Source organism: Rhodothermus profundi (assembly GCF_900142415.1).
In the GTDB taxonomy this organism is placed as follows: Bacteria; Bacteroidota; Rhodothermia; order Rhodothermales; family Rhodothermaceae; genus Rhodothermus; species Rhodothermus profundi.
The window spans coordinates 42,548-123,848 of the sequence record NZ_FRAU01000010.1 but is presented as its reverse complement, the minus strand read 5'-3'; the positions used below and the strand labels follow the sequence as shown (position 1 = coordinate 123,848).

Here is an 81,301-nt window from a genome sequence, read left to right as displayed (position 1 = left end):
GGGCCGGTGCTGGGCACCGGCGCGACGTTCACGACCTACCTGCCGCCGGGATCGAACTACATTCAGCTGACGGTGCAGAGCAGTGACGGGCAGACATACACCGTCACGCGAGAGATCTATGTGGAGTATCTGTGTGAGGACGAGCTGGGGACACCGTGCAAGCGAGCGGGTGATGATTCGCTGCAGGTAGTTCGGGAGCGGTTGGAGGCGGCGTGGCCGTTGGAGGCGGTGCTGGCGGGGGTGTATCCGAACCCGGCGGGGGATCAGGTGGTGGTGCGGTTCGGGTTGCCGACGGCGTCGGAGGTGGAGCTGGTGGTCTACGACGTGCTGGGCCGGGAGGTGGTGCGTCGGCGGCCGGGTCGCATGGCGGCGGGCTGGCACCGGGAGGTGCTGGCGACGGGCTCGTGGCCGGCGGGGCGCTACGTGGTGGTGTTGCGGGTTGGTGAACGGACGCTGACGCGGACATTGATGCGGATTCGGTAAGCAGCGGGGCCGGGGCCAGGTCTGGCCCCGGTCCTGTTGGTCTGAAGCACGCAGCAAAAAGCTGGGGGGCATTATGCGGATAGCCTGGTTACTGGTCGTGGTCATGCTCTGGGGTTGCAGTTTACTGGGGGTGTCGAATCAGGAGCATCCGATCTGTCGCAAGCTGGAGCTGGTAGTACCGCCGGAGGGCCATGGGCCCTATGCGTTCATCTGTCTGGACGGCCAGCCCTGGCGGCCCGATTCGGTGCTCGGAACGCTGGACTATATCCTTGAGTCCGGTGAACGCGTGCATTACCTTGTGTTGTTTTTTACGCTGCGCGATCCAACACCTGCGCTTCCGTTCTATGAAGCCGTCCTATCGCTCAGCCTTTACGAAAAGCCGCTCCAGACCAACACCACGTATTATCTATTCAATTCTAATCCATACCTCAGAAAGCTTGTTGCCAACGGAACTTACACAAAAGAGGTTTTAGGAGAAATGGGCCGTTTCCGTGAAACAGAAGGCGATGTTTTCTTAGCCGCGTACTGGATTGCGCGGGAGGATTCGTTGCGGAGCTGGGTGCGTTTTGATCGGATCGACACGGTGCAGGTCGAGCCGTTTCTGCTGGTGTTTTACGAGGGGGCTTTTGAGGTAGTGCTTTCGCCGTTCAGTCGGGATCCGGCCTGGAGTCGGTATCCGGACGCGAAGTTGCATTTTCAGGGGCGGTTTCGGGTGCCGGCCGTCACGTGGGATTATCTGCACCGCTGCTGGCGGGAACGCAACTGCCTGCGCGTGGGGTTGCGCACGCTGTGACAATAGCCATGCGAGCCCGTTGCCTGCTGCGGGCCGCCTGCTGCCTGACAGCCTTCCTGAGCGGCTGCCTGCTGCTCGAGGCCGACGAGCTCTTCGTCGTGCTGTCGGTGCCGCCCTCGCTGCCTACAGCCCAGCTGCAACTGACGCTCAACGGCCGCCCCTTTCCGATCGAAGGCGCCCGCATCGGACGGGTCAACGTGCCCTTCTACCGCACCTTCATCCTGCGGGGCCTGACCTGCGATCCAGACACGCGGGCGCGCCGCTACTATGTGCAGCTGACGCTGCAGGTGGACCCCTTGAGCGTGCGCCTGAGCCGGCAGCCCCTGCGTCCGGGCTATGCCAGCGTGCTGCTGGAAGAGTACGATGACATCTATCGGTTGACCCACTTTACGCTGGCGGCGGATACGACGCAAAGCTGGGTGCAGTTTACGCAGATCGACCCGGTTGGCGGGCAGTATGCGGGCGTGTTTGCGGCGGTGCTGGTGCGGCAGGCGAAGCCGTTGCCGGCGTTTGCGCCTCGGAGCCGGCTGGCGCGGTTCGACACGTTGAGGGTGCGGGGTCGTTTTGAAGGCCAGGCGATGGAAGGATTTCCGCGCTACATCCCCTGCACCTGGTGAAGTAACCGCTTGTCCGGTGCCTGCCCATTCCCCTCAGAATCCCCGCTCCCCTTTAAGCTCGCTGGTAGCCGGACCATAACCGGGCAACACTGGCGTTGCAGGCCGCCCTGTTTTCCCAGAGTGAATAATCGGCAGCCCTGCTGGCCTCAGAAAGGTCCGCATCCTGCTCAGGCTTCCGGTGCTTTCTCCCGGGCGGCCACCTGGCGGATCAGCTCGCGGGCGCTTTCCAGCGCCGCTTCCGTTACTTCCGCCCCGCTCATGAGAGCCGCCACCTGTTGCGCCCGCTCTTCGTCCGACAGGCGCCGGATGCGCGTCTTGGCCCGGCCCTCTTCGACCACCTTCTCGACCAGGAAATGCACATCGCCAAAGGCGGCGATCTGGGGCAGATGGGTGATGGCAATGATCTGATGATAATTGGCCAGATCGTGGAGTCGCTCGCCTACCCGGTGAGCAACAGCTCCCGAAATGCCGGTATCGATCTCGTCAAAGACCAGAATAGGCAGGCGGTCGCTTTTGGCGAGAATGGTTTTGAGCGCAAGCATGATGCGGCTGACCTCACCGCCGGAGGCCACGCGCGCAAGCGGGCGAAGCGGCTCCCCGGGATTGGTCGTGATGAAAAATTCTACCTGATCCATGCCCGTCGAGAAAGCGGCATAGCGTTCGGGCGCCCGGCCTGGCACCGGCATCACGATCCAGCCATCGGGATCCGGGCGGCGCGTGAAACGCACCTCGAAGCGGCTGTCGGGCATGCCCAGCACGGCCAGCTCATTCACAATGGCCTGTTCGATGCGCTCGGCCACCTCGCGCCGTTTGGCCGACAGCCGCTGCGCTGCGGCCGAGAGCGCCTGCATGGCCTGCGTTAGCTGGCGGTCCAGCCGTTCCAGGGCCCCTTCAAAGTCTACGGCCAGTTCGTACCTGCGACCGATTTCAGCACGATGCGCCAGCACCGCTTCCAGGGTGCCGCCATACTTGCGCTTGAGCAGCTCCAGTTCGACCAGGCGCGCCCGGATTTCCTCCAGACGTTCCGGGTTGAACTCAATGCGTGCGTTGTAATCCTGCAGAAACTTGGCAATCTCCGCTACGCTGATCTGCGCTGAGCGAATTTCCTGGAGCGCTTCGTCAAAGCTGGGATCGATGCGCACCAGGTCCTGCAATTCGTTGCGGGCCAGAACGAGCTGGTCGTGCACGGCATTTTCCGATTCGTAGAGCAGTTCGTAGAGCCGGGCCGTGGCTTCGTAGAGTTGTTCGGCGTGTTCCAGGATGCGCAATTCAGCTTCGAGCGCCTCTTCTTCGCCTTCCTGGGGATTCACCCGGTCGATCTCTTCGATTTCAAAGGCGTAGCGTTCCTTTTCCTCCTGCAGTTCGCGGCGGCGTGCCATGAGCGCTTCGCGCTCCCGCATCAGGCGCGCCACTTCTTCATAGTGGCGGCGATAGGTATCCCGCAATCCTCCCAGGCTGCCGAAATTATCGAGCAGCTCCAGATGCGTTTCGGTGCGCAGCAGGCTCTGGTGTTCGTGCTGGCCGTGCAGGTCGATCAGGTGGGCGGCCACCTCGCGCAGCAGTTGCACAGTGGCCGGCGTATCGTTGATAAAGGCGCGGCTCTGGCCGGGCAGGATTTCGCGGCGGACGATGAGTTGCGGCAGGGGATCGATCGCGTTGGCTTCGAGCAGCGCCCGGATGGCGGGCGTGTCGGCCTCGTCGAAGATCCCTTCGATGATCGCCTTGCGGGCTCCGCTCCGGATCATCTCCGAGTCGGCCCGCTCTCCCAGGATCATCTTGAGCGCGCCGATCAGGATAGACTTTCCCGCGCCGGTTTCCCCGGTCAGAATGTTGAGACCGCTGCCGAATTCAACTTCCAGCTCTTCGATCAGCGCGTAGTCTCGGATGTAGAGCGTCCGCAGCATAATCCACGCCGCCCCGGCCAGTCCGATCAGCGGTTACGTCCGCAGCAGTGCTTGTACTTTTTGCCGCTGCCACAGGGGCAGGGATCGTTGCGGCCGATTTTAGTGCCGACGACTACGGGTTGTTCTTTGACGGTGGGGTCCCGTCGGGCGGCGGCGTCGGCCGGTGTGCGTGCCCGGACGCGGACGCCGTACGAGTCCACGCTTTCGTGCTGCACCCGCGCGCGGGACGGATCCAGGCGCCGGCGCGGCGCGACGGCCGACGGAGCCGGACGGGTCTCCACCAGAGGTCCTGCGCGGAAGATGAACGAAATGGCGTCGCGGTTGATCTTGTCCAGCGTTTGCTGGAAGAGCTTAAAACCTTCAACCTTATACTCCACGAGCGGGTCTCGCTGGCCAAAGGCGCGCAGGTTGATGCCTTCTTTGAGTTCGTCCAGTTCGCGCAGGTGCTCGGTCCAGTGTTCATCGATAAAGTGCAGCAGGGCGGCCCGTTCCAGGGCGTTGTTGATTTCCTGGCCCCGGGTTCGGAGCGCTTCGTCCACGCGGGCGACGGCCCGAAGGATGCGGCGGCCGTCGGTGAAGTCCACCACTACGCGATCTGGCTTTTGCTCCAGGCCGTCCTGATTCAGAAAGGCCTGCAGGCGTTCGTAGAAAGGCTCGGCCAGCATTTCGCGTTTGCGCCGGTAGAAATCGAGCGCGGCCTGGTAGAGCCGGTCAAACACCCCATCTTCGCCCAGCCGGGCAAACTCTTCCGGCGTCATTTCAAAATCGAACGCGAAGGTGCGCAGCACCTCTTCGCGCAGGCCTTCCAGGTCCCCTTCTTTGTAATGGCGTTCGACGATCTGCCCCAGCACATCGCGCAGCATTTCAAACACGTCGTGGCTGATGCGTTCGCCGGTGAGCGCGTGGCGGCGGCGGCTGTAGATGACACGACGCTGCGCGTCCAGCACGTCGTCGAACTCGAGTTGCCGCTTGCGAATGGCGAAGTTGTTCTGCTCGACCTTTTTCTGGGCCCGTTCGATGCTCTTGGTCACCCAGGGATGCGTGATGACCTCGCCCTCTTCCATCTTGAGCCGATCCATGATGCGGGCGATGCGGTCGGAGCCGAACAGGCGCATCAGGTCGTCTTCGAGCGAGACGTAGAACTGGCTTTCGCCGGGGTCTCCCTGGCGTCCGGCGCGGCCGCGGAGCTGCAGGTCGATGCGTCGGCTTTCGTGGCGTTCGGTGCCGATGATGGCCAGTCCGCCCAGTTCTTTGACGCCTGGTCCGAGCTTAATGTCGGTGCCGCGCCCGGCCATGTTTGTCGCAATGGTTACCGCGCCTTTCTGGCCGGCCTGCGCAATGATCATGGCTTCCTGCTTGGCCCGGTCTCGCCGCGCATTCAGCACGTTGTGCGGGATACCCTCCCGCTTGAGCATGCGGCTGAGCATTTCCGACACCTCGACCGAAGTGGTCCCCACCAGCACCGGCTGACCCTTCTTGTGGTATTCTTTGATTTTCTGAATGACGGCCTGAAACTTCTCCCGCTTGGTGCGAAAGACCAGGTCTTCGTGGTCCACCCGGATGACGGGTTTGTGCGTGGGGATGACGATAACGTCAAGGCCGTAGATCTTGTAGAACTCCTCCGCTTCGGTAATGGCTGTACCGGTCATGCCGGCCAGTTTGTGGTACATGCGGAAGTAGTTCTGCAGCGTGATGGTGGCATAGGTCTGCGTGGCCGCCTGCACTTTGACCCCTTCTTTGGCTTCGATTGCCTGGTGCAGGCCGTCGGAGTAGCGGCGGCCGGGCAGCACGCGTCCAGTGTGCTCATCGACGATCAGGACCTTGCCATCCTGCACAATGTACTCGACGTCCCGCTCATAGAGCGTGTAGGCGCGCAAGAGCTGCTCGACGGCGTGGAGCCGTTCGGCGCGTTCGGCGTAGCGATTGTACAGCTCCCGCTTTTTCTCCTCCAGTTCTTTGCGCAGGAGTCGCCGGTCGTTTTCCAGCTTGTTGCGGCGTTTTTCTTCTGAAAGATCGGTGCGACGGGCCAGTTCTTCTTCCAGTTGCCGAAGCTTTTCCTGATATTCCTGCTCAATCCGGGCGGTCTCTTCGCCCAGGTCGGGCAGGACGAACATATCGCGGTCCTGGCCGGCGATGCGGGCGATTTCGTCCAGCCCCTTTTCCGTCAGTTCAATGGTATGGTTTTTCTCATCGAGGGCGAAGTAGAGCACTTCGTCCACGAAGGGCATGTTTTTGGCGTTCTCCTGCAGGTAGAAGGCCTCCGTGCGCTGCAAAAGCGTTTCCACGCCTGGTTCGGTCTTGAGCTTCATAAAGCGCTTATTGCGCGGAAACCCTCGGGCCACCCGCAGCAGCGCCAGTCCGGCCTCCTCTTCCAGTTCACTGGCTCGTTTGCGGTCGCCCGCTTCCAGCGCCCTGTCGCGTTCTTTCAGTTTGCGCTCCGCCTCGGCTACGAGCTGCGCCACCAGTCGCTGCTGGAGATAGACGAGCTTTTCAATGACCGGCTTGAGTTCCGTGAAGCGTTCGTCGCCTGACTGTGGAACCGGCCCGGAAATGATCAGCGGCGTACGCGCCTCGTCGATCAGCACCGAGTCGACTTCGTCCACGATGGCGTAGTGGTGCCCGCGCTGCACGAGCTGGTCGGGATCGATCACAAAAGAGTGGTCGCGCAGATAGTCGAAGCCAAACTCGTTGTTCGTGCCGTAGGTGATATCGGCCTGATAGGCGCGGCGGCGGCCTTCGGAGTGCGGTTCGTAGCGGTCGATTACGTCTACGGTGAGTCCGAGAAATTCGTAGATGGGCCCCATCCATTCGGCGTCGCGCTGCGCCAGGTAGGGGTTGACCGTTACCACATGCACACCGCGGCCGGCCAGCGCGTTCAGGTAGACCGGCATGACCGCCACCAGGGTTTTGCCTTCGCCGGTTTTCATTTCAGCGATCTTGCCCTGGTGCAGCACGATGCCGCCGAGGATCTGCACGTCGTAGGGGACCATGTCCCAGACGATCTTCTGCCCGCCAGCCATCCACTCCTTGCCCAGCATGCGGCGGCAGGCTTCCTTCACTACCGCAAAAGCTTCGGGCAGCAGTTCATCGAGTTTGCGTTCGACGCGCTCCAGCCATTCCTCTTCCAGTTCGTCCAACTCCTCGTAGAGGCGCTCCCGCTCTTCTGGTGAAAGTTCCTCAGCCTCCGCGTGGCCGTTGCCGCTAACGTCAACGCCTTCGCCTCGGAGACGCGCTTCAATTTCGGCCTTGCGCGCCTCAATGTCGGCCACGGCCTCTTTAATGCGGCGCTTGAACTCATCGGTTTTGGCGCGCAGCTCCTCATCGCTGAGCGCCTGGAATTGCTCAGCGTACGCGTTAACTTTATGGACAATAGGCCAGAGTTTTTTCAGTTCTCGCTCGTTACGATCCCCAAACAGCCGTTTCAGAAAGTCAAACATGGCAGGTATTGCCTCCAGATATTTACACGCAAGAACCGCGGCATCGAAAAGCGACACCGCGGGTAACCGTACCTTTCCCTCAGGTACCGGCACTCTCACGCTGCCCGAGGCGGTCCGTTCCCACCTCGCATGCGCTCTGTTGCGTGTCGCTCCTGCGCCCTACCAGCGGGGATGCTCCTCAATGGGCATCGTGCTGTACATCAGGTGCAACAGCAGGGCCGACAGATCCCAGTAGTTAGCCCGCTGCTCCTCTACAACCGAACGGAAGCGCCAGTCGTCGAAGGTATCGTCGCACAGGTAATCGGTTGCCCGCACAAAAGTGGGGCGTCCGTCCAGGTAGAGCCCAACCTGCCGATGCAGCGTAACCTCCCGGAAGGTGCAAAGCCCCTTATCGCTTCGCATCTGGCGCACCGTCACCTGCCCCCAGGGGGTATCGCTTTTCCACACCTGCAGGCCACCCTCCGCCTCTTTTGCTTTGCGCGACCCGACGCATCCGCCGAGCAGCAGCGCCAACCCGACAATCACCCACCGCATGTGTAAGAATAAGGTTGATGCAAGTTCTCTATTGCTTTTATGAAAGTTGGCGCAAATAGGTCCCACCAGGCGATGGGCTCGGCCCCTACTCTTCGATCGGATGAAAGCGAATGGCTGTGCCGCCTCCGGGTGCCAGGCGGAGCGTGAGCACGGTTGACGCATCAACAACCTGACGAACGATTTCAAGAGCCAGCGGATTGGTGCGCCAGTCGGCGTCTGGGGCATCGCGATAGATTTCAGCCAGGTAGCGGCGGCCCGGTTCTAAAAACGAGAGCGGAGCTTCCAGCGTGCGGCCATATTCGTCGGTAATGCTACCCAGATACCAATCGTCGCTGTGGCGGTCTTTGCGGACAATCGTCACATAGTCGCCGATGCGCGCATGCAGCACGCGGGTGTCTTCCCAGTCAACTGGCACGTCTTTAATAAACTGAAACGCATCGAGGCGCGCCTCGTAGTGCTCCGGGAGATCCGCAGCCATCTGAAGCGGGCTATAGATTACTACGTAGAGCGCGAGCTGCTTGGCCAGCGTGGTGTTGACCCGGTTGTTGGGCCGGTCTTTGATAAGAATGTCAAAGATGCCCGGCGTAAAGTCCATAGGTCCGGCCAGAAGCCGGGTAAAGGGCAGGATAGTGGTATGCTCCGGCGGGTTGCCTCCATCTTCGCTCCAGGCATTGTATTCCTGGCCACGCGCCCCTTCGCGGCTGACCATATTTGGATAGGTGCGCCGCTCACCCGTGTCTTTGACCGGTTCATGGGCATTGATAGCAATCTGGTAGCGGGCAGCCGTTTCCAGCACGCGGCGATGATGGCGCACCATAAACTGACCATGGTGCCACTCCCGATGCACCTGCCCCTGCTCATCAATCCAGATGCAGTTGCGGCCGTGCGCCACGTAGCCCGTTTTTACCATATGAATGCCCAGTCGCTGGTAGAAAGCAAAAGCGGCTTCCATTTGCCGCTCATAGTTGGTAATGTGGCAGGCCGTTTCGTGATGCCCGATAAGCTGAACGCCCCGGTCGCGGGCGTAGCGCGCAACTTCTTCAATATCAAAATCCGGATAGGGCTCCGTAAAACGGAATTTGTCGCCATTCTGCGTCCAGTCCCCGTCCCAGCCGACGTTCCAGCCTTCAATCAGCACGGCATCAAAGCCGTGGCGGGCCGCAAAGTCGATGTAGCGCTTCGCATTTTCGGTGGTGGCACCGTGGCGCGGTCCAGAGCCCCAGGTAGAGCGCCCGATGTGCATCTCCCACCAGATCCCCACGTACTTGGCCGGTCGCACCCAGGAGACGTCGCCCAGCCGGTTAGGCGCGTTCAGGTTCAGCAGGGTATAGTTCGTGATCAGCTCGCCTGCATTGTCGCCGACCAGCAGCACGCGCCAGGGGGAACGAAAGGGCGTTTGCGCTTTGACGCGCGTGCCATCGGACCAGGGTACCAGGTCCACTTCCAGCGTCAGCGAATCGCTGGGCGCCAGCGTCATCGTGGCATAGTCTTCCACCTCTGCTTCGTGAACGCTTAAAAACCATCCATCGGCTGTTTCCATAGTGAGGGGCGTATGGACCGTATCGAGTTGGCTAATCGGAGTGCGCCGGTACAGGTATTCATAGCGATTCGGATGATAGGCGGGGATCCACCAGGCCTGATGGTCGCCAGCCAGTCGGAAGGCGGTCAACTCGTCCATGATGACGAACCGGTCCAGATATGCCTGCTCGGGCCATTCGTAGCGGAACCCCACGCCTTCATCAAAGACGCGAAAGACAAGATCCAGGCGGCGAGGGCGCTCGGTCGTCTCTTCAAGCTGCAGTCGGAGCTCATGGTAATGGTTCCGGATATGCTTTTTCTCTCCCCAGGGCTGCGTCCAGACCGTGTCGACCGTATCACGAACCAGACCGATAAGCCGGAACGGTCCTACGAGCGGCGGTTGCTCCTTGAGCACAAAACCCATAGGCGAAGGCAAAATAAGTGGCATCCCCAAACGATCAATCTGATAGACGGGCCGTCCCTCTTCCAGCCTGAAGGTTACCACTAACGAACCATCTGGCGAAGTCACCGTAGTGGTCTGCGTCCAGCCGCCCAGTGGCATGCTCAGCCATACCAGCAGAAATGCCCATAGACGCTGCATCATACCGTTCTAATGTTAGCGCTTACACAGCCTGAGGTAATATAGGCTGTCACGCGTTGCTCGTCAATGGCCGCGCTTATCCCGGGGGCAGCCGTTCTGGCTGCTTGCAGCGTCCTTTTCTGCCGGCCTTGCCCGTCTCACTCCTGCTTAGCTCGTCCCCTTATGCATCATTCGCGCTACTTAATAGCCAGACAGGCATGCCTTCAAATTTCAAGCCGGCCCTGCCTGCGCCTCCTCCCGGGCTACCTCAGAGAATCTCGCGGGGTGCCCGCACAATGCAGCCTGGTATCTGAGACTACTTTGACTGACGTTTTTGTCGGCTTTTTGCCCAGAACTATCTGTACTTATAACGCAATATGTTGACATTTCTTGATATAATTGGTTTATTTCGCTATCATTGGAACGCAGCTTCTCTCGGTAGGAAGCCGTTCGCTCAGAGCTTCCGGAGAAGCATGCTTTTAATTTTTGTCAGTTGTATCGTCTGAGCAATGCTTCGATGGACCGCATGGCTCTGGGGCTTCATGCTGATAGCCGTTCCCAGAAATGCTCATCCGCAGCCGGTACGCGTAAACGGAGGATTTTCGATCTATAGTGAGCTCTATGGCCAGAACGGCCTTGCGCTAGGCCGGCGACCTGGACAGCAGCTCGGGGCGCAGGGGCAACTCACGCTAACGATCGGCAATCAGTTAACGCTGCCTTTTTCTTTTTATTTATCGACCGATGACGTGGGCTACCAGTTGCCTTTTAATCAGTTCGGCTTCAGTCCTCGTTGGCGCTGGATCCAACTGCATGCAGGATATTTTTCTACCCGGCTCACCGAGCTGACGCTGCGCGATGCCCGGTTGCTGGGTGGGGGTTTTGAACTTACACCCGGACCGTTTCGGCTGGCGTTTGTGCAGGGACTGACGCAGCGGGCGGTTCCGGCCGACACGCTGCGCGGCCAGCCTCCGCTGCTGCGTCAGACGCTCACCGCTCTTCAAATCGGAGTGGGCCGAGAGGATGGGTGGCACTTCTGGATCACCGGACTGCGCGCCAAAGACACGCCTGATCTGGAAGCCTATACCACCTATGGGCTGGCTCCGCAGGACAATCTGGTCGTCTCTGCGGCGGTTGGCCTGGCGCCACTGCCCGGACGCCTGCAACTCAAAACCGAAGTGGCGGCCTCAGTATACACGCCAGACGTCTGGGCAGGTCCGCTGGATTTCAATCAGGCCTTTCAACAAGTGCAGGATCTGCTCGGATCACTGGTGGCGCTTCGGGTCGGCTCACGGGTGGATGTGGCCGTATCTTCGGCCCTGATCCTTCGGCCTGCCCGCGCCTTTCAACTGCAGCTCCAGAGTCGATACGTAGGGCCTGGCTTTCGGTCGCTGGGGGCCATTCAACTGGAAAACGATATCCTGGACCTGCTGGTAGCGCCACGCATCCTGACCCGCGTGGTTCAGATGACGGCTCGCTTTGGCGTGCGGCGTAATAACCTGGCCGGCAGTCGCCTCAGCACACGCCAGCGCGGCCTGGCCGCCATCAACGCCACGATTCTATTCAGTTCCGCCTTCTCGGTGGCGGCCGAGTTCACGAACTTTGGCGTGCGGCTCTCCCGCCGGATCGACACGCTCACGGTTTCCAACATCTCGCGGCAATTCGGCCTGACGCCCACGCTTCGCCTTCAGGCCGGCGCCTGGCTGCACACAATCACGCTCAGCGCACGCTACCAGCAAGCGAATGAGCGCTACGTAGGGCTGCCTCAAAGCCGCCTGACGCGCAACCAGGACCTGATGCTCTCCCACAGCCTGACATTTCCCCAGCGCCATACGCTTACCTCCAGCATTACCTGGAATCGTAGTTCATTCGATAGCCTGAAGACGACTGTTTTAAACTGGAACGAGTCGCTTACCCTCCAGTGGGGGCGTACGCGGGCCACGTTTTCGGTAGGCCTGCAGCGCTCTCAGAGCCAGTTTACGGATACAGGCCTTATCGGCCGCTTCAATCTTTCCGTTCCGGCAGGCCCTCGCGGCCAGCTTCAGCTTCGGCTTAACCTGCGTTCCTATCGGTACGGACAGGTGCGTCTGGACTCTCGCGGCTACACCGAGGGCACCGCCTACCTCGGCTACAGCTATCGATTTTAACTGACCGACGGCTGCCATGAAGCGCGTTCTGCTGGTTCTACTCGGGTGGTGGCTGAGCCTGCTACCAGCGCAGGCCCAGGATCTTGTCCAGGTAAATATTCTCATTCGTCGTCCGACCGCCATGCCCCGCTCGCTTGATAGCTGGCAGCGGGATCCTACCCTGATTCAGATCCAGATTCGAAACGGAGTAACCCGCCCCTTTGCCAATCTGCGCTTTTCGTTTGTCATCCGCGAAAGCAGTCGGGGCGAAATTCTTCGCTCGCGAGACGGCCATCCGGCGCAACCATCGTTTGCTCTGGGCCCTTTTGAAACCCGTGTGTTCACATGGGATCAACTCATAGCAGAGGCAGCCGTCCAGATTGCGCGACCGTTCCGGGAAGAAGTCCTGCGTGATGGCATTCCAGAAGGCGACTATGAATTCTGCGCTACCATTCTGGACTTCAGCGTATCGCCCCCAGAGCCGGTAGGCTCTACCGGTGAGCTCTGCGCCGTCTTTCAGGTGGTGGAGCCGGACCCACCGGAATTGATTTCTCCACCCGATGGTGAAACCCTGACTACCGACTACCCGGTCTTCTCCTGGGCCTTCACGCCGCCTTCTGGCATCACAGGGGTTACTTACAAGCTGACTTTATGGCCCATCTATCCGGGTCAGACGCCGGTCGATGCTTCTCGCTTTAATCGGAAGTTGTTTGAAACAGACCTGACCACTACTACCTACCGCTACGGCGCAGGTGACCCTGCCCTGCGCACCGACCGTCTGGATCCCCGGGCGATTGGCTACGTCTGGCAGGTGCAAAGTCTTCTGGAGGGCCGACCATACGGCCGCGACCAGGGGCGGGGCCGCGGCGTCAGCCAACTGGCCACGATCTGGCTGCCTGAACGCGCTGCCGCTCCAGAGACGCCGCTTGTCGTCCGCACGCTGACGCCCACCGTCTTGCTCACTCCTGCCTCTACGCGGCAACCGGTCCGCTTTCAGTTGGAAAACGTCAGTGGCACTCCGCTGACCGTTCATCGCTTCCGAGCACTCTGGCGAACGCCCGCAGGCGACCACTCTCCCGAAGCCCCCGAAGGCGATCCGCTGCCGGAAGGCGCTGTCCGGCTGGCGCCCGGTGAGCTGTACACGATTCAGTTCAACCTGCGGCCGCCAGAAGACCCCGGCTATTTTGAGGACGTGGTTACCCGCTTTGGCGATGGGACTTCCCTGACTTTCCCCATTGTCTTCACTTTCTTTGCGGAGCAAGACGGACGCTCTTTTCAAAGCGAAGCAGACCGCCCCATCCAACTAACCTACCGAATCCGTCCGGCTAATCCTTTACGCGCCCAGCTACTGACTTCTTTCCTCCGGCTAACCCCGGACAATCCCCGGCAACCGGTAGAACTGCGGCTAGAAAACCTGGGGGCTCAACCGCTGACCATCACGCGTTTTCGCACCACCTGGTATCCTCCAGGCGATCGCCCTCCTCAGTCGCCTGAAGGAGAAGACGGCGATCCGCTTCCAGAAGGTGACGTGTCGCTGGCACCTGGTGCTACGCACACCATACGCTTTTATCTCAATCTTTCTGACTCTCCCTTTGAACGGCTGGTGCGCGAGCTGGGAGACGGCCGCTCCATGTCCTTCCAGATTGCTTTTCTGTTCTTTGCCCGACGGGCCGATGGGAGTCTTCTGGAAGCCCCGGCAACTCCTCGCCTGAACGTTCAGCTCACGCTGGGCGAGCAACTTCGCATCTTATCCGTTCATCCTACCCATCGGGACACCCTTCCCTGGCGTCCCCAACTGCTCATCATTCGGTGGCTTCCCTTCCGGAATGACTATCGGGGAGTAACTTTTAATGTAACGGTGGAAGAAGAAGGCACAGGGCGATCCTGGACCAACACGCGCCGCCTGAACTGGCCGCGAGGCCCGCTGGCGGTCACGCCCGGCGAAGACACCTACCGGGCCAGCATGCATATCGTAAACGTGGCAGGTCGGCCGCCGGAGCTGGTCGAGTGGGCAAATGCCTTTCGGCCCGGGCGTCGTTATCGCTGGACGGTCAGTGCTACCTTCCGCAACCCGGATGGCTCTACGGAGTCGGTGCGTTCGGAGCCGTTCACGTTCGTCCACGGCATGGTGGCGCCCGAGCTAGGCGTCCCGGCCAACAACGCCACCTTTGAAGAAGGGGAGCCCATCGCCTTTACCTGGACGCCCCGCCTCTCACCTCGTGCCCTTTCGCCCGACGTGCTGGCTATTGCCCGGGGCGAAGCGGCCATGTTCTTTGAAGGGACCACGACCCACCAGGCCCGCCTTCAGGTGGCAACCGCTCCCGACTTTGCTCCTGAAAGCCTGGTGCTTGAACAGCCCTTCGAATTTGCCTTTACAGAAAACGATTACGCGGACGTGTTGACGGAGCAGAGCTGGCGTCCTGATCACCGGTGGACGCGGGGCACCTATTACTGGCGCGTGGTCTGGCTTGACGAGGAAGGCCGTCCTTACACGTCTTCGCCGGTGCGTCGCTTCACCATTGGCGAGGTTGCGTTTGCTGTGCAGAACTACCAGCCCGCTGCGGGAGCTGTTATCAATGAGCTGAGCACTCCCTTCTACATCCGCACCACGCGTCCGCTGGATCCGGCCCGCCTGCGCTCCGGCTGGCTGGAAATTCGACGGCTCACCGGCGACGACGAGCCGATCCGGGACGTCTTCTCCAATCCGGAACGGCTGGTGGCCCGCCTGGACATTACCCGGCTGGAGCCACACCCGGAGGAACCCAATGTCTTTCAAATTTACACGGGCACGCCGCCTGCGCCCTATCTCCTCACCACGACCGAGCCGGCGCAGTTCGTCTGGGTGGTCACCCTGCATCTGAATAACGAGGGGGTTCCCGATTTACCCGAACGTGCCGAGAGCACCCCCACCCGCTTCCGCCTCCGCGAGCCTTCGGCGGCCTGCCTGGCGGCCTGCGAAGAACCGCTCCCCGCCAACCGCACGCTCTCTACAGAGCCTGCCTCGGCTTTCGTCGGCCGCCAGGTGCAGATCGGAAAGTTTCTCCTGCGCATTACAGAAGCCACAGGGACGGGCAGTAGCCTTTCCGGTCGCGGGATCATTCAGGTCACCCTGGGCACTACCTTCAACCTGCGCGTGCGCTTTGAAAACCTGCAGATCAACACCGAAGATCAGGTCGTCGCCGGCGAGGCGTTTGCCGAAACCGACGACGCGGTCCCGGATGAGTGGGCCACCCGATTTGAACGCTTTGAGCCCGATACAGCCCGCGCCCGACGCATCCGCGAAGCCATCCGGGCCGGCCGCAAGCTGGTCAGCCTGCTCGGTCTGTCCACTGAGCCGGTGACGCTCCCCATCGGCCTGGACCAGGTGATCGAAGGCTCGCAGTGGGTCGTGGCCATCGTGGGCGTGCGTTTTCTGCCGACCCGCGCCAGTTTCAATGCCCTCCTGGATGTGCCGATGCCCTTCCTGGAAACCGGCCGCCTGGCCCTGGGCGCGCGCGACGTGTGCATCAACCCGCGCGGACTGGCCGGCGCCTTCCGGCTCGCCCTGGAACGTTCGCTCCAGTTTACGCTCCGGCGCAGCCCGGAGCTGATCCTCCGCGTGCTGGGCGAAGCGGACACCGAACCGGGCGAAACCGGCACCGGTGCTGGCTGGGACTGCACCGGCTTTCAGGAGTTGCAACTGGCTCTGCAATTCGAATTTCCACGTGAGTGGTTCATTCCCATCAACGAAGCGGGCACCGACCGCGGTGACCGCGCCCGCGCCACCTTCCGCTTCGCAACGCGTAGCCTGGACGGCTGGCTGGTGTCAGGCACCATGGACCGTGCCCGCATCACGGGCACCGACTTCATCTTTGAAGCGTCCGACATTGTCTACGATAACGCCACCCACCGCAACCCACCCGACATTGTCTTTCCGGAGGGCTATGAGGGCAGCCGAGACAACTCCTGGACTGGTTGGTACATCCGAAATGCCACCTTCTTCCTGCCCTCCCAGTTCGGCTCGTTTGAAGACCCCTCGGCCCGCCTGTCTTTTGGCGTGCAGAACGTCCTGATCGACGGCACCGGCCTTACGCTGGTGGCCCAGGCCACCAACCTGCTGAACCTCGACTCCAATCCTGGCAGTCTGGACGGCTGGGCTTTCTCCATTGAGCGCATCCGGGCCGAATGGGTGAGCAGTTCCTTCCGGGAGGGCCAGATGCAGGGCCAGATCCGTATTCCCATTGGGGAGCCTGCCCTCCAATACACGGCCCTGTTGCAATCGGCCGACGCCTTTGAAGCCGAGCGGCGCGAAGGCGAACGCGAAACGGAGGAAACAGAACGTCGCGGCGAGACCGGCGACCAGCCTTCGCTTTACTACTCCTTCCGGATCGAACCACCTGAAACCTTCCGGGCCACTCTTTTCGAAGCGGCCCAGCTTCAGTTGCAGCCGACCTCTCGCATCGAAATCACCAACCGTCCGCTTGAGAATTGCTTCGGGAGTACTCGACGGGCTGAATTTCAGGCCTATGCCTGCCTGAACGGCACGCTTACCCTGGCGGGCGATCTGGGCGGCATTCCGTTATCGTTCCGGGGCGTGCAGTTTGAAAACTTTGGCGTCAGTTCCCGTCCCCCCTATTTCGCTTCTGGCACCTGGAGCTGGGCCAGTCCTCCGCACTATCTGGGAGGAACCGGACCGGCCCCGACCGGCACGCCGGCGCAGGAAAGCATGGGCTTTCCAGTCACGGTCGAAGATCTGGGGCTGGAAGTGGGCTCGCGCGACGGCGACCCGGCAGCCGGTCTGCGCTTTGCGCTGGCCGTTCACCTGGGCAGCGAAGAAGCTTCGCTATCGGCCCGGACTACCCTGACCGTCTGGGGACGGCTGGAGCGGCCGCCGGGCGCCCCCATGCGTCCGGCCTTTGCCGGCGTGGAGTTGAACGCCCTGTGCCTTGGCGGCAGCATCAGCGGCGTGGTGTCGGTCAGCGACGATAGTTGCCTGGAGTTCTATCGCGACGACCCCACCTACGGCAGCGGCTTCGCTGGGACGCTCAACGCTTCCTTCCTGGAAAGCGTGAGCGTCAGTGCCACCGCTCGTTTTGGGGAGGTGGACGGCTTTAACTACTGGTACATTGACGGGCTGGTAACGCTAGGCGGCACCAGTGGCATTCCGATCGGGACGACGGGCATGTCCTTCTATGGTTTTGGAGGCGGCATCTACTATCGCATGCGCCAGGCAAACCTGCCCGATCCGCAAGCGCTGAGCCGCGGCATCCGTACTGTCCGCTATGTGCCGGACCGCAACGTCGCGCTGGGGTTGCGTGCCGCTACGGTGATCGGGACATCTGGCCGACCTGAACCCTTTAATGCGGATGTAACGCTGGAGGTCGCCTTTAACCGGCGGGGTGGCCTCAACCGGATTACCCTCCGGGGCGATGCCTATATGCTGGTTTCTGCAACAGACCGCCCGTCCAATCCGCCCATCACGGGCAATGTATCCATCGACATGAATTTTGCCCAGCGCACCTTCGATGCCACCTTCCAGGCCCGGGTGCTGTTGCGTGCCGGAGGCGTAACCGCAGTCGATGGAAGCGGTGAGGTTCAGTTGCATTTTGCCCCCCGTGGGTGGTTCCTGCGCGTGGGACGCCCCACACCGGAGGCCGATCGCATGCGGCTACAGGTCATCGCGCTCAACCGGGTCGATGGTTATCTGTGGATCGGAAACTGGCCCGAGGTGCCCAGCATGCCGGATCCTCGGCCGCCCGCGCCTCCCATCGAACGGACCGACTTTACCGGAGAGCTGACAGGACGCGCCTTCCTCTTCGGTGCTTCGACCGGTTTTGAGTTCTCCGGCCAGTTCCTCATCTTCTACGGTGAGCTCAACGCCTTCATCGGGTTTGATCTGGCCCTGATCGACTACGGCCCCGATGCGCTCTGCACGCTGGAAGATGGGCGCACCATGACCGGCATCGGCATCAATGGCTGGTATGCCCAGGGGCAGCTGTATGCCGGCATTACGGCCCGCCTGAGCATTGAGGTGGATCTTTTCCTGGTCAGCGGACGCTTCGACATTTTCAACGCTGCCGTGGGTGCTACGCTCGGTGGTGGCCTTCCCAACCCGACCTATGCCACCGGAGCGATATCCGGACGCTATAGCATTCTGGGCGGCGCGATCAAAGGCACCTTCCGCTATGATTTCAACGTCGGGGATGTCTGTAAACCACTACCGCCCTCTCCGCTGGAAGGCATTGAGCTGATCACCGACCTGCGGCCGCGCGACGGGGAGCGGGACGTCGATGTCTTTACCGAACCTATGGCGGCCTTCAGCGCCGATCTGGATCGTCCCTTCGTGATGAAAGACGCGGAAGGACGCGAACATATTTACCGGCTGCGCACCAGCGGCATCGTGCTGCGCAAAGACAACGAGCGGGGGCCGATGGTCCGGGGCCGCAACGAAGTGACGCCCGAGGGGGATGGAGTCTACTTCCAGCCCGACGAACCGCTGGAGTCCTTTGCCTGGTACTGGGCTCAGGTGAACGTCTATGCGGAGGAGCTCATTGGTGGGCGCGTTGTTGACCGGCGCTGGGTCGGCGACGAAATCATCTATGAGGTGGCGGGAGGGCGCTGGGAACCGGTGCGCAACGCACAGGGCGAGCTGATTCAGGAAACCCGCACCGTGCGGTTCCAGGCAGGCGCTCGTCCCGAGCAGATTCGCCCGGAACATGTCCTCTACAGCTATCCGCGCAACCGCCAGCGCTATTTCCTGCAGGACATGTGCGACCCTGGCCGCATTTACCTTGCGGAAAACTACCAGTATCTGGCTGAAAACGCCGACATTCTGGTCCGATTCACGCCCGTAGAAGGTGGCGGTGCTCCCATCACCGTTGAAGGGCAGCTCACCCGGAATGCCATCACGTTCCCCATTCCGGAGTTGCTACCGGCTACGTCCTATGTGCTCCAGGTCATTCGTCGTGAGCATCTGCGGCCCTCTCCAGGAGGCTTTGTCGCAACCTATACTGCCCAATCGGGCCCGGCCGAATCGCCTGGAGCGGGAGGGACCTCTACTGAACTCAGCGTGCAGCTAAATCCGGAAGTAGCGGGGCAATTCCAGCGCACGCAACTTCAGCGCACCACCGAACAAGCGTTGCAACTGGCCATAGCCTGGCAGCAGTTGCGGGGCGCTTTAGCTCAGCAGCGCATCCGCACGTTGCCGCGTCCGCGGGTGCGTCCGGGTGAGCAGCAACTGTATCTGTACTATTTCCGCACCAGCCGCTATCGGACGCTACAGGAAAAGTTCGCGCAGCTCTCCACGACCAGCACCTACCAGTTTGAGCGCGGACGTCTCTTTGGATCGCCTGTGGAAATACATGACTTCCAGGTGACGGTAACGTGGGCGGACGAAGGCTTCGAACGCTACGATTTCGAGCGGCGGCGCCTGCAGGGCAGGCTCTGGCGCGAGGCCTTGCTGACCTATAGCATCAACTGGCAGGACGACTGGATGCGTCGTTTTGCGCGGCCTTATATCTATGAGCCGTTGAACATCCTGCGTCGCCTGGGCATTTCGGCTGTCTCGTTTTATAACATGGCCCCCCGCATGGCCCTTGAGTTGATCCGCCGGCAGAGCCTCCTGGAAAGCCCCCTCCAGGATAGCGAGCTCATGCCGCCTCCCCCGGTAGAGGAACGCGTAGCCCGCGCAGGCACAAAGAAAGGCAGCCTGGCCTGGTACTCCGGACAGATGCAGATGCGCATTCCGCCCCCACCCCCTCCTCAACTGGTCTTCCAGTATCGATTCCCCACGCTGGCCTATCTGGACCACCGGATCGTTCAGAATCAGGTGGCCGCACTGGCCAGTACGGACCGCTGGTGGTCACTCTCTGACGAAGACCGCCGTCGTCTCTGGCTGGCCGGGTTCTCTTCCTTTGTACGGCCCTACAGCCGGCTGTCTATCTGGTTCGGCTATCCGACCTGCGCCGCTCCCGACCTGGAGATGCCCGGCGTAGATCTGTCTTTTGAGACCGGTAACCGGCCTCCCCGAAACTTCCGTTAACCGTACCGGCTATGCATTTACGGTTTCTCTGCCTCGGGTACTTGCTGCTGAGCCTCTGGGGAATCGGCGCATTACCACTGCAGGCTCAGCAACCTGACACGCTGGCAGCCGACTCGCTCCGCGTTCCCTCGCTGGCCGTGCAGGCCTGGTCTGATGGAGCGCGCGTGGTACTTCGGTGGGCCCCCACCTCCTACCTGGCCTGGGACCACGGCAACGCGGTCGGCTACCACGTGGAGCGCGTCCGCATCAACCCGCAGCAACCACCTTCTGAACCACTCGCTTATGAGCGACTCACTTCTCAGCCCCTCCGCCCCTGGTCCCTGGAACTCTGGCGCCAGCGCATCCCGAACCCCGAAGCCCGTCCCCAGGCAGCCATCGCTGCTCAGATGCTCTATGGGGCTCCTGCTCCTATCCAGGCGCGCAATCCCTTCGAGGCAGCGCAATTGCGGGCTGCCGAACAGGAAAACCGTTTCAGCTTTGCGTTGTTTGCTGCCGACCTTGACTCGCTGGCAGCCGAGGGCCTGGGCCTACGTTACGAAGATGCCGCGGTCGAACCAGGCGCCACGTACATCTATCGCGTTTTTGCAGCGGCTCCCCATTCCTCACTGCGCCTGGATACGGCCTATGTGGTGGTAACGGTAGCCCCCACCCCACCGGCCACGCTTGACGTTTCGGTCGAAGTGGAACCCGGTGATGGTCAACTGCGCCTCTGCTGGGACCCACGACTGGCCGCCTATGCCTTTACCGCGTACGTAGTCGAACGCTCAGAGGATGGACAGCAGTATCAGTTGATGACCGAAACGCCGCTGGTGCAGATCGAAACAAATGCAACGCTCGCTGAAAACCGCATGCTCTGTTTTACCGATTCCACCACGGTCAATTACCGCCGCTACTACTACCGCATCTATGGTATCGACGCCTTCGCGCGCCGCTCGCGCCCGGTCGAAGTAACGGGCATGTCACGCGACCTGACCCCTCCTCCTCCTCCGGTCCTCGAAACCGCCGAGCACGTCCGGGAAAGCACCGTCCGCCTGCGCTGGCGCCTCGACAATCCTTCGCCCGATCTGGCCGGATTCTTTATTGGTATTTCCAATAGTCCGGACGGTCCCTTTGAGATCGGCGAGGAACTTCCGCCTTCCACCCGGGAAGCCACCGACAGCCGCGCAATCTCCGGTATTAACAACTACTACATCGTGCTGGCTGTTGACACAGCCGGCAACCTGTCCTCTTCCATGCCCCAGTACGTTCATCTGATCGATTCCATCCCTCCCGCCCCTCCTACAGGGCTGGTGGCCCATGTAGATACCACAGGTATTCTAACGCTCCGCTGGCAATCCAACCAGGAGTCCGACCTGCTGGGCTACCGCGTCTATCGGGCCAACCAGCTCGACCATACCTTTACGTTGGCGACCGGCTTCCCCCTGACCGATACGGTCTTTGTCGATACGCTCAATCTGAATACCCTGACCGAGGCCATCTACTACCGCGTAGTGGCGCTCGACCGCAACTACAACCCGTCGGATCCCTCCGAACCCGTTCGGGTAATCCTGCCCGATCGCGTCCCGCCCGTCTCTCCGCTTTTTACCCGCGTGACACCTACCGACTCCAGCATCATCCTGCACTGGATTCCCAGCAGCAGTTCAGATGTTGTGCGGGTGCACCTCTACCGGAAACGCCCCCGGGAGATTTTCTGGACGGAGATTGCTGTGCTGGACCCTGCGGTCCAGCAATATGAAGACACCAGCGTCAAGCCAGAACGCCGCTATTACTACACCCTGCGGGCTGAAGATGACGCAGGTAACCTATCTGCCCCCTCTCCACCAGTGCAGGCGCGCCCCTACGTCAGCGCGCGTCGCGCTTCGGTCACCAACCTGCGCGCCCGCTATGATGCCCGCAACCGGCGCGTCGTATTGACCTGGACATACCAGGACAGTACGCCCCACTGGTTCGTCATCTACCGCGGGTTCAACGAGCAGCCGCTGCGCCGTTACCGATCGGCGGGCCGCGCGTTACGATTTGAAGACCTGGATCTGATTGGTCCCGGCACCTACCGGTACGCCGTTCAGGTGTACTTTGAAAACGGAGCGGTTTCCCCTATCAGCAAGGAAGTGACCGTTGTAGTTTCGGAAGAGGAATAGATCAGGCAGCGCGCGGCAACGCCTGACCCGTCTCGGCATCGAATAGATGCACGCGGGCCGGATCAATACGCAGGGAAACCAGCTGCTCGGGTTCAGGCCGCACTGTTGCCTCCACCTGCGCCACCACCGTGAGCGATCCGACCCGCACATGCAGGTTTGCCACCGCTCCCAGCACTTCAACTGTCGCGACCGTTCCCTGCATCATGGCCTGTTCAGGCGTGGCTATCGTAACAGCTTCCGGGCGCACGCCCAGCGTCACGGCCTGCCCTACCCGTACGTAAGGCCAGCCGGCCGCCGGCAGCGCCACCTGCACCAGCCCACCTTCCCCTACAAACCATAATCCATCTCGGTGCTCCAGCCGTCCTTCAATAAAGTTCATGGGCGGACTGCCAATAAAGCCCGCCACAAATCGGTTAGCCGGCCGATGGTAGACTTCCAGGGGCGTGCCAATCTGCTGAATGCGTCCCTGGTTGAGCACTACAATGCGCTGGCCCAGCGTCATGGCCTCTACCTGATCGTGCGTTACATAAAGCATGGTGCGCCCCAGCTCTCGATGCAGCCGGGCCAGCTCAGCCCGCATTTCCACCCGCAGACGCGCATCCAGGTTCGAAAGCGGTTCATCAAACAAAAACACGCGGGGCTCTCGTACAATGGCACGCCCTACGGCCACCCGTTGCCGCTGTCCCCCGGAGAGCTGGTGCGGACGTCGATCCAGGAGGTGTTCCAATTCCAGCACCCGGGCTGCCGCTCGCACGCGTCGGTCGATCTCAGCTTTTGGCACGCGACGCAGCTTTAGCCCGAATGCCATGTTTTCATAAACTGTCATGTGAGGGTAAAGCGCATAGTTCTGAAAGACCATGGCAATGTCCCGGTCGCGAGGCGGCACCTCGTTGACCACCTGACCGCCAATGCGAATGAGCCCGCGCGAGACGCGCTCCAGGCCGGCCACCAGCCGCAGCAACGTGGTTTTCCCACAGCCCGAAGGGCCCAGCAACACCAGAAATTCCCCTTCGGCTGCTTCGAACGTCACGTCTGCCACAGCTACCTGGCCATTGTCGTAGATCTTCCAGACCTGCTCCAGTGAAACCCCCGCTGGTTGCTGCATTGCGTTCGCGTTTCTGGTGCTTCAGGAAGTCTGTCTTACCACACAACGGCGCAGGTACGCCAGCACGTCTGAGAGCGAAGCGCGCGCCAGCCCGATGGTTCGGTCTGCTGCTCCGTAGTAAACATATAGCTCGCCATTTATGACAACAGCACCCTCAGGAAAAACCACATGGGGCACATCTCCTTCCTGCTCGAAAGGAAGCTCAGGCGCCAGCACAGGCTCCGGGGTGCGTGCGATCACCCGACGCGGGTCATCCAGATCCAGGAGGGCCATTCCCATACGGTACACATGGTGTGCATCCACGCCATGATAGAGGAGCAGCCAGCCCTCCGGCGTCTCAATCGGCGTAGGACCGGCCCCGATTTTTTTAGCCTCCCAGGGGAATTCCGGACGCAGCACGACATGTTCGTCCAGAGTTGCCAGATGACGTTCCCACAGGGAAGCCGGCGGCTTAAAGAGTTGCTCCAGATCTTCAAAATAGATAAGCTGAATAGAGGGCACAATGCGATGCAGCATGGCAATGCGCCCGCGAATGCGGCGGGGAAAAATGACCGCATCCTTGTCAGTTGTGTCTGGCCCGATAAGGCCGCATTTGGTGATTGTTTGAAAATCACGGGTCACAGCCAGGCCGATGCGCACGCAACCTGGTCGGGCAAACGCCGGCGCGCCCAGAGCAGTATAGGTGATCAGATACAGGTCGTCGATCCGACTAATGCGCGGATCTTCAACTCCGAAACGGTCGTAGGGCGCGTCAGGCTGAATCAGAGGCTGGCGCCGGATCACAAAGTGAACGCCGTCGGTACTGTCGGCATAGCCAATGTACGACACGTACGGTTCAAACCCCCATTCTGGCTCGCCCGGGGGCACATCCTGCAGCCGAATGCGCCGATAGCCGGCCGGCACGCCTCGAATGAGCAGGTGTACGCGCGTGCCATCGTACCAGGCGCCCGGATTGAACACAGCCCCGGAAGCCCACGGCAGCTCCGGTACAGGGGTCAGTAGCGGCTGCGGATGCCGTCGGAACAACGTTACAGCTTCAGAAGCCTGTTGCATAAGCCTGTGCTTCATATTGCCCGGATGTCCTGCCTACTTCCAGAAGAAATTGTTGCAACGCTTTACCCTCTAACAGTTCCAGCCGCTCGGCGCTCAGGTTAAGTACCACGGCCACAGAGCGGACGCGCTGTTTTTCCTGCACGCGGAAGACCCGATAGGCATAGCGCACGCCGTCACGGGTTACTTCGACAGGCGATGTTCCTCGGGCATACAGCCAGCGCCGGGCCGGCTCATGCCGGTACACCTCCAGCAGCGTGTAAAGCGCTTCAATGGTTGACTCTGCCCCGGCATTGTAATTGACCTCGCCCGGTCCCCGAATGCCGTCATAGCCGCGTCCTGTGGCCGGATCATACATAGGCACGCCGGCCTCGTTGTTACCGGTTAACCAGCTCGCTGCTAGTCCGGCCAGAATAGCGTAGCGCACCTCCCCGGTCTGTTCGTAGAGCCGGATCAGGCCAACTGCCACGCAACGCACCGCATACGCAATCTGCTCGTAGCGCTGCACCCGGGTCGAATCGTCCAGCGACATGGCGTACATCCAGCCGTAAACAAGCAGCCGTGGATAAAAATGCTCGGCTTCGTAGCGGGCCGATTGTAGATAGCCGGCCGCCGCCAGCGCCTGCGTCTGCGCATTGCCCCAGCCATGCCAGGTGTCAATCCAGGAAGCATGAGCTCCGTACGGGTGCCGGGCCATCGACCCGTACTGCATCATCTGCATCCCTTCGGCCAGTTGTCGAATCATGCGGGCCAGCATTGTGTCAGGCGTGGCGTTTTGCAGCCGGATCAATCCCAGCAGTAATTCGCTGGAAGCGTCTGCTCCGTAGCGATACACGAGCCACTCCGGCAGCAGGCGTCCCTGTACGCGTCGGGTGCGCGGGTAGCGGACCAGCCAGGTGCGGTCGAGGTGCACCAGGGCCCGGCGCGCAGCTCTGGCAGCCTGCGAGGCCAGAGCCGGGTTGGCCTCCTGCAGCACATCTGCGGCCATTCCCAGTGCCCAGACCGCCCGGCTGGCCCACCAGCCAAACGGTTCGGCCCGGCTGTTCGGATGCGTCGTGTTGATGTCCAGCTGGTTGGAGTACACAAAGTTGTAAAAGAGCCCGTCTGCTCGTTGCATGTAGAGCACAAAACGCAGGAGCTTCTCTGCGGTATGCCGGAATGTATCGTTGCCGGTCAGCTCATAAAGCCGCAGATACAGCACGGCGGCCCGGGCAGCATCATCCACGCAGGCGGCGCCTTCATCAGGGTCATCCACCCAGCGATAGTCGGGTGCCTCGGCATAAATGTGCACCAGGCGCAGCACCGAGTCGCCGCGCACCACATCCTCGCTCAGGTGTTCCAGATGGGCCAGGTTGATCGGCAGCTCGAAAAGCGTGGCCGGATGCTGCGGGTCGGTGCGGCAGCCGACGCTCAGCACCCAGTAACTCAGCCATAAAACGAAAAGGCGCGATCGAGCCATGTGCTCAGCCTTTCAGTCCACCGGTCGCAAAGCTCTGGATGAAGTAGCGTTGGAAGAACAGGTAGGCCAGTACAATCGGCAGGGCCAGCAGAAAGGCTGCGGCCAGTTGCGGCCCCAGTTGCCCTTCGGCTCCACCTCCCACCGCAAAAAGTGCCACCAGTTGCGGCAGCGTCATCCACTGCACCTCACGCACCACGATGATTGGCCACAGCACCTCATTCCAACTTCCGATAAAGGTCAGCAGCCCCACGGTCACCAGGGCTGGCACTGACAGCGGCCAGACGATCGTAAACAGGATGCGCAGCTCGCCACAGCCATCCATCCGCGCCGCATCGATCAGGTCACGTGGGATCGTCAGAAAGCTCTGGCGCAGGATGAGGACGCCCGTCGCATTCATCATGAACGGGACAATCAGCCCGAACAGGGAATCGGTCCAGCCCAGCCGAACGATCAGCGTGTAGAGCGGAATGAGCAGCAGCAAAAAGGGAATCATCATGGTAAACAGAATGAGCGAAAAGACGGTCTCGCGTCCCCGCCAGTGTAACTTGGCAAGCGCATAGGCCGCCATTGAGGTAAAGACCAGTACCGAAAGCGTCACAGCCAGCGCCACTACCAGGCTATTCAGCAGCCCGCGCCAGACGGGAATACGCTCGAAGACCAGCCGGTAGTGGGCGAACGTCCATTGAGACGGCAGCAGCGTCAGCTCTGAAATCTCTGCCTCCGGGGTAAAGGTGGCCACGCCCATCCAGACGAACGGGTAGGCGAACACTACCAGCCCGATCAGCAGAAGCAGATACACTCCCACGCGGCGCATGGCTTAACTCCAGGTGTCGGTTTCTACAAAACGTCGCTGCAGCAGGACCACAAGGAAGATCACGAGGGCAAAGCAGAAGCCCAGCGCGGCCGCATAGCCCATGTGGTTGAAGTAAAAGGCCTGGTTGTAGATGTAAAGCACGGCCGACAGCGTGGCATTGAGCGGACCGCCGCCGGTCAGAATGTAGGGTTCGATAAAAAGCGAAAATCCTCCGATGGTTGAAAGCACCACCACGGTTACCATTGTCGGATTCAAAAGAGGGAGCGTTACGTGCCACCAGCGTTGCCAGGGCGTGGCCCCATCCAGTTCGGCAGCTTCGTACAGATGCTTCGGGATGTGCTGCAATCCGGCCAGGAACAGCACAATGTACAGGCCCACGTTTTTCCAGGTGGCCATGATAGCAATGGAAGGCATTGCCAGGGCTGGCGACACCAGCCAGGGCACCGGTTCTCCACCCAGCGCCTGGAGCATTCGATTGATAAGCCCGGTATCGAAGGCAAACAGTTGCTGAAACAGAATCGTAATCACCACGCCCGAGACCACGACCGGCATAAAGTAAGCTGCTCGGAAAAAGCCCCGTCCTTTCAGCGGTCGGTTTAGCAGCTCCGCAAAGAACAGGGCCACAACGATCTGCAAGGGAATGTGAATCGTCAGAAACAGGCCTGTGTTGAGCAGCGCCCGGAAAAACAGGTCATCGCGCACCAAGCGCCAGAAGTTTTTCAGGCCCACAAATTCCATGGGCGTAACGATGTCCCAACGATGGAACATCAGCACGAAGGCAAACAGCAGCGGGTAGCCAAAAAACACGCTCAGGTGCAGCAGGTAGGGCGCTACCAGTACATACCCCTGCTGCGCTTCACGCAGCCGGACGCGCCACCGTCGTTTTTTTGCCGCACGCTCAGGCATTCCAGTTCAGAATCATCCGAATGCGCCGCAGGGCACGGCGGGTCGCTTCGGCCGGTGAACGTATGCCATACACAGCCGCTGCCTCGAACTCCTGGGCCAGTGCGTCCAGAATCTCTTTTAAGTCTGGGACGCTATCGACGCTGCGCGTGTAGGCGGCCTGTTCGGCAAAGCGTCGCAGCAGTGGTTGCTGCTCAAAAACCGGCGCAAAGTAGGGATCGTCGAGGAGTCCCCGGCGCACGGGAATCTGACGCGTGCGCTCCAACAGTCGCCGATCCGCCTGGCGCGACACCAGAAAGCGCAGGAGACTCCAGGCAATTTCCGGATGCTGCGTGGTGGAAAAAATCACCATGTTTTTATAGTCTCCGTAAGTGTAAACCGGCCCTTCGTGGTCGTCCGGCACCGGAAGGGGCGCCACTTCATAGACCAGCTCGGCTGGCGCGTGCTTTTCCAGCCAGACGAGATGCCAGGAGCCGGTAAAGTCGGTCGCAAGCTGGCCGTTGAGAAACCGGCTGCCACTGCTGGTCCAGACCGCTTTCGGAAACGCTCCCATTGCGTAGAGACGGGCAAAAAAAGCGAACACGCGATTGGAAGCAGCCGTGTCGAGCGCCAGTTGCCCCTGCCCATCAAACAGCGTGCGCCCTCCCGAGGCGGCCACATAGAAGGCATAGTAATCGAAGTAGCGTTGCCACCAGATCGGTCGGATGTCGCGGTAGCCCATCCATCGGTCGATCGTCCCGTCGCCGTCGGTGTCGGCCGTGATGCGACGGGCCGCCTCCAGATACTCGCGGTAGGTGCGCGGCGGCTGCTCAAACCCTGCTTCTTGCAGGAGTTGCACGTTATAGAACATCATGACCGGATTGGTCTTCCAGGGAAACTGATAGAAGTGGCCGTCTCGGGAGCGAAACTGCATCCGTACGGTTTCGGGAATGCGGCTCTGCCACAGCGAGTCGAAGTCCGAAAAGCGATCAAGGGGCACCAGCGCCCCGGCTTCCACAAAATCCTCGACGATACCCGGCCATATATTGGAGCACAGGTCCGGGGTTGTCCCCGCGGCCACGGCCGCCAGCAGGACCTCTTCGCTGGACTGGCCGGCCGGAATGGGTTGCACCACGACTTCCACCTCTGGGTGGGCAGCCTGCCATTCGGCTACCAGCTCGCGAGCCAGAGCCAGCTCGTCCGGATTCGGTGCGGTCCAGTAGACAAGCCGAATGCCGCCACCCGCCGCTGTAGAGGGGGGAGTGGGGCGGTGGCATCCCATCAGCAGCAACGCGCTTATCAGCACGCAGCCCCCCACATAATGCGCAGGCGTCCGATTCCCTGCCATAGTGCATCGGCTGTCAGGCTGGAGGGTAGGCTTTTCGGTGCGCGGACGAAGCGCGCACCACCAGTTCGCAGGGCACCACAATGATATGCTGCCCCCGGGCATATGGGCGGCGCGTTTCGTCTGGAGTCATGCGTTCGACCAGGTGGCGCATGGCCAGCTCGCCCAGTTGCTCTTTGAAAACCCGCACGCTGGTGAGGGGCACCGGTGCCTGGGTAGCCCCCTGCACGTCGTCGAACCCCACCAGCGCCACGTCCTCGGGTATCCGAAGGCCTGCCTGCAGCAGCGTCTCCATCACGCCCAGCGCCAGCGCATCATTGGCGCAAAAGGCAGCTGTGGGACGTGTCTTCAACTCCAACAGTCGCTGTCCCAGGCGCTGGCCAGTTGCCCGCGTGGGCTCCGCCTCCTCATCTACCAGCACCAGCGCAGGATCCGGAGTCTGTCCGGTCCGCACCAGTGCTCCCCGGTAGCCTTCCAGCCGGTTGGCAATGCTTGGATGCTGCAGGTCTGCCCCCACAAACGCAATGCGCCGGTGACCCTGCTGCAACAGGTGCTCTACGGCCACGCGAGCCCCTCCCTGATTGTCGATAACCACAGCGGGAAATCCCTCGGCTTCATAATCGATCAGCACGGTCGGCAACTTCATTGCTCGCACCTCCTGTAGAAAGGTGTCGCTCACCTTGCCGGCCACCAGAAGGCCATCCACGTTACGCTCCCGCAGAAAACGCGGCGTATGCACCCGAGGTTGATAGTCTCGCGGGATGGTGGTTAGCAGGACGTACAGATTGTGCAGCCGCGCTTCGAATTCCGTTCCCAGGAAAATGTAGGTGTAAAACGGTTCACTTCGGGTAAAATGATCGTCGCGCAGCACAAACCCGATGTTGCCAGTCCGTTTCAACGACAGGTCGCGTGCAGCTCGGGAGGGAACGTAGCCCAGCTCTCTGGCAGCTTTCAGTACGCGCCGGCGCGTTGCCTCGCTCACATGGCCTTTATTATTGAGGACCAACGAAACGGTTGAAATCGACACTCCGGCAGCTCGGGCGACATCCCGAATGGTGCTTCGTGAAGTGCTCATGGGGTCTCTCTGAAGATCGAAACGGTTTAATGAAAATTTATCTCATCTATGAAAATCTGTCAAGTAATAGCTTCCAGAGTTATCCAAACCTGGCCGCAGCCATCTGTCTGCTCGGGCTTCGATTCTTTAAAAAGGCGGGACTGCCTCCCTATGATTGGAAGCGTGCGGGGTCGAGCTCGGCATAGCTCGGACGGCATTGCACTATCAAGGCCGCCCTGTCCCCGCACCTTTCCGCGGCACCGAACGCGGCTTCATCCATTCCGCTCAACCCAAAAAGCGTTTTTGCCCCCATGGTCCTCTGGATAGAGAGCCGACCCGGGGGCTTGACAAGGTGGGTGTGTGTTACTTAGCTACGTGCATGTCGGGTCGCGAAGGCCGGCGTGAACGGCGACCCGGCTGGCTTATCCGACGTGAACTCGTCAGTCAAAATCGTACAGCCATGGAGCGGATCCTGTCGAAGCTGTACACGACCGGTCTGTTGCTGCTTATCCAGGCGGCCACGGTCCATGCTTTGTGGGCCCGACCTGAACGGGAAGGCGAAGATGGCGGCGGAGGCAGTGGGGCCAGCTCCTGCCGGGCAGCCAGTGGCATAGGAGCCGTTCTGGGAACCCTTGCCCTTGGGGCACTGGCAACACCGGTAGGGACTGCAGCGTGGTTAGGATGGACGGCGGCTTCTCTTATCTTTGGCATACCGGCTACCGGCATCTCCATAGGAACGGCGATTGGCTGCACAAACTGAAATGGACGGCGCACCACTCCATTTACCGGGACAGTTCTGGCGCCTGTATGTTTCGCGGCACCGGGCAACCGGCCAGGGAGAGGGCGAACGCTGGGTGCTCCGAGCGCTCTATGGACTGCTTGGCGTGGCAGTCTTTGGCTGGGGGCTTTCGCTGGAGTGGATGCTCTGGAGGGTACCGCCAGCAGAGCGCCTGCATGGGGTCCATGCTGCAACGCTCAGCCTGATTTTGCTCTGGCCGCTGCTGCAATCGCTCTGGGGAGCAGGACCAGACGTACCGGTTCGTCCATGGTTACTGTGGCCGGTCTCACGCACCAGGATAGCCCATGCATTGCAGATGCTCAGCCTCCTGCACGGAGCCAACGGGGCGCTGGGCCTCTTCTTGCTGGGGATCTGGCTCGGCAGCATTGTCCCCCGCTTCACGTTGCTTCCGGCGCTGAGCTGGCTCCTGACCGCCACGCTGCTGGTCACCGGCACGCAATGGGCGGCCAACCTCCTGCGCCTGCTCCGCTATACATGGCCCGGAGTCTACGTATGCGTATGGCTGGGCAGCCTGGTCGGACTGGGCATGCTGAACCAGCAGGGCGGGCTGGCGTGGCTCGCCGCGCGTGCGCTGGAAGCACCCCTTTACGGACAGCCCGGCAGTATGGGGGTATTGCTGGGCCTGAACGCTGCGCTTTACGCAACAGGCCTGGTGCTTATCCGACGCACGCTCTACGTGGACCATTCCTTCATGGGACGGGTGCCGGCTGCCGCCATCCGAAGGCCGCGCTGGAACCTATCGGCTACCTGGCACCTGACTCTGCTACAGTTTCGTCTGCTCTGGCGGCATCGCTTTACTCGGTTGCTCATTTTCCTGCCATTGCTCTACGGAATGCTTGGAGGAGGGCAACTCTTCATGGGACTTGAGCAAGAAAGCCCGCTGCTTCTTCTGATGGGTACGGCCTTCCTGCTGGCCGGTACGCTCCGTGCCGTAATCGACATGCTACCTCTGCAGAGCGCGTTTGGCGAGGGCCTGTTTACCTGGCCCCTTCCCTATCGGGCGCTGGGGCGGGCCACGCTGCTTGGTACGGCCACTCTAGCGCTATGCGCCTTTATCGCCGCTCTGAGCATCTGGGGGTTACTTTCGTTGCTCCCAACGCTCCGCATCGAAGCCTCCCACATGCAACGCCTGGCCCTACTTTACCTTTATCTGGTGGGTTTTGTGCATCCGGTGCTGCTCTGGCAGATGCCCCTGCATGCCGTTCGGATCGAACTCCATCCCCAATCGCTTTTTTCCTCCAAACAAATGCTTTACCGACAGCCCCTGCGCCTGCTGGGCCTGGTGCTCACGCTGCAGGCACTGGCACTGGTTGGCATGATGACCGGGCGTTATGGCATGCTGCTACTGGGATTGCTGGGAAGCGCCAGCCTGCTCCTCTATCCCCACTGGTTGGATCTGCTAGAACGGCAACTGATCCGTCACAAACACGAACTGCTGGCACACCTGCGGCCCTCCTGACGTCATGGAGATTCGACTCATTCGGCTAAAAAAACGCTACGGCGAAACCATGGCCGTGGATATTCCCGAGCTGACCATCCGCTCGGGCGAGCTGGTTGGAGTGGTCGGACGCAACGGCGCTGGTAAAACAACTCTGCTGCGCCTGATCCTGGACCTGGTAGCCCCCACAGAAGGACAGGTATTGCTCGACGGACAGGACGTGCGGCAAACCGCTGCCTGGAAACAGCAAACGAGCGCTTACCTCGACGATAGTTTTCTGATTCCCTTTCTGACGCCAGATGAATACCTGACGTTGGTGGGACAGGTGTATGGGCTGGATGAAAATACGTACCGGGCACGGCTGGAAGCACTGGCGTCCTTTCTGGACCCGGCGTTGCTGGCAACGCGCACGTACGTACGCGACCTTTCAGCCGGGAACCGGCAACGGGTCGGGCTGGCAGCAGCCCTCCTGGTACAACCGCGCCTGCTGGTGCTGGATGAACCCTTCGCGCATCTGGACCCGACCGCCTGCCAGCAACTAACCCGACTCCTACAGCTCCATCAGCAGCAACGGCATGCGACGATTCTGTTTACAAGCCATCACCTGAACGAAGTGGTCGGACTGGCGCAACGCATTCTCGTCATGCAGGATGGCCGCATTGTGCGCGACGTAACCGAAGGCGCCTCCGCGCAGCAGGAGCTGGAAGCCTATTTTGCTGGCCTATCGAAGGCTTCGTAGAGCAACGCGCCGTCAGCAGCGAACAGGCATCTGTTTCCGCGGATGTCGGCTCGGTTTACCGTTTTTCTTTATGCTGGCAGCAGCCTGTCCATATCTCATCGTGCCTGCAGGAGCCCGCAGCCGCTCCAGGACAACCGGCTGCTCTGGAAAGTCCTTTTAGAGGCCACCACTGCAGGACTTTATGCTACGGTCTATCCAGCTGCCCGCAGGATATCAAGCGGAGGACGCCCATAGACCTGACGGTTGCCTAGCAGCCCGATACTTAGCGTCAGCACAAGGGCGCTCAGTACCGCAGCGCCGAGCACATCCAGAGGATACACGGGCGGCACCTCGAATACCTGTCGGGCCAGTAGTTCGGCTGCTCCCACAGCCAATAGCAGTCCCACGATTGCGGCCAACCCTCCCAGCAATCCGTACTCTACCGCCGTGATCTGAAGCACCTGGTGTCGCGAAGCACCCAGCGTCTTGAGCAGCACCGTCTCTTCTTCGCGGGCTACACGCGTAACGGCAATAGCTCCCAGCAACACAATCACGCCAGTCAGTACGCTAAAGAGCGCCATAAACTGCAGCACCAGCCCGACCTGACCGAAGATCTCATCAGCTACGTTCAGGATAAGCTGAAGATCAATGGCTGAAACGTTCGGAAACGCCTCGACAACAGCCCGCTGAATATGAGGCGAGGCTTCGCCAGCCCGCACCAGTAGCACGAACATCTGCGGCGCTTCTTCCAGCACTCCCCGGGGAAAAAGTACAAAGAAATTCGTCTGGAACCGCCGCCAGTCCACGCGTCGGATGCTTCCCACCACAGTAGGAATCTCAATGCCCTGCACGTTCCACACCAGCGTATCGCCCAGCGTTACACCCAGCTCGGCGGCAATCTCCTCTTCGAGCGAGACAGGCGGCACCGCCGTGCCAGGTGGCACCGCAGGCGTAAACGTACCGGCCAGAAGCGTTTCGGTATCGGTCAGGTGGTCTCGATAGGACGAGCGGTACGCTCGCCGGAAGGCCCAGTTTAACCGAGCGGTTGTGTCAGCCTGGAGCATTTCAATGCGACGCCCGTTAACCGCCGCCAGCCGCATCGTGACAATCGGAACCGCTTCAAGCACAGGTGCTCCGCTGGCTTCGATGAGCGCGATCAGGCTATCTCGCTGATCAGGCTGCACGTCAAAAAAGACCAGATCCGGACGCGTGCCGCCATCGGCCTGCCGCACCTGGGCTATAAGCGATCGTTCCAGGAGCAGCACCAGCACTACCAGAAATGTCCCCAGTCCAAGCACTACCATCAACACGAGCGTCTGGTTATGAGGGCGGTAGAGATTAGCCAGCCCTTGCCGAAAGACGTACGGCCATCGGCTCGGGGTCGCGCGGCGTAGCAGGTGCATCAGTCCCCGGGCCAGCAGCGTCAGCGTTCCCAGAACAAGCATCAGCCCGAAGGCATACCCGGCGCCTATCACCGGCGTCGGGGCCTGCAGCATGGCCAGGGCACTGAGCCCGCCGGTTAACAGGAGCCAGGCGCCCCAGCGCCAGAGATCCCGTCCGTTCGGGACGGGATCGACCGACGCGCGCAGCGCACGCAGCGGCGTAACCCGACGTACCGGGAGTAACGGCAGCAAGGCAAATAGCAGCGTAATGAGCGGCCCACTCAGTAGCCCCAGGCCTATTGCAGCAGGTTCAACCTGCAACGGCACCGCAACGGGTAGAAACGCTGCCAGCAGTCGAGGCAAAAGCGCCTGAAGTCCCAGGCCCAGCAGCGTTCCCGCCACGCCAGCCCCTATCCCCATCATTCCGGCCTGCCACAGATAGACGGCCATGGTATGGGCAGGCGTAGCCCCCAGGCAGCGTAGCACCGCCACCGCATCTACGCGCTGCTGGACGTACACATGCACCGCACTGGCTACGCCGATCCCTCCAAGGACAAGCGCAATGAATCCGATCAGGCCCAGAAAGCGATACAGGTTTGCCAGCGCTTCATCCCAGTCTGCCCGCACTTCTTCCAGGGTATCGACATCGACCTGCAACGGTTGCAGTTGCTGGCGGAGCCGGCGGCCTAGCGCTTCAGCATCCCGCCTATCGTCGAAGCGGAAATACACCGCATACGTGGCGCGGCTGCCAAAGCCGAGCAACAGGGTATCCATTCCAGCTCGGGGGATATACACGCGCGGAGCAGCCAGTGCCATAAGTGCCGACTCAGAGGGTGTTGCCAGCAGACGCCCGACAATGCGATAGCTTCGGCGTCCCACCCGCACCGAGTCACCTATGCGCACGCCGTAGGCCTCCATCAGCGTACGCTCAACCAGGGCACCATCTGCGCGCAGGTACTGCTCGGCTGCTTCTGGAGGATCGGTCTGGAGCTGTCCGTACAGCGGCCAGGATCCTTCGACTGCTCGGATCGATGCCAGACGCACGTGGCCTGTGCGCGGGAAATAAACCATGGAAGCAAAAGCGATCACCCGGGCCTGTCGTCCACCGATTGTATTGAGAAGCGCGTCCAGCGTATCGAACGGCGCCGCACGTTCCAGACGCAGATCAGCACCCAGCAACCGCCGCGCTTGTTCGTCTACAGCGCGTCGTAGATTTCCCCCCACCCCGTTGATGGCTACCAGCGCTGCCAGCCCCAGGATCATGGCCGACAGAAAGAGTCCCAGGCGTCGTCGGCTTCCCCGGCTGTCGCGCCAGGCCATGCGGAGGGCCCAGCGTAGCGCTCTGGCATGATGTTCAGCCATGGCGCGTCGGCTGGATGGCCGGATGCACCGGTTCGTCAGCCACAATGCGTCCAGCACGCAAATGCAGCAGGCGTCCGGTGCGCCGAGCCAGCTCCAGATTGTGCGTGACAATGATAAGGGTTGTACCCGCGGTCGCGTTCAACTCAAAAAGCAGATCTTCGACAAGCGCGCCGGTCTCCGCATCCAGGTTACCGGTGGGTTCGTCGGCAAACAGGATGCGGGGTTGATTGATGAACGCCCGGGCCAGCGCCACCCGTTGCTGCTCTCCTCCCGAAAGCTGGCGCGGGTAGTGGTGCAGCCGATCCCCGAGCCCTACCCGTTCCAACAGCGCTATAGCCTGCCGGCGTGCCATACGATCGCCGCGTAATTCGGCAGGCACCATGACATTTTCCAGCGCCGTCAGCGTAGGCAATAGCTGAAACGTCTGAAAAACAAAACCTACCAGTTGATTGCGGAGTGCTGCCCGTGCTTCTTCATCCAGTCTGGTCAGCTCTTGACCGTCCAGCCAGACTTTACCCGACGTAGGTTGGTCCAGGCCGGCACACAATCCTAACAGCGTCGTTTTACCGCTGCCTGAGGGGCCCACAATGGCGCAGGCTTCTCCCGGCGCTATCGAAAACGAAATATCCTGGAGCACGGTGAGCGTCCGTGATCCGCTTCGGTAGGTCTTCGACAGATGCGCAACCCGTAGCATACTCCCATACGCGAATGCTCAAAATCGACTTCCTTATAACCGGCTGGGCTGATTCGGTTCTTAGGGTGCTGTTTCCTCTTCTCCTTATCCTGCTGGCTTCCTGCCAGGACACGTCGAAGTCTTCTGCCTCCTCATCCGAAGGCTCCCCGGACACTACTGCCAAGACACCGACTCATGCCGCACGCGCAGCGCAACCAATCACCGTGCTTGTGCTGGGCAATAGCCTGGCAGCCGGCTATGGCCTGTCGCCGGACGAAGCCTTTCCGGCCATCCTGCAGCGCAAGGTTGATTCGCTGGGCTGGCCTGTACGCATCCTGAACGCAGGCCTCAGTGGAGAAACCTCGGCCGGTGGGCTGCGCCGCATCGACTGGTTACTTCGGGAACGAATTGATGTGCTCATCTTAGAGCTGGGCGCCAATGACGGGCTGCGCGGTATCGACCCAGAAGTAACCCGCCAGAATCTCCAGGGTATCATTGACAAAGTGCGTGCCCGCTATCCAGAAGCCGACATCATCCTGGCTGGCATGCAACTGCCTCCTAACCTGGGCCCCGCCTACACCGCCGCTTTCCGCGCCCTGTATCCTGAGCTAGCCCGTGCCAACAATGCTTATTTAATCCCTTTCCTGCTCGAAGGCGTCGGTGGGGTACCCGAACTGAACCAGGCAGACGGCATTCATCCCACCGCCGAAGGCCAGCGTATCGTAGCCGAGAACGTCTGGCGCGTGCTGCGGCCCGTGCTGGAACGACGTCTGGGGCTGGCATAAGCTGCAACCGAAACCGTCCCCTTTCGTATAGCCGGCCGAGCCATCTAAAGCCTTCGGTGCCCCATGTCCCGGATTTTTCTGATTCTGCTGCTTTTCTGGAGCGGCCTCTCGACAACGCGCGGCCAGCACCTGATCCGTGGCACCGTCCGGAACGCCGAAACGAACCAGCCGCTTGAAGCCGTTCACATTCAGCTACTCGGTACCTATCGGGGCACCATCACGAACATGGAAGGGCGCTTTACGCTGGAAATTCAACACTTTCCGGCCATGCTGCGCCTACGGCACATCGGCTATCGCTCCCGGACAATTCGGCTGAATGCTCCACCCGACACGACGTTGGATGTTCGTCTGACTCCGGTTACCTACTCGCTGCCGCCTGTAGTTGTAGGTACAGGCAGCGATCCGGCCGAAGAAATTATGCGTCGGGTCATCGCTCGCAAGCAGACCTGGCGCAGCCGTCTGCACACCTATCGTGCCGAGACTTACTCGCGCCAGACCGTCGCCACCGATACCGGCATTGTACAGATCGCTGAAACGCACTCCCTTGTCTTCTGGAAACGGGACAAAGGCGTCCGCGAAGTGGTGCAGGCCCGTCGCCAGACCGCCAACCTTTCGGGAGCGCAGAATCTGGTAGGCGCCCGCTATCTGCCCAACTTCTACGACGATGATCTGGACATTGCGGGCTATCGAATGATCGGCCCCACCCACCCCAAAGCGCTTCGCTACTATCGCTTTCGCCTGACCGGTTACCGCTACCTGGACGATCGGCTTGTCTATGACATTGCCGTGGAGCCAGCCGCACGCTTCCAGCCGCTATTCCGGGGCAAGCTGGCTGTGCTTGACAGCGCGTATGCGCTGCTGGAAGTGGATCTTGAGCCGGGCGAGATGGTGCTGTTCCCTCCGCCTTTTCAGGAAGTACGCCTGCACTACCGGCAGCAGTTCAGCCTGTTCAAAGACAGCGTCTGGCTGCCCGTCGATGTGCGCGTGCAAGGTGCTTTCAAGATAGGCTTTCCGGGCCTTCAGTTTCCTCCTTTCCAGGTACGCCAGCTTACCCGGTTCATCACCTATGAAGTGAACGTCCCGCTACCCGACACCCTGTTTCAGCAGACGGCCGAAGAAATCCTCGAAGCCTCAGTAGCCCGGGCCGATACGCTGACGGAACTGGCCCGTGTTCCATTGACGCCGCCGGAGCAGCAGGCCTACGCATGGATCGACAGCACCCAGACACTTTCCAGCGTGCTGGCGCCCCGGGGCCTGCTGGCGCGCTTTGTGCGCGCCGACAGCAGACGCGCGTCGTCAGGTTCTCGGCCCTTTCGATTTACGCCGCGCCTCTGGTTCAATCGGGTGGAAGGGTTGCATGTGGGTGCCCGCCTGTACCTGTGGCCAAAAGGTCGGCTAAAGCCCGACGTCGCCCTGGGCTACGCCTTTGCCTCGGAGCGCCCTACCTACCGACTGCAACTGCATGCCCGGCTCCACCCACGCATTACGCTGACGCCTGGCCTTTTCGACGAGACCATCCCGCGCTGGCCTTCGATCTACGGTCGCCTGATGGTCGGGATGCACATGCTGATGGGCGGACGCGATTATCTGGATTACTATCGGCGGCAGGGTTTCGGTCTGGAAGCTGTCTACGGTACCGAACACCTGCACATGCGGGCCGGCTATTTCCTGGAACGGCATCGTTCCGACACGCTTCGGACCACCCGGACGCTTTTCGGCCCCCGGTCTCAGCGCCCCAACCTGCCTGTTGTAGAAGGGCGCTGGCAGCGCCTCACGGTAACCGTCCGGATAGGTGACGAGTCACTGCCGGCCGGTCTGCTCGGACGTCGAGCGCTAGAACTGGCGCTTGAGCACGGCTGGCAGACAGATGCCCGCTACCTTCGTCTCGGTCTTCTGCTGGACGCCTACTGGTCCACGTTTCTGCGTCGCCGCATGATGCCGCCCACGCTGTACGTGCGATTGCAGGTGTCCACAGCCAGCGGCGCATTGCCACCCCAGGCGCGTCGGGTACTCGACGGCGCGCTCGGGCGCTTTGGGCCGTTCGGGACGCTACGTACCCTGCAAAATGCCTTTCTTGAAGGCGACCATCTGCTGCTTCTTGCCTGGGAGCACAATTTTCGATCGCTGCCGTTCGAGTTGCTCGGCCTGCGCTCACTGGCCCAGCACGGCATCGAGTGGATGATCGGTGGCACGCACGGTCGCATCTGGCATGCCGCCGGTACCTCCCGGAATTATCACGAACTGACCATAGCGCTGAACCGACTGCTGGGTATGTTCCGGCTCGACCTGGGCGTTCGCCTGGATCGTCCCGGCTGGGGCTGGGGCATCAGCTACGCTCGCGTTTTCTGAGCATCGTAAAGCGGGCGGATCTGCACCAGCACGTCGAAATCATCGCCCCCATGCCCGGAAAGTCGCTCTGGGCCGGTAGCGCCAACGGCGATCAGACGATTCCCCGCAACCAGCAGGTCTTCAACAAAGGTAGATCCACGTTCCGGTCCAAAAAGCCAGCGGGCTCGCTCCGTGCCCGTAGAATCTATCAGGACCAGATATGAGCTGTAAAATCCAGGTCCTTCTGCCGGTGGCCGATATTGTTCGATCAGGCCTACCACTATCTCGTTGCGTTCCGGCAACGTGCGCAATGCATTCAGACGGATGCTTCCTTCCCCGATAAACTGCACGCGCGCTTTGTTGCCCTCTCGATCGAAGAATAGCAATACAATACGAGGATCCTGGAAGCGGCGACCGCCCACCACAAGGCTGTCGGGAGTTAATGTCAGCAGATAAAAGCGCATCAATTCATCCGGCACGTAGGTACGCTCCCATTCCAGCGCTCCTCCGGATGTTACACAGAAAAGCCCGATCCCCTCGCCTTCCTTGAGCGGCCCCATCCCGTAGATGCGTCCCCTGTCATCGATTGCCAGATCGGCTATGAAGGCCAGCGCATCGAACGTTCGCTTCCAGGAAGGTGCTCCGTTCAATTCCAGCCGAACCAGCGAACGTTCCACAGCCATTACCAGTCCTCCGTTCGGAAGGGTCAGCAACGCGTGACGGCTCGCGGCACCGCCTTCTGCCTCGTACAACACCTCCTTCCGTGAACCGTCCGAGCGGGCTCTATAAAGGAGCGTTCGCGTCGGTCCTCCTCCGTGTTCATAAGGATTGTAGTAAACCAGCACGGCCAGGTCTTCGCCGAGTGGAGCAATGCCGACCACTTCTCCGTGTCGGAGATCCCGATAAACGGCCGTGCCGCGTATCGTTCCGTTTATGTCGATCCACAACAACAGGGGGACGGCCAGTGTGCCGTCGGTCGGAGCCCCAACGCCATCCGTGTAGCCGCCTACAAGTAACCATCCATCAGGGAGCTGCACGACCGTTCGCGCCCAGTCTGACCGATCGGTGCGATAGCGAACAGTCTGTATCGTGTCGTCTTCCTCTATGCTTGCGGTGTCGCATCCGATCCCCCAGAGCAGCAAGATCGGCAGAAGCCATCGCGCGCGGGACATGGCCCGATAAGCCAGTTGTTGTGATGCTATGCTGGTTTCTTTTAATCTATGCAATTTTCTAAGTTTCAACCGTTATCTACAACCAACCGATCGGTCACCATGCCCTGGAAACCCTGCCGGGTAGCCATCGCGCAGCACCCGCCTGTTTACCTGAACCTGGAAGCTTCAATAGAGCGGGCCGGCCAGTTGCTGCTGGAAGCAGCCGAAGCAGGCGCCGACCTGATTGTCTTCCCTGAGACGTGGCTCCCTGGCTATCCGATCTGGCTCGATGAGGCTCCGGGAGCTGCGCTGTGGGATGCGCCGGGCCCGAAGGCCGTCTATCGCCTCCTCTGGGAAAATGCGTTGGAAATCCCTGGCCCGCTTTTTTCAAAGCTGCAAGCGCTTGTGCGCGAAAGCGAACGCTACGTTGTGCTGGGCGTGCACGAACGGCTGCAAGGCACGCTGTACAACACCCAGCTCTTTCTGCGACCGGACGGAAGCTGGGCGCTGCACCGCAAACTGATACCCACCTACACCGAGCGCCTGATATGGGGACGGGGCGACGGCAGCACGCTGGCCGTTATCGACACGCCCTTTGGCCGACTGGGCGGCCTGATCTGCTGGGAACACTGGATGCCGCTGGCCCGCGCGGCGCTGCACGCCCGTTTTGAACAGATTCATGTAGCCCAGTGGCCCTCGGTCCACGAACGCCATCAGATTGCCAGCCGCCATTACGCGTTTGAAGGACGCTGCTTTGTACTGGCTGCCGGCACCGTGTTGCGAAAGCAGGATCTGCTGGGTGGACTGGAGACGCTTCCCCACGTGCCCTCCGAAGCCCGCGAACTGCTGGATGCCATCCCGGGCCCGCCCGAGCGTCTCCTCCAGACCGGCGGCAGTGCCATTATCGGACCGGATGGCGCCTACCTGGCCGAACCTCTCTGGAATGAGCCGGCCTTTGTCACCGCCACGCTCGAACCTGAACGCATTGCCGAAGGCCTGCTTACCCTCGATGTAGATGGCCACTATGCCCGCCCCGACATCTTTCACTTAGAGGTAGATACCCGCCCACAGGTATCGGTAACGTTCCGCACCGATCATCCGTAACAAATCGCCTGCACCGGACACTAAGGGTTGCACGGAACGTTATCCCTGAACTACGCACCGGCTGAACGACAGACCTGCCATGCTGATTCGCACCGAAAAGCCCATTCCATCATCTGAAATTACGGATGAACGCCTGTACTGGAACCGGCGGGAATGGCTCCGGAAAGCCGGTCTGTTGGCCGGAGCAGCCGCTACCGGACTGCTGAGCACAGGATGCCGCGCCGAAGGACAGCAGGCGCGCCGCAAGGCGAACCCGGGCCCTTACGACACCGATGAGCCCTGGACTTCGTACGAGGACATCACAACTTACAACAATTTCTATGAATTTGGCACCGGCAAACGAGACCCTTCCCGGAACGCCCACCGGCTTCGCACGCGTCCCTGGACCATCCGCGTCGAAGGCCTCTGCCATCGCCCCGGCACCTACGAATTGGAAGACTTCATCAAGCCCTATACGCTCGAAGAACGTGTGTATCGGTTCCGTTGCGTTGAGGGCTGGTCTATGGTCATTCCCTGGCTGGGCTTTCCACTGGCGGAAGTGATTCGCCGGGCCGAACCCACCTCACAGGCAAAGTTTGTAGAATTCACTACGCTGTATGATCCAGAGCAGATGCCCGGTCAGAAGGTGCCTATCCTTGATTGGCCTTACGTCGAAGGCCTGCGTCTGGATGAGGCGATGCACCCACTGACCATCCTGGCCGTCGGCCTCTACGGTAAGATGCTGCCCAACCAGAACGGCGCCCCCATCCGACTGGTGGTTCCCTGGAAGTACGGGTTTAAGTCGATCAAGTCCATCGTGCGCATCCGTTTTGTGGAAAAGCAGCCGATAACCACCTGGATGAAGGCAGCACCGCATGAGTATGGCTTTTATTCGAACGTTAACCCCAACGTAGATCACCCCCGCTGGAGTCAGAAGACGGAGCGACGCATTGGCGAATTTCGCAAGCGCAAAACGCTGCTGTTCAACGGCTATGCCGACCAGGTAGCCCACCTGTACGAAGGCATGGATCTCAGGAAGTACTTCTGATGCGCAAGTTGTGGCCCTGGCTCGATGCACTGGTCTGGCTTGGCATAGCCGCTCCCCTGCTTTACCTGAGCTGGGGGCTGTGGATGGACCGGCTTGGAGCCAATCCTATCCAGGAGATCACCCACCAGACCGGCCGCTGGACCTTACGCTTCCTTCTGGTCACCCTGGCTCTCACTCCGCTGCGCCGCCTTACCGGCTGGAATGGCTGGATACGCTGGAGGCGACGGCTGGGCCTGGCCGCTTTCTTTTATGCTTCCCTGCACCTTCTGCTCTATCTGTGGCTGGACCAGTTCTTCGACTGGAGTGAAATCGGCCGAGACGTGCTCCAGCGCCGATTTCTCACGGTGGGCCTTCTGGCCTACGCGCTCATGCTTCCCCTGGCGGTCACCTCAACAGCGGGTTGGATCCGACGGCTGGGAGGCCGCCGCTGGCGTCGCCTGCATCGGCTCGTCTATCTCATTGCTGCGCTGGGCGTGCTGCATTACTGGTGGGCCGTCAAATTCGACTGGCGTCCGCCCCTGGCGTATGGAGTCGTGCTGGTGATTCTCCTGTTGCTCCGCCTGCGATGGCCTTTTGCCCCCCAGACGTCCTCCCGGACTTCACGCCCCCTGGCCCGCATAGCCTCAGAGAGACCGCCAGACAGGCGCTCATGAAGCAGGCGCTCTGTTGCGCTCCTGTCCCTCCGCATCCAGCGCATAAGCAGAAGGCGGGACCCGCCCCTGCATGGCCTGCTCAAATGCATAGCCCATCCGCAATAGCAGCGCCTCCTCGAACGAACGTGCAATAAACGTCAACCCGATCGGTTCGCCACTTTCCTGCAGGCCTATAGGAACGGTCAGCGCAGGATAGTGCGCCAGGGCAGCCGGCCGCGCATGCCAGTTGTTGATTGACAGCACAGCATCCAGCCGATGCTGCTGCATCGGTTCCTCAAAGAAGCGCACGGCTTCATCATGGAGGCGCTGCTTGCGCGCAGCCAGTTCCTCCGGGCTCAAGGAGACGGTCAACATCTGTGCAAAGCGTCCCTGCCCGTACGGAATGCGCCGCGCCGAATCGGCCCGGTTGTACGCAACAATCTCCGCAACGGTCAACGACCGGTATGGCGCAGCCGCATAGCGAGCAAGATACCGGGGTAGGTCTGTTTTCATATCAGCCGCCAGCACCTCACCAAAGCCATCCAGATCGACCTTCGGCGGCTCGAATACCACAACTTCAGCCCCCAGCGATCGCAGCACATCAAGAGCTTCCTGATAGTATGGGTTTTCCAGGAATGCCTGAAATGCCCCCAGGCGATATCCCTTTAGATCCTGAACCTCTGCCAGCGCCTCCCAGTACGCTGCAGACTCCGGACTCTGAGCCGTAGCCGGGTCGTCCGGATCCCTGCCGATCATGGCCGATAGCAAGATGGCAGCATCCCGCACTGTTCGGGCCATGGGACCGGGCGTATCGTACGTGCTCGAAATGGGCACGATGCCGGCCCGGCTGAGCAGTCCTACGGTCGGTTTTAAGCCCACCAGACTGTGCTGACTGGAAGGCGAAAGAATCGAACCGGACGTCTCGGTCCCCACCGACACCACCGCATAGTTGGCCGCAATGGCGGCTCCACTGCCCGAGCTGGAGCCCCCCGAATCAAAACGGCGGCGTCCGTAAGGGTTCAGCGTCTGTCCACCTACAGCGCTAAACCCATTCGGCCCCCCGAAAAACAGAAAGTTTGCCCATTCGCTCAGGTTGGTTTTGCCCAGGATGATGCCCCCGTGCGCTCGAATCTGGCGTATGATGAAAGCATCGTCGGTCCAATTTTCACGAAGCAGATGGGCACCGGCCGTTGTCGGCATACCGGCTGTGTTGATATTGTCTTTAACCAGAACGGGCATGCCATAGAGTGGATGTGGCCGCTCCGGGCGCTGGCGATCTTTTTCACGCGCCTCGGCCACCGCGTTTGGATTGATCGCCACCACGGCATTCAGATACCGTTCCCGATCGCTCTCATACCGGGCAATGCGGTAGAGGTACCACTTCGTGATAAGTTCATAGCTGAGACGCCCCGCCTGCACATGTTCCTGCAACGTCAGGATGTCCTGCTCATAGATCAGCGGGTAGAGCCGCCGATAATCCTCCTCCGTGAACCCCTCCAGTTGCCGGGAGATGGTCTGCAACAGCGCATTCTTATCTAACAGCTGCGACTGAATGAGCTTAAAGCGCATGCGTCGCGAGGGGTGCGCTGCATTCTCTGCCAGTTCTTCAGCTTCATCGTAGGGCGTCCACGTAAAAACGGGCCGGTTCTCCGAGCGGCAGGAAGCCAGGCTTACCAGCAACAATCCGCCAAAAAGAAGCCGTTTCATAGGACCAGTTGCTTGGTTAGAGGCACATCGCAGAATACAAAACTAACAATTAGCCTCAAAAGTCTTGCGCGTAACCCTGCATAAATTCTTTCGTATGGAAAGAAATAAATGGTGCCGGTCACCCCCAACGGAAAGGAGCCATGGCGGAACCTTCATACTGGTTTCGAGCCAAACGGTATGGCTGGGGCTGGAGCCTGCCGACCTCCTGGCAGGGCTGGCTTGTGCTGGGACTGTACGTGCTGCTAAGCATTGGCGGCGCACTGGGACTGCTTCCCCTGCTCACAACCGATCCGCTGCTGTATCTGGCCGCCTTCCTGGCCTATATAGGTCTCCTGAGCGTACTGCTGTTCTTGATCTGCCTGTGGAAAGGGGAGCCGCCCCGCTGGCGCTGGGGAAACCGGGACAGAGACTCGATGCAATCGGCGTAGTTCAGAGCTCAAGTCCTAATCGTGCATCCGCTCCCCAGCGCAAGCGAGGTAACTCTGCGCGCGCCGGGATGTACGGTTGAGCTACGTTGCGTTCTCGCTTCTCAGCACCGTGGAACCGCTCGCGGCAGGCTCCCTATTACGTCCGCAAAACTACCGTAAACTGCCGGGGACCGTGAACGCCGCACACCAGGGTCTGCTCAATGTCAGCCGTCTTTGAGGGTCCAGCCACCCAGAGCCCAAAGCCCTGCCACCAAGAAGCCAGCCATGCATACGCTTCGTGCAGGTCAGCCACAATGCGATCAGCGCGGAGGACCACAATGAGGTGTTCTGCCAGAAACGCGGCAGCCCGGTGCCCCAGCGATTCGTCGTCGAGCCAAACCGCTCCATTTTCGGCTACGCCCAGGTGCGCCGGGCACACCAGCGCTTCCAGGTTTGCCAGAGCATGCGGATCGGATACCTCCTGCAGCCGAACCGGTCCCTCTAACCCACCCACTGTCGAAGCCCATCGCCCCGGCAGCAACGACCGCAACGAATCAAACAGGGTTGTCTCAGTTGCTTCAACCACCTCTCCACCCGCCTGGAGAACCTGCTGTACAAATCGATCCTGAAGGGCTTCGGTAGTCAGGGTCGAACGGAATGGCTCAGGCAAAGGAGTGTCTGGCGGTCGGTTCCGCCGAACAGATTCCAGAATATGCGCACGGTCTGGCTGATTCATAAGGGCGCTTGCTTGGTCTATACCCCAAAATACGCAAACAAAGGGTTGATGCGTTGCTTGCTTGGGACTCCCTGGTAACAGCTGAAAAAATCGGCTTGTCGAGCAATCGACAGGCGGCTCTGAAAGGCCAGCCTCGTGCGTGGCTACGTGCGTTGCACGCGTTTCCTGTACCACTCCAGAAAACTCTGCGGTGGCGTCGATGGCAACTCCCGGGCCCGTCCCCAGATGTTCCAGGAAGCGTAAAGCAAACAACGGGGTAGATAGCGGAGCCCCCAGCGCAACAGTCGTCCTGACCAGCGGTACCGCACGGGCGAACGCAACACCCAGGCAACCATAGCTATCACGCGTCGCTTCAGCCAGGAGGCATAGCGCGGACCAAGCTGCTGGCGCCAGGCATAGAGTTGTTCGTCTAGTGGAATCTGCACAGGGCACACGTCACGACACGAGCCGCACAGCGTCGACGCGTAGGGCAACGTCCGATAGCGCGATGCATCGCAGGCGGGCATTAAGACAGACCCGATAGGCCCGGGCACCGGAGCTCCGTAACTGTAGCCACCACTGCGGCGGTAGACCGGACACGTATTCATGCAGGCGCCGCATCGAATGCACTTGAGCACGGTCCAGAAACGCGGCATGCCCAGCCGCTGGCTCCTACCGTTGTCCACCAACACGACATGCACTTCCTGTCCGGGATGCGGCTGGCTGAGATGCGTTGTGTACACGGTAATGGGCTGTCCCGTCGCACTGCGGGCCAGTAGCCGCAAAAACACCCCCAGATCAATCAGGCGGGGAATCACTTTTTCAATACCCATCACCGCAATGTGCAGCGGAGCCAGGTGCATGCCCAGATCGGCATTCCCTTCATTCGTGCAAATAACCAGTGTACCGGTCTCCGCTACGGCAAAGTTAACCCCCGTAATGGCTGCTCTGGCTTCCAGAAACTGCTGACGAAGTGCCTGCCGGGCAACAGTCACCAGTTCGTCGGGAGGCAGGTTTGCAGGCACGCCCAATTGTTCATGGAAGAGCTGCGCCACTTCTTTCCATTGCAGATGGATGGCAGGTGTCACTATATGACTGGGGGGTTGCCGGAGCAGTTGCACGATGCGTTCGCCGAGATCGGTCTCGACCACTTCAATGCCCCGCGCTTCCAGATAAGGATTTAAGCCGCATTCTTCTGCGAGCATCGACTTGCTTTTGACGACAAGGCGTACGCCCCGATCAGCCAGCAGCGTGTAAACAATCCGGTTGTGCGCCGCGGCATCCCGTGCCCAGTGCACCTGCATGCCCTGTGCGCGCGCCTGCGCTTCAAACTGCTCCAGATAATGATCCAGATGAGCCAGAACGTGCGCCTTGATCTCTGAAGCCACCCGTCGCAAGGTTTCCCATTCTGGAACTTCGGAAGCAGCACGATCCCGTTTCAATCGCACCCGCCAGAGCAAACGGTCGTGCCACTGCACCCGCCTGTCATCGGATGCAAAGTGTTCGGCGAGCTGCGAATGATCCACCACAGGCAGCTCCACAAACCCTTTCATGGGACGTTCCCGGTCAGAATTTCGGCGATATGTACAAAGCGCAGGGGCAACCTCTGCCGTCGCGCCAACCCTTCCAGGTGCATCAGGCAGGACATGTCGGTGCCGGTCACCACTTCAGCACCGGCCTGCAAAAAATCCTCAAGACGGTCCTGTCCCATACGCACGGATACGGCTGCTTCCTCTATCGCAAATGTACCGCCAAAGCCGCAGCATTCGTCAGGGCGAGACGGTTCGACCAGCTCCAGTCCCTCAACCTGCCGCAGCAGATCGCGCACTACGCTGTAGGACGCCTGCATGCGCTCAGACGGACACCCTAACCCCAGACCTCGCAAACCATGGCAGCTATCATGAACCACCACCCGGTATGGAAAGTACGCCGAAATTTTCTCAACCCGCAGCACGTCGCGCAAAAACTGGCATAGCTCATAGGTGCGCGTCTGCACGCGACGGACGGCATCCGCATCGGCTGCCTCCAGATGTCGCCGCACGTGGTAGACGCAGCTTCCGGAAGGAGCTACAATATAGTCGTACGCTGCAAAAACCTGTACAAAATGCGCCATCACCGGCCGCGCCTGCTCAGCGAAACCGGCATTGGCCAGCGGCTGTCCGCAGCAGGTCTGGGAAAGCGGAACCTCAACGCGACAGCCCAGCCGCTCTAATAGCGTCCACGTTGCGCGCGCAACGTGCGGATAAAACAGGTCCACATAGCAGGGTACAAAAAGCGCGACCGTCATATCGCGTCTCTGCCGCTTGCTGATGAAAATTACGCTTCTAATCGGTACAGCTCCGTCGAAATGAGCAGGCGGTCTGCTATGATTTGCCCTGCGCAATCTCCCGGCTTCGGAAAAACCAACGCGCTCAGCACGAGCCGAGCCTCCGGGACAAACACTTCGAGACTGTAGCGGTCGAAAAGGATTTCCAGTTCGAGCTCGCTCGGCACATCATGAGGAAGCGATGCTTGAAAAAGGCCTGGAAAGGCAGGCGAGAAGTCGGTCTGACCAGCCGCGCGACGATCTAAAAAAAGCCGCCGGTGCTCGGCATCATAGCCCAGCACAACGCCAGATGTTGTGCCGGTGAAGAAGTGGCAGCGAAACGCGCCGCGGCCCCCAGCAGCAATCCGGAGCCGCATCAGACCTGCTGCAGGCAACGGAAACGGCCGCCTGATCGGCAAACGCTCCGCCGGCAGCATTTGCTCATAGCATTCCCGGCAGGGGCGCTGCACCAGATCGTAGCGTCCGCTAGTTTCCTTCAGTGATAGCTCCCGAGGGATCGTTAGCATGCCACGCCATGGAGCGGTGGGAAGCACGTTCGCGTAGCGCCAGTTGTTCATCCAGCCGAGCCACACGCAACGTCTATCAGGCATGTGATTGAAAGCCTGCGCTGCATAAAAGTCAGGACCGGCCTCTGCCCAGCGCACCGTCTCAGGAGGGTCGTCGGGCACGAAGTGCGTTCCGTCAAAATGGCCGGTGAAATACTGAGCCCCTGAGCCGCCCATCGGTGCTCCCCTGTCCACATCAACTTTCAGCAGCCAGTGCGTGCGGTCGGTTCCTTCCACCGGTAGTTCGAGCAGCGCCGGACACTCCCAGTGGGGCGACGCCTGCCAGCATCCGGCCGGACCAAACGTGCTCAGCAGCGCCCAGCGCCTCAGATTGTCTGAGGCGTAAAAAGCTACCTGCCGCTCGTCGGCTCGGGCTACCGCCATCACCCAGTAGTTTCCGGGGGCATACCAGAACACCTGTGGGTCGCGAACGTGCGGTCGCTCTGGATCCACCAGCACCGGATTTTCTTCGTAAAATGCCCATTGCTGCCCACCATCCAGGCTGTAGGCCAGGCATTGCGCTTCCCGATCATCCCGGTAGTGCGCTGTGTAGATCGCTACCAAGGCCCCGGCTCCAAAGCCTGCGGCATTTGCTTTATCGACCACGGCTGACCCCGAAAACACCATGTGGTCGGGTTGCTCCGGCAGCGCAACGGGCTGGTCTTCCCAGTCCAACAGGGAGCGTCCGACAGCGTGCCCCCAGCTCATATGTCCCCAGACAGGAGCCTGGGGATTATGTTGATAAAAGAAGTGATAGCGGCCCTGGTGATAAACCAGTCCGTTCGGATCGTTCATGAACCCCCGAGGCGGCGTTCCATGCAACAACGGGCGGGGCCAGTCTTCGCGGGGCATGACTACGGAATGTTCAACGGAAGAGCGAGAGGGAGTCCTTCAAGCCATTGCGAACCGCAGCGGCGGTAGGCTTCTTGAAGCGCCTCTATCCCTCCTTTGACCGGCTTGAGACCAGAAAGGTGCAACAGCAACTCGGCATGCAACCGCTCGAACGTATAGCCGTGCCGCGTTGCTCGCTCCCGAGCAGCTTCCAGATAGCGCAGCGCCTGCTTCGGCGCACGATCTTCAAGCAGTAGCAGTTCGGCCAGACCGGTGTAAGCATACGCAATGCCCCGATCATCACCGGTAGCTCGGAAGAGCTGCAGCGCCTGCCGAAACCGTTCACGGGCCTGCGTCAGCCGGTGGGTTATTTTAAAGAGCGTTCCTTCTCCCCAGAGCGTGTACGCGTAGCTGACCCGATCCCCTATCTGATGGTAGCGCTGCTGAGCCTGGGTAAAGTAGTGGTGGGCTGCTTCGACTTCCCCGAGCATCCGATAGGCGTTGGCCATGCCACAGGCAGCATAGGCGCGGCCAAACAGATCGTCGCAAGCGGTGAGTATACGCTCGGCTGCCTGATAGTAGGCCAGCGAAGCATCGTATGCCCCGCGCATTCGGCTTAATCCACCAAGCGCACAGCGCACGTACCCCTCGGCCGTTGAAGGCGCTTCGTCTTCAAAGATTGCCAGCGCTTCCAGCAGGCAATCAAGCGCTTCATCAAACGCTCCGGTCAGCCGAAGCGCCCCTCCCAGGCACCAGAGCGTGTAGCCAATGCCTTCCGTATCGTGTTGCGCCTCGTAGTATGCCAGGGCTTCCCGGAAGCAGGTGATCGCCGCTTCCAGATCGCCCATAGCGCGACGGGCCATCCCCTCACCAACCCGGGCGTCCATCCAGAGCGCTTCGTCCCCCACTTTATGGGCGAGGGCCTGCACCCGGGCGTACAGTTGAAGCGCCCGGCGAAAGTACCCGACCAGGCGCAGCGCATGCGCTGCTTCGAGCAAAGCCGCTGCCTGCTGCTCCGGACGTTTCTGCAATAGCCGGGCTGCTGCCAGATATAGCCGCGCTGCCTCGGCAAATTGACTGCTCGCGTGCGCTGCTCGCGCCCGCTGCAGAAGCAACTGACTTTTCGCTGCTTCCAGTTGGGTAACGGTCTCGCTCATGTTGCTACGCTGCACATGCTGCCCCAGACAAACGATCCGGCGCCGGTAGCGTTTCGATTATCTGATCTGGAGGCCTGCGCATGATGATTGACCCCACCTGCCATAGGCCTCCAGTCGGGTCTGCATGCTGGGTCAAACCGGCAGGCCTGCGCCCTTTTTGAGGTTATCCATGCATCGTCCCTCTTCGATGCCATAGCCCCTCCAGATCTCCTAATCTTGCATACAGCCGCACGCCTCTTTCTGCCCGCATCTTAGCCTTCTGCACCCGGGCTTTCTGCGTCGCAGCGAACAGCGCGCGCTTTGAGGCGGCTACTCCTTCCGATACACCTGTGCCGGATCGAAAACGGGTGCGTCAGTTTCTACCAGCTTTCCGTTTTCCAGCTTCCGGTAAAAGCAGGACCGGTGTCCTGTGTGGCACGCCGCCCCACCGTTTTGCTTCACCTTGAACAGCAGCACATCCCCGTCGCAATCAACGCGCACTTCACGCACCTCCTGCGTATGACCGCTGGTAGCCCCTTTCACCCAGACCTCCTGGCGCGACCGACTCCAGTACGTCATCAGACCGGTCTCCAGCGTCTGCCGCAAAGTTGCTTCATTCATGTAGGCCACCATCAGGATTTCGCCTGTTTCGACATCCTGCGCAATTGCCGGCACCAGCCCCTGCTCGTTGAACCGGACCACGTCCAGCAGCGCCTGCATATCCATAGCCTTCTGCCCTGTTTACGGAAAACTTTTCTTTCCGGAAAATACCAGTTTTTCAGGCCGCGCGCCTGTCCGCTCATGAACTTTTAACGCGAAGCGGGGCTTTCCACCAGGCACATCTTTTGACCTGATGTCAACGGACTCTTTTGAGCGCACCAGCACGTGCTATGATACGACGCCGTATCATTCTCTGGTTGTGGTTGCTGCTATTTCTGGGAGAGGTAAAAGCGGCCGCTTCCCCCGATTCACTGAGCCACATCGACCTGATGGCCGCTTTTCGACGCCTTTCGCTGCTGGAACAGGATGAGGTGCTCTGGCTGGCCCGGTGCATCTACTCCGAAAGCAATCGGCCTGAAGAACAGCGCCTGATTGCGTGGGTTGTGCGCAACCGTGTGGAGACCCGCTACCGGGGCGATACCTATCGCGAGGTCGTGCTGGAACCTCGCCAGTTCAGCGCCTTCAACCGCCCCACTCCACGCCGTGATCTCATCTTGAATCTAACGCCCCGCTCCACGGCGCCAGGTTGGCAACAAGCCCTGCGTATCGCGCTGGAAGTCTTTCAGGCGCCCCCTTCGGCCCGGCCATTCCCGATTACGGTGCGCCATTTCTACAGCCCCCTCTCTATGCCTACCAACGAGCCACCCCCCTGGGCCCGAGCGGCCCGGCCTTTTCAGGGACCCGCCGTGGCCCATATCGATCCGGAGCGTTTTCAGTTTTTTGACGGCATCGACGCCCGGCTGGACCCGGAGCCCGCTCCACGCACTTCGGTCCCGGCCCGTCCGGCTCGCCTGTCACGTCGCTGGGATTGGCTGCGTCCTTCCGGACGCATTCCGCGCCCGGTGCGTCCTATCCCGCCCCGTCGTCCCGGCCAGGAGTGAACCACCAGCCTGCCTGGGCGTTTGGAAATTCTTGCTATGCAAGTACTCCAAGCCATCGGCCGCTTTCTGTGGCACGTGCCCCGGCAGCTACTGATCGGGCTGGTGCGGGCCTATCAGGTACTCCTGAGTCCCCACCTGCCTGCATCCTGCCGCTACACGCCGACCTGCTCCAACTATGCCATTGAAGCGTTTCGGAAATACGGAGCTATCCGAGGCCTGATCCTGACGCTCTGGCGGCTGGCCCGGTGCCATCCCTGGGGCGGCTATGGCTATGATCCGCCCCGCTGGTTTGGCGAGTCGCGTCCCAAACCTTCCGACCCGTAAACCCATGAGCTACGAACAGCACCAGGAAGCAGCGCGTAGCCTGACGGCCCGTTGCGCTGTCGTTACCATCAGCGACACCCGCACCGAGGAAACCGACCGAAGCGGCACGCTTATTCGCAAGCGCCTTGAGGCACACGGCCACCAGGTTGCCCATTACACTATCGTTCCTGACGAGCCCGACAAAATCGGGGCGTTGCTCGACGAGCTGGCCGGACAGGTGGACGTGATTCTGACCAACGGCGGCACAGGCATCAGCGACCGCGACACCACCTACGAAGTCGTAGCCGCCCGCCTCGAAAAAACGATGCCCGGTTTTGGAGAGCTCTTCCGCATGCTCTCCTTCCAGGAAATCGGAAGCGGCGCCATGCTCTCGCGGGCGATTGGCGGCGTCTATCGCAACACGCTCATTTTTTCCATGCCCGGGTCGCTCAACGCAGTCAAGCTGGCCCTTGACCGACTCATTCTGCCCGAACTGCGCCATCTGGTCTGGGAAATTCGACGCCACCAACCCACCTCCTGATGCCTGCAACCCGACGCGCGCCGGACCGTTAGAGTGCGCCGGAAGCCAGCAACCGCTACAGCATCCCATGGAGGGTTCTTCCAGAACGCTGCGTTTGTACAACACGCTAACCCGCACGATCGAGCCTGTCTATCCCCTGGAGCGTAACCGACTTCGGCTGTACGCCTGTGGGCCTACCGTCTACACTTACGCGCATATTGGCAACTTCCGAAGCTTCCTGACAGCCGACCTGATTGTCCGCGTAGCCCAGGCGCTGGGCTGGCAGACAATCTACGTCTGCAATATCACCGATGTGGGGCACCTGACCGTGGACGACTACGCCGACGCTACCGGCGAAGACAAACTGGAGCGCGCCTTGCGCGCCGAAGAAGGACGCCGCTTTCCCAATATCTGGGATCTGGCCCGATACTACACGCAAGCTTTCCTGGACGACTGGCGCGCGCTCAAGCTGCTTGAACCGGACGTCCGTCCCCGAGCTACCGAACACATCCGCCAGCAAATTCTTGCCATCGAACAACTGGTCGAAACGGGGCACGCCTACGAAACGCGCCAGGGCGTGTACTTTCATGTGCCCAGCTTCCCCGACTATGGCAAACTGTCGGGTAACCGCGACCCGGAACAGCTCGCCCAGGCCGTACGCGACGTCGTGAAAGACCCTGAGAAACGCGACCCACGCGACTTTGCCCTGTGGAAAAAGGACGAAAAACACCTGATGCAGTGGTACAGCCCCTGGGGCTGGGGCTTCCCGGGCTGGCATATCGAGTGCTCGGTCATGTCCATGGAATACCTGGGCACAACGTTCGACCTGCATCTGGGTGGTGAAGACCTGATTTTTCCGCACCATGAATGTGAAATCGCCCAGGCCGAAAGTCTCACTGGAAAGCCCCTGGCCCGCTACTGGGTTCATACGCGTTTCCTGCTTGTCGAAGGGGAGAAAATGTCCAAGTCGAAGGGCAATTTCTTTACCGTACGTGAGCTCATCCTTCCTCCCGAAGCGGGCGGCCAGGGCATTGATCCAATGGCACTGCGCTATGCGCTCATTTCCGGCAAGTACCGTGAGCCGCTCAACTTCACCCGCAAACACCTGCGCGACAGCGTCCGTATTGTCCAGCGCTACCAGGAAGCTGCCCGGCGCGTCGAAGCTGCGTTGCAGCATAGTCGTCCCGGACCGGATCGCATCGGCGATCGTCTTTCTGCGATTTACGATAAAACGCTGGAAGCGCTCTGCGATGACCTGAACACGCCGGTTGCGCTGGCGGCTGCGTTGGAAGGCGTCAAGCTCATTCTGGGCTTTGGCGATCAGCTCAATCGGGCGTCGGCCCAGAGCGCCCGCCACTGGCTGGAACGCATTGATGCGCTGCTGGGCTTTGTTTATGCACCGGAGCGTCCCTGCAGTCATGCGCGCCGCGAAAAGGATCCGTTTGTAGAAAAAGTTGAGCGCCTGCTGGCCGAGCGTGACGCCGCGCGGCGGGCTCGGGACTTCGCCCGCGCCGATGCCATCCGCGAACAGTTGCAGCAGATGGGCATCGAAGTGATGGACACCCCCGAAGGTACTCGCTGGCGCCGCAAAGTGCTTGTGTAACCCGATCCGAGGATGGCTTATGGGTATCCAGACGGTGGACACGCAACGCGCGTTGCTTTCCCTGGTTGAGCGCCCACGCCGGCTACGCCGCACCGAAGGCATTCGGCGCATGGTGCGCGAAACGCATCTATCCGTAGATCACCTGGTGGCCCCCTTGTTTGTGGTCGAGGGCACGGGCGTGCGGCAGGAAGTGCCATCTATGCCCGGTCAGTACCGGCTCAGCATTGATGAGCTGGTCTGCGAAGCCCGAGCCCTGCATGCGCTGGGAATTCCGGCTGTGGCGTTGTTTCCGGCGTTGGATGAATCGCTGAAAACGCCCGATGGCCGCGAGGCGCTCAACCCGGATGGCCTTTACCTGCGTGCTATTCGAGCCGTTAAGGACGCTGTGCCGGAGTTGCTGGTGATCACGGACGTTGCCCTGGACCCGTACTCGTCAGACGGGCACGATGGAATCGTGCGCGACGGCCGCATTCTCAACGACGAAACTGTAGCCATCCTGGCCCGCATGGCCGTTGTGCAGGCGCAGGCCGGCGCTGATATTGTAGCCCCGTCAGACATGATGGACGGCCGGGTTGGAGCGATCCGTCGCGCCCTGGACGAAGCCGGTTTTACGGAAGTAGCTATCCTGTCCTATACGGCCAAATACGCCTCTGCCTTCTACGGTCCTTTCCGAGACGCGCTTGACTCAGCCCCCCGCCACCGTCCAGGGGTGCCCCCGGACAAAAAAACCTACCAGATGGACCCGGCCAACGCTCGGGAGGCCCTGCGTGAGCTGCGGCTGGACCTTGACGAAGGCGCCGATATGGTCATGGTTAAGCCGGCACTGCCCTATCTGGACGTCATCTTTCGCGTGCGCCAGGCCTCTGAGGTTCCAGTCGCCGCCTATCAGGTCAGTGGCGAATATGCCATGCTGAAAGCGGCCGCCCGGAACGGCTGGCTCGACGAGAAAGCCACGGTACTTGAAGCGCTCACGGCGATTCGCCGCGCCGGGGCTGATGTGATTCTCACCTACTTTGCTCGCCAGGTAGCCCAATGGCTTCAGGAATGAACCTATCCCCTATCCCCCCGCTGGACCCCGGCGATTTAGAGGGGGGCTTTGTGCGCATGATGCACCGCTTCCACCTGGCGGGAACGCTCACCGGCGACCCGGAAGCCGACGCCTATCTGCGCCAGGACGCAAACGCGGTGCTGCTGGGGCTTCTTTACGATCAGCGCGTGCGCGCTGAGTTTGCTTTTACCGGGCCCATTCGACTGCGCAACCGTCTGGGCCATCTCGATCTAAGCCGCATTGCAGCGATGCCGCTGGAGACGCTGCAACGGCTGTTCGCCGAAAAACCGGCCGTCCATCGCTTTACCAATCGGATGGCTGCGCTAACGCAAGCTGTGGCGCACTCCCTCTGCCGGCATTACAATGGGCAGGCCGCTCAGCTATGGGCCGATGGGGCACCGCTGCCCGAGGTGCAGGCGCGCGTAGCCAGATTGCCGGGCTTTGGTGCCGACAAACTGCGCAAGTTGCCATACGTGCTGCATTACTTTGGGCACCGCGACTTCAGTCAGACCTTAGGTGTCCTGAACGGGTGAGGACATTTGCCACACTTTTTTGCCCCTTTCCAGACAGCTCTGCGCTGGCCTTTTTCGCCGCTCGTGATTGAATCAGGAGGTTGGATTTAAGTCTGCGCCGCTGCGCGCCGATACAGGCGGTAGATTTTGAAAATCGCTTGCCTGAACCGTCCAACCAAACCTTGCTGAGCTATGTCGTTGGGAGACCTGACCCGGATCAGCACCAACCTGCAGGCGCTGCAAGCCTACACCTACCTGCAGCGCACCAACAGTGAGCTTGGTGTGCGCCAGTTGCGCCTGGCCACCGGCAGCCGCATCAACCGCGCCGAAGACGACTCGGCCGGCTACTCCATCGCCGCCAAGCTCAAAGCCAAAATCCGCGCCCAGGAACAGGCCCTGGCCAACATCGGCGACGCCAAGTCCATGCTGACCGTCGCCGAAAGCAGCCTGAACTCTATCATGGAGATTCTGCAGACCATGAAAGAAAAGGCCGTTCAGGCTGCCAACGACACCATGGGCACCGAAGAGCGCAACGCCATCGAAGACCAGCTCGACGCGCTGGCCGCTGAAATCGATGACATTGTGGCCGACACCGAGTTTAACGGCACGGCCCTCTTTACCAGCACCACGTTCACCTTCCAGGTCAACGCCGAGGCGGGCGACACCTTCACGGCCACCATCGGCACGCTCTCGGCCGCTCAGTTGAGCGTGGCCGATGCCGACCTGGTGGTTTCCTCGGCGGCAAGTGCCAGTGCGTCGATTGCGAAAATCGACAACGCCATCCAGACCATCGCCAACAAACTCGCCGACGTTGGTGCTTATCAGCGTCGTTTGTCGTTCAAGCTGGACAATCTGGCGGTGGCGAAGGACAACTACGAGGCGGCGCGGAGCCGGATTGCGGACGCCGACTTTGCCTACGAGCAGATGCAACTGGCCAAGCTGCAGATCCTGCAGCAGACCGGCATCGCCGCGCTCGCCCAGGCCAACGCCGCTCCCCAGGCGGTGCTCCAACTGTTCTAATTCACTCCGCATAGCGCCTGACCGTTCTCCCGCCAGCCACTTGGCTGGCCACCACATGCGATGTTTTGACTTCGGTCTCCGGGCAGGACGGTTCAGGCAGACGCCCGGTGCCCGAATGCAACGTGAAGCGGCAGCTCTTTCAGTCCGAAGGAGTTGCCGCTTCACTTTTTGAAGACGCCATTGCTAGAAGCATCCGTTGCTGAATGTATTTAAGTAATTCTCCCATCTTTTCAAAGGAAGTATATCCCAATTGTTCAATCTTTTCCGCCATCCTATTCCATCCTATCGTTTTAAATATACTTATAATTCGCTCCACAACTTTTCGCTCATTTATAACAAATCTCATCTGTTCTTTCTCATTTCTTCCCATTTCGAAAGCCTCCACAAGAAAACATAGGCCCTCTCTTATCTGTCCCTTTAACAGTAATGCCATTCCTGTTACATAATAGACGATAGCTTCGCGAAACTTATAACCCACCAGACGATCACAGAACTGTAAAGCTGTATCTATTTTTCTGAGTTTTAAAGCAGTCTGTGCCGCAAGCAATTGGGCATAGAAAGCATTCCACTCATTCATCTGATTCATCACTTCATAATCGATACAAGAAAAATAATCTAGAGCTTTTTCATATTCTTTGAGCACATAGAACGTTACACCCAACTGAAAAGCATAGTAATACTTCATTGCTTCATTGTCTGCCTCCCTGTATTCTGCTTCAAGCAGAGGTATTCTTGGAATATATTTCTTTCTTGTCTTTTCTTCGCTATGTGCATAGCCAAAGTGAATAATTTCTACAGGAAGATCAATGACATCTCCCCCCTTCAATTGACGATACTCTTTAATTCGGTCAACAATCTGATTATGTATCTTCCGCTCATATCTCAACAATGGATCATTAGGAAAAACTCGTTCCTGGTAAATAACATCTGCCTCCAAAAGACCCGGCGGCAGCAGGTTGCGTAGTTTCAACCGTAGCGTGGCGACATGTCGCTGGGTCAGCACCGAGCGGATGAGCTGCCACCCCTGAGGATCTGCAATGTATTCGTCGCCGTCCAGGATTAAAATGTACTTGCCGGAGGCACGGTCCAGACTGTAATTACGCGCTGCGGCAAATGAGTTAGGCCATTCAATCTCCTCAAACACGTCCGCATATCGCCGGGCGATGTCCTGCGATCCGTCGGTTGAGCCTGTATCGATAACGACGATTTCGTCCACATGCGGGCGCGCTAGCTTCAGGCAAGTCTCCAGGTACTCGGCCTCGTTTTTGACGATCATGCAAAGCGACAGCAGCGGCTGCGCACTGGTGGAATGCTTCATGGTGGGCACTTCAACGTCTACAGCCAACTGCGCATAACGCTAGAAGAAAGCATGCCATAACCTTCTTTCCCTAAAGCTGTCCGCTTTTCCGCCGATACTTTCAGCAGAAGCAAGGCGGCCGCTGCTTCTGCACCGGAAAACCTGCCCGGAAAGGGGAAAAACCTTCCTCGACCCTGCGGCAGTTTGTCGAACCACATAATCCACAATCAGCCATGAGCACGCTGCATTACATGCGTCAGTATCAGGAGCAGGCCGTCCTTAGCGCCTCCCCGGCTCAGTTGATTCTCAAGCTGTACGACCTGGGCATTGCCGCCTGCAAACGCGGCGACCGCGCCAAAGTGCGGGCTGTCCTCGTCGAACTGATTTCAGCCCTCAACTTTGAAGCCGGCGGCGAACTGGCCGAGCGGCTCTATGCCCTCTACGAGTTCTGCCTGCGCGAAAGCGCCATCGGCGACTTGAGCGTCGTGCAACGCATCCTAGAAGGACTGCGAGAAGCCTGGTACGAGGGCGTCGTCATGGCCCGCGCTGCCTGAACATTCCCTGAGGGTTAACCCACATAAAGCGCCATGGCTGTCAATCCGCTGCTGTCTGTCTACCGCGCCAACGACCCCTACGAGCAACTGATCAGTGCGATCCTGGCCATTGAAAGCCAGCCCAAGCTGGACCTGCAGGCGAAAAAAGCCGAGCAGGAACGGCTCAAAGGGGTCATGAACGACTTCGACAGCAAGCTTTCGGCATTGCACAGCCTGCTGAAAACCCTGACCGATCCGCTGGCGCGTCCGTTTCAGGGCAAAAGTGCCACCACGTCGGCCACCGAGTTTACGGTGACAGCCAGCGATCAGGCCGCACTCGGCACACATACGCTGGAAGTCAAGCGCCTGGCCTCGGCCGACACCCGCATTTCCAAGCAGTACACCAGCAGCGGATCAACCCTGCGCAGTTTCTTTGATACCAATGGCGCCCAGACGTTCACCATTCGCGTTGCCAGTCCCACCGACACGAATCCCAACAACCGGGTCGATATTCAGGTTACGGTCAATCCGACAGGAACAACGGACGAGGCCATCCTGAAGGAAATTGCCACAGCTATCAATAACGCCTTTCAGGCAGCCGTCGACGCCGGCACGATCAAATCGGACGAGCGGGCCTATGCGTCGGTTATCAACGAAACCAGCAGCACAGCCCGTCTTTCGCTCCGCAGTGGCAAAACAGGGTTCACCTACCGGCTGGAGTTCGTAGACTCGGCAGCCGGTCTGCTGGCCGCCCTGGAACTTAACAACAATGCGCTGGCCACCGGCACCGGCGGCGGCCAGGTAACGTTCGTAGGCACCAGCGAAACCGACTCGGCTCTTAACAGCCAGTTTGTGCTCGACGGCCTCACGCTCTACCGCGATGCCAACCGAGTAACAGACGCGCTGACCGGGATTACCCTGGAATTCAAACAGGTTAGCACAGCACCCGCCGAGTTTACTGTCGCTCCTGACATTGAGCATATCAAAGCCCAGATCGAGGATTTTATTCAGAAGTACAACGATGTGCTTACCTACATCACAGGCAAAAGCAACATCGACGGAGTAACGGAAACGCGGGGAGATTTTGCAGGTGATCCGGTATTCTCCGGCCTTCGGTTTACGCTCCGTAACGAAGTGGTCCGAAAAGTAAGCGGCCAACCGACCGAAGGCCCTCATTACATTACTGATCTGGGCATTACCATTAACGACGACGGGACCCTCTCCCTGACCGACGAAGATGCGCTGCTGCAGGCCGTTCGGCGCAATCCCCAGGCCGTAGAAAGCCTGTTCTCCGGCAATGACGGCATTGCAACCCGTTTGCTCACGCGCCTGGAAGCTTTTGTAGCGACCGGCGGCATTATTGATCAGCGGCAGGACTCCATCGAAACGCGCATCCGTCGTCTCAACGATCGCATTGCTGCCTTTGAGGAACAGTTGGCCCGGCGCGAGGAGCAACTTCGGGCACAGTTTGCCCGCGTGCAGGAAACGATTGCCCTCTTCCAGGGCCAGCAGCAATTCCTCAGCGGCTTTCTTTTCGGAGGTGGCACGTTTTTTTAGGCGAATCTGAGCCGTACTAAACGCAAATGCCTAAACCAACTCAACGAGGAGCGCCATGTCTGCACCAGACACCCTGTCGTTGCTTCGCGAGATCTTAGATCTGGGCGAAGCCATTGAAAGAACCCTGATCAACCAGGCATTTGAGCAACTCCATGAGCTGGTCAAGCAACGCGGCACGCTCATTGATCAGTTGCGCCAGCATGAACCACCTAGCGACTTCGATCCAGAATGGGAAGTGCTTCGCGTAGCGCTAACCGCCCAGCATCGCCGGCTTCAGGAGCTGATGGCCGAAACGGAACGACAGTTAACGCGCTCCCTGGTAGCGCTGGAACAATACAAGCAAGCGCGCCAGTCCTATCAGGACGAAACCCCGCCCAGACGCAGCGTCTTACGGGCAGGTTTGCAAGGGTAGCGTATAACACTTAACTTTTCAGGCGACTCGCCGATATTTTAGAGTGGAGGGGTTTGATGGTAAATGGATAAGGGAAACCATGGATGTTCGGGATATTCAGGGGGGCGGAGCTCAACGACTTGATCCTCTGCAGCGCGATGCGCTGAGCGGCGCGCGCGAGGTAGGCAAGCGGGCAGAAGCCACGCCATCCGAGAAGGCGCCTGCGGAAGATCGCGTTGACCTCTCGGAGGCAGCCCGCACTGCAGCCCAACAGGCAGAAGAAACACCGGAGCTTGAGTTTGCCCGCCAGGCACTCCGTAGCGTCCCCTCCATCAGTCCGGAGCGCGTCGCCGCTATCCTCCGCCACTTACAGTCGGGCTACTACCAGCAGCCGGCCATCATTAAAGAAATTGCGGAGCGCATCGTGGAAGAAATGCTGGCAGAAAGCCTGCCGCAGCAGTAACAGGGCTTACGAAATCAAGCCCTGCTCCCGATAGCGCTTGAGCTTATTTCGGATGGTGCGGGCGCTAATGCCCAGCTTCTGAGCTGCCAACTGCTGGTTATTATTGGTCTCCTTGAGCGCGCGCAGAATCATTTCCCGTTCCATTTCCTCAATGGTCTGCACGCGCGAAAGGAGATCTTCTTTTTCTTGCGCATCCTGTCGCGCCGGCTCGGCGTCGGCAAAGAAATCATTAAAGACATCCTCCACCTCAATCACCGTTCGGTCGGCCGACAGCAGGACGCCGCGCTGCACGTAGTTTTCCAACTGGCGCACGTTACCCGGCCAGTGGTACTGCATGAAGCGATCCATCAGCGCCGGCGCTACCTGCTTGAGCGGCAAGCCGTACAGCTCGCAGTACTTCTTAATGAAATGATCCACCAGCAGGGGGACGTCCGACATGCGCTCCCGAAGCGGCGGAACGCTCAATGGGAACACGCTCAACCGGTGATACAGATCCTCCCGAAACTGTCCCTTCGCAATGGCCTCACTCAAGTTCCGGTTGCTGGTGGCAATGACACGCACGTCAATTTTTCGCGCCTCCGTCGATCCCACCTTCTGAATTTCCTGCTCCTGAAGCACGCGTAGCAACTTGGCCTGAATAGCCAGGTCAACCTCGGTGATCTCGTCCAGCAAAAGCGTCCCCCCATCGGCCCGTTCAAAAGCACCGGTCATATCTTCGATAGCGCCGGTAAACGCCCCCTTGCGATGGCCAAACAGGTGGCTCTCCACCAGCTCGCGCGGCAGATTGGCACAGTTGATCGCCACAAAAGGGCCGCTTGCCCGGTCGCTCATCTGATGAATCAGACGGGCCAGAATCTCTTTGCCGGTACCGCTTTCTCCCTGGATGAAGACAGGCGCTCTGTTGGCAGCTACGCGCGGTAGCATTGCCTTTAGCCGCTGAATCGTAGGATGCGCTCCCACGTATTCGATAGTCGGCTTCGTGCGGCGCCGCGACGAGCGCGCTGATCGCCGCGCCGTTACTTCTTGCTGCTCGCGACGGCGGGCCAGTGCCGCCTGCACGCGTTCGACCAGCTCTTCGGTAGAGAAGGGCTTGGGGATGTAATCAATAGCTCCGTTCTGCATGGCCCGCACGGCATGCTGCACATTGGCATGCGCCGTAATCATGATTACCTGCAGGTCGGGATGCTCCTGCCGGATATAGGCAAGCAGTTCCAGCCCGTCCATATCCGGCATTTTAAAATCAGTGATCACCAGATCGAACGAACTGGCCTCTTTTTTCAATACCTCCAGGGCCTGCAGGGCATTGTAGCAACTGGTCAAGCGCAGGCCATGCCGCGTAAACAGCCGCTCAAAGAGCGTATGCAGTAGATGTTCGTCGTCAACCAGCAGAATGTGGGGAACTTCGCGCTGTGGCGCCGCCATGGTGGGCACAACCGTTAGGTGGGTGAGCTTTTTTGTCGTCGGTTAACGAAAGATAAGGCTCCCAAGATTCTAAGCCAAGGAGCGCATCTGCTCATCATCCTGGGGGAGAATGAGTGCCATGCAGATGCCACTGTCTGGATCGTTGGCGGCCAGATAGACCGTACCGCCATGCGCCTCCGCAATGCGCCGGGCAATAGGCAGCCCGATTCCCAGATTCTGCGCTTTGGTGGTGAAAAAGGGCACAAAGATTTGTTCCGCCACCTCGGGCGACATCCACCCCTCATTCCAGACCTCAAAGCGAATCGAACGCGGCTCATCCAACACCCGCAACTGCACGACGCCTGCCGGTCCGGTGGCCTCCAGGGCATTCTTCAACAGCATAAAGAGAGCCTGCCGGAGCAACATGGCATCTGCTCGCACCTGATACCGTCCCGATAGACGCAGATCAAGCGCCACACGGGCCGCTTCACTCTCTTCCAGCATAACCAGCAATTCCTGCAAAAGCGTGCGCAGTGGACGCCGCCCGGGCATTGGCTGCAACGGCCGACTGTACCATTGCAGCTCGGACAGAATGCGCTCAATGGATGCCGTGCTCTCAAAGACGCGCAAAACCAGCTCGCGCTGTTCAGGCGTCACCAGGGTATCGGCCAGCAGGTCCGTAAACCCCTCAATGCTGGTTATCAAACCGCGCAGCCGATGAGCCAACACCTGGGCCAGGTTTGCCAAAAGCGCATCGTGGCCATCCTGCGCCTTCGCCGTCCTTTCCGTCAGAGAAGCCATAAGCAATGCGGGCAACTTCAGGTTGTTACCTTCCCGGCCGTGCACCGACCGGTCACCTCTGCCCTCATTTTTCCAGCAACGTCAGTCGCCCCGAGCACAGGACAAATCATATGCCGGCGCGCCTTTCTGCCACCTGCGCTCTTTTCCAGAACACGGGCGGCAAGTTTTTCCCCTCCCTTTACCATGTCTTTAAAATTTATACCGGCAGCATGCAGGCCTAATCTGGGCATATCGACCCCCTGCCCGCTTTCTTAAGCCCGCGCCTGTGCTGGCACAGTGGTTGATTTTATACAGGCCGCGTCCCGTTTGGGAAAGGATCGATGTAATTATGGAACCGGCCAAGCTTCAGTTGTTGCGCCACGCCATGCAGGCCTATACCTGGCGCCTGAAGGCGTTGGCGGCCAACATTGCCAACCTAGACACCCCGGGGTATCAGCGGCTGAGCGTTTCCTTTGAAGAAGCGCTGCAAGCGGCGCGTCATCGCGTGCCCGGACTGCGCCACCCGGAAGAAGTCGAACCGCGCATGAAAGTCGAAAACGGTCCTCCGATCCTGGAAGATGAACTCATGGAGCTAGCCGACACACAGATGCGCACGCAGCTTGCCACGCGTGCCCTGCGGGAACACTTTGATCTGATGCGTACCGCTATCACTGGCCGCACCGGTTAATAAACCGCGCTACCTGCCATGCCACTGCCTACGCGCATCTTCTCGTTTTTCCGAACAGCCGCTCGGGGCCTGGAAGCCCAACGCATGGCCATGAGCGCGGCCACCGAAAACATTGCCAATGCGGCCACTACCCGAACCGAGGAGGGAACTCCGTACGCCATCAAGCGGGCGGTCCATACCAGCCCACAGGCCCGCACCCGACGTTTTTACGAATTGCTCAGCCAGCTACGCACCGCACCACGCACGCTGGACCCTCGCCACAGCGCCTCACCTTCGCTCCTTACCCGCCTGCCAGAAGCTGAACTGGGTCCTGAAACAACCATCACCGAGACGCTGCGCCTGCGCTACGAATATGACCCCACCCACCCCCATGCCGATGCCAACGGATATGTGGCCTACCCCGACGTGAATGTGGTGGAGGAAATGGCGCACCTGATCTCGGCCAACCGGATCTATGAAGCCAACCTCTCCACCATTCAGGCCGCCAAAGAAATTATCAGGCGAACCCTGGAAATCTAACTAAATGATGGCGCACCAGACTCCCAGCCGCCTTGCCTACTGGCTACTTCGGTGGCTGCGTCCGCGTGAGACCACCGTGCTCCGCCAGGTAAACCTGGCCCGACGGGCACTGGGCAAAACGCCGCTCACGCAGCTACCTGTTGGACAACCCCGCCACGCGCAGCGCTGTCCTCTGGCACAGGCGCTGGGAGGCCTTGTAGGACGGTGCGGCGTTGCCTACAAATCACGGGACGCCGCCCGTCGGGTCGCCCGAGTCTGGGGCACCCGCTACGAACGCCGCGCCGGACGCTACCTTGTTTTCTTCCCTCCTGCACTCGCTCGTTTTGTGCAGGATTACGACCTGTTTGCTTTCCCTCACCTTGTTCCAAATGTCCCGCTGATTACCACGTAGCACTATGAACCTGCGCATTCCCAGCTGGCCTTCCTTTTTGAAAACGCCAGAGCCGAACGCGGCCCAACGCCCGGATGCTTCGCCATCGCCGCCGCGTTCCAAGGCGCAGCCCGCGCCCTCCGCGCCTCAGGAAACTCGGCCTGAAGGCGTGACGCGGGACGAGTGGGCCTGGATTCAACGCCACTTTCCCCCTTCCGAAAAAATGACGCTGCGCCTGTACGGCCCCAACCGCTCTCTGCAGACGCTGCAACCCGGAGGGCTCGGGATGCAACTGGACGTCAAAGGCTAACAACCTGCAGCTTCCGCCATGAACGTGGCTGAATTACAGCGCCTGCAGCAACTGACCGGTGGTGACGAGCGACGGTTACCTACGCCACGTACCCGCGAAACCGTTGACGGCGGCTTCGCCGATACCTTGGCCCAGGCCATTCAGGAAGTAGACCGTGCCCAGAAAATTGCCGACGAACAGGTCGAAGCCTTTATCGCCGGCGAGCAGGAAAACCTGCATGAAGTAATGATCTCGATGAATCAGGCGCGCCTCTACTTTCAGCTCATGACGGAAGTGCGAAACCGCTTGCTGGAAACCTACCAGGAACTCATGCGCACGCAGATTTAATCGCGCCCGGCCACACGCTGGCCCCCCCAACAACGCTGCCCCATAGTGTGAAGTAGTTAGTCTTCAGGGAGTAGTACAAAAGCATGGACCAACTCAAGCAGTTCCTGAGCCAGCTCACCCCCGGCCAGCGGCTGGCACTGGGTGCTGTCACCCTTGGCAGTATTGTACTGCTGCTGGGCATTGCCTACTGGGCCGGTCGTCCAGAGTATGCCCTGCTGTTCGGTGGTCTTGCCCCATCCGATGCCAGTCGGATCGTCGAAACGCTTCAAGAAGAAAACATCCCCTACCAGCTTAAAGAAGGAGGTACCGCCATCTGGGTACCGCGCGACCGCGTCTATGAGCTGCGATTGCGCTTTGCCGGTGAAGGGCTGGTCAGCGATGGCCCCGTCGGCTATGAGCTGTTTGATCGCAATACACTGGGCATGACCGACTTTATGCAGCGGCTGAATTACAAGCGCGCGCTGGAAGGCGAGCTGGCCCGCACGATCATGAGCCTCCAGCAGGTCGAGCTGGCCAAAGTACATCTGGTCCTGCCCGAGCGAAGCCCCTTCCGCGAAACGCAGGTGGCCCCCAGTGCTTCGGTGCTCCTTTCCCTGAAAAGCGGCGCACGGCTGACCGAAGAGCAAATCGACGGCATTACGGCCCTGGTAGCCGGTGCGGTGGAGGGGCTGGACCCGGCTAACGTAACGGTCCTGGACGCCCGCGGCAACCTGCTCTCTAATCCAGACGCTGGCAATCCTGAGCTAACGCTCAGTAGCACCCAGCTCAAGCTACGCCAGGCGCTCGAAGCCCACCTCACCGAAAAAGGCCAGTCCATGCTGGATCGCGTGCTGGGCCCCGGCAATGCCATTGTGCGCGTCTCGGCGACGCTCAACTTCGACCAGACCTTCACCGAACGTCAGCTCATTGATCCAGAAAGTGCCACCGTCATCAGCGAAGAACGATTGGAAGAAGCCGGCACCGGTGGCGAAGGCTCTTCGGCCAGCTCCATGGTGCGCAATTATGAACTAAGCCGAACCGTTGAGCGCATCCAGCAAAGCGGCGGCGACATCGAATACCTGACCGTCTCCGTTATCCTTAACCAGCGTTTTGAGCCCGGCGAAGACGGTACCCCGCAACCACGCCCATACACACCGGAGGAGTTGCAGCAGATTGAAGAGCTGGTGAAAAACGCTGTCGGGTTTCGGCCAGAACGCGGCGACCGTTTTGCCATCCATCAGACGCGCTTCGACACGCAAATCGATGATCAGATTGCGCAGGAGCTCCGCGAACAACGCCGCCAGGAACAGATCAACCTGTATCTCCGCTACGGCCTCATGGTGCTGGCACTGGGCCTGGCGGCATGGCTGCTACGCGCCGTGGTCCGCCGCATGAGCGAACTGGCGGGCGACACGCAGGTGCTCATTGGTCGGGTAGACCGTGACCATGGGATGCTCGGAACCCCCGAGGGAGCGTCCGGGCAGTTGCCTGGCCAATCGGTGCCAGGATTGCAGGCCGGCGAATCCGGCGACGAGCTGGTCCTGATCGACGACATCTACACCAGCCGTCTCTCGGCCGAAGCCAAAGCGCGCTTGAAGGCCAAACACATCCTCTTCGAAGAGGTCCAGAAGCAGGTCAACGAAAAACCCGAAGAAGCGGCCGAAATTATCCGAAGCTGGCTGGTAGCCGATATGCAGGACTAACAAACAGATGAAGAGCCATGGCCGATGCCCAGAAGCAGGACGTCCCGGAGCTGACGCAGCACAACATGACCGGCGCCCAGAAGGCTGCCGTACTCCTTATCGCCATGGGCACGCAAGCTGCCAGCAAAGTGCTCAAGCACCTGCGCGACGATGAGGTCGAACGAATCTCTATTGAAATCGCGCGCATGCGTAACGTCAGCGGCGACGTCGTCGAAGCGGTCCTGCTCGACTACCGCGACTCTGCCATGGCCCACGACTATATCGCGCAGGGCGGCCTTCAGTTTGCGCGTGAGGCCCTCGAAGCGGCGCTGGGCCCCCGGCGGGCCGAAGAAATCCTCATGCGCGTCGAAGCGGCCATGGAAGTCTCAGCCTTCCACCTGCTGCAAACTGTCGAAACAACCCAGTTGGTCAACTTCATCCAGAACGAGCATCCGCAGACGGCCGCACTTATCCTGGCCCACCTGAACGCCCGCAAAGCCGCCGATATCATTGCCAACCTGCCTGAGGAGCTACGCACCGAGATCATGTATCGGCTGGCTACCATGGGCAAAACCTCTCCCGAACTGCTGCGCGACATCGAAGACGTCATCCGGCAACATATCAGTTCTGTCTTTGGAGCCGAGCTGAGCGCCTCGGGCGGCATCGAAAAAGTGGCCGAAATCCTCAACAGTTGCAGCCGCACCGTGGAACGCGCTGTGCTGGAGTCGCTGCGCGAACGCGATCCCGAGCTGGCCACCTCGGTCAAGGCGCTTATGTTCACCTTCGACGATCTGGTCCACATCAGCGACCGGGACATGCAGCGACTGCTGACCGAAGTCGATCAAAAAGATATTGCCCTGGCGCTCAAAGCCGCCTCGGGCGAACTCAAAGAAAAGATTCTGCGCAACGTCAGCGAACGCGCTGCTCAGATGATTCAAGAAGAGCTCGAACTGATGGGACCGGTGCGCGTGCGCGACGTCGACGAAGCGCAGCGGCGAATTCTCGAAACCGCCCAGCGCCTGGAAGAGCAAGAGGAAATTACGCTCTCGCGCAACAGTCAAGAACTGGTTATCTAACCCTGAAGCGTCATGAGACGCCGCATTCTATCCCTGGCTGATTTCTTAACGCAGCAATCCGGCCCTCCCCCGGCACCAGCTATGCCGGAGGAACCAGAACGGCGACCTCCTCCCCGCCTCCAACGAAGCCAGGTGCAACCTTCGACGTCCGACGAAACCGAAGCAGCAGCATTTCGCTATCGCGGATTACTGCGGCGAGCCCAGGCGCTTCAGGCGCAGCCTATTGAACTCTCTCAGGAAATCTGGACGCAAGCGGATGACGTGTGGCGCCTGGATCCCGAGCCTTCAGATTCTTCTGACGAGCCCGAGACTCCTTCTGTGGATGAGGCGGCCCTGCGGGCTGCCATCGAAGCGGAATGGCAGGAGCGCCTCGCCGAAGCCATCCGCCAGGCCCGCGCCGAAGGCGAAGCAGCCGGCCGCGCTGCTGCCGAAGCAGAATGGGCGCCCCGCCTGCAGGCCCTCCAGGAACAGCTTGCGCGCGAGCTAGAACGACTCCGCCAGGCCTGGGCCGACTACACCCGCCAGCTAGAACCTATGCTCGTTGAACTGGCCATCGAAGTAGCCGAAGCCCTTCTGGACGCACCCCTACCGGAAAGTCTCAAAGGTGTTTCCGCGCGCATGCTGACAGAAGCCGTTGAACAACTGGCCCGGTCCGCTCCGCTGGAAATTTCCCTGCATCCGGTCGATTTCTTGCGCCTGCAAGAGCAAGGGATCGTCGCCCAGTTAGAAAACCGCCATCCCGACCTGCACTGGGACCTTAACCCCGGCCTGCACGAAGGCGACTGGATCGTTCAGACTCCCACTGCCATGCAACGCCGGATCCGCCAGGAAATGCTGCAACGGTTACGGCAACGGCTCGGGATTACGCCATCGCCCGAGACGTCCAATCCTGAGGCGTCCCATACCACCGATGCCGCACCGCCTTCGGACCATGCCTAAACCGCCAGCCATGCCGGCATCCCCTGCCGACTCGTTCGTCGCCCACTGTCTGCAACAGGTGCGTCAGCACCCGCCTCGTCCGCTCCACTTCGGCAAGGTGCAGAGCGTAGTGGGGCTGCTGATCGAAGCCTCTGAGCTGCCGGCGGCCGTCGGGGAACTCTGTTACATTCATGAAGGGCAGCAACCCGACGCGCGACGCTTTAAGGCCGAAGTTGTAGGACTGCGCGGCCATACAACCATTCTGATGCCGCTTGAAGAGACGCGGGGACTGCGCGCTGGCTATCTGGTAGAACCCTCCGCCCTGCCCCTGACCATCCGTGTCGGCGAAGCCATGCTGGGCCGCGTGGTAGATGCCAACGGTCGTCCTATCGATGGGAAAGGCCCACTTACGGTTACCGACGAACAACCCGTTCGCAACGATCCTCCCCCTCCGCTGACGCGGCGCATGATCGATACGCCGCTGTTTACCGGTATCCGTGCCATCGACGCCTTTCTAACGCTGGGACGCGGGCAACGCATCGGCATTTTTGCCGGCTCAGGGGTTGGCAAAAGTACGCTGCTGGGCATGATCGCCCGGCGCGCCCGGGCCGACGTCAACGTTATTGCCCTTATCGGAGAGCGCGGCCGCGAAGTGCAGGAATTCATTGCCGACAACCTGGGCCCTGAAGGACTCAAACGCTCCGTCGTGGTAGCTGTCACCGGCGACCAGGCAGCCATGAGCCGGGTCAAAGGCGCCAGCGTAGCCATGGCGATCGCCGAGTACTTCCGCGACCGCGGCCTTGATGTCCTCCTCATGATGGACTCTATCACACGGGTTGCGATGGCACAGCGCGAAATTGGGCTGGCCGTCGGCGAACCTCCCACCACCCGGGGCTATACGCCCAGCGTCTTTGCCATGCTACCCCGGCTGCTGGAGCGAGCCGGTCCTGGTGAGCGCGGCACCATCACAGGAATCTTTACCGTGCTGGTTGATGCCGACGACATGAACGATCCAATTGGCGATGCCGTCCGCGGCATCCTTGACGGCCATATTGTGCTTTCCCGGCGTCTTGCCCATGCCAACCACTTTCCGGCAATCGACGTGTTGCAGAGCGTCAGCCGCGTTATGCCACGCGTTACGACGCCCGAACACCGCGCCCTGGTCGAAGAAGCCCGCCGCCTGCTGGCTACCTATCAAGAAGCCGAAGACCTGATCCGCGTAGGCGCTTACGAGACGGGTACGCGTCCCGAAATCGACCGCGCTATCCTGGCCCACGAAGCGCTCATGGCCTTCCTGAGGCAGGGCGTCGATGAAGTGGCCGAAAACCCTGTGGAGCAACTGGCCACTATCCTACGCAACCTGCCTTCCCCTGACCGCTCTTCATGAATTGGCCGACCTTTTGCATCTACCATCAATACCCGCTGCAACCTTTGTGTAGTACCCCATAGCGTCCTATGCCCGGCAAGAAATTCCGCTTTTCCCTGCAAAGCGTGCTGCGTCTTCGGCAGCATCAAACCGAACAAGCTGTAGAGGCCCTGATTCGATTGCAGCAAGAGCGGCAAAAACTGGAAAAGCACATCCACGCAGCGCGCCAGAAACTAGAACAACTGCAGCAGCAACTGGCTGCCCAGCAATCTTCCGTTGATCCGGTCTGGCTGCGTCGCCAGGAAGCCTACTGGATGAAAGCGCAGCAACAACTCCGTCTTCTGGAGCAGCAGCTTGCGCAGCTCCAGCAGCAGGAGGCCGAAGCCCGAGCGCTGGTGTTGGAACGACGCCAGGCGGAAGAATCACTCGAACGCCTGCGCGAGCGGCAATACGCCCGCCACCTGGAAGCCGAAGCCGCGGCCGAACGTGCCTGGATCGACGAGCAGGCTACAGGAGCCTACGTTCGTAAGCTGCAGCAACGTGCGCCATGAAACTCGTGCTTCGCTTATTGCTGGCGCTGGTATCCTTCCTGATCGGGCTGGTAGGGATGTACTTCGCCATGCCCTACATAGCCCCCCAGCGCGTTCAGCAGGTGCAACAGCAGCTTGACAGCCTGCGCGCAGTCGCCGAAGGCGACTCCATCCAGGCCGACTCGCTGGTTTTTGACCCCGTAGCCCTGTTCATTGATTCCCTGACAGCTACGCGGGATACCCTCCATCAACTGCGCGACTCAATCCGGATCTTGCACCAGCAGCTCACCCATGTTCACCAGACGCTGCAGCAACTCCAGCAGCAACTGCAGCAGGTGCAGCAGCGGTTGAGTTCGCTCGAAACACAACGCGCCAAAGCAAAAGAGCTGGCTGCCACCATTACCCGCCTTGAGGACGACCAGCGACGTGCCCTGCTCAGCCAGCTCCCACCCGAAATCCTGGATCTGTTGTATCTGGAAACCCAGGGACGAGGCCGCACCCTCCTGTTGCAATCGCTGCCCCCCGACCAAGCTGCCCGCCTGGTCAGACGACTCATGCAAAAACCCGGCGGCTCTCAGGAGCCCGCGCTAACGTCGGCTGGAAGCCAGTCACCTTAACCCGCAGTTGGCCATGAACCTCCTGCCGCTATTACCCTCTGCGTCAGACTCTCCGCAGCAGCATCCTGCCGAATCCGCTTCCGGTAGCCTGCATCGCCGCTTTGCACGCCTGCTGGAAGCAGCACTCAGCTTGTTCTTTACCCCTGAAATCGAAAAAAGTCAATCGGTCTCTTTTGCCTCCCACCAGGAGCCGGGTTCGCCCTCTCCGCCAACACCCCCCGCTTCTATGCCGGAAGAGGCAAGTCCCTCCCCTGTTCTCCCTTCCGGAGAGGCACCTGCCTCCGATCAAGATCCGGCGGATGCGTTGCCTGCCTCTGCGGCAGCATGGACGCCACCAGTGGCCCTCACTGGTCCTCAGATAATCCTGGAAGCCAATACCAGCGCTCCCTCGCCGCCTTCCGCCGATGTCCAGCAGAGCAAGCCAGCAGCAACCGCGGGCTTGCCCATCCCTGAAGCCGACGCGACTGCTGCCTCTGCTACGCGGCCAGCATCCCCCATCCTCCCCGACTCGGCTAACGCGTCCGAGATAGCCCCGGACGTAGCAGCCCAGCCAGAAGACGCTGCGCTGGCCCTTTCGTCCAACCCAGACGCGGCGCATCCGCCCTCTATTGATGAGTCTGCCCCGACCAGCCGGCGTCCTTCCATTCCGCAGCAGCCTCATGGGACAAGCCCCGAGATTGCCGAATCGCTCGCTTCCGCGCCTGAGCGTTCGGCATCCCCTTCGACACCTTCCGCCCCCCCAATGCCAGATCGCACAGCGGCTCATTCGCTGCCGCAGTCTGCTGAACCGGCTCCCCATCTTCCGGCATCTTCTAACCTTACCCAGCCCTCGCCCCTCGCCGAATCCCCTGCTACTCCTCCCGTAGGGGCTGAATCCCTAACGCCCCGGACGCGCCCTGCTCCCCTTTCCTCACTTCCTGCTCAACCAGAACATACCTCCCCGCAGCCTATTCTGAACGAACAGCCGGCAGCCTCGACAACATCGGCTCTTCAGCCCCCTTCTCCTCCATCTGTTGTCCCCTCAGCAGCCCCCCCGGAGGTCCAGCATCCGGGCAATCGCTCGGCTAACAACGCTTCTCCCTCCCCCTTAGCGGCTACCGTCCTCTTCCATGTCCGAGGCTTCCATCGATCGGCCCCCCCTTCCGAGGAGATGCCCGACCACCCTTCGAGCTCAACCAATGTCTCGGAGCGCCCCACTACGCCAATCGACGCGCAGCGCCTTCGGTCGCCTGCTTCTCAGACCACGCAACCGTTTGATATGAGGCCAGAACAGACGTCTCAGTCAGCCACAAGCCAGGCAGTTTCCCCGGCCTCCCTGTCTTCCCGTTCTTCCACCGACCACGCTACCCGAAATGTTTCGCTGGCAAAATCTACCGAAGCATCGGCACAACCTTCCCCCTTCGGAATAGACCAGAAGCCTTCGGAGCGTATCCCGATGGCTGGCCATAAAAAAGCCGATGCCGATATAGACACAGCCGTTGAGCCGGCCGACTTCCTGTCAGCTCCTGATGAAACCGGCCGCCCGCTAACTTCTCCCTCCCCAGATGCTCCTGCGCGGCCTGAAGCGCTGCCCCGGGCCATTCGCACGGCTACCTGGTTCCAGATGGCCCTGAACTACGCCGAGCGCATCCGCCAGCATTTCGATGGCCAGATATTAGAGGTCGAGTTGGCCGATGGGGAAGGCGTCTTGCGGGTCGAAACGCGACGCCATCCCGACCATGTGGCTGTGTCGGTCCAGCTCAGCGATCCCCAACTTCGCGCCCTGGTTGCGGCGCATGCCGACCGCATCCAGGAAGCGCTGCAGGCCCATTATCAAACCGCTGTGCAGTTCTCACTTGCCGGCGGAGGCGAACAGCGAGGTCAGCAGCAAGCTTTTGCCCATAGATCTGCACATGGTACGCCCCTTGCTTCGGGTTCAGATGCGTCCGCTTCTGCTCCGGTCGAATCCCCCCGCCCCCGGGTAGTTCGTCCCGGAAGTCGTCATGAATGGATTGGCTAAACTTTGGAAACCATGCCTTCGCTGATTGCTCCCATTGACGAAATTCGCCAGCAGGCGCTGCAGGGCACACCCGGTGCGCCGTCTCCACCCTCCCAGGAATTAGACCGAGAGGCTTTCTTACGCCTGCTGGTTACCCAGCTTCGCTACCAGGATCCCATTAACCCACTCGATAGCCGCGAATTTGCTGCCCAGCTTGCCCAGTTTACTACCGTCGAACAGCTTATTGGAATCAACGAAACGCTGACGGCTCAGACCGATGCCTACAATGCCCTGGCCCAGGGTATTCACAACAGTGTAGCAGCCAGCCTGGTCGGTAAAGTTATCGAGGCCGAAGGCAATCAGCTTACCTGGAGTGGCAAGGATACCGTCCCCTTCCGCATCGAACTGGGCGACGCAGCGCGTCAGGTTAGCATTCAAATTCGAAACGAAGCGGGTGAAGTTGTCCGCACCCTCTACCTGGGTTCTCGCACTGCCGGTGAACATGCGGTGGAATGGGACGGACGCAATGATGCCGGCGAGTTACTTCCAGCCGGCACGTACACCATTGAAGTGCTTGCTACCGATGCCAACGGGGATACGGTAACCGCCCGTTCCTTTGTGCGCGGGCGCGTTACCCGCGTCACGTTTGGTCCAGAAGGCATTCTACTCTGGATTGGAGATCGTTCGGTGCCTATGCAGGCCGTCCGTGGCGTGGAATCTGAATAACCAGTAGTATAAATACCTGTAGTACGATGAAAGTACAAGATCTGGCAGCGCGCGTGCAGCCCATACCGGGCGCGACGGGTCCTCCGTCGCAGACGCCACGCACGCACGATCCGCCTGCAACGTCCTTTGCTGAGGTGTTGCGCCAGGTGCAGTCGGCTGAGGAAGGCCTGCGCCTTTCGGCTCATGCGCGCCAGCGCATGGCGCAACGGGGCATCGCCTTCGATGCCCTGTTGGCCCGGCAGCTCACCGAAGCGGTGCAGGAGCTGTCCGCTAAAGGAGCCCGGGAAGCGCTGGTGCTGCATTCCGAGGCCGCCTTCATTGTCAGCGTCACGAACCGTACTGTGGTGACCGCCCTCAGCCGCCAGGAAATGCACCAGCGGATTTTTACCCAGATTGACAGTGCGTATATCCTGAATTCCTGAGCAAGCATCACCGGCAGGCCCCACGTCTTAGCGACACGGGATGCCGGTCGCTGCAGCCGATCGACCGACGCTGCAGCTTGCCACGTTCAACCAAACCAGGAAACAGCCATGATTCGTTCGCTTCGCACCGGCGTCTCCGGACTGAAGAGCCATCAGATTCGCATGGACGTCATCTCTAACAACATTGCTAACGTCAATACAACCGCCTTCAAACGCGGCCGCGCTGCTTTTAATGAACTACTGGGCCAGACGCTGCTGGGCGTCGGCCGCACTGCCGGCGGCCGCGGCATCAATCCGGCCTATGTAGGCCTGGGCGTAGCTGTTGGCTCGATTGACGTCAACTTTGCCCAGGGTGCTCTTGAAAACACCGGCGTGGCCACCGACCTGGGCATCAACGGCGATGGGTTCTTTGTCGTCCGCGGAGGCGACCGCATCTACCTGACCCGCGCCGGCAACTTCACGATCAACCGCTTCGGCGAACTGGTCACCAATACCGGCCTGCAGGTGCAGGGCTGGGCGTTCGATGAGCAGGGCAATCAGCTTCGTTCCGTTTCACTGGAAGACGTGCGCATTCCACTGAGCGCCACGTCCCCTCCCAAGCGAACAGAAAACATCTACGTGCGCGGCAACCTGAGCGCCGAAGCACTTGTAGGAGACACCTATACAATTTCATCCATTGTATACGACTCGCAGGGACGCACCCAGTCTATCATCATTCAATTCACGAAAACCAACAACAACGAATGGCAGTGGCAGGTCTTTGACGCCAACAATAACCCGATTCTGGACAGCAGCAACAATCCTCAAACCGGTACCATTACCTTTAACAGTGACGGTACCATTGATCTCGACGGCGACCCCACTACCAGTCCTGACACCGGTACGTTGGCTCCCACATTTGAATGGGACATCAATGGCGATGGCACCTTTGAGACGTTCACCTTGAACTTTGCCGACGAAGAAAATGCCCTTACGCAATTTGCCGGCTCCACCACCGTCTCAGTGCGCGATCAAGACGGCATCCCCCCCGGTACCCTGATTGGGTTTAGCATTAACCAGGAGGGTATTGTGGAACTCAACTTTTCCAATGGACATCAGCAGAAAATCTTCCAACTGGCCCTCGGCATTGTCAAAAACCCCAACGGATTGCAACAGGAAGGCGACAACCTCTGGAGTCTGACCAGCGCTTCCGGTGACCTGACGCTGGGCCGAGCCGGAGCCGAACTCAACCGCACAGTCATCGTGGCCGGCACGCTGGAAATGAGCAACGTGGATCTGGCCACCGAATTCACTGACATGATTGTCACGCAGCGCGGCTACCAGGCTTCGGCCCGCATTATCACTACTTCCGACGAAATGCTCCAGGAGCTCGTTCAGCTCAAACGATAAACAGTTAGGTGAACCTCCCGACGGTCTCCGGTCTTACCAGGCCGGAGACCGCTTTTTTCTTTTCCCGTAACACCTGCATTTCCTGCTAAAGAAGCGGTGTCTTTGGTCGATATGGTAGCCGAAAGGCAATTGTGTTGGATCTAACCCACTGTCTGTCATGCAGCAGCAGACCTCCCGTACGCAGCTCCTTCAACTGGTAAGTTTCTTAATCGAAAACGAGGAGTTTGGCGTCGACATCCTGAACGTGCAGGAAATCATTCGGCCGGTCGACATCACGCGCGTGCCAAACGCCCCGGCCTTTGTGGAAGGGGTGATCAACCTGCGCGGCCGCATTGTTCCTGTCGTGGATCTGCGCAAGCGTTTCAACCTGCCCCAACGTGAGCGCGACAAAAACTCGCGCATCATTGTGGTAGAGCTAGGCGACAAGATTGTCGGCTTCATGGTCGATGCCGTGCGCGAGGTGCTGCGCGTCGACCCCAGTGTCATCGAGCCTCCACCAGAGCTGGCCATTGGTATCGACGCACACTACATCACGGGAGTAGCCAAGCTGGAAGATCGCTTGCTCATCCTGCTGGACCTGGAGCGCATCCTTTCCGAAGAAGAAAAGCACCATCTGCAGCCGCTCCAGGAAGCCACGGAAGCAGAAGCCTCCTGATCTCACACCAACGTCTGACAAACGCTATGTCGATTGTCCTGCCTGAAGGGTTACAGCACCCGGATCCGGCCGTTCGCCTGGACGCACTGACCGAGTTTCTGGCCGGACATCCGCCCGCTGAAACGATACCGGTGGCGGCCCATTGCCTGCAAGACCCCGACCCGGGTATCCGTGAAGCCGCCGCCGAACACCTGGTTGCTATTGGCACCGAGGAAGCAGCACAGGCGGTGGTGCCCCTCATTCAGCACTCCGAATTGCCAGTACGTAACCTGGCCGGTGAAGTGCTCGTCCGCATCGGGCGTCCATCGGTGCAGGTGCTCCTGCCTTACGTGGACGCAGACGACGCGGACACGCGCAAGTTCGCCATTGACGTACTGGCGCAACTTCCGGCCGCCGACGTAGCCGACCGCATAGCGGCTCGGTTGGACGACCCCGACACCAACGTGCGCCTGGCCGCCATCGACGCGCTGGCTGCGCTGGGCGCCACCCAGTATGCTCCGGTGCTGCGCGAACGCTATCAGCTTTACCCGGCTGAACGACCGCACATTCTGGCAGCATTGGGTGCCTTTCGGGACGCCCGCGGCCTGCAACTGATCGAAGCTGCCCTCAACGACCCAGACCCGGTGGTCCAGTACGCTGCCTCTGAAGCCCTCTCAAACTATCCCCTCCCCGAAGTGCTTCACCTGCTGCTGCGTCAGCTCGAAAAGGCACCTCCAGAAGCTCGACCCCTGGTGCTCCACGACCTCATTGAAGCCTATGAGTCAGCCACCGGGCCCGTCCCGCCCCTGCCCGAAAAATTGCGTCCTTACCTCCTGGAGATGCTGCAGGAACCCGACCTGAGCTTCAAGAAGGCAGCCGTGCGCGGATTGCGCCATATGCTCGACGCTGAAACAATCGAAGCAATGCTGGAACACGCCGGTCAGCACGACGAGCTGGACCTGGCGCTGTTTGAAGCCATCTCCACGCATCCCGAGGCGTTTGCTTGCGTGGCCCGTTGCGCAGAAACGGGACGCATGTCGCTCGATGCGGCTGCTGGGTTCGCTATCGCACTGCTGACCCATGGATGCCTCGACGACCTGCAGCTCCCGCAGGCTGCCCAGTTTCTGCAAGCTCACTTCGAAAGCCTGGATGCCGAAACCAAAATGGCAGCCATCACACTGAGTCTCCAGTTGCAACATCCGGCTTTCCTCGGATTGGTTCAGCAGGGGCTTCAGGACCCCGATCCCGCCGTGCGCCACTATGCCGATGATGCGCTCTGCACTGCTCGCCGTAGTTCTGCTTACCAGCCCTGAAAAACCCCATGCTGTCATGAGCCTGCTGGCACGCCTACCCCTGACCCCGCAACATCACACCGTACTTTCGGACGCCGAATTCCAGCAGTTGCGCCAACTGATCTACGAAAAAACCGGTCTCTACTTCCAGGATAACAAGCGCTATCTGCTGGAAAGCCGCGTAGGGCGCCGCCTGAATGAACTCCGGCTGCCCAACGGACAGGCCTATCTGCGGCTGCTGCAAAACGGTCAGGGACGCGACGAATTTCGCCATCTGATCAATGCAATTACCATCAACGAAACCTACTTCTTTCGGGCTCCAGCCCATTTAGAAGTGCTGGAGCGGCACATCCTACCCGAATGGCTACGCACCAAACGCCAGGTGCGCATCTGGAGCGCCGGATGCTCCAGTGGCGAAGAACCCTACACGCTGGCCATCTTCCTGCGCGACCGCATCCAACCTCGATATCCAAATGCCCGCTTCGAAATCATCGGCACCGACATCAACACAAAGGTGCTCAAACAGGCCCAGCAGGGCCTCTACGGAGACTATGCGGTCCGCAACGTCCCGCCCGAATATCTGCAACGCTATTTCATCCAACAGGGCAACCGCTATCAACTCCGCGACGAAATTCGGAAGATGGTAAAATTTCAGGTGCTCAACCTGGCCGATGAGATCGCCATGAGCACCATGCGCAATTTCGATTTAATCATTTGCGCTAATGTTCTCATCTATTTCGACGATAATATGAAACGCCGCGTGGTCCAATCTTTCTATCGGAGTCTGGTACCAGGCGGCTACCTCTTTGTCGGATTTTCCGAAACCCTTTACGGCATCAGCCAGGCCTTCCAGCCGGTGCGTTTTGGCAAGGCTATTGTATACCGCAAAGAAGCAGAAGCCTCTGAAAGCAACACGCGTCGCCATGGCTAAAACGGTTCTGGTCGTCGACGATTCCAGCACCGCCCGCAAGTTCGTCGCTTTTGCTCTGCGGGCGCAAGGTCTGACGGTGCTGACCGCATGCGACGGCCTGGAAGCACTGGAAAAAATTGCCCAGGTCCCCGTCGACCTGGTCATCACCGACCTGAACATGCCCAAGCTGGACGGGATCGGTCTGGTGCAGGCGCTGCGCTCTGATCCAGAATACGCCCACATACCGATCCTGGTACTGTCTTCGCTGGAAGATGCCGAACTGGTCAGCCAGAGCCAGCAGTTGGGCGTGCAGGCCTACCTTACCAAACCATTTGACGCACAACGACTGCAATATGAGGTGTCCAAATTTATCTCTTAATAAAAACAAAAATTATGAGTGAGGCCATGACGTTCCTGGTTGTTGATGATTCTCCCACCATGCGGCGCATCGTCTGCAATGCGCTGCGTGAAATCGGCTATACCGACGTGGTTGAAGCCAGTGATGGTGCCGACGCCCTGGAAAAGCTCGAACAGGGCTCCATCGACTTCGTCATTACCGACTGGAACATGCCTAATATGAACGGGCTGGAGCTCACCAAAGCCATCCGCAGCCATGCCCGCTTCGGGAATCTCCCCATTTTAATGGTTACCACACGCGGCATGAAAGAAGATGTGATTGCCGCTATGCAGGCTCGCGTTAACAACTACATTGTCAAGCCCTTCACGCCAGAAGTGCTGCGTGAAAAAATCAATCTGATTCTGAAAACTTCTTGAGGAGGTTGTCATGACGACCCATCACATCCAGGACCTGCTCTCTAAGTTGAACGAGCTGCGCGCGGTCTTTATTCTCGGACAGCGAGCCATTCCCTTCATTGAAGAAGTTGTCTATTTCCTGCGCGAAATCTCGCCGCTACTTTCGGAAGTCAACGACTCGCTGACCGAGAGCACCCGCAAGATGCCGCGGGCCAGCTCGCAACTCAAAAGCGTCACGCAGGCCACTGAAATGGCCACCACGGAGATCCTTGACCTGATCGACGTGGTGCTGAGCGACCTGGACGCGTTCAAAAAATCCTGGGCCTCCGCTCCTGAAATACTTCAGACGCTCCAGACCCAGGAAGATCAACTGTGGCAGCATCTGCCCGAAAGCTGGCACGAGCAGCTCCAATCGCTCCTGGAAGAACGTCGGCAACACTACACCGCCCTGCAGAACATGCTGGAAAGCCAGCACCAACTCATTGATTCGCTGCGGGATCGCATGAACCGCATCATGCTGGCGCTGCAGGTGCAGGATATTACGGCTCAGCAGCTAGCCGCGGTCAACCACCTGATCGAATCGGTGCGGCACCGCATGGCGCAGCTCATCCAGCGACTGGGCGGCGAAGTGCTGGATGGACTGGAACTGTCCCAGCAGCTTTTCGCAGAAGGGACGTTCGACCCACACGCACGCTACGACCGAGACGGCGCCCGCCAGGAACGCGTCGACGCGCTGGTGGAAGCCCTGCAAAACAATGCACCGCTTCCCTCTGACGAAACAGCAACAACCCCAGCCTCGCAGGAGGAAATCGATGCCCTCTTTAACAATAGCGGCGGCACACCCGCCTCCCAGGACGAAATCGA

At 60.1% G+C, this 81,301-nt stretch carries 72 protein-coding genes; 47 read left to right on the top strand and 25 right to left on the bottom strand.

The features are described from left to right. Positions 1-72 precede the first annotated feature (72 nt). The 3 genes from BUA15_RS12780 (at position 73) to BUA15_RS12770 (ending at position 1,893) form a co-directional block, all read left to right on the top strand. On the top strand, positions 73-483 hold the full coding sequence (locus tag BUA15_RS12780) for a T9SS type A sorting domain-containing protein (RefSeq protein ID WP_245771924.1): 411 nt from the start codon (positions 73-75) through the stop codon (positions 481-483). A 73-nt stretch (positions 484-556) separates the two neighbouring features. Then, positions 557-1,276, top strand: a complete 720-nt coding sequence (locus BUA15_RS12775) for a hypothetical protein (protein WP_072716383.1) — start codon at positions 557-559, stop codon at positions 1,274-1,276. Positions 1,277-1,284: 8 nt separating this feature from the next. Beyond that, positions 1,285-1,893 (top strand): hypothetical protein, encoded by a 609-nt coding sequence (locus BUA15_RS12770; RefSeq protein ID WP_072716382.1) that lies wholly within the window; start codon positions 1,285-1,287, stop codon positions 1,891-1,893. Between the two features lie 167 nt (positions 1,894-2,060). On the opposite strand, the gene recN is transcribed toward BUA15_RS12770, so the two are convergent. The 4 genes from recN to BUA15_RS12750 all read right to left on the bottom strand — a co-directional run bounded on the left by recN (position 2,061) and on the right by BUA15_RS12750 (position 9,887). After that, positions 2,061-3,797: a DNA repair protein RecN gene (gene recN, locus BUA15_RS12765; protein WP_072716381.1), complete on the bottom strand. Its 1,737-nt coding sequence runs from the start codon at positions 3,795-3,797 to the stop codon at positions 2,061-2,063. A gap of 26 nt (positions 3,798-3,823) precedes the next feature. Continuing rightward, positions 3,824-7,234, bottom strand: coding sequence for a preprotein translocase subunit SecA (secA, locus tag BUA15_RS12760; RefSeq protein WP_072716380.1), 3,411 nt, complete (start codon positions 7,232-7,234; stop codon positions 3,824-3,826). Positions 7,235-7,393: 159 nt separating this feature from the next. Continuing rightward, positions 7,394-7,768, bottom strand: a complete 375-nt coding sequence (locus tag BUA15_RS12755; protein ID WP_072716379.1) for a hypothetical protein — start codon at positions 7,766-7,768, stop codon at positions 7,394-7,396. 85 nt (positions 7,769-7,853) lie between these two features. After that, the gene (locus BUA15_RS12750; protein WP_072716389.1) at positions 7,854-9,887 is read right to left on the bottom strand and encodes a glycoside hydrolase family 97 protein; all 2,034 of its coding nucleotides are present in this window, start codon (positions 9,885-9,887) and stop codon (positions 7,854-7,856) included. Positions 9,888-10,375: 488 nt separating this feature from the next. Between BUA15_RS12750 and BUA15_RS12745 the strand changes: the two genes are divergently transcribed. From BUA15_RS12745 to BUA15_RS12735, 3 genes are read left to right on the top strand one after another with little or no spacing between them, the layout of a single operon-like run. Next, positions 10,376-12,010: a hypothetical protein gene (locus BUA15_RS12745; protein WP_072716378.1), complete on the top strand. Its 1,635-nt coding sequence runs from the start codon at positions 10,376-10,378 to the stop codon at positions 12,008-12,010. Positions 12,011-12,026: 16 nt separating this feature from the next. After that, entirely contained in the window at positions 12,027-20,009 is a 7,983-nt protein-coding gene (locus tag BUA15_RS12740; RefSeq protein WP_072716377.1) for a hypothetical protein, read from the top strand. Positions 20,010-20,020: 11 nt separating this feature from the next. Further along, positions 20,021-22,147, top strand: a complete 2,127-nt coding sequence (locus BUA15_RS12735; RefSeq protein ID WP_072716376.1) for a fibronectin type III domain-containing protein — start codon at positions 20,021-20,023, stop codon at positions 22,145-22,147. 1 nt (position 22,148) lies between these two features. On the opposite strand, the gene BUA15_RS12730 is transcribed toward BUA15_RS12735, so the two are convergent. From BUA15_RS12730 to BUA15_RS12700, 7 genes are read right to left on the bottom strand one after another with little or no spacing between them, the layout of a single operon-like run. After that, on the bottom strand, positions 22,149-23,252 hold the full coding sequence (locus tag BUA15_RS12730; RefSeq protein WP_072716375.1) for an ABC transporter ATP-binding protein: 1,104 nt from the start codon (positions 23,250-23,252) through the stop codon (positions 22,149-22,151). A 21-nt stretch (positions 23,253-23,273) separates the two neighbouring features. Continuing rightward, the gene (locus BUA15_RS12725; RefSeq protein WP_072716374.1) at positions 23,274-24,305 is read right to left on the bottom strand and encodes a glycoside hydrolase family 130 protein; all 1,032 of its coding nucleotides are present in this window, start codon (positions 24,303-24,305) and stop codon (positions 23,274-23,276) included. Continuing rightward, a complete protein-coding gene (locus BUA15_RS12720; protein WP_072716373.1) occupies positions 24,289-25,761 on the bottom strand; it encodes a hypothetical protein in 1,473 nt (490 codons plus the stop codon). The genes BUA15_RS12725 and BUA15_RS12720 overlap by 17 nt, the downstream gene beginning before the upstream one ends. Positions 25,762-25,765: 4 nt before the next feature. Beyond that, on the bottom strand, positions 25,766-26,575 hold the full coding sequence (locus tag BUA15_RS12715) for a carbohydrate ABC transporter permease (RefSeq protein WP_072716372.1): 810 nt from the start codon (positions 26,573-26,575) through the stop codon (positions 25,766-25,768). A gap of 3 nt (positions 26,576-26,578) precedes the next feature. Next, positions 26,579-27,481 carry a carbohydrate ABC transporter permease gene (locus BUA15_RS12710; protein ID WP_072716371.1) on the bottom strand — a complete coding sequence of 301 codons (903 nt, stop codon included), beginning with the start codon at positions 27,479-27,481 and terminating at the stop codon, positions 26,579-26,581. After that, positions 27,474-28,805: an ABC transporter substrate-binding protein gene (locus BUA15_RS12705; protein WP_072716370.1), complete on the bottom strand. Its 1,332-nt coding sequence runs from the start codon at positions 28,803-28,805 to the stop codon at positions 27,474-27,476. The genes BUA15_RS12710 and BUA15_RS12705 overlap by 8 nt, the downstream gene beginning before the upstream one ends. A 13-nt stretch (positions 28,806-28,818) precedes the next feature. Further along, positions 28,819-29,877 carry a LacI family DNA-binding transcriptional regulator gene (locus tag BUA15_RS12700; RefSeq protein WP_072716369.1) on the bottom strand — a complete coding sequence of 353 codons (1,059 nt, stop codon included), beginning with the start codon at positions 29,875-29,877 and terminating at the stop codon, positions 28,819-28,821. A gap of 439 nt (positions 29,878-30,316) precedes the next feature. Here BUA15_RS12700 and BUA15_RS12695 point away from each other — a divergent pair, with 439 nt between their 5' ends. The 3 genes from BUA15_RS12695 to BUA15_RS12685 are packed head-to-tail and all read left to right on the top strand — an operon-like array spanning position 30,317 to position 32,832. Then, on the top strand, positions 30,317-30,616 hold the full coding sequence (locus tag BUA15_RS12695; protein ID WP_143149617.1) for a hypothetical protein: 300 nt from the start codon (positions 30,317-30,319) through the stop codon (positions 30,614-30,616). Position 30,617: 1 nt separating this feature from the next. Further along, complete coding sequence (locus BUA15_RS12690) at positions 30,618-32,114, top strand: DUF5687 family protein (RefSeq protein ID WP_072716367.1); 1,497 nt, start codon at positions 30,618-30,620, stop codon at positions 32,112-32,114. A 4-nt stretch (positions 32,115-32,118) separates the two neighbouring features. Next, a complete protein-coding gene (locus BUA15_RS12685; protein ID WP_072716366.1) occupies positions 32,119-32,832 on the top strand; it encodes an ABC transporter ATP-binding protein in 714 nt (237 codons plus the stop codon). Between the two features lie 191 nt (positions 32,833-33,023). Here BUA15_RS12685 and BUA15_RS12680 read toward each other — a convergent pair whose 3' ends face one another. Both BUA15_RS12680 and BUA15_RS12675 read right to left on the bottom strand, forming a co-directional pair. Beyond that, positions 33,024-35,555 (bottom strand): ABC transporter permease, encoded by a 2,532-nt coding sequence (locus tag BUA15_RS12680; protein WP_072716365.1) that lies wholly within the window; start codon positions 35,553-35,555, stop codon positions 33,024-33,026. Next, on the bottom strand, positions 35,548-36,249 hold the full coding sequence (locus BUA15_RS12675; protein WP_072716364.1) for an ABC transporter ATP-binding protein: 702 nt from the start codon (positions 36,247-36,249) through the stop codon (positions 35,548-35,550). Before BUA15_RS12675 ends, BUA15_RS12680 begins: the two co-directional genes overlap by 8 nt. Before the next feature lie 203 nt (positions 36,250-36,452). Between BUA15_RS12675 and BUA15_RS12670 the strand changes: the two genes are divergently transcribed. After that, positions 36,453-37,013 (top strand): arylesterase, encoded by a 561-nt coding sequence (locus BUA15_RS12670; protein WP_245772044.1) that lies wholly within the window; start codon positions 36,453-36,455, stop codon positions 37,011-37,013. Positions 37,014-37,076: 63 nt separating this feature from the next. Continuing rightward, positions 37,077-39,362, top strand: a complete 2,286-nt coding sequence (locus tag BUA15_RS12665) for a DUF5686 and carboxypeptidase-like regulatory domain-containing protein (RefSeq protein WP_072716362.1) — start codon at positions 37,077-37,079, stop codon at positions 39,360-39,362. Here the strand turns inward: BUA15_RS12665 and BUA15_RS12660 are convergent. Next, the gene (locus BUA15_RS12660) at positions 39,344-40,513 is read right to left on the bottom strand and encodes a hypothetical protein (RefSeq protein ID WP_072716361.1); all 1,170 of its coding nucleotides are present in this window, start codon (positions 40,511-40,513) and stop codon (positions 39,344-39,346) included. The two genes, BUA15_RS12665 and BUA15_RS12660, sit on opposite strands and share 19 nt — an antisense overlap. A 99-nt stretch (positions 40,514-40,612) precedes the next feature. On the opposite strand from BUA15_RS12660, the gene BUA15_RS12655 reads away from it, so the two are divergent. The 3 genes from BUA15_RS12655 to BUA15_RS12645 all read left to right on the top strand — a co-directional run bounded on the left by BUA15_RS12655 (position 40,613) and on the right by BUA15_RS12645 (position 43,276). Next, on the top strand, positions 40,613-41,596 hold the full coding sequence (locus tag BUA15_RS12655) for a carbon-nitrogen hydrolase family protein (RefSeq protein ID WP_072716360.1): 984 nt from the start codon (positions 40,613-40,615) through the stop codon (positions 41,594-41,596). Between the two features lie 79 nt (positions 41,597-41,675). Next, positions 41,676-42,623 (top strand): protein-methionine-sulfoxide reductase catalytic subunit MsrP, encoded by a 948-nt coding sequence (gene msrP, locus BUA15_RS12650; RefSeq protein WP_072716359.1) that lies wholly within the window; start codon positions 41,676-41,678, stop codon positions 42,621-42,623. Beyond that, positions 42,623-43,276: a protein-methionine-sulfoxide reductase heme-binding subunit MsrQ gene (locus BUA15_RS12645; RefSeq protein ID WP_072716358.1), complete on the top strand. Its 654-nt coding sequence runs from the start codon at positions 42,623-42,625 to the stop codon at positions 43,274-43,276. Before msrP ends, BUA15_RS12645 begins: the two co-directional genes overlap by 1 nt. Here the strand turns inward: BUA15_RS12645 and BUA15_RS12640 are convergent. Next, positions 43,271-44,962 carry an amidase family protein gene (locus tag BUA15_RS12640; RefSeq protein ID WP_072716357.1) on the bottom strand — a complete coding sequence of 564 codons (1,692 nt, stop codon included), beginning with the start codon at positions 44,960-44,962 and terminating at the stop codon, positions 43,271-43,273. The two genes, BUA15_RS12645 and BUA15_RS12640, sit on opposite strands and share 6 nt — an antisense overlap. 140 nt (positions 44,963-45,102) lie before the next feature. On the opposite strand from BUA15_RS12640, the gene BUA15_RS12635 reads away from it, so the two are divergent. After that, positions 45,103-45,390: a hypothetical protein gene (locus tag BUA15_RS12635; protein WP_072716356.1), complete on the top strand. Its 288-nt coding sequence runs from the start codon at positions 45,103-45,105 to the stop codon at positions 45,388-45,390. 136 nt (positions 45,391-45,526) lie between these two features. Here BUA15_RS12635 and BUA15_RS12630 read toward each other — a convergent pair whose 3' ends face one another. The 6 genes from BUA15_RS12630 to hisI form a co-directional block, all read right to left on the bottom strand. Further along, on the bottom strand, positions 45,527-46,105 hold the full coding sequence (locus BUA15_RS12630) for a LutC/YkgG family protein (RefSeq protein ID WP_072716355.1): 579 nt from the start codon (positions 46,103-46,105) through the stop codon (positions 45,527-45,529). A gap of 143 nt (positions 46,106-46,248) precedes the next feature. Beyond that, a complete protein-coding gene (locus BUA15_RS12625) occupies positions 46,249-47,637 on the bottom strand; it encodes a lactate utilization protein B (RefSeq protein WP_072716354.1) in 1,389 nt (462 codons plus the stop codon). Beyond that, positions 47,634-48,371 (bottom strand): (Fe-S)-binding protein, encoded by a 738-nt coding sequence (locus BUA15_RS12620; RefSeq protein WP_072716353.1) that lies wholly within the window; start codon positions 48,369-48,371, stop codon positions 47,634-47,636. Before BUA15_RS12620 ends, BUA15_RS12625 begins: the two co-directional genes overlap by 4 nt. Positions 48,372-48,400: 29 nt before the next feature. Then, positions 48,401-49,807 carry a glycoside hydrolase family 32 protein gene (locus BUA15_RS12615; RefSeq protein WP_072716352.1) on the bottom strand — a complete coding sequence of 469 codons (1,407 nt, stop codon included), beginning with the start codon at positions 49,805-49,807 and terminating at the stop codon, positions 48,401-48,403. A gap of 2 nt (positions 49,808-49,809) precedes the next feature. Then, on the bottom strand, positions 49,810-50,943 hold the full coding sequence (locus tag BUA15_RS12610) for a tetratricopeptide repeat protein (RefSeq protein WP_072716351.1): 1,134 nt from the start codon (positions 50,941-50,943) through the stop codon (positions 49,810-49,812). A gap of 309 nt (positions 50,944-51,252) precedes the next feature. Next, positions 51,253-51,648, bottom strand: coding sequence for a phosphoribosyl-AMP cyclohydrolase (hisI, locus tag BUA15_RS12605; RefSeq protein ID WP_072716350.1), 396 nt, complete (start codon positions 51,646-51,648; stop codon positions 51,253-51,255). A 164-nt stretch (positions 51,649-51,812) separates the two neighbouring features. Here hisI and BUA15_RS12600 point away from each other — a divergent pair, with 164 nt between their 5' ends. From BUA15_RS12600 to BUA15_RS12570, 7 genes are all read left to right on the top strand, one after another. Continuing rightward, positions 51,813-52,523, top strand: coding sequence for a cell wall hydrolase (locus tag BUA15_RS12600; RefSeq protein WP_072716349.1), 711 nt, complete (start codon positions 51,813-51,815; stop codon positions 52,521-52,523). A gap of 36 nt (positions 52,524-52,559) precedes the next feature. Beyond that, positions 52,560-52,847, top strand: a complete 288-nt coding sequence (yidD, locus tag BUA15_RS12595) for a membrane protein insertion efficiency factor YidD (protein WP_072716348.1) — start codon at positions 52,560-52,562, stop codon at positions 52,845-52,847. A 4-nt stretch (positions 52,848-52,851) separates the two neighbouring features. Beyond that, positions 52,852-53,367 carry a MogA/MoaB family molybdenum cofactor biosynthesis protein gene (locus BUA15_RS12590; RefSeq protein WP_072716347.1) on the top strand — a complete coding sequence of 172 codons (516 nt, stop codon included), beginning with the start codon at positions 52,852-52,854 and terminating at the stop codon, positions 53,365-53,367. 67 nt (positions 53,368-53,434) lie between these two features. Beyond that, positions 53,435-54,949, top strand: coding sequence for a cysteine--tRNA ligase (gene cysS / locus BUA15_RS12585; protein ID WP_072716346.1), 1,515 nt, complete (start codon positions 53,435-53,437; stop codon positions 54,947-54,949). A 19-nt stretch (positions 54,950-54,968) separates the two neighbouring features. Continuing rightward, entirely contained in the window at positions 54,969-55,997 is a 1,029-nt protein-coding gene (gene hemB, locus BUA15_RS12580) for a porphobilinogen synthase (RefSeq protein ID WP_072716345.1), read from the top strand. Next, on the top strand, positions 55,994-56,530 hold the full coding sequence (locus tag BUA15_RS12575; protein WP_072716344.1) for a hypothetical protein: 537 nt from the start codon (positions 55,994-55,996) through the stop codon (positions 56,528-56,530). Before hemB ends, BUA15_RS12575 begins: the two co-directional genes overlap by 4 nt. A 171-nt stretch (positions 56,531-56,701) precedes the next feature. Then, on the top strand, positions 56,702-57,529 hold the full coding sequence (locus BUA15_RS12570) for a flagellin (protein WP_072716343.1): 828 nt from the start codon (positions 56,702-56,704) through the stop codon (positions 57,527-57,529). A 139-nt stretch (positions 57,530-57,668) separates the two neighbouring features. Here BUA15_RS12570 and BUA15_RS12565 read toward each other — a convergent pair whose 3' ends face one another. Continuing rightward, positions 57,669-58,847: a glycosyltransferase family 2 protein gene (locus BUA15_RS12565; protein WP_072716342.1), complete on the bottom strand. Its 1,179-nt coding sequence runs from the start codon at positions 58,845-58,847 to the stop codon at positions 57,669-57,671. Between the two features lie 17 nt (positions 58,848-58,864). Further along, positions 58,865-59,044 (bottom strand): hypothetical protein, encoded by a 180-nt coding sequence (locus BUA15_RS13770; RefSeq protein ID WP_178139423.1) that lies wholly within the window; start codon positions 59,042-59,044, stop codon positions 58,865-58,867. 15 nt (positions 59,045-59,059) lie between these two features. Between BUA15_RS13770 and BUA15_RS12560 the strand changes: the two genes are divergently transcribed. The 4 genes from BUA15_RS12560 to BUA15_RS12545 all read left to right on the top strand — a co-directional run bounded on the left by BUA15_RS12560 (position 59,060) and on the right by BUA15_RS12545 (position 61,770). Further along, a complete protein-coding gene (locus tag BUA15_RS12560) occupies positions 59,060-59,380 on the top strand; it encodes a flagellar export chaperone FliS (RefSeq protein ID WP_072716341.1) in 321 nt (106 codons plus the stop codon). Between the two features lie 33 nt (positions 59,381-59,413). Continuing rightward, positions 59,414-60,916 (top strand): flagellar filament capping protein FliD, encoded by a 1,503-nt coding sequence (gene fliD / locus BUA15_RS12555; protein WP_072716340.1) that lies wholly within the window; start codon positions 59,414-59,416, stop codon positions 60,914-60,916. Between the two features lie 55 nt (positions 60,917-60,971). Then, entirely contained in the window at positions 60,972-61,328 is a 357-nt protein-coding gene (locus tag BUA15_RS12550) for a hypothetical protein (RefSeq protein WP_072716339.1), read from the top strand. A 79-nt stretch (positions 61,329-61,407) separates the two neighbouring features. Continuing rightward, positions 61,408-61,770 (top strand): flagellar biosynthesis anti-sigma factor FlgM, encoded by a 363-nt coding sequence (locus BUA15_RS12545; RefSeq protein ID WP_072716338.1) that lies wholly within the window; start codon positions 61,408-61,410, stop codon positions 61,768-61,770. A gap of 6 nt (positions 61,771-61,776) precedes the next feature. Here the strand turns inward: BUA15_RS12545 and BUA15_RS12540 are convergent, their stop codons facing one another. Together BUA15_RS12540 and BUA15_RS12535 are read right to left on the bottom strand one after the other, a co-directional pair. After that, positions 61,777-63,192 carry a sigma-54-dependent transcriptional regulator gene (locus BUA15_RS12540; protein ID WP_072716337.1) on the bottom strand — a complete coding sequence of 472 codons (1,416 nt, stop codon included), beginning with the start codon at positions 63,190-63,192 and terminating at the stop codon, positions 61,777-61,779. Positions 63,193-63,261: 69 nt separating this feature from the next. Next, positions 63,262-63,972, bottom strand: coding sequence for an ATP-binding protein (locus tag BUA15_RS12535; protein WP_072716336.1), 711 nt, complete (start codon positions 63,970-63,972; stop codon positions 63,262-63,264). 328 nt (positions 63,973-64,300) lie between these two features. On the opposite strand from BUA15_RS12535, the gene BUA15_RS12525 reads away from it, so the two are divergent. From BUA15_RS12525 to BUA15_RS12420, 21 genes are all read left to right on the top strand, one after another. Then, complete coding sequence (locus BUA15_RS12525; protein WP_072716334.1) at positions 64,301-64,639, top strand: flagellar basal body rod protein FlgB; 339 nt, start codon at positions 64,301-64,303, stop codon at positions 64,637-64,639. An 18-nt stretch (positions 64,640-64,657) separates the two neighbouring features. Beyond that, entirely contained in the window at positions 64,658-65,158 is a 501-nt protein-coding gene (flgC, locus tag BUA15_RS12520; protein WP_072716333.1) for a flagellar basal body rod protein FlgC, read from the top strand. A gap of 4 nt (positions 65,159-65,162) precedes the next feature. Beyond that, a complete protein-coding gene (locus BUA15_RS12515) occupies positions 65,163-65,549 on the top strand; it encodes a hypothetical protein (protein WP_245772043.1) in 387 nt (128 codons plus the stop codon). A gap of 4 nt (positions 65,550-65,553) precedes the next feature. Continuing rightward, positions 65,554-65,838 carry a hypothetical protein gene (locus BUA15_RS12510; RefSeq protein ID WP_072716332.1) on the top strand — a complete coding sequence of 95 codons (285 nt, stop codon included), beginning with the start codon at positions 65,554-65,556 and terminating at the stop codon, positions 65,836-65,838. 18 nt (positions 65,839-65,856) lie between these two features. Continuing rightward, entirely contained in the window at positions 65,857-66,165 is a 309-nt protein-coding gene (gene fliE, locus BUA15_RS12505) for a flagellar hook-basal body complex protein FliE (RefSeq protein ID WP_072716331.1), read from the top strand. Positions 66,166-66,248: 83 nt separating this feature from the next. Beyond that, complete coding sequence (fliF, locus tag BUA15_RS12500) at positions 66,249-67,847, top strand: flagellar basal-body MS-ring/collar protein FliF (RefSeq protein WP_072716330.1); 1,599 nt, start codon at positions 66,249-66,251, stop codon at positions 67,845-67,847. 17 nt (positions 67,848-67,864) lie between these two features. Then, a complete protein-coding gene (gene fliG / locus BUA15_RS12495) occupies positions 67,865-68,902 on the top strand; it encodes a flagellar motor switch protein FliG (protein ID WP_072716329.1) in 1,038 nt (345 codons plus the stop codon). Between the two features lie 12 nt (positions 68,903-68,914). Next, positions 68,915-69,841, top strand: a complete 927-nt coding sequence (locus BUA15_RS12490) for a FliH/SctL family protein (protein WP_072716328.1) — start codon at positions 68,915-68,917, stop codon at positions 69,839-69,841. 10 nt (positions 69,842-69,851) lie between these two features. After that, positions 69,852-71,207, top strand: a complete 1,356-nt coding sequence (locus BUA15_RS12485) for a FliI/YscN family ATPase (RefSeq protein WP_072716327.1) — start codon at positions 69,852-69,854, stop codon at positions 71,205-71,207. Positions 71,208-71,275: 68 nt separating this feature from the next. Continuing rightward, entirely contained in the window at positions 71,276-71,737 is a 462-nt protein-coding gene (gene fliJ / locus BUA15_RS12480) for a flagellar export protein FliJ (protein WP_072716326.1), read from the top strand. Then, positions 71,734-72,333 carry a hypothetical protein gene (locus BUA15_RS12475; protein ID WP_072716325.1) on the top strand — a complete coding sequence of 200 codons (600 nt, stop codon included), beginning with the start codon at positions 71,734-71,736 and terminating at the stop codon, positions 72,331-72,333. The genes fliJ and BUA15_RS12475 overlap by 4 nt, the downstream gene beginning before the upstream one ends. A 13-nt stretch (positions 72,334-72,346) precedes the next feature. Continuing rightward, the gene (locus tag BUA15_RS13880; RefSeq protein ID WP_245772042.1) at positions 72,347-74,332 is read left to right on the top strand and encodes a hypothetical protein; all 1,986 of its coding nucleotides are present in this window, start codon (positions 72,347-72,349) and stop codon (positions 74,330-74,332) included. Between the two features lie 12 nt (positions 74,333-74,344). Further along, positions 74,345-75,037 carry a flagellar hook assembly protein FlgD gene (locus BUA15_RS12460; protein WP_072716323.1) on the top strand — a complete coding sequence of 231 codons (693 nt, stop codon included), beginning with the start codon at positions 74,345-74,347 and terminating at the stop codon, positions 75,035-75,037. 26 nt (positions 75,038-75,063) lie between these two features. Next, positions 75,064-75,459: a TIGR02530 family flagellar biosynthesis protein gene (locus BUA15_RS12455; RefSeq protein WP_072716322.1), complete on the top strand. Its 396-nt coding sequence runs from the start codon at positions 75,064-75,066 to the stop codon at positions 75,457-75,459. 108 nt (positions 75,460-75,567) lie between these two features. Further along, positions 75,568-76,848, top strand: a complete 1,281-nt coding sequence (locus BUA15_RS12450) for a flagellar hook protein FlgE (RefSeq protein ID WP_072716321.1) — start codon at positions 75,568-75,570, stop codon at positions 76,846-76,848. A 157-nt stretch (positions 76,849-77,005) separates the two neighbouring features. Then, a complete protein-coding gene (locus BUA15_RS12445; protein WP_072716320.1) occupies positions 77,006-77,503 on the top strand; it encodes a chemotaxis protein CheW in 498 nt (165 codons plus the stop codon). A gap of 26 nt (positions 77,504-77,529) precedes the next feature. Continuing rightward, positions 77,530-78,795 (top strand): HEAT repeat domain-containing protein, encoded by a 1,266-nt coding sequence (locus tag BUA15_RS12440; RefSeq protein ID WP_072716319.1) that lies wholly within the window; start codon positions 77,530-77,532, stop codon positions 78,793-78,795. Between the two features lie 16 nt (positions 78,796-78,811). Further along, positions 78,812-79,705 (top strand): CheR family methyltransferase, encoded by an 894-nt coding sequence (locus BUA15_RS12435; RefSeq protein WP_072716318.1) that lies wholly within the window; start codon positions 78,812-78,814, stop codon positions 79,703-79,705. Continuing rightward, positions 79,698-80,063, top strand: coding sequence for a response regulator (locus BUA15_RS12430; protein ID WP_072716317.1), 366 nt, complete (start codon positions 79,698-79,700; stop codon positions 80,061-80,063). Before BUA15_RS12435 ends, BUA15_RS12430 begins: the two co-directional genes overlap by 8 nt. 26 nt (positions 80,064-80,089) lie before the next feature. Continuing rightward, complete coding sequence (locus BUA15_RS12425; protein WP_072716386.1) at positions 80,090-80,458, top strand: chemotaxis response regulator CheY; 369 nt, start codon at positions 80,090-80,092, stop codon at positions 80,456-80,458. Positions 80,459-80,468: 10 nt separating this feature from the next. After that, the coding region (locus BUA15_RS12420; RefSeq protein WP_072716316.1) for a protein phosphatase CheZ at positions 80,469-81,301 on the top strand (833 nt) is incomplete at its 3' end.

What these genes read in the sequence shown, in the direction of transcription:
- BUA15_RS12610 (WP_072716351.1), bottom strand. Translation starts at nt 50,943, where the DNA reads ATGAGCGAGACCGTTACCCAACTGGAAGCAGCGAAAAGTCAGTTGCTT.
- BUA15_RS12435 (WP_072716318.1), top strand. Translation starts at nt 78,812, where the DNA reads ATGAGCCTGCTGGCACGCCTACCCCTGACCCCGCAACATCACACCGTA.
- BUA15_RS12535 (WP_072716336.1), bottom strand. Translation starts at nt 63,972, where the DNA reads ATGGCTTCTCTGACGGAAAGGACGGCGAAGGCGCAGGATGGCCACGAT.
- BUA15_RS12745 (WP_072716378.1), top strand. Translation starts at nt 10,376, where the DNA reads ATGCTTCGATGGACCGCATGGCTCTGGGGCTTCATGCTGATAGCCGTT.
- BUA15_RS12750 (WP_072716389.1), bottom strand. Translation starts at nt 9,887, where the DNA reads ATGCAGCGTCTATGGGCATTTCTGCTGGTATGGCTGAGCATGCCACTG.
- hisI (WP_072716350.1), bottom strand. Translation starts at nt 51,648, where the DNA reads ATGGATATGCAGGCGCTGCTGGACGTGGTCCGGTTCAACGAGCAGGGG.
- BUA15_RS12575 (WP_072716344.1), top strand. Translation starts at nt 55,994, where the DNA reads ATGAACCTATCCCCTATCCCCCCGCTGGACCCCGGCGATTTAGAGGGG.
- BUA15_RS12445 (WP_072716320.1), top strand. Translation starts at nt 77,006, where the DNA reads ATGCAGCAGCAGACCTCCCGTACGCAGCTCCTTCAACTGGTAAGTTTC.
- BUA15_RS12425 (WP_072716386.1), top strand. Translation starts at nt 80,090, where the DNA reads ATGACGTTCCTGGTTGTTGATGATTCTCCCACCATGCGGCGCATCGTC.
- BUA15_RS12775 (WP_072716383.1), top strand. Translation starts at nt 557, where the DNA reads ATGCGGATAGCCTGGTTACTGGTCGTGGTCATGCTCTGGGGTTGCAGT.
- BUA15_RS12640 (WP_072716357.1), bottom strand. Translation starts at nt 44,962, where the DNA reads ATGAAACGGCTTCTTTTTGGCGGATTGTTGCTGGTAAGCCTGGCTTCC.
- fliF (WP_072716330.1), top strand. Translation starts at nt 66,249, where the DNA reads ATGGACCAACTCAAGCAGTTCCTGAGCCAGCTCACCCCCGGCCAGCGG.
- BUA15_RS12630 (WP_072716355.1), bottom strand. Translation starts at nt 46,105, where the DNA reads ATGAATCAGCCAGACCGTGCGCATATTCTGGAATCTGTTCGGCGGAAC.
- cysS (WP_072716346.1), top strand. Translation starts at nt 53,435, where the DNA reads ATGGAGGGTTCTTCCAGAACGCTGCGTTTGTACAACACGCTAACCCGC.
- BUA15_RS12570 (WP_072716343.1), top strand. Translation starts at nt 56,702, where the DNA reads ATGTCGTTGGGAGACCTGACCCGGATCAGCACCAACCTGCAGGCGCTG.
- BUA15_RS12740 (WP_072716377.1), top strand. Translation starts at nt 12,027, where the DNA reads ATGAAGCGCGTTCTGCTGGTTCTACTCGGGTGGTGGCTGAGCCTGCTA.
- BUA15_RS12720 (WP_072716373.1), bottom strand. Translation starts at nt 25,761, where the DNA reads ATGGCTCGATCGCGCCTTTTCGTTTTATGGCTGAGTTACTGGGTGCTG.
- fliD (WP_072716340.1), top strand. Translation starts at nt 59,414, where the DNA reads ATGGCTGTCAATCCGCTGCTGTCTGTCTACCGCGCCAACGACCCCTAC.
- BUA15_RS12490 (WP_072716328.1), top strand. Translation starts at nt 68,915, where the DNA reads ATGAGACGCCGCATTCTATCCCTGGCTGATTTCTTAACGCAGCAATCC.
- BUA15_RS12735 (WP_072716376.1), top strand. Translation starts at nt 20,021, where the DNA reads ATGCATTTACGGTTTCTCTGCCTCGGGTACTTGCTGCTGAGCCTCTGG.
- yidD (WP_072716348.1), top strand. Translation starts at nt 52,560, where the DNA reads ATGCAAGTACTCCAAGCCATCGGCCGCTTTCTGTGGCACGTGCCCCGG.
- BUA15_RS12615 (WP_072716352.1), bottom strand. Translation starts at nt 49,807, where the DNA reads ATGCCCCGCGAAGACTGGCCCCGCCCGTTGTTGCATGGAACGCCGCCT.
- BUA15_RS12440 (WP_072716319.1), top strand. Translation starts at nt 77,530, where the DNA reads ATGTCGATTGTCCTGCCTGAAGGGTTACAGCACCCGGATCCGGCCGTT.
- BUA15_RS12695 (WP_143149617.1), top strand. Translation starts at nt 30,317, where the DNA reads ATGGAGCGGATCCTGTCGAAGCTGTACACGACCGGTCTGTTGCTGCTT.
- msrP (WP_072716359.1), top strand. Translation starts at nt 41,676, where the DNA reads ATGCTGATTCGCACCGAAAAGCCCATTCCATCATCTGAAATTACGGAT.
- recN (WP_072716381.1), bottom strand. Translation starts at nt 3,797, where the DNA reads ATGCTGCGGACGCTCTACATCCGAGACTACGCGCTGATCGAAGAGCTG.
- BUA15_RS12730 (WP_072716375.1), bottom strand. Translation starts at nt 23,252, where the DNA reads ATGCAGCAACCAGCGGGGGTTTCACTGGAGCAGGTCTGGAAGATCTAC.
- flgC (WP_072716333.1), top strand. Translation starts at nt 64,658, where the DNA reads ATGCCACTGCCTACGCGCATCTTCTCGTTTTTCCGAACAGCCGCTCGG.
- BUA15_RS12715 (WP_072716372.1), bottom strand. Translation starts at nt 26,575, where the DNA reads ATGCGCCGCGTGGGAGTGTATCTGCTTCTGCTGATCGGGCTGGTAGTG.
- BUA15_RS13770 (WP_178139423.1), bottom strand. Translation starts at nt 59,044, where the DNA reads ATGTGGTTCGACAAACTGCCGCAGGGTCGAGGAAGGTTTTTCCCCTTT.
- BUA15_RS13880 (WP_245772042.1), top strand. Translation starts at nt 72,347, where the DNA reads ATGAACCTCCTGCCGCTATTACCCTCTGCGTCAGACTCTCCGCAGCAG.
- BUA15_RS12690 (WP_072716367.1), top strand. Translation starts at nt 30,618, where the DNA reads ATGGACGGCGCACCACTCCATTTACCGGGACAGTTCTGGCGCCTGTAT.
- fliG (WP_072716329.1), top strand. Translation starts at nt 67,865, where the DNA reads ATGGCCGATGCCCAGAAGCAGGACGTCCCGGAGCTGACGCAGCACAAC.
- BUA15_RS12700 (WP_072716369.1), bottom strand. Translation starts at nt 29,877, where the DNA reads ATGAGCACTTCACGAAGCACCATTCGGGATGTCGCCCGAGCTGCCGGA.
- BUA15_RS12540 (WP_072716337.1), bottom strand. Translation starts at nt 63,192, where the DNA reads ATGGCGGCGCCACAGCGCGAAGTTCCCCACATTCTGCTGGTTGACGAC.
- BUA15_RS12620 (WP_072716353.1), bottom strand. Translation starts at nt 48,371, where the DNA reads ATGACGGTCGCGCTTTTTGTACCCTGCTATGTGGACCTGTTTTATCCG.
- BUA15_RS12515 (WP_245772043.1), top strand. Translation starts at nt 65,163, where the DNA reads ATGATGGCGCACCAGACTCCCAGCCGCCTTGCCTACTGGCTACTTCGG.
- BUA15_RS12545 (WP_072716338.1), top strand. Translation starts at nt 61,408, where the DNA reads ATGGATGTTCGGGATATTCAGGGGGGCGGAGCTCAACGACTTGATCCT.
- BUA15_RS12725 (WP_072716374.1), bottom strand. Translation starts at nt 24,305, where the DNA reads ATGCAACAGGCTTCTGAAGCTGTAACGTTGTTCCGACGGCATCCGCAG.
- BUA15_RS12645 (WP_072716358.1), top strand. Translation starts at nt 42,623, where the DNA reads ATGCGCAAGTTGTGGCCCTGGCTCGATGCACTGGTCTGGCTTGGCATA.
- BUA15_RS12460 (WP_072716323.1), top strand. Translation starts at nt 74,345, where the DNA reads ATGCCTTCGCTGATTGCTCCCATTGACGAAATTCGCCAGCAGGCGCTG.
- secA (WP_072716380.1), bottom strand. Translation starts at nt 7,234, where the DNA reads ATGTTTGACTTTCTGAAACGGCTGTTTGGGGATCGTAACGAGCGAGAA.
- BUA15_RS12450 (WP_072716321.1), top strand. Translation starts at nt 75,568, where the DNA reads ATGATTCGTTCGCTTCGCACCGGCGTCTCCGGACTGAAGAGCCATCAG.
- BUA15_RS12755 (WP_072716379.1), bottom strand. Translation starts at nt 7,768, where the DNA reads ATGCGGTGGGTGATTGTCGGGTTGGCGCTGCTGCTCGGCGGATGCGTC.
- BUA15_RS12430 (WP_072716317.1), top strand. Translation starts at nt 79,698, where the DNA reads ATGGCTAAAACGGTTCTGGTCGTCGACGATTCCAGCACCGCCCGCAAG.
- BUA15_RS12525 (WP_072716334.1), top strand. Translation starts at nt 64,301, where the DNA reads ATGGAACCGGCCAAGCTTCAGTTGTTGCGCCACGCCATGCAGGCCTAT.
- BUA15_RS12635 (WP_072716356.1), top strand. Translation starts at nt 45,103, where the DNA reads ATGGCGGAACCTTCATACTGGTTTCGAGCCAAACGGTATGGCTGGGGC.
- BUA15_RS12550 (WP_072716339.1), top strand. Translation starts at nt 60,972, where the DNA reads ATGTCTGCACCAGACACCCTGTCGTTGCTTCGCGAGATCTTAGATCTG.
- BUA15_RS12590 (WP_072716347.1), top strand. Translation starts at nt 52,852, where the DNA reads ATGAGCTACGAACAGCACCAGGAAGCAGCGCGTAGCCTGACGGCCCGT.
- BUA15_RS12560 (WP_072716341.1), top strand. Translation starts at nt 59,060, where the DNA reads ATGAGCACGCTGCATTACATGCGTCAGTATCAGGAGCAGGCCGTCCTT.
- BUA15_RS12655 (WP_072716360.1), top strand. Translation starts at nt 40,613, where the DNA reads ATGCCCTGGAAACCCTGCCGGGTAGCCATCGCGCAGCACCCGCCTGTT.
- BUA15_RS12625 (WP_072716354.1), bottom strand. Translation starts at nt 47,637, where the DNA reads ATGAAAGGGTTTGTGGAGCTGCCTGTGGTGGATCATTCGCAGCTCGCC.
- BUA15_RS12475 (WP_072716325.1), top strand. Translation starts at nt 71,734, where the DNA reads ATGAAACTCGTGCTTCGCTTATTGCTGGCGCTGGTATCCTTCCTGATC.
- BUA15_RS12675 (WP_072716364.1), bottom strand. Translation starts at nt 36,249, where the DNA reads ATGCTACGGGTTGCGCATCTGTCGAAGACCTACCGAAGCGGATCACGG.
- BUA15_RS12685 (WP_072716366.1), top strand. Translation starts at nt 32,119, where the DNA reads ATGGAGATTCGACTCATTCGGCTAAAAAAACGCTACGGCGAAACCATG.
- fliE (WP_072716331.1), top strand. Translation starts at nt 65,857, where the DNA reads ATGAACGTGGCTGAATTACAGCGCCTGCAGCAACTGACCGGTGGTGAC.
- BUA15_RS12705 (WP_072716370.1), bottom strand. Translation starts at nt 28,805, where the DNA reads ATGGCAGGGAATCGGACGCCTGCGCATTATGTGGGGGGCTGCGTGCTG.
- BUA15_RS12565 (WP_072716342.1), bottom strand. Translation starts at nt 58,847, where the DNA reads ATGAAGCATTCCACCAGTGCGCAGCCGCTGCTGTCGCTTTGCATGATC.
- BUA15_RS12710 (WP_072716371.1), bottom strand. Translation starts at nt 27,481, where the DNA reads ATGCCTGAGCGTGCGGCAAAAAAACGACGGTGGCGCGTCCGGCTGCGT.
- BUA15_RS12455 (WP_072716322.1), top strand. Translation starts at nt 75,064, where the DNA reads ATGAAAGTACAAGATCTGGCAGCGCGCGTGCAGCCCATACCGGGCGCG.
- hemB (WP_072716345.1), top strand. Translation starts at nt 54,969, where the DNA reads ATGGGTATCCAGACGGTGGACACGCAACGCGCGTTGCTTTCCCTGGTT.
- BUA15_RS12680 (WP_072716365.1), bottom strand. Translation starts at nt 35,555, where the DNA reads ATGGCTGAACATCATGCCAGAGCGCTACGCTGGGCCCTCCGCATGGCC.
- BUA15_RS12770 (WP_072716382.1), top strand. Translation starts at nt 1,285, where the DNA reads ATGCGAGCCCGTTGCCTGCTGCGGGCCGCCTGCTGCCTGACAGCCTTC.
- BUA15_RS12660 (WP_072716361.1), bottom strand. Translation starts at nt 40,513, where the DNA reads ATGTCCCGCGCGCGATGGCTTCTGCCGATCTTGCTGCTCTGGGGGATC.
- BUA15_RS12665 (WP_072716362.1), top strand. Translation starts at nt 37,077, where the DNA reads ATGTCCCGGATTTTTCTGATTCTGCTGCTTTTCTGGAGCGGCCTCTCG.
- BUA15_RS12510 (WP_072716332.1), top strand. Translation starts at nt 65,554, where the DNA reads ATGAACCTGCGCATTCCCAGCTGGCCTTCCTTTTTGAAAACGCCAGAG.
- BUA15_RS12600 (WP_072716349.1), top strand. Translation starts at nt 51,813, where the DNA reads ATGATACGACGCCGTATCATTCTCTGGTTGTGGTTGCTGCTATTTCTG.
- fliJ (WP_072716326.1), top strand. Translation starts at nt 71,276, where the DNA reads ATGCCCGGCAAGAAATTCCGCTTTTCCCTGCAAAGCGTGCTGCGTCTT.
- BUA15_RS12485 (WP_072716327.1), top strand. Translation starts at nt 69,852, where the DNA reads ATGCCGGCATCCCCTGCCGACTCGTTCGTCGCCCACTGTCTGCAACAG.